Source organism: Paraplanobispora takensis, from assembly GCF_016863195.1.
Lineage (GTDB): Bacteria > Actinomycetota > Actinomycetes > Streptosporangiales > Streptosporangiaceae > Planobispora > Planobispora takensis.
In genome coordinates this window covers 115,343-200,984 of the sequence record NZ_BOOK01000024.1, presented here as the reverse complement: position 1 = coordinate 200,984, position 85,642 = coordinate 115,343, and the positions used below count along the sequence as shown (strand labels likewise).

The following is an 85,642-nucleotide window of genomic DNA, read 5'->3' as shown; positions in this document are numbered from 1 at the left end:
AGGGTGGACAAGCTCATCGCGGGGATGTGACGGGCCACGCTGTCCGCCGCACCCGGGACCGCGGCGTGCACGGGCGTGCCGGAGGCGGGCCGCGGCGGGTTCGGCCGTTGCTTACTCCGCCCGTATGGCCGGTCGGATAGTGTGGCGCGAACCTGACGTCTGCTTGAGGGATAACTGATGCGTCGCCGCAGCCTGGCCGTACTGGCCGCCGTTCCCCTGTTGTTCGCCGCCGCCTGCGGCACTCAGCAGGCAGACACCGAGGCCTCCGCCGGCAGTGGTGTGAAGGTCACCGGTGAGATCGGCAAGAAGCCGACGGTGACCTTCCCCTCGGGGGCGCCCGCCAAGAAGTCCTCCGAGGAGACGATCAAGGACGGCTCCGGCACGGAGTTCAAGATGGGCGACAAGGTCCAGGTCAACCTCACCGGTTACACCTGGAACGGCAAGGACAACGCCTCGGTCGGCTCGACCTACGACACCGGCACCCCGCAGACCATCGAGATCGGCGAGCAGCTTCCGAAGGTGCTCAAGGACGTCTTCGTCGGCGCCAAGCCCGGCGGGCGCCACCTGGCCGTCATGGCCGAGGACAGCCTGTCCAAGGAGCAGATCGAGCAGGCCAAGCAGCAGGGGCAGACCGACCTGACCCAGGTGTTCGTGCTGGACATGATCGGCCTGGCGCCCACGCCGCCCAAGCCGGTGACCGTCGAGGGCAAGGCCGTCGACCCCGGCGTCAAGGGCGTCACGGTGAAGAACCCCGAGACCGGCAAGGCCCCGACCCTCACGACGAAGACCGGTGAGAAGGCTCCCAAGGAGCTGACCAGCAAGGTCGTCATCAAGGGCACGGGCCCGGTCGTGAAGTCCGGCCAGAACCTGATGGCCCACTACATCGGCAAGATCTGGGGCACCGACAAGAAGTTCGACAGCAGCTGGGACCGGGGCGAGCCGGCCACCTTCCCGATCGGCAACGGCAGCGTCATCAAGGGCTGGGACCAGACGCTGGTCGGCCTGCCCGTCGGCACCCGCGTGCTGCTGACGATCCCGCCGGACCTCGGTTACGGCGCCCAGGGCCGCGCTCCGGACATCAAGGGCACCGACACCCTGGTCTTCCTGGTGGACATCGTCGGCGCCTACTGAGCCGCCGCCTGCGGAACCCACCGGGACGAGCCCGGTCGCGCCCTCGGCGCGGCCGGGCTCGTCCGCGCTACTGACATCTCTCCCAATAGGGCGTTAAGGTGATCGCACCGCCGAGCCAGGGGAGTCGGATGCGTATACGGACCTTGTTCACCGCGCCCCCCGCCGCGATCGTCGCCGTGCCCGCCGCGCTCCTGCTCGCGGCGGCCGGCGGCTGCACCTCGGGCGAGGGAGAGGCGGCCCGGAGCGTGCGGGCCGAGAGCTCCTTCGGGGCCAAGCCGAAGATCACCTTCCCGGAGGGGGAGCCCCCGGCGGACCTGCAGGTCGGCGAGCAGATGACCGGCACCGGGAACGTGGTCGCGGCCGAGGACCTGGTCATCGCCCACTACACCGCGCACGTGTGGGACGGCCGGGACAACCGCCTGCTGGCCTCCAGCTTCAACCAGGGCGTCCCCGCCTCCTTCCAGCCGGGCCAGTCGATCACCGGCCTGAGCAGGGCGCTGAGCGGGCACCGGGTCGGCAGCCGCGTCGTGGCCGCCATCCCGCCCTCGGAGGGCTACGGTCCCAACCCGCCCGGCGGGATGACCGCCGACGACGCGCTGTTCTACGTGATCGACGTGCTCGGCGCCTTCCCGCCGGGCTCGGTCGCGACGGGCGCCGGAGGCCCCGGCGAGCTGGCCGGGGTCAAGGTCGCCGGCGGCCCGGGGGAGCGCCCGGCCCTCGCCCTCCCGGACGGCAAGCCCCCCTCGGGCCTGCAGAGCGAGGTCCTGGTCCGGGGCGCGGGCGCCGCGGTCAAGGCCGGCCAGCTCCTGGTCACCCAGTACGAGGGCTGGATCTGGGGGGCAGACGGGCCCTTCGAGTCCACCTGGGCGGCCGCGCGACCCAAGGCCCTGCGGCTCGGCGGCGGCGGTGTCATCAAGGGCTGGGACAAGGCGCTGACCGGCGTCCCGGTGGGCAGCCGCGTCGTCATGGTCGTCCCGCCGGACCTCGGCTACCCCAGGGGCCTGCCGCCCCTGATCAAGCCCTCCGACACCCTCGTCTTCGTCGTCGACGTCCTGGCCGCCTACTGAAGGCGCCTGCCGGGCGGTGGCCGGGCCTAGAATCCCGGCTGTGAGCAGCGATGACCTCGGCGCGGTGGCGGCACTCAACGATCCCGTACGGCGGGCGGTCTACGAATACGTGATCTCCCAGGGCCGCGAGGTCGGGCGCAACGAGGCGGCCGAGGCGGTGGGGGTGCAGCGCACGCTGGCCGCCTTCCACCTCGACAAGCTGGTCGAGGCCGGACTGCTGGAGCCGGACTTCAAGCGGCTGGGAGAGCGCACGGGACCGGGCAGCGGGCGGCCGGCGAAGGTCTACCGCCGGGCGCCGGGCGAGTGGCAGGTGAGCGTCCCGCCCCGCGACTACCGCACGCTCGCGCTGGTGCTGGCCGAGGTGGTGGACCTGCTCGGCGGCGACGAGCGGGCCGAGCAGGCCGCGCGCCGTACCGGCGCCAGGCTCGCCGCGCCGGGCGGGGAGCTCGGCGAGACCCTGCGGCGGCGCGGCTACGAGCCCTATCCGGAAGGTGGGGACCTGCGGCTGCGCAACTGCCCGTTCCACGTGCTGGCCGAGGAGCATCCGCTGCTGGTCTGCTCGATGAACCTGGCGCTGTGCCAGGGCCTGCTGGAGGGCATGGGCCGTGATCCGGACGCCGCCCGGCTGGATCCGCGCCCGGGGGAGTGCTGCGTCGCCTTCTCTAAAAATAATGAGAATTGACATAGAAGGCCCGGGGATGGTCTGCTGATGCCATGCATCTGGCACAGCTGAACGTCGCGCGCCTGCTCGCGCCCCTGGACTCGCCCGAGATCGCCGACTTCGTCAACCTGCTCGAACCCGTCAACAAGGTCTCCGACGCCGCTCCCGGCTTCGTGTGGCGGCTCAAGGGAGGGGAGGACCCCCGGGACACGGTCAAGCACGACTACGGCGACGACCTGGTGATCAACTTCTCGGTCTGGGAGTCGCGCGAGACGCTGTGGAACTTCGTCTACCGCAGCGCGCACCTGCCGGTGCTGCGGCGGCGCAAGGAATGGTTCCACCACATCGCGCAGCCGTACTCCGTGATGTGGTGGATCCCCGAGGGACACATCCCCTCGCTGGCCGAGGGGATGGAACGGCTGGAACTGCTGCGCGAGCACGGGCCCGGCCCGCGGGCCTTCACCTTCAAGGACTTCTACGAGCCCGGGGCCTCCTCGGGCACGGACCTCTACGAGACGGCGGCCTCCTCCTAGCGGCCTCCTCTGGCGGTCTCCTCTAGGAGAGCGCGGCCCCCTGCGGCAGCAGTCCGGCGGCCAGCCTGCCCGCGGCGGCCGAGGCCAGGAAATAGGCCAGGTCCTCCTCCAGCCCCCGGCCCATCGTCGACAGCCGCACCGGCGAGTTCTTCAGCGCCTCGTGCAGCCCGTCCACGGGCACGGGGACCAGCTCGTGCCGCTCGCCCAGCGGCCCGACCTGCTCGATCACCCGCCGGCCGAAGTCGCCCGGCAGCTCGGGCACCGCGACCCGGGCCGGGGCCAGGGCGACCCGGCCGTAGGCGGTCAGCGAGTGGTGGGAGACCCCGACGTGCCGCTCACGCCGGTCACCCTCGCTGACCCGCAGCGCCGCGACCGGCCGGCCGGAGAGCACCGCGGCGGCGTTGACCGCCTCGCCGGCCGAGACCCCGGAGAACCCCCACCGGGTGCCGCCGCCCAGGTTGCCCGGCCCCTGGGTGACGACCGCGACATCGGCCTCCAGGACGTGGCGGGCCGCCAGCAGCCCGGTGTGCGTCGTCACCGTCTCCACGTCGCCGCCGAACGCCTGGCCCGCCGTCACCACCCCGCACAGCCAGCCGGCCTCCCGCAACCGCGCGCACGACATGGAGAACCAGGCGGGCAGCGCCCCGCCGTCGAGCATCACGTAGGCGACGCGGGCGCCGGGGCGCGAGCCGTACAGGCCGCACAGGATCGCCGGGAGCGCCGAGTGCAGGTCGGCGACGACCACCGGCATGCCGTCGAGGGAGTCGGCCTCCGCCAGGATGTCGTGGTGGGGCGAGTCCTGCTCGTCGGCGCCGAACACGGTGGCCTGCAAGGGGGTGTAGCGTGCCTTCACCAGATGTCCGGGCCCTTGAGGATCTTCTGGCAATCGTTCGGGAATCGCCACCACCATGGCGTAACCTCCCGTACCGAGACCCATCGCGAGCGCGGTCGTGTTCAGCAGGACCGTGTCGCCGGGTTCCGGGCGTCCCACCAGGGCGGGATAGGCGAGCGCGCGCGCCTGACCCTCCTGGGTGACGACGTCGAGCTCCACCGCCCCCGGCCACTCGCGCCGGATCCGCACGACCTCGCCCCTGCGCCATCTGATCACGCGGGGAAGAGTAGCGTCATTTGAACAGGGAGGGAGGCCGGATGTCACGCCGGAAGACCGAGCGGTTGCTGAACCTCGTGATCTGCCTGCTCGCCACGCGGCGGCCGCTGAGCGCCGAGCACATCCGCCAGGCCGTTCCCGGCTACGACTCGGCCAACGACGAGGCCTTCCAGCGGATGTTCGAGCGCGACAAGAACGAGCTGCGGGAGATCGGCATCCCGATCGAGGTCCAGAAGGACCCGTGGGAGGACGACCCCGGCTACCGGATCGTCCGCCAGGCCTACGAGCTGCCGGAGATCACCCTGGAGGCCGACGAGGCGGCCGTGGTGGGCCTGGCCGCGCGGGTGTGGCAGCGGGCCAGCCTGGCCGAGGCGGCCAGCGGGGCGCTGCTGAAGCTGCGCGCCGGGGGAGTGGAGACCGACGAGACCGGCGGCATGCTCGGCGGCGCGCTGGAGCTGCGGGTCGACACCCAGGACCCGGCCTTCCCCGCGCTGTGGGAGGCGGTGCGCGACCGGCGCCCGGTCCGCTTCCCCTACCGCGTCGCGGCCGGTGAGAGCGTGCTGACCCGGACGGTCGAGCCGTGGGGCGTGGTCAGCCGCCGCGGCCGGTGGTACGTCGTGGGCCACGACCGCGACCGCGACGCGCCCCGGGCCTTCCGGCTCAGCCGCATCAGCGGGCCGGTCACCCCGGCCGGCCGCCCCGGCACCGTGGTCGTCCCCGAGGGCGTGAACGTCAAGGAGATGGTCGGCTATCCCGACGAGCGGCCCCTGAACAAGCGGGCGGCCGTGATCCGGGTCCGCGAGGGCACCTGCCAGGGGCTGCGCCAGGTGGCCAAGGCCGTACGGCCCGCGGACGAGGGCTGGGACGAGCTCGAGGTCGACTTCACCGACCCCGAGCGGCTGGCCGGCTGGGTCGCCGGGTTCGCCGCCGACGCCCTGGTGGTCGGGCCGCCGGACGCCCGCGACGCGGTGATCAGCCGCCTGAAGGGGGCCCTGGCGTGAGCGTGCCTGCGAGGGCCGTCCCGGCGGGCCGCGGGCCCGCGCACAGCGAACGAGGAGCGGTGAGATGAGCACGGCCGACCGGTTGCCCAGGCTCCTGGCCCTGGTGCCGTATCTGATGTCCCACCCCGGGGCGCAGGTGCCGGAGGTCGCCAAGATCTTCGGGCTGAGCGAGAAGCAGCTCATCGACGACCTGCAGCTGGTGTGGATGTGCGGGCTGCCCGGGCACACGCCCGGCGACCTCATCGACGTCTCCTGGGACGGCGGCGAGATCGTCATCGACAACGCCGACACGATCGCCAGGCCGCTGCGCCTGGGCGTGGACGAGGCCAGCGCGTTGCTGGTGGCGCTGCGGATGCTCGCGGAGATGCCGGAGTTCGGCGAGCGCGACGCGCTGTCGCGGGTCATCGCCAAGTTCGAGCAGGCCGCCGGGGAGGGCGCCGCCACGGTCAGCAGCCAGGTCGCGGTCGAGGTGGACGCCACCCCCGACGCGCTGCCGGTGGTCAACGAGGGGCTGCGGCGCGGCAGGCGGCTGTCGCTGCGCTACTACGTGCCGGGCCGTGACGAGATCACCCCGCGCGAGGTCGACCCGATGCGGCTGGTGGTGGTGGACGGGCGTTCCTATCTGTCGGGCTGGTGCTACCGGGCCGAGGCGGTGCGGCTGTTCCGGCTGGACCGGATGCTCTCGGTGGAGGTGCTCGACGTGCCCGCGGCGCCGCCGGAGGACGCGGTGCCCGACGAGGTGACGCCCGGGGTGTTCCGCCCCTCGCCGACCGACGAGCTGGTGGAGCTGGAGCTGACCCCGGCGGGCCGCTGGGTGGCCGAGTACTACCCGTGCGAGAGCGTCGAGGAACTCGGCGAGGGCCGCCTGCGGGTGGCGCTGCGCGCCCGCGACCAGGGCTGGCTGCTGCGGCTGGCGCTGCGCCTGGGCGACACCGGCCGGGTCGTCTCGCCCGCCTCTCTGGCCGGGACCGTGCGCGAGGCCGCCGCGGCGGCGCTGAACCGCTACGAGTCGGTGTCCTGAGAGGGGGCGTCCTGGGACGGGGCGGCCCGGGACGACGGGGCCGGGTACGGCGGCGCGGGCCGGTGGTCCCCGGCCTGTACGGCGACGACCTGTAGGCGACGACCCGTACGGCGATGCCGCCGGACGGCCGGAGGTCGATCCCGTGACGTCCCGATGCACGCTCGATGAACGGACGCGGACCAATCCGCTCTCGCGGGCGCAGGCCGGCGGGGGGGAGGGCCGGGCGGCGCCGCCGGATGCGGGACGATCCGATGCCGGAAGGGATGAGTCTGCGTCCCGGGCAGCGTACGATCGGCACTGAGACTGCACCTCGTCTGGTTAAGGATGTGTCATGGCTGGCCTGGGTACCACTGAGCTGATCATCATCGGGGTCATCCTGGTGCTGCTGTTCGGCGCGAAGAAGCTGCCGGAGGCCGCCCGCGGGATCGGCCGGTCGCTGCGCATCTTCAAGGCGGAGACCTCCAAGCTCCGCGACGACGACGAGGCGCCCGCCGCGACCACCACGGTCGTGCAGCCGCAGCCGCAGCAGACGCCCGTGCCCCCGCAGCAGATCGCCGCGCCCGCCCCGGCGCCGGTCGCCGACCCCTCGGCCGAGGAGCAGGCCCGCGCGCTCGAGGAGCAGGCCGCCAGGCTGCGCGCCCAGGCGAGTGCGAACAAGCAGCAGTAGGCTGTCCCCGCACCCCCTGATCACTTCACCCCTCGGACCGGGATTCACGAATGGCACTGCTGAAATGGCCCAAGCCGGGCCGTAACGGGTCCGTTTCGCCCGAGGACGCGGCCGAGGGGCGCATGCCGCTCATGGAGCACCTCCGTGAGCTGCGCAACCGGATCGTCATCGCCCTGCTGGGACTGGTGGCCGGCATCATCGTCGGCTTCGTCTTCTTCGATCCGATCTGGAACTTCATCACCGCGCCCTACTGCAGCCTGGACGCCTCCAAGGTCCTGCGGCCGGGCGAGTGCACCTTCGCCATCCGCGGCGTCTTCGAGGCCTTCCTGGTCAACCTGAAGGTCGCGGCGATGTTCGCCCTGGTGGTCTCCTCGCCGCTGTGGCTCTACCAGGTCTGGGCCTTCGTGACGCCCGGTCTCTACCGCAACGAGAAGCGCTACTCGATCGTCTTCCTCGCCATGGCGATCCCGCTGTTCCTGGCGGGCGCGGCGCTGGCCTACTTCATCATGGACAAGGGGCTGGCGATCCTGCTCGGCTTCGCGCCGGGCAACGCCGTACCGCTGCTGGAGATGGACGACTATCTCAGCTACGCGCTGGTCATGCTCGTCATCTTCGGCATCTCCTTCGAGATGCCCCTGCTGATGGTGTTCCTCAACGTCATCGGCGTCCTGCCGCACGCCACGGTGGCCAGGCACCGCCGCATGGTGATCTTCATCATGTTCCTGTTCGCGGCGATCGCCACGCCGAGCACCGACCCGTTCTCGATGCTGGCGCTCGCCCTGCCGATGGTGGTCCTGTTCGCCCTCGCCGAGGCGGTCATGTACCTCAGGGAGCGCAGGCGTCCCGCGGAGGACTTCTCCCACCTTTCCGATGACGAGGCGTCAGAACTCCCCGATGACGAATCTCCTCTCGATTTGAATACGACCGATCCAGATTCGGCCCGATAGGCGATAAGTTCCGGTTTGTGCCCGGAGAGATCGCCGTACTCGTCAATCCCGCCGCCCGGGGCGGCCGCTCGCGCGGTCTGCTCGCCCCCGTCCTGAACCGGCTCCGGCGGGAGGGGGCGGAGGTCTCGGTGATCCTCGGGGAATCCCCCCAGGACGCCTTGGAACGTGCCTGCATCGCCGTGGCCGAGAGGCCCGACGCGCTGGTGGCCTTCGGCGGGGACGGCATGGTCCACCTGGCCGTGCAGGCCACGGCCGGGACCGACGTGCCGCTGGGCATCATCCCCGTCGGGACGGGCAACGACATCGCCGACGCCCTCGGCCTGCCCCGCAAGGACACCCTCGCCGCCGCCGACGTCGTGCTCAGGCGGCGGATCCGCGAGGTCGACGCGGCCAGGGTTGGCGAGGACGAGTGGTTCGCCAGCGTGCTGTGCTGCGGTTTCGACTCCCGGGTCAACGAGCGGGCCAACCGGCTGTCGTGGCCCCCGGGCATGGCCAAGTACCTGGTCGCGATGGTGCAGGAGCTGCGCAGCTTCGCGCCGATCCCCTTCCGGATCGGCCTCGACGATGAGGTCGTCGAGTGCGAGGCGATGCTGGTCGCGGTCGGCAACACCCGCTCCTACGGCGCCGGGATGCGGGTCTGCCCGGGCGCCCTGCCGGACGACGGCCTGCTGGACGTGACGATCCTGGGCGCCTCGCCCAAGGCGCAGTTCCTGCGCGCCTTCCCCAGCGTCTACAAGGGCACCCACGTCGGCCATCCCGCCGTCACCCTCAGGCGGGCCCGCCGGGTGACGCTGGAGGCCCCCGAGGTGATCGCCTACGCCGACGGCGAGCGGATCGGCCCCACCCCCCTGGTCTGCGAGGTCGTCCCCGGTGCGCTGAAGGTGCTGAACTGAGGCCCGGCCCCGCCCGGACGGACCGGAATTGCGATATCGGTAGGCTGAAGGCATGACGACGCCTGCGGAACGCTACGCTGCCTTCCGTCAGAGCCAGGCCGAAAGCGGGCCGGCGCTGACCTCGTTCCGGGCTCTGTACGACTTCGAGCTGGACGAGTTCCAGCTCGACGCCTGCCGGGCGCTGGAGGCGGGCGACGCGGTCCTGGTGGCGGCCCCCACCGGGTCCGGCAAGACCGTCGTGGGAGAGTTCGCGGTCCACCTGGCGCTGGAGCAGGGCCGCAAGTGCTTCTACACCACCCCGATCAAGGCGCTGTCCAACCAGAAGTACAACGACCTCGTCAAGCGGTACGGCGCCGCCAAGGTCGGCCTGCTCACCGGCGACAACAGCGTCAACGGCGAGGCCCCGGTCGTCATCATGACGACCGAGGTGCTGCGCAACATGCTCTACGCCGGGTCGAACACCCTGGCCGGGCTCGGGTTCGTGGTCATGGACGAGGTGCACTACCTGGCCGACCGCTTCCGCGGCGCGGTCTGGGAAGAGGTGATCATCCACCTTCCCGAGTCGGTGCGCCTGGTGGCACTGTCGGCCACGGTCAGCAACGCCGAGGAGTTCGGCGAGTGGCTCGGCACGGTCCGCGGCGACACCTCGGTCATCGTCGACGAGCACCGCCCCGTCCCGCTCTGGCAGCACATGCTCGTCGGCCACCGGATCTACGACCTGTTCGTCACCGACGAGAACGGCGAGCGGCCGCTGGTCAACCCGAACCTGATGCGGCTGGCCCGCGACGAGGAGCGCCAGGCCTACGGCAGGGGCCGGCGCGGCTACTCCCGGCCGCGCAGGCCCGGCCCGCCCAACCGGGCCGAGGCCATCGAGCGGCTCGACGCCGACGGCCTGCTGCCCGCGATCACCTTCATCTTCTCCCGGGCCGGTTGCGACGCCGCCGTCATGCAGTGCCTGTACGCCGGCATCCGCCTCACCACCGACGCCGAGCGCCACGAGATCCGGCAGATCGTCGACGAGCGCACCGCGCACCTGCCCGACGAGGACCTGGCCGTGCTCGGCTACCTGGAGTGGCGCGACTGCCTGGAACGGGGACTGGCCGCCCACCACGCGGGCATGCTGCCCACCTTCAAGGAGGTCGTCGAGGAGCTGTTCACCCGCGGCCTGGTCAAGGCGGTCTTCGCCACCGAGACCCTCGCGCTGGGCATCAACATGCCCGCCCGCTCCGTGGTGATCGAGAAGCTCGACAAGTGGAACGGCGAGACCCACGCCGACCTCACCCCGGGGGAGTACACCCAGCTCACCGGCCGGGCCGGGCGGCGCGGCATCGACGTCGAGGGCCACGCGGTGGTGGTCTGGCAGCCGGGCATGGACCCGCTGCACGTCGCCGGTCTGGCCAGCACCCGCACCTACCCGCTGCGCTCCAGCTTCCGCCCCTCCTACAACATGGCCGTCAACCTCGTCGGCCAGGTCGGCCGCGAGCGGGCCAGGTCGCTGCTGGAGTCCTCCTTCGCGCAGTTCCAGGCCGACCGGGCCGTGGTCGGCATCGCCAAGCAGCTGCGCCGCCACGAGGAGGCGCTGGAGGGCTACCGCGAGGCGATGACCTGCCATCTGGGCGACTTCCCGGAGTACGCCGCGCTGCGCAGGGCGCTGTCGGACCGCGAGGCCGAGCTGTCGCGCCAGCGCGGCGCGGCGCGCAGGACCCAGGCGCTGCGCTCGCTGGAGGCGCTGCGGCCGGGCGACATCATCCGCGTGCCCGGCGGGCGCCGCGCCGGGCTGGCGATCGTGCTGGACCCGGGCCTGAACTCGCGCGGCGAGGGCCCCTCCCCGCTGGTGCTCACCATCGGCAAGCAGGTCAAGAAGCTGTCGGCGGCCGACTTCCCGGTCCCGGTGGAGCCGGTGGAGCGCCTGCGCATCCCGAAGAACTTCAACTCCCGCTCCCCGAAGGAACGGGCCAACCTCGTCTCCTCCATGCACGCCAAGATCGGCGACCGCGACTTCGGCAAGCCCGTGCGCGCCCGCGACCACGCCGTCGAGGACGAGGAGATCCTGCGCCTGCGCAGGGACATCCGCCAGCATCCCTGCCACGGCTGCGACGAGCGGGAGGACCACGCCCGCTGGGCCGAGCGCTACTACAAGCTGCTGCGCGAGACCGAGGGCCTGCGCCGCCGGGTCGCCGGCCGCTCGCACGTCATCGCCCGCACCTTCGACAAGGTCTGCGGGGTGCTCGACCAGCTGGGCTACCTCGAGGGCGAGACCGTCACCGCCGAGGGCCGCCGCCTGGCCCAGCTCTACACCGAGCTGGACCTGCTCACCGCCGAGTGCCTGCGCGCCGGGCTCTGGGACGGCCTCGACCCGGCCGAGCTGGCCGCGTGCGTGTCCGCGCTGGTCTTCGAGTCCCGCCAGGCCGACGAGGCCCGCCAGCCGCGCATCCCGGCGGGCGGCGCCCAGCAGGCGCTGGCGGCCATGGTCCGTCTGTGGGGCGATCTGGAGGCGATCGAGAGCGACCACGGCCTGTCGTTCATCAGGGAGCCCGACTTCGGCTTCGCCTGGGCCGCCTTCCGCTGGGCCAAGGGCCACAGCCTGGACGCCGTGCTCGGTGACGGGATCAACGGCTCGGAGCTGGCCGCGGGCGACTTCGTGCGCTGGATCAAGCAGCTGCTCGACCTGCTCGGCCAGATCTCCGACGCGGCCCCCCGCGACAGCGCGATCAGGCGGAACGCGGGCAAGGCGATGGACGCGCTGCGGCGCGGCGTGGTGGCCTACTCCTCCGTCGGCTGACCGGACCGGCCGGCCCGCCGCAGGTGTCCGGCCGGTCAATCATGTGTGACCGAGAGTGTGCGTAACGTAACCGTGAGGTCTGTTTCCCGGCGGGCCCGGCTGGAAATGCCATGTCACGACTGTTGACCGGTTACCGGCAAGATCGTCCCGCGGGGCCCACCCCTATCCTCCCCGCGAGGTCACCCGCCGGATACGTCCGTGAAAGGAGCGCACTCGTCGACGAGCCCTACTCCCGCAAGACGGGGCCGCTCCGGAGGCGTCCGGTCGCGGCCCCGCTCGCGTGAGGGGCCGGGCGTCTCCTCGCGCCGCCCGCGGCCGCCCGCGCCTCAGGCCAGGCTGAAGCGCACCTCCCGGGTGGCGGGGTCGGCGCGCGTCAGCCGTACCCGCACCGTGGCGCCCAGGGGAAGGCTCTCGCCGTCGCAGCGGGCCACCACCGGCGGGTCGGCGATCTGCACCTGGCCCCCCGGCCGGTCCTCGTCCACGTCGATCACCACCGCGTCGAACGTCTGGCCCACCCGCTCGCGCAGCACGGACGCCTCGATCAGGTCCACGCACGCCCGCTCGGCCGCGGCCGAGCGCCGTCCGGTGGCCGCCATGACGCCGGGCAGCTCGCCCATGATCCGCTGGATCTCGTCGGGGACCGGCTCTCCCGCCGCGATCGCCAGGCAGATCTCGGTGGCGTAGCGGTCGATCAGGCGGCGCAGCGGGGCGGTCACGTGCGCGTACGGCGCCGCCACCGCGGCGTGGAAGGCGTCGGAGGGCGGCGCGCCGTTGAACGCCACGTACTCGGCGCCCCGCAGCAGCACCGTCGACTCCTGCAGGAACGCGGCCTGCTCGGGGATCTTCGGGTCGAGGTCGTGCACGACGTCGCCGTAGGAGGCCTCCTCGGCCCACGGGACCCCCAGAGCCGAGGCGATCCGGCGGACCCGGGCCACCTCCTCGGCCGGGGCCGGCGGCAGCACCCGCAGCAGGCCGATCTCGGCGTCCAGCATCATCGAGGCGGCGGCCATGCCGGTCAGCAGCGAGATCTGCGCGTTCCACGCCTCGGCCTCCAGCGGCACGCGCACCACCACCTGGTAGCCGTCGCCGTCGGGCACCACCTCCCGCTCGGGGGTGGGCAGCGTGACGCCGTCCCTTCCCCGCTCCAGCGCCAGCCGCAGCCTGCCGATCTCGGCCAGCAGCCGCAGCGTGCCGTCGGCCGTGCCGGTGTCCACCGCCGCCTGCACGTAGTCGTAGTCGAGCCGCTCGCGGCTGCGCACCAGCGCCCGCATCACGTCGGCCCCCACCGTCCGGCCGTCGGCGTCCAGGTCCACGCACCACAGCGCGGCCGGCCGTACGGCGCCCGGCAGCAGGCTGGCCGCGCCCTCCGACAGGACCGGCGGGTGCAGCGGGATCCGCCCGTCGGGCAGGTAGACGGTCTCGCCCCGGGTGCGCGCCTCGCGGTCGATCGCGCTGTCGGGCCTGACGAACGCTCCGACGTCGGCGATGGCGTACCAGACGCGGTAGCCGCCGGGACGCTCCTCCAGGTGCAGCGCCTGGTCGAGGTCCATGGAACCGGGCGGGTCGATGGTGACGAAGGGCAGGTCGGTCCGGTCGATCTCGGGCAGCCGGGGCACCTCGGCGACCCACTCGGCCTCGTCGACGACGGCGCGGGGGAACTCGGCGGGCAGCTTCAGCTCCCGGCGGATCCGCTCCAGGCCCTCGTCGAGTCGCGGACGTGACTCCCCGGGCACCCTGATGCTCTCGTACGGCACGGCGCTCAACCTACCCGTCCCTCGTCATGCCGGTCTCATCGGACACTCCGGGCGTCCGCCGGCCAGCAGGCGGACGCCCGGACAATCACGCCTTCCCCGGCACGACGCGGTGAATCGCCGCGGCCCCCACCCGCCGCGGCGGTCACGCCAGCCGCAGACCGAGCTGCATCCGCGAACTGATGCCGAGCTTGGCGTAGATGTGCCCCAGGTGGTACTCGACGGTCTTGACGCTCAGCACCAGCTCACGCGCCACCTGACGGTTGGTGAGACCGCCGGCGGCCAGGCGGGCGACCGCGTACTCCTGCGGGGTGAGCCCCAGCGGCTCGGCCGGCGGCTCGCCCGGGACGCTCGCGCCGCAGGCGGCCAGCTCCTGCCGGCACCGGGCCAGGTACGGCGCGGCCCGCAGGTGCTCGAAGAGACCGCGCGCCGTCTGCAGGTGCTCGGCCGCCTGCCTGCGGGCGCCGCCGCGCCGGAGGAAGGCTCCGTACTGCAGGTGCAGCAGGGCCTCCTCCAGCGGCTGGTCGATCCGCTTGATCCGGATCACGCCCAGCTCGAAGGCGGCCTCGGCCTCCTCCCTCCTGCCCTCCTCGGCCGCCAGCAGCCCGCGCAGCCGGGCGGCCGAGGCCAGGGCGGAGGCGCGGTCCCGCCGTTCGGCCAGCTCCTCGTGCTCGTCCAGTACGGCGCCCGCCCCCGCGAGATCGCCGGTCCTGACGAGCCCCTCCACCAGGAGCTCGCGCCACCCCATCACCCCGGGCTCGTCCACGCCGTCGCGCCGCTCCGCCCCCCGCAGCGGCGCCAGGGCCCGCACCACTGCGGCGCAGTCCCCGCGCGCGTGCCGTACCACCGCCCGGGCCAGCGCCGCGTACGCCGTGTTGCTCGCGTCGCACAGATAGCGCGACCACGTCGCGGACGCCTCGGCGTGGGCCTCGGCCGCCTCCCAGTCGCCGCGCCCGGCCAGCGGGAGGACCGCCAGCGCGTGGGCCAGGCAGCGCATCCACCGCTGACCGGAGTCGGTCGCCAGCGAGACCGCCTGCTCCGAGTGGGCGATGGCGTCGTCCCAGCGCCCGCCGCGGTACTCGGCCTCGGCCAGGTAGGCGGTGGCCATCGGCCCCAGGTGCAGAAGGCCTGAGCGAGCCGAGGCGGCGCGGGTGAGATCGTGCCGCGCCCCGTCCAGGTCGTCGGTCCACAGGCGCAGGACCCCCCGGGCGACCAGGCCGTCCAGCAGTTCGGGGCGGGTGTGGGAGGCCTCCTCCTCCACCGCCGCCACCAGGGCCAGGCCCTCCTCGAAGCGACCGCAGATCCCGTGGGCCAGGGCCAGCGCGTCCCGCAGCCCCGCCGGGTCGCCCCGCGGGCTCAGCGCGATGGACCGCCGCGCCCAGCCGGCCGCCTCGGCGCCCCTGGCCCGCGCCAGGCACGACCACGCCAGCTGCTCGGCGGCCCGGCGCGCCAGCCGGCGGTCGCCCTCCCGCCAGACCTGCGTGAGCAGCCGGTCGGCCCGCTCCCGGCGGCCGGAGGCCAGAGCGATCCGGCCGAGGACGTACTGCCGCTGCGGGGTCGCCGTCATCGTCTCCAGCGTCTCGGTCATGCCCTCCGCCTGCGCGATGTCGCCTCCCAGCAGCTGGTACTCCGCCGCCCGCAGGATGCGCCGCTCGCCGGTCCGCCCGGCGGGGGTCAGCCGCCCCGCCTGGATGAGGTGGTCGGCGGCGGTGTTCCAGCGCCCGGCCCCGGCCTCGTCGGCGGCCAGGAGGGCCAGCTGCCTGGCCACCCGCTCGTCCGGCCCGACCGCCGCCGCGGCCCGGTGCCGCAGCGACTGGACGCGGTCGGATTCGAGGGCGGCGGCGCCGGCGTGCAGCCGGGAGCGCCGCGCGGCGCCCAGGCGCTGGTACACCGCGGCGCGCACCAGCGGGTGGCTGAACACGACCGTGTGCGCCGAGCCGTTGCCGTGCTCCTGGAGCAGCCCCATGCCGACGGCCTGCTCCAGCGCCGCCAGCGGCGAGTCGATCCCGGCCAGCGCCGCCGCGGTCGTCAGGGAGCCGGACACGCCCAGCACGCTGGCGGCCCGGACGAGGTCGCGGGTCGCCTCCGCGCACCGCTCCAGCGTCTCCTCCACGAGCAGGGCGTAGGAACGCGGCGCGGGAAGCGGGCGGTGCACGTCCTGCAGGTTCTGCGCGGCGACCTGCTCCAGCAACGCGAGGATGTGCAGCGGGTTGCCCTGGGCGTGCGCGCGCAGCCGCTCGGCGGCCGCCGCGGTGAGCGGCAGGCCCCCGTGCCGGTCGGCCAGGTCACGCACCTCGGCCGCGCTCAGCCCGCGCAGCCGCAGGCGCAGCGTCGTCTCGTCGCACAGCAGCCTGCGCAGCCCCTCCGGCAGCCGCAGGTCCCCGGCGTCCTGGACGACGACCACGGCCAGCACGCGGTCGGCGCGCAGGCGGCGCAGCGCGAAGGTGAGCGCGCCCAGGGACATGACGTCGGCCCAGTGGGCGTCGTCGACGACGACGACGACCGGCGGCCCGTCCTGCAGCAGGCCGATCCGGTCGAGCAGGGCCGACCCGGCGACCAGCGGTCCGGCGGTGCCGTACGGCTCTCCCTGGCCCTGTGCCATGAGCTGGTCGAGCACCCCGTACTCCAGGGGGACCTCCGCGGCCTCGCCGCTCGCGCGCAGCAGGCAGGTCTCCCCGGCCTCCGCCAGGAAGCGCCGGACGAACGACGTCTTACCGATCCCGGCGGGCCCGTCGACCAGGACGATCCGGGGACGGCCCTCACGGGCGTGGTCGAGCGCGGAACGAAGCTGAACGAGTTCCTGCCGGCGACCGACGAATGATGACATGGAACCTCTCCTCCCGATCCCCTGTCATTTAGGAGCGGGAAGAGAGGATCCTGATACACACCGGGTTCAGATGGTGATCCACTCGGTGGCCACCACGAGCGAGGGCAGCCGGCAGCGGAGGCTGAAGGCCCCGGTGGGCAGGTGCTCACCGCTGAAACGGCCCAGCGGGTCGGCGGTGAGGACCATCGGCCGGCGCCCGTGGATCTCGATGCGCGCCGGCTGGGGCGGGAGCAGCCGCCCGATGATGTGGCCGGTCCCGCCGGAGACGGAGATCTCCAGCTCGATGGTGACCGGGGGGCTGCGGAAGGTCAGCAGCCGCGCCCGGCCCGGCCCGCGCACCCCGGCCGTCCGTTCCAGCGAGTCGAAGGCCAGCTCCGCCAGCTCGGCCTCCAGGGTGTGCAGCGCGTAGGCGTCGATCGCGGACTGCAGGGCCCCGGCGGGGAGCGGGTCGAAGATCTCCGCGGCCCGCCGCAGCCGGTCCTCCAGCTCCCGGTTCTCCCACTCCTCGTCCTTCACCGCACACCCCGTTCGGCCAGCAGGACGCGCAGCTGCCGCAGGCAGCGCTGCCGGATGGGACCGATGCTCCCCACAGCCAGGCCGAGCGCCGCCGCCACCTCCAGATAGTTGGGCGCCGGCGAGGCCATCAGCAGGCGCAGCAGGCGCTGGCACCGCTCCCCGAGCTCGTGGAAGGCCTGCCAGAGCCGGTGCAGGCGCTCCCGGTCCAGGGCCGCCTCCTCCGACCCGATCACCGCCTCCTCGGGGGTCGGCTCATCGCTGAACCGGTCGAATACCTGGGGGTGGTCGCTCAGCGGGAGCGGGCGGGCCGCTTTGAGCACCTTGAGGCACTCGTGCCGGGTGGTGCTGGCCAGCCACGCGGCGACCTTGTCCGGCTCGCGGATGCGCCGCAGGTGCTGCGCCAGCCGGAACCAGGCCGTCTGGTACACCTCGATCCCGTCGGCCTCGTTGAGCCGGTGCGCCCGCACCACCGACCAGACCAGCGGGCTGAGCCCCTCCACCAGCGCCTTCCACGCCGCGGCGTCCCCCGCCACCGCGGCCCGGAAGAGAGCCCCCGCCGTCGCATGATCCACAGTTGATCCCCTTCGCACTCGGGAGCGGAGCGTCGCTTCCGCCGCACGCCGTCAGGGTGACGGGGTCTGCACCGGTGAACCCACCCAGCCCGGGGGCAGCAGCGCCGGGACGGAGCGGCCCCTGACCGAGGTCCGCCGGCTCTCGGGAAGGCTCTCCATGTCCGCTCTGGCCTTCTCGAGAAGCGCCTTGGCCGCCTCGCGCGGCGGCAGGGCGTCGTCCTCCCTCATCCGGTTGGCGATCATCGCCGCCACCAGCGGGGTGGCGAAGGAGGTTCCGCTCCACTCCGCCAGGCCCTCGGTGAACTCCACCCGGTTCTGGTTCCCGGCGGCGAAGGTCGTCTTCTCCGTCAGCTCGCCGACGTGCTCGGGGTACTGGCAGGTGCACAGGTAGGCCGAGTGGTAACGGCAGCGCGGGTAGGTGGAGTGCTGGTAGTCGTAGATCTCGGGCGGCGCCCCCGGCGCGCTGAAGGTGCTGACCAGGCGCTCGCCGGGCGCGTAGACGTTCACCCACGGCCCGTGGTTGGTGAAGCAGGCCCCCTGCATGCCGTCGGTCCGCAACGCGCCCACCGACACCACGACGTCGCGGTAGTCCTCCTGCGACGCGTGGGCGGCCGGCCAGAACAGCTCCTCGCTGCCGTTGTTGCCCGCCGCGGCCACGAGCAGCGTGTCCTGCGTCTTCAGCATGTTCATGAAGCGTTCGAGCCCGAGGAGGGTCTCGGCGCACGAGGCCGGTGTCCCGGCGGACAGGCTGATGATGTCGGGCCAGTCCTGCTCCACCGCCGCCACGAGCCTGTCGCCGAGTTTCTCCTCCGGGACGCTGCCCGCGTCGGACAACGAGTTGAGCACCTCCACCCGGACGTGCGGCGCCACGGCGGCGATCAGCCCGGCGATGAAGGTCCCGTGCCCGACGTACTCCCTGAGGATCTTCGTCTTCCCGTCCAGTTCGAACTCGGGGGCGTTTTTCTGCCCGTCGACGTTCTGCAGCTGAGGGTAGTTCCGGAAGCCGTCGACCAGCCCGGTGTCGATCACCAGGATCCTGATCGGGTCCTCCACCTGCTGCGGCTGCGCGATCGGCTGCGGATTGAGCGGTCCGGGCGAGGGGACGGGCTCGTCGCCGGGGCAGCAGTTCACCGTGATGGTGACCAGGTGGTTGCGGGTGGCCATCCGCCGGCGGCGCTCGCGCTCCATCGGGCGCACCGCGCTCAGGGCGTCCGTCACGTTGGGGTCGTTCCACGGGTCGCCGATCGCCGGGTCTCCGACCTGGATACGGCTCACGCCGCTCCGCTCGCCCGTCGAGGACCTCCTGACCCCCTCCCCCCTGGTGGGACCGAAGGCCTCCCGGACCACCACCATGACGTCCTCGGCGTCCTCGTTGCGGGTCAGGATGTGACCCTTCTCGTAGAGGTACTGCGGGGCGCCGCCGGGTCCGGCGGCGAGGGGGAAGCCCGTCGCCCGCTGGATCACCTCGAACTGCTCCTCGAACCTGTCCGGTACGGCAGGCCCGCTCGGTCCCAGCGGTCTGTCTGGCTCCATGTCACACGACCCTCGGTGGGGGATGGTTGTCACCTAACATGAGCCGGTCGGAGGCCGGCTGATACACCAATGCGCTCGTCCGTCCACCCGTACGGCACGGCGTGGACGCCCCGTCCATCCACGTCTAACATCGATCCGTGGCGACGGGAAGGTCACGAAACCCGCGCTCTTCAGGCGATTCCCTCGATCTGCTCCCGCTGCTGTTCGCCAGCCCGAAGCGGGCGCTGGAGCGCGCGCGGGACCTGCTGTCGGCGGGTCCGTCCGCCCACGACGCCTCCGTCGCCCACCAGGTGATCGGCCTGTGGCACCGCGACTTCGGCGACATGGCGGTCGCGATCGGCCACCTGCGGCGCGCCCGCGCCCTGGCCGCCCGCGCCGGGTCCCCCGACCGGGAGGCGGACGCGCTGGGGGCCCTGGGCGTGGCCCTGGTCCACGCCGGCCGCACCCGGCAGGGATTGAGCGCCCTGGAGCGGGCCGTCGCGCTGGGCGAGGGCCTGACCGGTGCCCGGATCCTGTTCCGCCGCGCCTACGCCCGATGGGTCCTGGGCGACCACCACGAGGTGCTCGCCGACCTGCGCCGGGCCCTCCCCGTCCTGCGGCGCGAGGGCGACACGATCTGGACGGCCCGCGCGCTCACCCTGCGCGGGACCGTCCACCTGGCGGTGGGGGCGGTGGAGCGGGCCGAGGCCGACCTGCTGGCCGCCGAGCTGCTGTGGTCGGGCACCGGCCAGGAGCACGACAAGGCCGACGCCGTGGAGAACCGCGGGCTGGCGGCCTTCCGCTCCGGTGACCTGCCCGCCGCGCTGGACCATTTCGGCGAGGCCGCCCGGCGCTACGAGCGGCTCGGCACCCCCATGATCATGCTGACCATCCGGCGGTGCGCGGTCCTGCTGTCGGCCGGGCTGGCGGGGGAGGCGCTGGAGGAGGCCGACGCCGCCGCGGAGTCGCTGCGCCGCCGGGGCGGGCACGCCACCCGGCGCGCCGAGCTCCTGCTGGTCGCCGCCTCGGCGGCGGTCGCGGCGGGCGACCCCGAGGCGGCGATCGTCCGGGCCACCGCCGCCGCCCGCCAGTTCTCCCGCCAGCGCCGCGGCTGGTGGCACGCCCACGCCCGGCTGACGCTCCTGCACGCCCGCCTGGCCACCGGCAGGGTCCACGGGCGCTCGGTGCGCGACGCCGCCGAGACGGCGGCCCGGCTGGCGGAGCTGCGCTCACCGGACGCGGTGCGGGCGGCCCTGCTCGCGGGCCGTACGGCGCTGGCCCTCGGGCGGCGCCGCGAGGCCGAGCGCCACCTCGCCGCCGCCGCGCGGGGCCGCAGCCGCGGTCCCGCGCTCGCCCGCGTGGACGGGTGGGTGGCCCAGGCGCTGCGGGCCGCGGCCGCGGGCCGTACCAGAGCCGTGCTGGAGGCCTGCCGGCGCGGACTCGACCTGCTGGACGAGCACCGGATGACGCTGGGCGCCTCGGAGCTGCGCACCCGGGCGACCGCGCAGGGGGCCGAGCTGGCGCTGCTGGCCCAGCGGGTCGTGCTCGGCCGCGGCGACGCCCGGCGGCTGCTGGTGTGGAGCGAGCGCTGGCGGGCCACCGCGCTGGCCGTCCCGCCCGCGCGCCCGCCGGAGGATCCCCTGCTGCTGCGGGACGTGACGGCCTTCCGCGCGGTCAGCGGCCGGGTGGAGGAGGCCCGGGCGCAGGGGACGCCGATCCCGTCGCTGGAGCGCGAGCAGCTCCGGCTGGAGCGGGAGATCCGCGCGCGCACCCTGCGGATGCGCGGCGAGGCGGGCACGCGCCCTGGCCCGGCCTCGGGCGCGGGTCCCGGCCTGGGTTCGGGCTCGGGCCCTGGCCTGGGTTCGGACCGGGACTCGGGCTCGGGCGCGGGCTTCGGCTCGGCTGCGGGCGAGTGGCCCTTCCGGGTGCCGGAGCTGCTGGAACGGCTCGGCGAGACCCTGCTGGCCGAGATCGTCACGATCGACGGCGAGGTGCACGTGCTGCTGTGCGGGCACGGGCGGGTGCGCAGGTTCCGGGCCGGGTCGCTGGCCGAGGCCGCCGTCGAGGCGGCCCACGCGCGGGCCGATCTGCGCCGCCTGGCCTACCGCGAGCCCGGGGACCGCCTGGCCCTGCTGGAGGCCGGAGGGCGGCGCCTGGAGGAGCTCCTGCTCGGCCCCGCCGTACGCCACCTGGACGGCGAGCGGGTCGTCGTCGTGCCGCCGGGGCGCCTGCACGGCGTGCCGTGGGCGCTGCTGCCGTCCCTGCGCGAGCGCGTGCTGAGCGTCTCGCCGTCGGCGAACGCCTGGTTGCGCGCCCGCCGGATCGAGCCGCCGCCCGAGGGCGTGGTGCTGGTCCGCGGTCCCGGGCTGGTGACCGGGGGAGCCGAGGTGCCGGGTCTGGCCGCCCTCTACGGGTCGGCGCGGGTGCTGGAGAACGGCGGGGCGGCGGTGCCGAAGGTCCTGGCGGCCATGGACGGCAGCCGGCTGGCCCACGTCGCCGCGCACGGCACCTTCCGCGCCGACAGCCCGATGTTCTCCTGCCTGCTCATGGACGACGGCCCGCTCACCGTGCACGACTTCGAGCGCCTGCGCCGCGCGCCGTACCGGATGGTGCTGTCCAGCTGTGACTCCGGCCGCCTGGAGCCCGTCGGGGCCGAGGAACTGCTCGGCCTGGCCGCGGCCCTGCTCCCGCTCGGTACGGCGGGCATCGTGGCGGGCATCGTCCCGGTCGACGACGAGGCCGTCGTGCCGCTGATGCTCGGCCTGCACCGGCGGCTGCGCGAGGGCAGCGACCTGGCCGAGGCGTTGCGCGACGCCCGCCGCGCGCTCCCCGGCGACCCGCTCCACCAGGCGACGGGCTGGTCCTTCTCCGCGATCGGCGCGGTCTGAACCGGTGCGGGCGGGCGGCGCGGTCCGAGCGGCCCACGCCGCCCGCCCGCACCGTACGGTCCCGGCGGTCGGTCTCCCTCAGTCCTCCCCGGTGCTTCTCAGTCCTTCCAGGACAGAGCCTGGGCCAGGCGCTTGAGCGGCCCGTCCAGGCCGTACTGCTCGCCCAGGGCCCGCAGGGTCAGCGGGTCGCGCGGCTCGGCGGGGAGGGTGAGGTCGAGCCGGGGGAGCGGCACGTCGCAGGCCACCCGGACCACGGCGGGGGCGACGGCCAGATAGTCGGCGGCTGCGGTGAGCTTGGAGCGCTGGCCCGCGGTCAGGCCGTCGCCGGCCTCCGCCGCCTCCAGCAGCGCCGCCAGTGAGCCGAACCGGCTGATCAGCGTCGCGGCGGTCTTCTCGCCGACCCCCGGGACGCCGGGGAGGCCGTCGCTGGGGTCGCCGCGCAGGACGGCGAAGTCGGCGTAGGAACGGCCGGGGATGCCGTACTTCCCGGCGATGACGGCCTCGTCGACGGGCTGGATGTTCTTGATTCCCCTTACTGTGTAAAGGACGCGGACCGGTCGCGCGTCATCCACCAGCTGGAACAGGTCGCGGTCACCGGTGACGATGTCCGCCCTCCCGGACGAGCCCGCGGTGAGGGTGCCGATGACGTCGTCGGCCTCGTAGCCGGCGGCCTCGACGCGGACGATGCCCGCCGCGTCGAGGACCCGCTCGATGACCGGCACCTGGGGGGCCAGGGTGTCGGGGGTCTCCTCCCCGCCGTCGGCCGCGACCCGGTGAGCCTTGTAGGACGGGATGGCCTCGACCCGGAAGGCGGGCCGCCAGTCGGCGTCCATGCAGGCGGCCAGCCGGTCGGGGGAGTGCTCCCTGACCAGGGTGGCGATCATGTCGACCAGGCCGCGGACCGCGTTGACCGGCATCCCGTCGGGAGCGGTCACCGACTCCGGCACCCCGTAGAAGGCGCGGTAGTAGAGCGAGGGCGTGTCGAGAATCATCAGTCCGGACATGGCCCTCATTGAACCAACCCGGACCGACATCCGCCGCCCGGTCCGCGAGTGGCCCAGGAGCGGCCCGGGAGTGGCCCGCACCGACATCCGCCGCCGGACCGGTTGCGGCCGGTGCCGGGTACGGCCGTCCGCCGGGCCGTACCCGGCTGTGTCGTCACCCGCCGGGCCGGTCGGCCGCGGGCCGGCGGTCAGCCGAGCACGTCGACGGCGAGCAGGCAGGTGTCGTCCTCGGGGGCGCGCCCGCCGGCCGCCTCCACCAGGCGGTCAAGACCGCCCTCCAGGTCGTCGCGGCGGATCCGGGCCGCCGCCTCCACGGCCAGCGCGAGACCCTCGTCGATGTCGCGGGCGCGCCGCTCGACCAGGCCGTCGGTGAACAGCAGCAGCAGGTCGCCCGCGCACAGGTGCACCGTGGCCCGTTCGTAGGCCAGGCCGGAGGCGGCGCCGAGCAGTACCCCGGCGGGCGGGTCGAGCTGGACGGCGGTCCCGTCGCGGACCAGGATCGGCGCGGGATGCCCGGCCTGGCCCCAGGTGAACGTCCGGGTGGCCGGGTCGAGGTGACCGACGACCGCGGTCGCCGTCGCCTCGGCCATGCGGTGCAGGACCAGCTCGTTGAGCCACGTCAGGAGCTGGTCGGGCGGGCGGCCGGTGACCGCCAGGCCGACCAGGGCGTGGCGGAGCTGGGCCATCCTGGCGATCGCGGGCAGGCCGTGCCCGGACACGTCGCCGACCGCCAGGACCGTCCGGCCGTCGGGCAGGGGACTGGCGTCGTACCAGTCGCCGCCGAGGCCGGCCAGCGTCCCGGCGGGCACGTAGCGCACCGTGACGCGGGCGTGCGGCAGGTCGACGGCGGTGCCGGGGCCGGGGAGGATCGCATCGCGCAGGGCGGCGTTGACATGGCTCTGCCCGGCCGCCTGGTCGATGATGTCCTGCAGCCACCGGGGGGAGCCCGGCGCGGGGTGCTCGGCGCGTGTCTGCAACGCGGTGAGCTGGATATTCTCGACGGCCATGCGGCCGTCCGGTTCGTCACGCGGCCGCCGCAGGATCAGGGCGGCGGCCGGTGGGGCCGGATCGGTCACGAGGTCGTTTCGTGGGAGGAGGGGTGGCTGTGGGCCGCCCACTACGCCGACCATGGAGCTCGCTCTCAGGATTCGGGTTCGGGCTTTCGGCAGACGCCCGTTCGACGAAACGTGAGCGTCATTGCACGGAGTGTAGTGACGTCGTCGCTCCGACGACAACATTTCCCGCTCCCACCTCCCGCGCCGGGCCCGGCGCGCCGGTGATCCCCGCCGGATCGGAGGACTAGATTGGTGCCGTGACAAAGGAGTCCCCTGATCTCTATCCCGTCGCCCGCCTGGCCGCAGCCCAGGAGGCGACCGCCGCGGCCGGCCTCGACGCCCTGCTGCTGACCCCCGGCCCCGACCTGCGCTACGTGACCGGATACGAGGCGTTGCCGCTGGAGCGGCTCACCTGCCTCGTGCTGCCCGCCCGGGGCGAGGCCTTCCTGATGGTGCCGCGGCTGGAGCTGGCCGCGGCCGAGCACTCCCCGGCCTCGCGGCTCGGCATCGAGTTCGTCAGCTGGGAGGAGACGGACGATCCCTACGCGGCGGTCGCCGCCCGGCTGGGCGCGGTGGGCAAGGTCGGGCTGGCCGACCGGATGTGGGCGATGCAGTCGCTGCGCTTCCGCGACGCGCTGCCCGGTGCCGAGCAGGTGCTCGCCGGGACCGTCCTGCGCGGGCTGCGCATGCGCAAGAGCCCGGCCGAGGTCGCCGCGCTGCGTGAGGCGGGCGCCGCGATCGACGCCGTCCACGCGCAGGTGCCCGGCTTCCTGAAGGCGGGCCGGACCGAGCGCGAGGTCGGCAGGGACATCGCCGAGGCCATCCTCGCCGCGGGGCACGCGACCGTCGACTTCGTCATCGTCGGCTCCGGCCCCAACGGCGCCAGCCCGCACCACGAGCTGTCGGACCGGGTCATCCAGGCCGGTGAGCCGATCGTGGTCGACATCGGCGGCCAGATGCCCAGCGGCTACTGCTCCGACTCCACGCGGGTCTACTCGATCGGCGAGCCCCCGGCGGGCTTCACGAAGTACTACGAGGTGCTCCGGCGCGCCCAGGAGGCGGCCTGCGCCGCCGTACGGCCCGGCGTGCCGTGCGAGGAGATCGACGCCGCCGCCCGCGAGGTGATCGCGGCCGAGGGCTACGGCGACTACTTCATCCACCGCACCGGCCACGGCATCGGCCTGGAGACCCACGAGGAGCCCTACATCGTGGCGGGCAACACCGAGCCGATGGCCCCCGGCTTCGCCTTCTCCGTCGAGCCCGGCATCTACATGCCCGGCGCGCACGGCGCCCGCATCGAGGACATCCTCGTGTGCACCGAGGACGGCGGCGAGCGGGTCAACCACCGGCCACGCGATCTCGTCGTCGTTTAGGCGCCCGCGCCCGCGCCCGTCACGATCACGCCCGCCCCGGTCGGCGCCGACCGGTCCCGCGCGGATCGGGGAGCGGGTGCCGGATGCCACAATCGGGGTGGCCGGCGATCCCGGCCGCCCCGTTGTCCTTGTTCCACGCCCATGACCTGGAGTGTGCGGAGATGTCCGTCGAGCGTGTCCTTCCCACCCCCGAGGCCCACGACCTGCTGGACCTGGTCCGTGACCTGATCGGCAAGGAGGTCGCGCCCCGGGCCGCGGCCGACGAGTCCGCCGGGCGCTTCCCCCGCGAGGTGTTCACCACTCTCGGCGCGGCGGGCCTGCTGGGCCTGCCGTACCCCGAGGAGCACGGCGGGGCCGCGCAGCCGTACGAGGTCTACCTCCAGGTGATCGAGGAGCTCGCGGCGGGCTGGCTGGCGGTCGGGCTGGGACTGTCGGTGCACACCCTGTCGTGCTTCCCGGTCGCCGCCTACGGCACCGACGCCCAGCGCGGGGAACTGCTCCCGGCGATGCTCGGCGGCGAGCTGCTGGGCGCCTACTGCCTGTCGGAGCCCCACTCCGGCTCCGACGCCGCGGCCCTGACGACCAAGGCCGTCCGCGACGCCGACGGTTACGCCGTGGACGGCGTGAAGGCCTGGATCACCCACGGCGGCGCCGCCGACTTCTACACCCTCATGGCCCGCACTTCCCCCGACGGGGCGCGCGGCATCTCCTGCTTCCACGTGCCCGCCACCGTGCCGGGGCTGTCGTTCGGCGAGCCGGAGCGCAAGATGGGCATGAAGTCCTCGCCGACCGCCCAGGTCCGCTTCGACGGGGTACGGCTGGCGCCCGAGGCGCTGGTGGGCGCCGAGGGCGAGGGCTTCCGCATCGCGATGGCGGCCCTGGACGGCGGCCGGCTCGGCATCGCCGCCTGCGCCGTCGGCGTGGCGCAGGCCGCGTTCGAGGCGGCCTCCTCCTATGCCGGGGAGCGCAGCCAGTTCGGCTCGCGCATCGTCGACTTCCAGGGCGTGTCCTTCATGCTGGCCGACATGGCCACCCAGATCGCCGCGGCCCGTGCCCTCTACCTCGAGGCGGCCCGCGCCCGTGACGCGGGCCGGCCGTACGGCACGCAGGCGGCGATGGCCAAGCTTTTCGCCACCGACATGTGCATGAAGGTCACCACCGACGCCGTGCAGGTGCTCGGCGGCTACGGCTACGTGGAGGACTTCCCGGTCGAGCGCTACATGCGTGAGGCCAAGGTCCTGCAGATCGTCGAGGGCACCAACCAGGTCCAGCGCCTGGTCATCGGCCGCGCCATCGCCAAGAGCGGCCGCTGAGGTCCCGGCCCCGGCTTCCGCGGTGAGCCCGATCGGGGCCGCCGACGAACAGGCCGGGGCATTTCGGGCACTTCCGGTTACCCTGGTGGTGAGGTGTGACCGACATGTCCGTGACGCTCGTCTTCAACCACCGTCCGCGCATCGATCCCGTCCTGGAGGCCGAGACGGTCTGCTGGGTCTGCGGCGTGGCGGTCGACCCGGCGGACAGGTCCCTGCACCGGGGCGAGATCGCGCCCGCGCCGCCGGCCCCGGACGATCTGCCCCTGCTGGAGGACGTCACCCGGATCGTCCGCGCCGAGCTGGCCGAGACCCCGGTCTCGCTGACCGACGACCAGCTCGACCTGCTGGCCCGCCGCGCCGCCCGGGCCCTGTACCACCGCGGCGCCATCCGCGCCCGCAACCGCTGGCACCCCGCCTGACGGAGGTCTCCGGGACGGGCCACAGGATCGTCGGAGACGATCAGTAGCGTCCCGGCCGTGTCCGCTGAGACCCGCCCCTTTCCACCGGCAGGTGGCGCCGTGACCCTGCGGCGCTGTGCGCCCTGCGGCCCCGTGGCCGCGCCTGAGGGGGCGCGGCCACGGGTGCCTGTCAGGCGAGGATGAGCACGCTCACCAGGTTGTTGCCGAACGGTGATCCGTTGGACAGGACCCATACGCGCTTGTTGCCGAGCAGGGCCGCCTTGGCCAGTTCGAAGGCCCACTGCGGCCAGGTCGAGGAGTAACCGGTGTTGGCGTTCTCGTCGTTGAACTGGACGGAGTGGTTCCCGCTGGAGTTCTGGCCGGCGAAGGCGATCCGGCCGGTGAACGAGCTGATGCTCGCCTGGGTGACCACGTCCATGAGCTGCTGCGGCAGGCCGGGCCGGGAGACGTCCTGGATGACCAGCTCCGCCGACGCCTGTTCGAACTTGAGCGCCACGTCGGACTGTTGGCTCTGTTCCGGCATGTCGATCTCCTGACAGGTAAGAGTGGATATGTCTGACAGTGAATGCTGCAGCCATGTCCTGCCGGAGGGCTTCGGGGGTCGGCCCGGGGAATTCCCTAGTCTCGGCCGCCGGGACCGGGACGTCTTCCGGCGCGGGAAAGTCCTTCCTGGGAAAGTCCTGGGAGAGCCGGGGCGGACCTTCCACGGCGGGGGACGAGCGGAGAAGGTGACCGTATGAGAACACGAGCCGTCATCACCGTGTTGTCCACGCTGCTTCTCGTTCTCCTGGGCGTGCCCGCGACCGCGCAGGCCGGCGGCGCGGCTCCGTTCCCCGAGGTCCTCCCGCTGCCCGACGGGTTCCAGCCGGAGGGGATCGCCACGGGTCCCGGCCCGGTGGCCTACTTCGGGTCGCGTGCCACCGGCGACATCTACCGCGCCGACCTGCGGACCGGCAAGGGGAGGATCATCAGCAAGGGGCCGGGCACGCCGTCGCTCGGGCTCAAGACCGACGGGAGGGGGCGGCTGTTCGTCTCCGGCGGCACCGCCGGGAACGCGCGGGTGGTCGACATCCGCACCGGCGAGGTGATCAGGTCCTACACCCTGGCCACCGGCGCGTCCTTCGTCAACGACGTGGTCCTGACCGGCCGGGCGGCCTGGTTCACCGACTCGGCCAACCCCGTCCTGTACCGGCTGCCCCTCGGGCGCCACGGAAGCCTGCCCGACGAGGCGTTGCCCCTGCCGCTCACCGGCGACATCGTGTACGGCGCCGGCGTCAACGCCAACGGCATCGCCGAGACGCCCGACGGCAGGTCGCTGCTCATCGTGCAGTCCAACACCGGCACGCTGTTCCGCGTGAACCCCGCCACCGGCGTCACCACGCGCGTGGAACTGGGCGGGGAGACGCTGACCAACGGGGACGGGCTGCTGCTGATCGGCCGCACGCTGTACGTCGTGCAGAACCGCCTCAACACGGTGGCGGTGATCCACCTCAGCCGCGACGGATCCTCGGGCCGGGTCGTCGACCGGCTGACCGATCCGGACTTCGACGTGCCGACCACGGTGGGGGCGTTCGGCGACCGGCTCTACCTCCCCAACGCCCGGTTCACCACCACGCCCACCCCGGCGACCCCGTACACCGCGGTCTCCGTCCCCAGGCGGTGAGCGGTCCGGAAATCCCCTTCCGGTGATCGCCTTTTGCGGGGTGCGATCGGGCAATATTGGGCCATGACTGTGGACACTTGGCTCGTCGTCGGCCTGGACAACGGTGGAACCGCCAACAACGCCACCGTGCTCGACTCCTCGGGGCGCTTCCTGGTCGACACCTTGGTGGAGAACCCGAGTTTCGTGCGGCAGGGGCCCGAGGTCGCGATCCCGGCGCTGGAGCAGGCGTTCGACAACGTGCTCGGACGCGTCGGGGCGACGAGGACCCAGGTCCGGGCCGTGGGGCTGGACACCCCCGGCCCGGCCAGCGCGGACGGGGTCATCTCCTCCAAGGGGGGCACCAACTTCGGCCACCCCGACTGGCGCGGGTTCGACTTCCGCGCGGCGCTGGAGGCCCGGCTGGGGATCCCGGTCGTCTACAACAACGACGGCAACGCCGCGGCCCTGTACGCCCACCACCTGCACTTCGGGGCCGTCGCCGCCACCGGGCACTCCTCCGTCTCGGCGATCGTGGGCACCGGCCTGGGCGGCGGGGTGATCGAGTCCGGGGTGGTCGTCAAGGGGGCCGCGGGCATGGCCGGGGAACTCGGCCACGTCCACATCCCGTTGCACGGCCTCCTTGAGGACGATCAGCCGCTGCCCCGGTGCAACTGCGGCTTCATCGGCGACGCCGAGAGTGTGGCGTCCCTGACGGGCATCGAGCTCAACCTGCTGCCGTACTGGCTGACCCGCTTCCCCGGCCACGAGCTCGGCGCGGTCGAGCCCGCCGGCAAGGCGGCCAAGCTGCTGCGGGGCCACGCCGAGAACGGCGACGAGATGGCGCTGAAGATCTTCGAGCAGCAGGCGATGGCGCTGGGCCGGCTGTTCACGATCGCCGCCAACTTCACCGATCCCGACGCCTACTTCGTCGGGGGCGGCGTCGTGGAGGCCGCCCCGCACTTCCGCGAGTGGTTCCTGGACAAGGTCCGCGAGAACACCCTTCTGCGCACCGAGCAGAAGCGGGCGGCGACCATCTCGCTGGTCCGCGATCTGGACATGGCCGGCGCCCGGGGCGCGGCCCTGGCCGCGCTGGCGCAGGTGCCCGGCCGCTGAGCGCCCGCGGGGCAGGCGGCGGATCCGGATCGTGACCATGGGCGGGCCACGGGGTGGCCGGTATCACGCTACCTTGGGCGGGTGGAGGAGATCGACCGCCGGATCGTGACGTTGCTGGCCAAGGACGGCCGGATGAGCTTCACCGACCTGGCCCGGGAGACCGGGCTGTCGGTGTCGGCGGTGCACCAGCGGGTGCGCCGGTTGGAGAGGCGCGGGGTCGTGCGGGGTTACGCGGCCCTGGTGGACTACGACGCGGTCGGGCTCCCCCTCACCGCGTTCGTCTCCATCAAGCCCATCGACCCGGCCGCCGCCGACGACGCCCCCGTACGGCTGGCCCACCTGAGCGCCATCGAGGCCTGCCACAGCGTCGCGGGCGATGAGAGCTACATCCTCAAGGTGCGCGTGTCCTCGCCCCTCGCCCTTGAGGAACTGCTCAGCCAGATCCGCGTGGCGGCCAACGTCTCCACCCGCACCACGGTCGTCCTCAGCACGCCGTACGAACACCGCTCCCCGGACCTGACCGACGCCGGAGCCGAGCCGGAGCCGGAGAAGCACTGAGAGAGCGCGGCGGTCCGCCGCGGTTCAGCCGGAGCCGGACGGGGCTTCCCGGCCGGAGTCGGCCGGGGCTTCGATCGGGAACAGGATCGGGCTGAGCAGATACTGCGCGCGATCGGGTGCGGACTGGTTGGCCAGCCGGGGCAGGAGTGCGCCGCGCACCCGCCGCTCGTCGGCCACCTGTTCTTTCCCGGCGCGGGCCCCTCCACGCCCGCCGGATACGACCCTCCGCAACACGTCGACCCGGCTGTCGTCGCCGACATCGCCGGGTGGCCGGCTCCCGGGCGCCGGCCGTGGAGGATACGCCCGCACGCCTGAGACGCCCGCGCGCGTGTTTCCCTCACTCCCCGAATCCCCGCCCTCTCAGATGGGAGACCAGTTCGCGGATGGTCTCGTATCCGAGCCAGCCGGCGCCACCGGCACCGAGTTCCTCGAGACCGCCGAGGAGTGCCGTGGATCCGCCGGGACGTTCTCGCGCGAGCTGCGGATCCTCGAATATGAGCCCCTGAGGGGGTACGGACATCAGCCGGGCACCGGCGGGCAGAGGCGCGCCCAGGTCGACGACAGGCTGCTCACGGGCCGGTCGTTCCCGGGGGAAGGCGAGAACTCCGGTGCCGGCGGGCAGCGCCTTCTCGAAGTCCGCGACCGACTTGTCAGGCTTCCACTGATCGGCGGGTAGCGTCGGATCACTCAGCACCGCGCCCTGGGAAAGTTCGATGAAGACGAGCCCGCGGGCGATGGAAGAGCGCCCTTTGACGCCCTTGAGCGGTTCTGTCACGCGCATGCGCAATACGACGCGGTAGTCGAGCACGCCGGTGCCGCTGTCAAGGGTGGGACCCTGCTGCCAGCCGTCGATGACTCCGGCGGCCACGACGGGCCGGTCCTCGGCGAGCTCCTCCGGTGTCCGGTAGGCGGGGAAGTCGTAGTGCGATGTCCGGAGCACGGACACGTCGAGGGATCCCTTGGGCCCGGTGCGCACGTGACCCGTGGGACCACCGGCTTCCGCGCCGGCGCCGGCGCTGCACGCCGACAGGGCCGTGACCACCGCGAGAGCCAGACCGAAGACCGTACGCTTCCTCATCCGGAGCCCCACGTCCAAGGACGCATGACCGCTTCCATCGGTACCGCTCGCGACGTCAACGGGTGTGTCGCGACCGCCAACGGGCGGCTGGGGCACCTTGTCCTGCATTCGTCCTGGCATCGGGGGACCGGCTGGTCTGCGGTGAGGCGCAGCGCGGGTGGGCGACGCCCGGCCCACCGCGGACGCGCTTCACGGGTGGGCGACACCCTGGCCGTGGGTGCGGCCCGGGTGGGGGTCACCTCTTCGGGCGGGCGATGAGCGAGGTGATGATGACCATCAGGGCGATGATCACTGCGACGATGACGATCGCTGTCGGCCAATCCATGACAGCCTCCTTTCGCGGAGCGGTCGTGTCACCGCTCCGGGCGCCGCGGGGCCGGCCGTACCGGCGACGGGGGCCGCCGACGGCCTGCTCTCCGCGGGTACTCCCGATTCCAGCGTGGAGCGGGACGTCGCCGGGCGATACCGGCGAACGTCCCGCGGCGGCGGGCCGTAGGCCACATCGTGCGCGTCCCGGCAGACCGGTCATGGGCCGGTGCCGGGAGGCGCGGCGGAGCGGGGGGAGCCGAGGCTCCGGGACAGGGCGCGGGCCGTGGCGCGTACCGCGGGGGACAGGCCGCGCGGTTCGGCTCCGCCCGCCGGGACGACGACCGACAGCGCCGCGACGACGCTGTCGTCCCCGCCGCGCACCGGTGCGGCCACGGCGACCACCGGGCCCGGCTCCGAGCGTTCGACGACCGCCAGTCCCGTCCTGCGCACCTCCGCCAGGGTCCGCCGGAGGGCGGCGGGGGAGACGGGGACGCCCTCGGGCTCGTGGACCAGCGGCCGGGCCAGGATCTGGTCCTGGAAGCGGGCCTCGGCGTGCGCCAGCAGTACCAGGCCGACGCCGGTGGAGTGCAGGGGCAGCCGTCCGCCGACGCGGTAGAGCACGTTGACGGCGTCGCGGGCCGACAGCCGCTCGACGAGCAGCGCCTCGGCGCCGTCGCGCACCGCGAGCAGGACGTGCTGGTGGGTCGCCTCGTACAGGTCCTCCATGTACGGCAGCGCCACCTCGCGCAGCCCGTGCCCGCGCGGGGCGAGCGAGGCCAGCTCCCACAGCCGCAGGCCGATCACGTACCGGCCGTCGGCGCCGCGCTCCAGCGCGCCCAGCTGCAGCAGGCGCCGGGCCAGCCGCAGGGCCGTGCTCGGCGGCGTGCCGCTGGCCCGGCTCAGTTCGGCCAGGGTCATGGAGCGGCGGGCCGCGGTGAAGGCGGTGAGCAGGGCGAAGGCCCGGTCGATCACGGGTTCGCCGTGCGCCGGCCGGCGGCCCCGGGGCGCGGGGGAGGCACCGGAAGCGTTCGTCACCTGTGCAGTGTGCCCCACGACCGCAGTGTGCCCCACGACCGCGGCGTGCTCCGCGGTCGGGAGGACCCGCGGCCGCAGTACGCCCCGCGACGCGCCCGGAAGGGGACACCCCGAAAAGGACATCGAAAGGAGCGCCCGGGAATCTGCGGAGAGCGCCGCCGGGACATCGCACCGCGTGTGCCGTTCAATGAAATTCCGGCTGGTGCCGATGGTGACGTCGTCCTAGTTTTGCCGGTCAGCGGGCGTGATGCCCGTCACACGGAGAATCGATCCGATTGCGAGGAAGGCCGATGACCGCGCAGTTCGCGCAGCCCGGCGCCCGGGGCTTCTCCCTCCCGGGAGAGCCCGTGCCGTTCTTCCTGGAGGCGGGGGAGGGCGAGCGGGCGCACCTGTTCGACTCGCTGGTCACCGTCCTGCTCAGCAAGGACGAGACCCAGGGGCAGTTCGGCGTCTTCACGCTGGCGGCGCCCAAGGGCGAGGCCATCCCCACGCACGCGCACGCCGACGTCCACGAGATCTTCTTCGTGCTCGGCGGCCGGGCGCGGGTGTGGATCCAGGACGCGGCGGGCGAGCGGCTGGAGAGGCTGCTGAAGCCGGGCGACTTCGGATACGTCCCGGCCGGTCTGCCGCACACCTTCCGGGTGGAGGCCGACGACACCAGGATCCTCGGAGTCTGCACCGGCGGGTTCGAGCGGTTCTTCGCCGCCGCCGGGACCCGCACGGACTCCTTCGCACTGCCGGACCCGCCGTACGCGCCCTCCCCGGAGCGGCTCGCCGCGGCCGGGCGCGAGTTCCGCAACGAGTTCCGCTTCGACCTGCGGCTGGACGGCTGAGGTGACCGCACCGCCCGCCCGGCACCCGGACCGGTCTTCCGCCGGGTCCCGGGACCGGCCGGGCCCCCCGGAGCAGCCCGCCGCCCGGCTCCCGGCCCCGGAGACCTCCCCGGGCGGCTCCCGGCTGCTGCGCGGCGTCGAGTACGCCGCGCCGATCGGGTTCCGGCCGCTCCTGCTCGACCTCTACCTGCCCGCCGGAGCGAGCCGGCCCGCGCCCGTCGTGGTCTTCCTGCACGGCGGCGGGTGGCAGGGCGGGAGCCGCGGCCGCTTCGGACCCGCCTTCGACTCCTGGCCGCAGAGCCCGTTCGACCTGCTGGCCGGGGCCGGCTTCGCGGTCGCCTCGATCGACTACCGGCTCAGCGGGGAGGCGGTCTTCCCCGCCCAGCTGCACGACGGCAAGGCCGCGCTGCGCTGGCTGCGGGCGCACGGCGCCGGGCTCGGGCTCGACGCCGGCCGGGTCGTGCTGTGGGGCGAGTCGGCCGGCGGCCACCTCGCCGCCCTGCTCGGCCTGACGGCCGGCCGCCCCGAGTTCGAGGGCGGGGTGGGAGTCCCGGGGCCGTCGGTGACGGTCGCGGGGGTCGTCGACTGGTACGGCCCCGCCGACCTGCGCACCATGCAGAACCAGTCCCGCCCGGACGCGGTGACCGCCCCCGACGCCCCCGACTCCCGGGAGGCCCGGCTGATCGGCGCGCCGGTGCCGCAGGCGCCGGAGCTGGCCGAGGCGGCCAGCCCGGTCGCCCACGTCCCCGCCGATCCGCCGCCCTTCCTCCTGGCGCACGGTACGGCCGACCGGTTCGTCCCCTGCGCACAGAGCGAGCAGCTCGCGCAGGCGCTGCGTACCGCCGGAGGCCGGGTGAGCCTGCGGCTGATCGAGGGCGCCGACCACCTGTGGATCGGGCCGGCGGACGGCGAGGCCCTCTTCCGTGAGGCGCTGGAGTTCGCCCGCCGCCTCGTGCGGCGGGTCCCGGCCGGCACGTCCTGAGACCTTCCACCGCGAACCCCCGACGAGGAGCCATCACCCCATGAAACCGGCCACCACCGGATCCCCGCACGAGCGGCTCGACGCGCTGCCGGCCCAGGTGCTCGACTCCGTGGGAGGCGAGGACGAGCGGCTGCGCGAGCTGATCGCGGGCATCGTCACGCACCTGCACGCCTTCGTGCGCGAGACCAGGCCCACCGAGGCCGAATGGCTGCGGGCCGTGGACTTCCTGGTCCGCACCGGGCACGCCTGCACCGACAGGCGCAACGAGTTCATCCTGCTGTCCGACATGCTGGGCCTGACCTCGGCCGTCGACGAGGTCAACCACACCGGCCCGCCGACCATGACCCCCAGCTCGGTCGAGGGACCCTTCCACTCGCCGGCCCCGCCCCGCCCGATGGGCGCCTGGATCGCCGAGGGGCCCGAGCGCGACCGGGGCGAGGCCGCCGTCGTGCACGGCCGGGTCACCGACTGCGACGGGCGCCCGCTGCCCGGCGCCGTGCTCGACATCTGGCAGGCCGACGACGCCGGGCTGTACGACAGTCAGGACGCCGCGCAGCCGGAGGGCAACCTGCGGGCCCTGCTGACCACGGGCGAGGACGGCTCCTACTGGTTCCGTACGGTACGGCCGAGCAGCTACCCGGTGCCCACCGACGGCCCGGTCGGCGAGCTGCTGCGCGCGCTGGGCCGCCACCCCATGCGGCCGGCCCACGTCCACATCCGGGTCGAGGCGGCCGGGCACCGGCCGCTGACCACCCACATCTTCGTCGACGGCGACCCCTACCTCGGCTCGGACGCCGCCTTCGCGGTCAAGGACGCGCTCGTCGCGCCCTTCCGCCCGTGCGACGACCCGGCCGCGGCGGATCGCTTCGAGATGAAGGGCCCGTTCCTGGAGGCCGAGTTCGACATCCGGCTGGTCGCGCACGACGTCCGGCCGGTCGCGGAAGGAGAGGCGCGATGAGGCTCATCGGCATGGCCACCGGCGGGGACCGCGGCAGGCGGCAGGTCACCGTCGGCGTCCTGGCGGAGGGCGCCGTCACGCCCCTGGCGGAGGTCACCGACTTCTACGCGGACCTGCCGCACTGGCTGGAGGAGGCGCGCGCGGCCGGAGAGGGCACGGTGCCGCTGGCGGAGGTGGAGCTCGCGCCGCCCGTGCCGCCCTCGGCCCGGGTGCTGTGCATCGGGCTCAACTACCGGGCGCACGCCGCCGAGGGCGGGTTCCGGCCGCCGGAGCACCCGACGGTGTTCGGCCGGTGGACCGCCTCGCTGTCGGTGACCGGCACGCCGGTGCCGGTGCCCGCCAACGAGCCGGGACTGGACTGGGAGGGCGAGGTCGCCGCGATCGTCGGCGCCCGGCTGACCGACGCCGGCGAGGAGGAGGCCGAGGCCGGCGTCCTGGGCTACGCCGTCTTCAACGACCTCACCGCCCGCACCGCCCAGAAGCTCACCACGCAGTGGACGCTGGGCAAGAACGCCGATCTCAGCGGGCCGATGGGCCCCATCGTCACCGCCGACGAGGCCGGCAGCCCGGCCGACGGCCTTCGTCTGGTCACCCGGGTCAACGGCGAGGTCGTGCAGGACGGCGACACCCGGGACATGATCTTCACCGTGCCGGAGCTGCTCTCGCGGATCAGCGCCACGATGACGCTCCACCCCGGCGACGTCATCGCCACCGGCACCCCCGAGGGCGTCGGCTACGTCCGCACGCCGCCGCGGCTGCTGGCGCCCGGCGACGTGGTGGAGGTCGAGGTCGAACGGCTGGGCCTGCTGCGCACCCCCGTCACCGACGCCTCGGCGCGGAGCGGCGCATGACCCGGCCCGCGACGCAGGTGATGATCGCCGGCGGCGGTCCCGCCGGTCTCGCGGCGGCCGTCGAGCTCGGGCGGCGCGGGATCCGCACCTGCCTGGTCGAGCCGCGCATCACCCTGGACGAGGACCGCCCGCGGGCCAAGACCACCAGCATCCGCACCATGGAGCACCTGCGCCGCTGGGGCGTGGCCGACCGGCTGCGCGCCGCCGCGCCGCTGCCGGTCTCCTGGTCGCAGGACGTCGCCTTCTGCACCGCCCTGCTCGGCACGGAGCTCACCCGCTTCCGCAACGCCTTCGGACTGTACGAGGGCCGCGACGAGCGCTGGGCCGAGCCCGGCCAGCAGGTGCCGCAGCCGGTCGTCGAGCGGGTGCTGCGCAAGGTCGTCTCCGAGCTGTCGTGTGTCACGTTCCTGACCGGGCACACGGTCACCGCGATCGATCAGGACGAAGGCTCCGTGCGCGCCGCGGTCGCCGACGGCGACGGCTCCGCCCGCGTGATCGAGGCGGAGTACCTGCTGGGATGCGACGGCGCGGGCGGCGTCAGCCGTACGGCCGCCGGGGTGGCCTACACCGGCTCCTCCGGCGAGCGCCCCAACCTCAGCGTCGTCTTCCGGGCGCCGGGCCTGGGGCAGGAGGTGCCTCTGGATCCGGCCGTGCAGTACTGGGTGATCAGTCCGGAGGTCTCCGGCCTGATGGGCCGGATGGACCTGGACGACCGGTGGTGGGCGATCGTCCAGCGGGTCGACGTGCGCACCTCTGCCCCGGACCCGCAGGCGCTGGTGCGCTCCCTCATCGGGGCGGAGTACGGCGGGCCCGTGCACGTCCTGGGCACCGACCCCTGGGTCGCCCGGATGCTGCTGGCGGACCGCTACCGTTCGGGCCGGGTGTTCCTGGTCGGCGACGCCGCCCACCTCAACCCCCCGTGGGGCGGGCACGGCTTCAACACCTGCGTCGGCGACGCGGTGAACATCGGCTGGAAGCTCGCCGCCGTGCTCCAGGGCTGGGGCGGTACGGCGCTGCTGGACAGCTACGAGGCCGAGCGCCGCCCGGTCGCCGCGCAGACCATCGCCGACAGCTCCGCCCAGGAGAAACTGCTCGCCCCCTCCTTCGCCGGCCGCCCGCTCACAGGCCTGGGCCCCGAGGCGGAGCGCCTGCGCGCGGAGACGGCCGCCGCGCTGCGGGTCAAGGCCGGGGAGGTCTACAGCGAGGGACTCGTCCTGGGCTATCACTACGCCGGCTCCCCGGCGGTCGTCGACGACGGCTCGCCCGTGCCGTCCCACACCCCGCAGACCTACCACGGCTCGGCCCGGCCGGGCGCCCGCCTGCCGCACGCCTGGCTCCGTGACGGCCGCTCCCTGTTCGACGCCCTCGGACCGGGCCTGACCCTGCTGCGCCTGTCCGCCGACGCCGATCCCGCCGTGCTGGAGGCCCCGGCCCGGGCGCGCGGCGTGCCGTTCACGGTGGCCGACCTGACGGGCGAGGGCCTGTTCGACCGGTACGGCGCGCCGCTGCTGGTGGTCCGTCCCGACCAGCACGTCGCCTGGCGCGGGAGCGGCGACGCCGACGGCGGGCGGATCCTCGACACCGTCCTGGGCGCCGGCTCCTGAGCGGCGACCCGCCCGTCCCCGCGGGGACGGGCGGGTCGCCGTCCCGGCCGTCTCACAGGTCGGTGGCGATGATCTTCTCGATGTTCCGCTCGGCCAGGGCCGTGATGGTGACGAACGGGTTGACGCTGGTGTTGCCGGGGATCAGCGCGCCGTCGATGACGTACAGGCCGGGATAGGCCGTCAGGCGGCCGTAGTTGTCGGTGGCCTTGTTCAGCACCGCGCCGCCGAGCGGGTGGTAGGTGAGGTGGTCGCCCCAGATCTTGTAGACGCCGAACAGGTCGGTCCGGTAGATCGTCCCCTCCTTGGAGTTGATCTTGTCGAAGATCGTCTTGGCCATGGTGATGGACGGCTGCTTCCAGGCGGCCTGCCAGTTCAGATCGACCCTGCCCGCCGCGGCGTTCCAGGAGAACTGGGCGCGGTTGGGGTTGTTGGTGATCGACAGATAGAACGAGGCGTAGGTCTCGATCCCGGTGGGCAGCGGCGCCACCTCGGCGAACGCGCCGCCGGCCGCCCAGTTGTCGATGCCGCAGCAGGGGATTGACGACTGGAGCGCGCCGGTCGGGTCCCACATGTGGTTGGCGCGCCCGCACATGACGTTGCCGTTGTCGCCCCACCCCCTGCCGACCTCGCCGTTCAGGCCGGGCAGCGCGCCGGTGGCCTTCAGCTTGACCAGCAGCTTGCTGGTGCCGACGCTGCCGGCGGCGAAGAAGACCCGGTCGGCGGTCACGGTCTTGGTGGCCGTGACGGCGCCGGTGGTGCTGAGCTGCTCGATGACGACCGTGTAGCGGCCGCCGGAGGCCGGGGCGACCGAGGTGACCTTGTGCAGCGGGGAGACGGCGACCCTGCCGGTGGCCCTGGCCCGGGCGAGGTAGGTCTGCTGCAGGGACTTCTTGCCGTGGTTGTTGCCGTAGAGGATCTCGCCGGCCAGCGCCGACTTGGGAACGGCTCCCGCCGCCTCCTGCTTCATGTAGTCCCAGTCGTACACGTCGGGCACGAAGACGAACGGGAAGCCGGAGCGCTGGGCGTGCTTGCGGCCGACCCGGGCGTACTGGTAGCAGGCGGTGGAGTCGAACCAGGCCGGGTCGATCACGCCGACCCCGAGCTCGGCGTTGGCGCGCGGGTAGTAGACGTTGTACATCTCGTCGGGGTTCACCGAGGGCAGGACGGCGCCGAAGTTCTCGCGCCGGGGCGTGACGGCCATGCCGCCGTTGACCAGCGAGCCGCCGCCGACGCCGCGGCCCTGGTAGACCGTGATGCCGCCGAATTCCTCGGCGTCCAGGATCCCGGTGTGGCGGGGGATGTCGCGATCGATCGGGAAGCCGAGGAAGTAGTTGAGCGGCGCCTTGGTCCTGGTGCGCAGCCAGTAGGACCGGTAGTCCGGCTCGCGCGTGTTGCAGAAGATCTTGCCGTCGGAGCCGGGGGTGTCCCAGGCCATGCCCATCTCGATCATGTGCACGTCGACGCCCGCCTGGGCCAGGCGCAGGGCGGCGACGGCGCCGCCGTACCCGGTGCCGATGACCAGGGCGGGGACGTGGGCTCCGGAGGGGATCGGGGCGACCGGGGCGCTCTGGGCCCAGGCCGCGGGGGTGCGGCCGGCCAGGGCGGCGACTCCCAGCAGGGAGCCGGTCCCGGCGATGAAGCCGCGGCGCGAGACTGTTCGGGGGACGGGGGATGCGGTGGTGTCACCCATGTGACGGTCCTCACTCTCGACGAAATGAGAAATGGTCGTGCTCGGGTTTCTCGCGCCTTGAGATATGGGGTCGTGCTCGTCTACACGGGTTCGTCCGGCAGGGGGTTCCCTCTGAGGAGGGTGTCTGTGAGGAGGTTCGTCTGCGGGGGTCGTCGCCGTCAGGGCGTGGGCGTCCGCTTCCCCGCGGGGGAGGAGCCGCCGGTCAGCACGCACACGGTGTCCAGGCCCAGCACGTGGTTGAGCCGGCCGAAGGCCAGCCAGGAGCCGATGCTCATGCTCAGCTCCACGATCTCGGTCTGGCTGTAGTGCGCGGTCATCCGGTTCCAGAACTCGTCGTCGAGGCCGTGATGGTCAAGGGCGTAGCGCTCGGCGTACTCGGCGGCCAGCCGGGTGCGGTCGTCGAAGGCGCCGGTGGTGCGCCAGTGGGTCACCGCCTCGGCGAAGTCCTCCTCGACCTTCTGCCCGTCGCGCTCGGTGCGCCAGTCCAGGCAGAAGGCGCACCCGTTGATCTGCGCGATCCGCAGCCGCGCGGCCTCGAACTCGCGCAGGCCCAGGGTCGTGTGGGCGTAGACCGCCAGCGAGAAGTTCGAGGCGGCCACCCCGATGCCGGGGACCATCTCGCCCCACACGTACCCGATGGGGTCCTTGCCCTCGGGGATGTCGATCCTCACGGCCGCCTCCTTGCGAGCCTGCCGGGCCGCAGCGGCACGTCGAGCGCGTCGTAGAGCCCGGGTTTGGCCTCCACGAGCCAGTCGACGGCGTTGACCAGCCGGCCGACCGCGGTCGCGTTCCCGCCGGCGGAGCGGTTGCCGCTCTCGTCGACGGCCTCGACCGTGACCTCGATGTGCGGACGTCCCTCGACGATCACCCGGTGCGCCCCGTCGCCGTCGGGCGGCGTCGGCCAGTCCGGCGCGCAGGAGGGGTGGATGCGGGTGACGTGCTCGATGACGATGCGGGGCTCGCCCCCGACTATCCCCTGCACCTCGAACCGGATCGCGCCCTGGGTGCCGGCCTCGAACTCGCCCATCGTCGCGGTGCCCACCGTGGATTCGAGCGGGCGCCGTTCCACGGTCTCGCGGATCTCGTCGAGCTCGACGTCCAGGGCCCGGGCCATCAGCCGTACCTGCCCGCCCCACACCATGGTCGGGACCGTCGGGGCGATCATCGGCGGCTCGTAGTCCATCGGCTGGCCCATGCCGACCAGGTAGCGGACCGCGTCGGGCTGGTCGTAGGTGGTGTAGTCGAAGATCTCCTGACAGCGGATCACGTCCACGTCGGCGGTCAGCCCGCTGATCAGCAGCGGCAGCACGTCGTTGCCCCAGCCGGGGTCGACGCCGGAGACGAACAGCGATCCGCCGCCCTCGGCGACGGCGGCCAGCACCGGCTCCCGCATCTCCGGCGGGGCGTTGCGCTGGTCGTAGAGCGCGTACAGCGAGGGGGTGACGACCACGGCCCCGGCCCGGACCGCCTTGACGACGTCGGCCAGGGCCTCGTCGGGGCGGATGTCGCCGGAGGCGGCGTACACCACGGCGCGGGGGCCGGTGGCCAGCGCCTCGCCGGCGTCGCCGGTCGCCGCGACCCCGAGGTCGCGGCCGAGGCCGGCCAGTTCGCCGGCGTCACGGCCGGCCTTGGCGGGATCGTGGACGATCACCGCGGTGAGCTCCAGCGCCGGATGGGCCTCGACGGCGCGGATGGCCGCGCGGCCGATGTTCCCGGTACCCCAGACGATCGTGGGTATCATGACCGGAGCGTAGCAAGCGCTTGGTTCAGTGCATAGACCTCCTCACAACGCCGGATCGGCCTTGTGCGGCCACCGGCCACGTCAAGATCGACTTTGTGTCAGTGGACAGGTCGGGGGCGACGGCGGCGTTCGACTACGTACGGACGTACCGGGTGAAGAAGTACGCCCGCAGGACGACACCGTGACGACCCGCCGCGAACGGTCGAGGATCTCGGGCAGGCTGCGGTGATCCGGCTGTCGTAGGAGGTCGAGAGCCGTGCCGGCGACGGCGCCGAGTATGACGCCGGGGAGCACTGACAGGCGTTGTGGCCCGGCCGGGTGATCGATCCGCGCCCGCGTGTGCTGGAGGGTGAAGGTGGGGTGGTGTCAAGACACCCGGAGGTGGGGGTGGTGCGGTCAGGATGCCCGGGAGGGGCGGTGGGCGGAGTAGGAGGGGCGGGGCGGGGTGTCGACGGCCTCGGCCAGGGTGTGGAGGAGGATGGCCAGGCGGTGGCGCAGGAGGGCGGGGGAGCGCCGCCGCCCGGGGCCTCGGCGGGCGAGCGCGCGGGAGTGCTCGGCCTCGGCGATGCGCTCGGCGTGCATGGCGATGGCGTGGTGCAGGATCATGTCGGTGTTCATCGCGTGCCTTCCGATCTGGTGATGGAGATGTCGCCGCTGACGGTGCGGATGCCGAGTTCGACCGTGTTCTCGTCCTCGGTGGGCTGATCGTCCTGGCCGAACGGGGTCAGCTCGGAGTTGATCTTCCCGGACAGTGAGCTGACGTCGAGCCACGTCGCGGTGCCGGAGGCGACCCCGACCGAGACGTCGCCGGAGGCGGTGTTCACCGAGACCTGCCCCCCGGCGATCCGGTGGACCCGGATCCGCCCGGAGGCCGACTTGGCGGTGACGTCGCCGCCCGCCTCTCCGATCTCGGCCTCGCCGGAGACGGTGGTCAGGCCGGCCGGGCCGGCGACCGCGCCCAGCCGTACCGCACCCGAGGTGGTCTTCACCGAGGCGGGGCCTTCCGTGACGTCACACCTGACGTCACCCGACGTCGTCCTGACGCGTAGTCCGGCCGCGTGCTCGAGGGTGACGTCACCTGAGGCGGTTGAGATCTCGACGTCGCACAGCGGCCCGGCCGCGCTCACGTCGGCCGAGACGGTGTCGGCGCGCACGTGTGACCCGGAGGGCAGGGCCACGACGACGTCGACGGCGGGGATGCGGCGGAGGCTCCGCAGGTCGGGCGCCTTGACGCTGACGGTGCCGGCGTCGTGCTCGACCCGGACGGACCGGGCGTGGTCGAGGTCGGAGGGATCGGCCGGCCGTATGTCGACCGTGGTGTCCTCGCGGTCGGAGGCCGTGATCCGGAGGCTGCCGCCCGCGAAGTGGGCGCTGAAGGTGATGGGACCCGGCGTGGGGAATGTGGGCATGGCGAAGCTCCCTCTCGATGGAGAAAGGTGAACGGCTCCCTCTCGGCGGAGAGGTGGGCGGCGGTGGGTGGTGTCCCGGACCGCCGGGCCGGTGGCAGCCTGGCCGGTCCGCGACGGGTGAGGCCCCGGACTCGCCGGATCGGGTCAGCGGCTCCAGCCGGTGAGGCGCCTGCCCGAGCCGTACGGGCCGGGACCGTGCGGACCGGGACCGTGCGGGCCCGGACCGGGGTCGGCCACGGCGGCGGTGAGGGCCCGGACGAGCCAGGCGTTCACCGAGACGCCGGAGCCGGCCGCGGCCTGCTCGACGCGGGCCTTCAGCGCTTCGGGGAGGCGCAGGGTCATCCGGGCGGTGCCCTGCTCGGTCTCGCCGGGAGGGGCGGGGGGCTCCGGCGGCACGGGTGCGTGGGGCGGCGAGGGGACGTGGGGAGGGCCGGGCGGACCGGGAGGACCCATGGGCGGCCGGCCCGTGGAGAACGGGAAGCCGGGCGGGAAGTGCCCCGGGAACGGGAAGCCGGGCGGGAAGTCGTGCGACCCGGCGGGCTCCTCCTGCGGCAGGCTCACCACGAACTGCGGTTCCCGGCCGCGGATGCGCACCTCGACCACGCCGGGATCGATCTCCCTGGTGACCTCGTCGGCCGCGTCGGAGAGCACGTCCATGAGCGTGAGCCGCACCGCCGGGTCGAGCGCGGAGGCGAGGCGCTCGGCGGCCTCGCGCACCTCGGGGCCCGCCACCTCGGCCGCGGCGGTCAGCTCCCGGCGCAGGCCGTCGATGTACGATGTCAACTCCATGACGTCATCATGGCATCATCGTGACGTCATTTCAAGTCCCTCTGACGTCGGACGGCGGCGAGGGTGGACACGGCCTCTTCCATCCTCCGATACTCGGCTGGACCGGTGCCCGGCACCCGCCACCGGTCCGCACGGCGTGGGTATGGCAGGAACGTGAGCGCGCAACGAGCGTGGGCCCGGACACGGACGAGGGCGGGGAGCGCGACGGGGAGAGGCGATGAGTGAGATCTTCGACGAGGCGGGCGTGCGCGACCTCTACCACCGGCTGCTGGACTCGTGGCGGCGCAACGACGCCAAGGAGTACGCCGCGCTGTTCGCCGAGGACGGCATGATGGTCGGGTTCGACGGCAGCCAGGTGGCGGCCGCCGAGATCCTGGGCCACCTGTCGGCGATCTTCGGTGATCACCGGGTCGCCACCTACGTCACCAAGGTGCGCCGGGTGCGGCCGCTCGGCGCCGACCACGCGATGGTGCAGGCGATCGCCGGCATGGTCCCGCCGGGCGCGGACGACCTCAGACCCGAGGTCAACGCCTTCCAGACGCTCGTCGCCGAGCGCCGCGGGGGGACATGGCAGATCGTGATGTTCCAGAACACCCCCGCCCAGTACCACGGCCGCCCCGACCTGGCCGAGCGGCACACCGCCGAGATCAGAGAGGTGTTGCGGGCGGGGGCGGACGCCGGGCCGGTCTGAGCCGGTCGTCCGGCATGACAGGGGCGGGCGGGGCGATCCGGGACCGTCTCTAGGAGAAGACCGGTTCCAGGGCGGACTGCGGGGCGGAGGCGATGCGCATGCGCAGCCGTACCGATGAGTGGCCCGGGTTCTGGGAGATGGTGAACTCGTCGCAGAGGCGGCCGATCAGCCACAGCCCGAACCCGCGTGAGGCGTCGGCGCCGGGCAGCCGGCGGCGGGCGTCGAGCGGGGACAGCCGGCCCATGGCGTCGGTGATCTCGACGTGCACGTCGGTCCCGTCGTGCGAGACGGACACGGTGCCCTGGCCTCCGCCGTGCTCCAGCACGTTGATCACGGCCTCGTTGGCGGCCAGCAGGAGGTCGTCCAGACGGCGGCCGCGCAGACCGGCCCGCTCGGCGGAGTCGGTGATCCGGTCGCGGAGGGTGGAGAGATCCGCAGTGATCGCCCACTGGCGGAGCTGAACGCTTCTCACTGATCTCCCCTGCGGTGTCGTGCCCGGTGCCGGCTCCTGCCCCGGGTCAGTAGATTAGCGGTCGCCCGCCGGAAGCATGCTGCCGGAGTACCCATTTCAGCCCGGATCATTGATGCTTTTCCCTTCCGGTCGGCAAAAATCCCGCCAAGTCCGGCGGACCGGGGTCACCGTGAGGAGGCGGCCAGCGCCTCGTGCGCCTCGGAGAGGGTGCCGTGCAGGGAGAAGGCGCGCGCCAGCCCGGTGAGGTTCAGGATCCGGTTCAGGCGGGCGTTGGCGCCGACGAGGGCGACGACGCCGCCCCCGGTGGTGATGGTCTGCCGGGCGTTCAGGAGCATGCGCAGGCCGGTGGAGTCGCAGAACGTCAACTGACTCACATCGACGATCAGGTTGTGGCAGCTGCCCAGGTCGTCGAGGGCGTCCTTCAGGTGGACCGAAGTGGTGTAGTCGAGTTCACCGGTCAGCCGAAGCACGCACGCCTTCGGTTCCTCGTGGTCGAGGGCCCAGGTCAACGAGCTGGTCGGGGCGCTCACTACGGCTCCTCACGCGATGGGCCGGCCGATGGGGGACGGCCGCGGACGATCAGCCTATGGTACGGACAGGGCCAAGATAGCGGTGTCGTCGGCCAGCCCGGCACCGAAGTCGGCCAGCAGCCCTCGCATGACCGTCACGACCTCCTTGGCCGTCCGGCCCGCGAGCGGGGCGAGCAGCCCGCGCAGCCGTTCCTCGCCGAACAGGTGGCCGTCGGGGGTGCGGGCCTCGGTCAGGCCGTCGCTGTGCAGCAGGAGCGCGTCCCCCGGGTGCAGACGCGTCCGCACGGTGGTGATCGTCGGGTCGGGGAAGACCCCCACCACGCATCCGTCGGCCGGGTGCAGGGCCTCCACCTGGCCGCCGGCGCGGACCACCTGGGCCGGAGGGTGTCCCCCCGCGGCCAGCACCAGGTCGAACCCGGCGCCGTCCGGGGTCAGGAGACCGAACTGGACGGTGCAGTACCGCGGGTCGCCGGGCTGCTGCTCCTGCAGCAGCACCGTGTTGAGATTGTGCAGCACCCCGACGGGGTCGGGATCGTAGGTGGCCGCGGCGCGCAGCGTGTAGCGCGCCAGCGAGGTCAGCGCCGCCGCCTCGGCCCCCTTGCCGGACACGTCCCCCAGGAACAGGCCCCAGCGCCCGTCGCCCAGGGCGAAGACGTCGTAGAAGTCGCCGCCGACCCGGTCGCTGGAGGCCACGTGGTAATAGGCGGCCAGCTCCAGTCCGGGCACGTCCGGCAGGATCGACGGCAGCAGCGTGCGCTGCAGCGTGCTGGACAGCAGTTCCAGGCGCTCCCGCTCCCGCTCCAGCTCGCGGCGCATCCGCCGCTCGCGCGCCACCGTGGCCATCGCCGCCAGCCGTACCTCCAGCTCGTCGGCCACCAGGGCGGCCAGGTCCTGCAGCGTCGCGAGCTGCGCGGCGTCGACGGTGCGGGGGCGGACGTCCAGCACGTTGACGGTTCCCAGCCGGTGGCCGTCCGAGGTGATGATGGGGGCCGCGGCGTAGAAGCGGATCCCCGCCGGGCCGTCCACCAGGGGGTTGTCCATGGCGCGCGGGTCGGTGCGGGCGTCGGTGACGACGTACGGCTCGCCGTACAGGATGGCCGAGGCGCACAGGCCGGGCTCGCGGCTGATCTGGCTCATCCCGGCGGGCAGCCCCCGCTGGGCCTTGAACCAGATGCGGTCCTCGTCGACGATGGTCACGGTGGCCATGGGAACGTCGAACGCGCGGGCGGCCAGCGCGGCGACCCGGTCGAAGGCGCCGTCGGGCGGGGTGTCCAGGATCTGATAGCGCCGTACCGCCGCCAGCCTCCGGGGCTCGTCCCCCGAGATCACCGACATGCCGTCCACGTGCGCCTTTACCACCTGTCCCCCTTCGCTCGCCGCAACCTTCCCGGAAGATGACTGGATCGGTACAACCCCGGTGAACGTCCCAATATCTTCCATCCAGTCCGTATCGGTGTGAGCGAGGGCCGCAGCGGGCGTCCAGCCGGATCCGGTGATCGTTTTCTCCCATCCGTGAAGGGTCCGCCACCATCGGAGATCGTCGGATGAGGGACCCCGGCGGCTTCTCATGGCAACCTAATGTATCTGGATGATTACACTATGTGTAGATTCAGGGTGTCTAGAGAATACCGGCAAAAATCGGGAAACTGCCCCATATCTCCTTCACAGCCCCGTGGCGGCGGGTGAGGGGCGCACGGTCTCGCCGCGGGGCGTTCCGGCCGGCCCCCGCGCTGCTCCGGCCGTTCGCGTCTAGGAGCCGGGCCTGTAGGTGCGGGGTGTGCGCTGGTCGGCTTCGGCGGCCAGCTGGCTCTCCACCATGGCGCACCAGCGGTGCCATTCCTCGAGCTCGCGGTGTTCGGTGACGTCGCCGGCGTTGGCCTGGGCCAGCAGGCGGTGCGCGTCGGCCGCGGAGGTGTGGGCGTTGGCCAGCGCGTGATGGCCGTGATTGGCTCGGGCTTCGGCCATGGCCAGGCCGACGGCCAGCTCTCCCAGTGCCCGGTGCCGCTTCTCCTCCGAGGGGTCGAGGTCGCCCGGGCCGACCTCTGGATCTTCTGCCCTGCCATCCATACCTGCCCGCATGCCCGCTATCTCCGGGATATAGCGCGTATCACGAAATATCAGCCCGGGCGATAGGGAAGTCCTGCTCGCCGTCCCGGCCAAATGTCCATCAGCGCAGGTGGTGGGCTCGGCATAGGCATGCCCGCCGACGGCGTGGCGTGACCGGCAGGAGCGGGCCGTCTGCCGATAGTGAATGACGTGTGGAACGTGGTCAGGCGTCGCCTCCGGCAGGTCCCCTGGGCGCAGGCCGCCCCGGCGGTGCTCGCCGTGGCGCTGGTGGCCGTCGTGGGCGTGGTGCTGTCGGGTCTGACGGGCGCCGTGCTGCAGCGTGCCCAGCAGCGCACCGTCGAGCAGGCGATGGACCGGCGCGCGGCGCTGGTGAACGGGGCGGTGACGGCGCAGGCCGGGCGGTACGTGGACGCGCTGCGCATGATGGCCGCCGCCATGGGGGCCTCCGAGCCGCTGACGAGGGCCGGGTTCGTCCAGCTCACCCGGCCGCTGCAGCAGATGCGGCTGGCCGGCGCGTCCTCGATCGTGTTCCTGGTGGCGGCCGGCGACGAGCAGGTCCCGCGGGTGCAGCGGGAGTGGCGCGACCGGGGGGCGGCGGGCCTGAAACTGGCCGCCGAGGGCACCGGGCGCGAGCACATCTTCTCGATCTTCAACGAGCCGTTGAACGGCAACCTGCGGCAGCCGGTCGGCATCGACGCCACCCAGGCGGCCGAGCCCGCCCAGGCGCTGACCGAGGCGCGCCGCAGCGGCCAGGTGACGGTCTCCGACACCTACTACCTGCTCGGAGAGCGGGGCCTGCCGCCGGAGCGCCGTCAGCTGTCGTTCGTGCTGACCGTCCCGGTCCACGCCGAGACCCCGGCGGACGGAGGACGGCGCAGGTTCGTCGGCTGGGCCCTGATGGCGCTGCACGGCCAGGACTTCATCGGCGAGGCCCTCCCGCCCGTCACCTCGCGGCTGGTCGGCGTACGGCTGCGCGCGCGCCACAGCGGCGGCGCCGTGACGACCGTCGCCACGCTGGCCATGATCGGCGACCGCTCTTCCCCCGACATGAGCCGTACCGGTGAGGTGCGCGTCGCCCAGCGGGCCTGGCAGCTCGACGTCACCGCCTCAAAGGAGTCGCTGTCCGGTGCGTCCGGGGCGCTGCCGGTCACCGTGACCGCCACCGGGACCGTGGTGAGCCTGCTGCTGGCCACGCTCGTCTTCGTCCTGGCCGGCAGCCGCGCGCGGGCGCGGGCGCAGGTGGTGGCCGCCACCGCCGAGCTGCGCGCCGCCGAGGCCGGGGCGCGCCGCCAGAGCGGGCTGCTGGCCGCGGTGCTGGACAGCGTGGGGGACGGGGTCGGGGTGATCGACGAGAAGGGACGGTTCCTGCTGTACAACCCGGCCGCCAGGGAGATCCTCGGCATCGACCATGATCCCTACGACATCGAGGAGTGGCAGCGCCGCTACGGGGCCTTCACCCCCGACGGCTCGGCCCCGATCCCGACCGGGGAACTGCCCGTGATGCGCGCGCTGACCGGCCGGAAGGTGGAACGGGCGTCGATGATGATCCGCCACCCCGGCCGCCCGGAAGGGGCGGTCATCTCGGTGTCGGCCCAGCCGCTGGACCCGGCGGCCGGGCAGGCGGGCGCGGTGGCGGTCTTCCATGACATCACGGACAGGACCCGGGCCGACGAGCGGCTGGCCGCCGCGGCCGCGGCGCTCCAGGAGGAGCTGGTCCGGCGCACCGCGAGCGAGGCCGAGCTGCGCGGCGCGCGTGACGAACTGGCGGTGCAGAAGGCCTATCTGACCCAGGTGCTGGACGCCATCGACGTCAACGTGATCACCTGTGACCTCGACGGCGTCATCGTGCACGCCAACCGGGTCGCCCGCAGCGCCCTGCCGCCCGCCGACCGGCCGCTGACCGTCGCCGAGACCACTCCGGTGGTGCACATGACCCACGGCGACGGCACGCCGATGACGATCGGGCAGACCCCCCTGATGCGGGCGCTGAGCGGGGAGGACGTCGACCTGGAGATGACGGTGACGCCGCCCGGCCGCGGCAGGCAGATCGTCATGATGCACGCGCGGCCGCTGCGGCACACCGACGGGAGTCTCATCGGCGCGGTGGCCTCCTCCTACAACATCACCGCGCTGCGCGAACGCGAGGCCGAGCTGCAGGCCTTCGCCGGTGTCGTGGCCCACGACCTCAAACGCCCGCTGAGCGCGGTGCGCGGGTTCGCCGAGCTGGTGTACGACGACCTGGCCGAGGAGCCGGAGTCCACCGGTCCCGGCGGGCCGCGTGAGACGACCGGCCGGAGCGGGGCGACCGGCCGGGGCGAGGGGCGGGCCGCGGTGCGCATGCGGCACCTGGACCGGGTGCTGTCGGCGACCGCGCGGATGAGCCGCCTGATCGACGACCTGCTCATCTACGCCGCCGCCCGCGACGCCGCCGTGAACCTGCAGACGGTCGACCTGGACGCGATGGTGCGCGAGATCGTGGCCGAGCACGTGGCCGCCGCCGGAGCCGACCGGGCCGGTCCCGCCCCGCAGGTGTACGTCGGCATTCTCCCCCGCGTGCGCGCCGATCCTCCGCTGGTCCGCCAGCTCGTCGAGAACCTGATCGGCAACGCGATCAAGTACACCCCGCCGGGGCAGGCCCCCCGCGTCGACGTCACCCCCCACCCCGCGCCGGAGGGCTGGGTCTGCGTCGAGATCGCCGACCGGGGCATCGGCATCCCTCCCGACCAGCACCAGGCGATCTTCGCGGGGTTCCACCGGGCCGCCACCACCTACAGCGGTACGGGCCTGGGGCTGGCCATCTGCCTGCGGGTCGTCGAACGCCACGGCGGCACCATCGTCGCCGAGGACAACCCCGGCGGCGGCGCCAGGTTCCGCTTCACACTGCCCGCGGCCCCGCCCTCCTGATCCGCCCCGCGCGGGCTCACTCCGGCCGGTGCCGCCGGTAGTAACGGGCGACGCGCGCCCGGTTGCCGCAGCGCGCGGCCGAGCACCAGCGCCGGCGCGGATGCGCGGGCAGGAACAGCATGACGCAGTCGTCGGCCTCGCACCCGCGCACCCGGGTGATCGCCGGATCGGTCAGCAGAGCGGCCACGGCCTCGGCGAGCAGGGCCGTCAGGCGGGCGCCGGGGGTGCCGGGACGGCGGGTGGCGGCCGTGACGGACGTGCCGTCCCAGGACAGCTCCCGGACGGCGGGCGCCGCGCCCTGCGCCCGGTTGAGCCCGCGCAGGGCGGCGCCGGGCGGGCGCTCGCCCCGCCGGGCGCGCTCGATCGCGGCGGCGGCGTGCCCGCGTACGGCGTGCACGGCCGACAGGTCGGACGGGGTCAGGGCGGAGATCTCGTCCTCGGTCAGGCCGGGCAGCCGGTCGCGCTGGAGGGTCAGCCACGAACGCAGCCCCTCGGGATCGGCCAGCAGGTCGACCGGCCCCTGCGGGGTGCGCGGCCGGGTGTTGACCAGGTCCAGGGCGAGGGGCTCGCCCGTCAGCGGCATGAGATCGCTCATGACCTAATGGTAAACGGACGAGTTGACCCGTTAGATGGAGATCGGTTACTACTAATGCATCTTCGCTTCGAGGAGGCATGTGAAATGACGTTCCCGGCCATCGCCCGCACGTTGCACCGCCACATCGACGTCGACGGCGTGCAGGTCTTCTACCGCGAGTCGGTCCCCTCCAGGGCCGACGCCCCCGTCATGCTGCTGTTGCACGGCTTCCCGTCGGCCTCGCACCAGTTCCGCAGGCTCATCGACGTGCTCGGCGACCGCTACCGGCTGATCGCCCCCGACTATCCCGGTTTCGGCCACACGGTGACCCCGGACGGATTCGCCTACCGTTTCGACACACTGGCCGACACCGTCGAGGGCTTCGTCGAACGACTCGGCCTGACCCGGTTCGTGATGTACGTCTTCGACTTCGGCGCGCCCGTCGGCTTCCGGCTGGCGGTCCGGCGGCCCGAGTGGATCGCCGGCCTGGTCGTGCAGAACGGCAACGCCTACGAGGAGGGCCTGTCGGACGCCGCCCGCGGCTTCATCGCGCTGCGCCCGCAGGACGAGGGGGCCGAGGAGACCGTGCGCGACCTGCTGACGCCGCCCGCCACGCGCGGCCAGTACGAGGGCGGCACCGCCGATCCGCGACTCGTCGCGCCCGACGGCTGGACGCTGGACCAGCACTTCCTCGACCTGCCGGGGCGCAAGGAGGCGCAGGTCGCGCTGGCCTTCGACTATCACACCAACCTCGGCCGGTATCCGGAGTGGCAGCGGTGGCTGCGCGAGCGGACCCCGCCCACGCTCATCGCCTGGGGCGGGAACGACCCCTTCTTCACCGAGCCGGGCGCCCGCGCCTACCTCCGCGACGTCCCCGGCGCCGAACTGCACCTGTTCGACACCGGGCACTTCGCCCTGGAGGACAGGCTCCCCGAGATCGCCCCGCTGGTCGCCGGATTCCTCGACCGCGTCCAGGCCGGCGGGAGGCCCTGAGCTTGTCCGTCGATCTCCGGGCGGACCGGACCCGAGGCCGTCTTGATCACCGGGCCAGGCCGGCGAGGAGTTCGTCGCGGCCGCTCACTCCGGTCTTGCGGTAGATCGATTTCAGGTGGTCGTGCACGGTGTGCTGGGACACGCCCAGCCGCTTGGCGATCTGCTTGCTCGGCAGCGCGTCGAGAAGGTGCCGCACGACCAGGTGCTCTTTCGGGGTGATGTCGTACCAGGCGGTGATGGCCGACAGCAGGGTCGTCCCGGACGCCGGCTGGACGGTGACCACCACCTCGGCCGCCTGCGGATCTCCGATGAGCTGGCCGCGCAGCTCGATCCAGCCGTCCATCTCGGGCAGCCGGGCGAGCGCCTCGCCGTTGTCGCGGCGGGCGGCGGAGACGATGTTCCGGATGTGGCCGTAGGGGTCGTCGGCGTGGCGCCCGCACTGCTGCGACCCGAGCCGCTGCAGCCAGTCGTGGGCGGTGGCCGAGGCCGCCCGCACGGTGTCGTGGCCGTCGACCACGATCAAGCCCGGAGCCAGGTCGCTGCGCACCGGCCGCAGCGGCCGTCCGGTCACATGCCGCTTGAGGGCGTGGGCCAAGGGGGCCGACAGCCGTTGGGCGCGCAGCGCGTCGTCGGGGGAGAAGGGGCGATGGAACGGCTCGCGCAGCAGGCCCAGCATGCCCCACACCCGGCCGCCGGTCTTGAGCAGCAGGCGCAGCTCGCTGCCGGACCCGGCCTCGGCCATGATCTCGTGCAGCCGCTCGTTGTGGCGTTCCCGCGGCAGGCCGGAGTCGCCCGGAACGCCGGCCGGAGCAGGGGCGGCCAGGGCCGCCGGCGAGTGCAGGTCCCGGCCGGCGGCCTCATCGATCTCCAGCCGGCGGTGCGCCATGCCGTTGTTGCCGTGGGCGGCGGTGACCAGGCAGCCCGTTCCGGCGAGCGGATCCAGTCCGGCCAGGAGATAGCCGTCGTGCGGCACGACCCGACCGACCATCTGCGAAAGCACGATCCCCAGTTCGGCAGGGGTGGCGGCCTCCGCAGCGGCCGGAGCCGCCATACGGCAGATCGACTGCAGCTGTTGACTCTTCATGCCCCGACTGTGCGGTGCCCGCCACCCCTAGATCTAGGGATTTCTACCGGTGACGCCCCTGTCTGACACTCGGTGAAGCGATGTCCCGGATGCCCCCGGCATCCGGCGAAAGAGACACGAGACAAAGGAGTTCACCATGTTCGCCACTCGCCGTACCCTCGCCGCCCTCGCGCTGGCCACCACCGCCCTGGCCACGTCCGCGGCGCTCGCCGCGCCCGCCCACGCCGCCGGAGCCACCGTCTCCAAGAGCGGTACCGCCGTGAAGATCGTGGGCACGACCGGCAACGACAGCGTCGACGTCACGGACTTCGCCAACGGCACCGTGAGGGTCTCCTCCATCCTGCACTCGGTCACCGCGGGCGCGGGCTGCACGCAGCTGGGGGCCGTGGTGCAGTGCACAGGCGCCACCAGGATCCAGGTCTCCATGTCGTCGGGTGACGACACCGCGCGCATCACCGGTCCCCTGCCGGCGACGATGAGCGGCTCCGCAGGCGTCGACCGGCTCTCGGGCGGCAGCGGCAACGACAGCCTCTCGGGCGGGTCGGGCAACGACTTCCTGTTCGGCAACGGTGGCGCCGACTTCGCGGACGGCAGCGCGGGGACCGACTCCTGCAGCTCCGAAACCGAGGTCAACTGCGAGTCCTGATCGCTCCCCGTGCCCCTGGTCGCGTGTGCGACCCGGGGCACGGGGGCTCACCTCGCCGCCGCCCCTCCCACGACGGGTCATCGATCGACGGAGAGGCTAAGCCCGCACCGCGGCGCGGAAGTGCGCCCGCAGGCGCTCCCCGGCCCTGCCGGCCGTGCCGAGCCGGTCCAGGCCTAGCAGGGCGGAGCCCACGATGGGCGGGACGTCGACGACGACCAGCTTGGCCTGCGGAGCCCGCTCGGCGAAGCTCTCCTCGAGCATGGCGCTCAGGAGCGGGTCGCGGGCGGTCAGCACGCCGCCGCCCAGGACCACCTCCACGGGGGAGCCGAGCAGGCCGAGCCGGCGCAGCGCGACCACCCCGAGGATCGTGATCTCCTCGGCCAGGCGCGCCACGACGGAGCGCGCCACCGCGTCGCCCGCCTCGGCGGCCGACATCAGCGGCGGCACCAGATCCTGCAGCCGGGCGTAGGGGAGGTCGCCGAAGTGCACGGCCAGGGACACCTCCTCCACGGTGCGGGTGCCGAAGCGCTCGCGCACCGCGCGCTCCAGCACGGTGGCCGGGCCGCGGCCGTCCTCGGCGCGCACGGCGTGCCAGAGCACCTCCTCGCCCAGGCCCAGCCCGCCGCCCCAGTCGCCGGTGAGCCTGCCGAGGGCGGGGAAGCGGGCGACCTGCCCGGTGGGGGAGACCCCGACCGCGTTGATGCCCGCCCCGCAGACCACCGCCACGCCCGACGGGCCCGAGGCCCCGGCCCGCAGCAGGGCGAAGGTGTCGTTGCCGACGACCGCCTCCCGGGCGTAGCCCCGGGCGAGGATCTCCTCGCGCAGGGCCCGCTCCTCGGCCGGCAGGTCCGCGCCCGCCACGTAGGCGGCCACGTGGTCGGCGTACGGCACGTCCGCGCCCGGGCCGAGCATCCGTCGCGCGATCTCGCCGATCACGTCGACGGCGGCGCCCACGCCCGCGCGCTGCGGCTCGAAGGCCGCGCCCCGGCCGGTGGCCAGGACGGAGCCGTCCTCGCCGACCAGCGCGACGTCGGTCTTGCTGTTGCCGCCGTCCACGGCCAGGACGGTCCTCACGCCTGCGCCCAGGGCAGGTGCCGCCGGTTGGCCTCGACCAGGCGCCGGGCCAGCTCCCCGGCCGGGGCGGCCTGGCCGACCAGCGGGTGGGCGAGCAGCGCGTCGGCGACCCGCTCGCGGCCGCCGTGCAGCGCGGCCTCCAGCGCCAGCGTCTCGTAGGCCGTGACGTGGGCGATGAGACCGGCGTAGAGGGGCTCGACGGCCGGTACGGCCAGCGGCACGGCACCGGAGGCGGTGATCGTGGCGGGCACCTCGACGACCGCGTCGTCGGCCAGGAACGGCAGCGTGCCGTCGTTGCGCAGGTTGACCACCTGGACGTCGCCGCGGTCGCCGAGCAGCGAGGCGATCAGCGCCACGGCGGCCTCGGAGTAGAACGCGCCCCCGCGCCGCTCCAGCAGCCCGGGCTTGGTGTCCACCGCCGGGTCGGCGTACATCTCCAGCAGCCGGCCCTCCATCGCCGCGACCTCGGCCGCCCGCGAGGGCTTGGCCCGCTGTTCCTCCACCACGAGGTCGTGGGCGTAGAAGTAGCGCAGATAGTAGGAGGGCACCACGCCGAGCCGGCGGATCAGGCCGACCGGCAGGCCGACGTCGTCGGCGATCTCCTCGCCGTGCTCCTCCAGCAGCTCGGGCAGCACGTCCCGCCCGTCGAGCAGGACCGCCCGCTCCCACGTCAGGTGGTTCAGGCCGACGTGACCCAGGGAGATCCGCCCGGGGTCGACGCCCAGCTTCGCGGCGAAGCGGCGCTGGAAGCCGATCGCCACGTTGCACAGGCCGATGGCCCGGTGGCCGGCCTCCAGCAGCGCCCGGGTGACGATGCCCACCGGGTTGGTGAAGTCGACGATCCAGGCGCCGGGCGCGTGCTCGCGGATCCGCGCGGCGATGTCCAGCACGACCGGCACCGTGCGCAGGGCCTTGGCCAGGCCGCCCGCCCCGGTGGTCTCCTGGCCGACGCACCCGCACTCCAGCGGGAGCGTCTCGTCGACCTCGCGCGCCGCCTGGCCGCCGACGCGCAGCTGCAGGAGCACGGCCACGGCCCCGGCGGCGCCCTCCTCGACCGAGGCGGTCGCGGTGACCTTCGCCGGGTGCCCGGCGCGCGCCAGCATCCGGCGGGCCATCCCGGCGACCAGGCCGAGCCGGCGGGTGTCCGGGTCGACCAGCGCGATCTCGGTGAGGGGCAGCTCCTCCCTCAGCCGTGCGAACCCGTCGATCAGCTCCGGCGTGTACGTCGAGCCGCCCCCGACAACGGCGAGTTTCACCCTTTAACTCCTGTCAAGGTGACGCCCTCGATGAAGACTCTCTGGGCGAGGAAGAACACGATGATCACAGGTGCCATGACGAGCAGCGTGGCCGCCATGGTGAGGTTCCACTGCACGCTGTGCAGGGCCTTGAAGGACGCCAGCCCGATCGACAGCGTCCAGTTGTCCAGGTTCGTGGAGGCGTACAGCAGCGGGCCGTAGTAGTCGTTCCAGCAGTAGAAGAACTGGAACAGCGCCACCGCGGCGATCGCGGGCCGGGCCATCGGCAGCACGACCCGCACCAGCGTGGTGAAGTCCGAGCAGCCGTCGACCCGGGCCGCGTCGGTGTAGTCCTTGGGGATCGTCAGCAGGAACTGGCGCAGCAGGAAGATGGAGAAGGCGTCGCCCAGCAGCATGGGCAGGATCAGCGGCCAGAGCGTGCCGGTCAGCTCGGCCCGGGCCCAGATCAGATAGACCGGGACCGCGACCACCTGCGGGGGCAGCATCATCATCGCGATGACCGCCAGGAAGGCGGCCCTGCGCCCGGGGAAGCGGAAGCGGGCCAGCGCGTAGGCCACGGGGATCGACGACAGCAGCATGAACACGGTGCCCAGGACCGCGTACAGCATCGTGTTGCCGATCCACAGCAGCAGCGGGGACCGCTCGAAGATCTCGGCGAAGTTGCCCCAGTTCCACGACCGGGGCCACAGCTGGCTGGTCAGCGCCTGCTGGTCGGTCATCAGGGCGGTCAGCGCGATGAAGACCAGCGGCCCGATGAACATGATCGCCAGCGCGACGGCGAGGGCGTGCGTGGCGATCCAGTACAGGATCCTGCGCCCCCGGACGCTCCGGGCGGTCCGGCCGCGCGGCCGGGAGGCCGGGGCCTGGGGGCGGGTGGCCAGGGCGGTGCTCACGAGACCTCCCGGTCGAAGGCGCGGAAGCGGCGCAGCAGGATCAGGGTGAAGGCCATCGAGGCGGCGAACAGCAGCAGCGCGAGCACGCAGGCGTAGCCCATGGAGAAGTCGCGGAAGCCCGCGTGGAAGAGCCACTGCGGCAGGGTCAGCGTGGACATCTCCGGATAGCCGGGTGTGAAGCTGCTGCCGGGGGAGTCGGTGGCGCCGGAGGCGACCCTGGCGGCGATCATCGCCTGGGTGAAGTACTGCAGGGCGTAGATGACGCCGGTGACCGCCGAGAACACCAGCACCGGCGAGATCGTCGGCAGCGTGATGCTCCGGAACTGCCGCCAGGCCCCCGCCCCGTCAAGGGCGGCCGCCTCGTACAGGTGCCGGGGCACGTCCAGCAGGGCGGCGAGGAAGATCACCATGGTGTTCCCGACCCCCCACATGCCCAGCAGGGTCAGGCTCGGCTTGGACCAGTCCCTGTCGCCGAACCAGTCGGGGCCGGTGACGCCGATCAGCTCCAGGAGCTGGTTGACCGGGCCGGTGGCCGGGTTGAGCAGGAACACGAACGCCACCGTGCCCGCCACCGTCGGGATCAGCGAGGGCAGGTAGAAGATCGTCCGGAACAGGCCCGCGCCCGCCTTCAGCCGGGTCACGAGCTGGGCCAGCCCCAGGGCGAACAGCACCTGGGCGGGCACCATGAAGACGACCAGCCACAGGGTGTTGCCGATGGAGACGAACGCCCGCTCGTCGGTCAGGAAGTAGCGGTAGTTGTCCAGCCCGACGAACTCCAGCGTGAACAGGTCGTAGCGGTGGAAGGAGAAGTAGACGGTCGCGGCCAGCGGGTAGAGGAAGAAGACGGCGAAGCCCACCAGCCACGGCGACAGCCACACGAGGGCCCGGAGGCCCTCGCGGCGCCGCCACGTGCGCGGCGCCGCAAGGACGGTGCTCACCGGCCGGTCACCCCCCGGAGAGCTTCAGCTTGTCGTTGATCTGCTTGTCGACCCCGGCCAGGCCCGCGTCGAGGTCCTTCACCGAGCCCTTCTCCCAGGCCTGGACGAAGGAGCTGAAGGCCTCCTGGTTGAAGACGCTGTTGACGTTCGCCGGAAGCGTGCTCGTCCTCGGGTGGGCGAAGACGTCGAGGAAGGTCTGGAACTGCGCGTCCTTCTTCAGGTCCGGCGACTCCATCGCGGCCTTGGTCGTCGGCACGTTGCGCAGCGCGTTGGACAGCGTGACCAGGCCCTTGGTGTCGGTGGTCAGATACTTCACCAGCTCCCAGGCGTGCTGGGGGTGCTTGGCGCCCTTGGGCACGCCGATCACGGTGCCCGCGGTGAAGCCGCTGCCGTACAGCTCGGGCCGGTCGTCGGCGACGGGCAGCGGGGCGGTGCCGTAGTCGAGGCCCTTCGCGTCATTGGCGATCATGGCGTTGCGCCACTCGCCGTCCAGGACCATGGCGACCTTGCCCTTGTGGAAGGGGTGCTCGGCGCTCCACTCGTCGCCCAGGCTCTTGCGGAACTTGTCGAGCTTGTCGTAGCCGTACCAGTCCACGAGCTCCTTCTGCCACTGCAGCAGCCGCTTCCACGCCGGATCGGAGCCGATGGCCGAGGTGCCGTCCGCGTTGTACCACTTGGCCCCGACCATCGGCCCGAGGTGGGCGGGGGAGTTCTCGTAGTACTGCACGCTGGGGATGAACCCGGCGACCTTGATGGTGCCGTCGGCGTCGCGCACGGTGAGCTTCTTGGCCAGCTCGGTCAGCTCGCTCAGCGTCTTGGGCGGCTCGTTGCCCTTCATCAGCGCCTTGTTGTAGTAGAGGCCGTAGGCGTCGGCGAGCATCGGCATCGTGCACCGCCTGCCCTCGAACTCGGTGTAGGCGCGCGCGGCCTCGGGAAGCACGCTCAGGTCGATGCCGTCCTGCTTGATGACGGGGTTCAGGTCCTGGAAGACCCCGCTCCTGCACCACTGGGCGACGTTGTCGGTGGTGAAGGAGGAGGCCACGTCGGGCGCCGTGCCGCCGCGGACGGCCTGGGTGATCTGGTCGTCCTGGACGCCCTTGGTGAGCTTGACGGTGATCTGCGGGAACTTCGTGCGGAATCCGGCGATGGCGTCCTCGAACGCCTTGACCTCGCTGTCGGCGCTGAAGCCGTGCCACAGTTCGATGGTCGCGGCCGGCAGGGCCGAGGCGGCCGAGCCGGAGGGCCGGGGCTGGGAGCCGAGCGCGGGCCCGCTCTCCTTGCCGGCGGTGCAGGCGGTCAGGGCCGCACCCGTCATCGTCACGATGACGGGTACGGCGAAGGTGATGAACCGTCGGTTCACGGCAGTCGCCTCCTCGCGTGGGGGGATACAGGAGGGCTCGGACGGGATCAGGAGGGAACTGTGGAGCTGAAGACCTCGTCGCGAGTGGTGGTGAGGGCGAGGTCGAGGGCGCCGGTCAGGACCGGGTTGCCCTCGACGGTGGACAGCAGCAGGGGCGGCCGGGGGACGGTGAGCGCGTGCAGCTCGTGCTCGACGAGCTCGCGGAGCGTCTCGCCCCCGGCCATGAAGGTGCCCCCGGTCAGGACGACGACCTCGGGGTCGACGACGGCGGTGATGGCGGCCAGGCCGACCGCCAGGCGGGCGGCGACGTCACGGAGTCCGGCGCGGGCGTCGTCGGCCCGCCTGCCCTCGCCCTGCGAGGCCCGTACGGCGTTGCGCACGGCCGCGGTGAAGCCGGCGCCGCGCACGCCGTACGATCTGAGGATCTTCAGGACGGTCGGGCCGCCGGTGAGGGCCTGGAAGCCGTGGTCGGCGTTGCGCCCGACCTCCCGGGCGGTGGGGGCGCCGAGCGCGGGCATGTAGCCGACCTCGCCCGCGCCGCCGGTGGCCCCGCGGTGCAGCCGCCCGCCGAGCACCAGCGCCGAGCCGAGGCCCTCGTCGGCCCAGAGCAGCACGAAGTCCTGGTGCCCCCGGGCCACGCCGCGGTTCTGCTCGCACAGGGCGACCAGGTTCACGTCGTTCTCGACGGCGACCTCGACGCCGAGGCCCTCGCGCAGGGTGGGCACCAGGTCGGGGATGTGCCAGCCGGGGATGTGGCCGCCGTAGCCGAGCCTGCCGGTGACCGGGTCCAGGGCGCCCTGGATGCCGACCACCACGCGGCGCAGGTCGCCGGGCGCTCCGGCGCCCTGGAGCGCGGCGCGCAGCCTGCCCACGATGTCCTTGCCGGAACGGCCCGGGGTGGGCAGGCGGTGCTCGCCGATCACGGTCCCGGTGATGTCGGCGACCCGGGCCTCGATGCGCGAGGGGGTCACGTCCACCGCGGCGACGTGGGCGGCGTCCGGGTTGAGGCGGTAGACCTCGGCCGTGCGGCCCGGCATGCCCTCGCGGATGCCGTCCAGGACCACCAGCCCCGCGGCCTGCAGGCGGGCCAGCAGCTGGGAGGCGGTGGGCTTGGACAGGCCGGTCAGGGCGCCGATCTCCGGTCGGGTCAGCGGGCCGCGTTCGAGGAGGGCCTGGAGCGCGGCGCGGTCGTTGATCGCGCGCAGCAGGCTCGGGGTGCCCGGTGTCGGCTGTGCCACAGCCCCTCCAGATCCGTCGGCTCGGTAGTTAGGAAAGTTTCCTAACTCGGAATGAATGTAGGGAGCCACGGGGGAGGCGTCAAGCATGGGAGGGCCGCCGCGATCAATATGTGACGGTGGTCAGCGCGCGGCGGTGAGGGCTCGCGGGCCGCGGGAGCGGCGTACGCGGGGAAGGGGCCGGCACGGCACGTGGAGCAAGTGGAATGCGGTGACCTCGACGGACCTGCTAGGGTGATGGTTTGTCACAACAACCAGCACAACAAGCTTAATTCAGCTCTATGGCCCGGAGTATCCCATTACTATCAACGATAATGGAGCGACGGCAACCCGTCAAATCGAGCTCGCCAAGGAGCAGGAGTACGTCTCCTCCCTCTACGAGCGGCTCGATCTGCTGCGCGAGCGCACCCAGCGGCAGCTCGACGGAGTGCTGGCCCAGGGTGGGGGCGGCACCCACCAGAACCGCTCGGAGCGCGACACCTTCGCCGGGATGTACGCCGAACGGCTGGCGCGGCTGTGGGCGGTGGAGAACAGTCTGTGCTTCGGGCGGCTCGACAACGCCGACCACACCTCCCTCTACATCGGCCGCATCGGCCTGGCCGACGACGACCAGCGGCGCCTGCTGATCGACTGGCGGGCCCCGGTGGCCCAGCCCTTCTACCGCGCCACCCCCGCCGCGCCGATGGGCGTCACCCGCCGCCGCCACCTGCAGACCAAGGGCCGCACGGTGATCGGCGTCGACGACGACCTGCTCGACCTCGACAACCTCACCGACGAGGACGTGGCCACGCTCAACGGCGAGGCCGCCCTGCTGGCCTCCATCGACGCCCGCCGTACCGGCAGGATGCGCGACATCGTGGCGACCATCCAGGCCGAGCAGGACCGCATCATCCGATCCGACCTGAACGGCGTGCTGGTCGTGCAGGGCGGTCCGGGCACCGGCAAGACCGTGGTGGCCCTGCACCGGGCGGCCTACCTGCTGTACACCCACCGCGAGAAGCTCGCCCGCCGGGGCGTGCTCATCCTCGGCCCCAACCCGACCTTCCTGCGCTACATCGAGCAGGTCCTGCCCTCCCTCGGCGAGACCGACGTGCTGCTGTCCACGGTGGGGGAGCTGTATCCGGGGGTCACCCCCGGGGTCGCCGAACGCCCCGAGGCCGCCGCGCTCAAGGGCGACGAGCGGATGGTGCAGGTCGTGGCGCGGGCCGTACGGGAAAGGCAGCGGGTGCCCCGCAAGCCGATCGACATCAAGCTGGACCGCTACACCCTCAGGCTGGACGGCCGCACGCTGGAGGCCGCGCGCAACCGGGCCTCCCGCTCGCGCAGGACCCACAACGAGGCCCGGGCGGTCTTCGTCCGCCACCTGCTCAACGCGCTCGCCCGGCAGGCCGCCAAGCAGCTCGGCAAGGGCATGATCGACGACGACGAACTGGCCGACCTCCGCGAGGACCTGCGCACCGAGCAGCCGGTGAAGGCGGCGCTGAACCGGCTGTGGCCCTACACCACGCCGCAGCAGCTGCTCATCGGGCTGTTCACCTCCCGTGAGCGGCTCGACTACGCCGCCGCGGACCTGAGCCCGGCCGAGCGCGGGCTGCTGCTGCGCGAACCCCCGCGCAAGGGCGAGAACTGGTGGACCGAGTCCGACGTGGCGCTGCTGGACGAGGCCGCCGACCTGCTCGGCGACATCGACCCCGCCGTGCTGCGGGCCGGGGCGTGGATGGCCGAGGAGGAGCAGGCCGCGGCCCGCGCGGCCGAGCAGGAGGAGGGCCGGGCCCAGCTCGCCTACGCCAAGGAGGTGCTTGAGCTGACCGGCCTGTCCGGCATCATGGACGCCGAGAAGTTCGCCGCCCGGCACCTGGACGACGAGTTCTACCTCACCACCGCCGAGCGCGCCGCGGGCGACCGCACCTGGGCCTTCGGTCACGTCATCGTGGACGAGGCGCAGGAGCTGTCGCCGATGGACTGGCGGATGGTCATGCGGCGGATCCCGACCCGGTCGATGACGATCGTCGGCGATCTGGCGCAGACCGCCTCCCCGGCGGGGGCGCGGTCCTGGGGACAGGTGCTCGACCCCTACGTGGCCGGGCGCTGGCGCGCGGAGAACCTCAGCGTCAACTACCGCACCCCCGCCGAGCTGATGGCCGTGGCCGCCGGCGTGCTCCCGCTGATCGGGCCGGGGCTCACCGCGCCCTCCTCGGTCAGGGAGACCGGAGAGCAGCCCTGGGCCGCCTCCCCGGTCGAGGCCCTCGTCCCGGCGGTGAAGGCGGAGATCGTCGAGGGCGGCCGCCTGGCCGTGATCGTCCCCGCCTCCCTCATGGACGAGCTGGGGCGGCAGGTCGCCGCCTCCGTCGAGGGCGCGGTCGCCGGGCCCGGTACGGCCGCGCTGGACGCCCCCGTGGCCGTCCTGACGGTCACCGACGCCAAGGGGCTGGAGTTCGACACGGTCATCGTGGTGGAGCCGGCCCTGATCCTGGAGGAGTCACCGCGTGGGGCGAGCGACCTCTACGTGGCGCTGACCCGCGCCACCCGCAGGCTCGGAGTGATCCACACCACTCCGTTGCCCGGAGCGCTCGACCGGCTTGAGCGGCGCCAGATCACGTGAGAGCATTGGTAGCTCTCGTCGATCATGTCCTAGCTGCGGAATCTGGCGTTTTCGCAGCTGGTGACGGGGTTGACATCTGGACCGAGGTCGGTAGTTTGCTGCCCGGTCCAGCACGGGACTGGCCGGTTGGCCGTCTCCGGCATCGCCGGTTCCTGCGTCCGCGGCGGAGTGCGACTCCGCCCGAACAGCCAGGTGCAGCAGTCGGCGGTCCGCCGGGTCGGGGCACCCCAACCGGGCGGGGGATTGGACCCAGGAAGGGTCTGGACGCCCAGTAGACAACGGCAATCCGCGCTCGCCGCCGACGGGACGGAACCGGTCCGAAGGGCGGTCCAGACCCTCTTCCCGCTCCCGTGCCGCCGCAAGCGCCGGGGTGGTCTCCAGGGCAGGAGACCACCCCGTTGCCGCATTCCGGCGGGTCCTCCGGGGCGCCGCGGGTTCTTCAGGACCGCCCGTGCAGCGCCGGGGTGGGAACGCCGTTGCGCGCCGGACCGCCCTCCTGCTGCTGCTCGGTCTTCTGCGGGGTCTTGTGCGGGGCGGACGCCGCCTCGGCCTCCTCGATCGTGTGCTGGCACTGGCAGTAACCGTGCTCGACGATGAGCCTCGCCCGTGCGGAGGTGAACTGCCGGCGGTCCGTGGCGGGCAGCACCCCCTTGCAGGCCTCGCACTGCGTCGTCGGCTCACTCATCGCCTTGCCCCTTTCGCTGTTCCACCCGGCAAGGAATGCCTTCCCTCGCGAGTCAGCGCCTCATACCCGCTACAGACTCCAGAATGCTCGCCGTTACTCATTTATGGGCGGGGCATGCCGGTTCTTTACCTTCCGGTGGGCGGGAGGCGACGCGCGGCCGGTGGGGGGCCGCAGGTGACGGGAGGGTTTGGGGCCCGTCGGCAAGGGCGGTAGCGTTCGGGCTAGCCGCCCGGACATCGCAGGCGACCGTCCGGACCGGCTCGCCCGACCATCGCAAGGAGCCCCACCCGTGGTGCAGGAGAAGACGGCCCCCCCGGCCGGGGAACGACCCGCGGCCTCCCGGCCGGTGACCTCCGGCGCCTCCGCGGGCCGGGGCGTCCTGGTCCGGGCCGCCGCCGCGGCGGCCGGCGGGCTGCTGCTGTACCTCGCCTTCCCGCCGATCGGCCTGTGGTTCCTCGCCCCGTTCGGCGCCATGCTGATCCTGCTGACGGTGTACGGCCGCCGCCCCCGCCGCGCCGCCTGGGCGGGCTCCGTCGCCGGGCTGGCCTTCTTGCTGCCCGCCCTGCACTGGGTCAGCCCGATCGGCGTGGACGCCTGGCTCGGCCTGGTCGCCATCGAGACCCTCTTCTACGCCGCCTGGGCCGTGGCGGCGGCCGCGGTGACCAGGCTGCCCCTGTGGCCGCTGTGGGCCGCGGCGCTCTGGGTGGCGATGGAGTGGGCCCGCGGGGCCTTCCCCTTCGGCGGGTTCCCCTGGGTGCGGATCGCCTTCAGCCAGGGCGGGTCGGCCTTCACCCCGTACGCCGCGCTCGGCGGGGCGCCGCTGGTGGGCTTCGCGGTCGTGCTCTGCGGCGGCCTGCTGGCCCTGGCCGCCACGCGCGCGATCCCGGCGCTGTCCGTCTCGCGTGCGACCGTGACGGCCCCCGCTCCTGCGCGGGTGCTGGTGAGGTCGCTCGCCCTGCCGCTGGCCGGGGCGCTGGCCCTCCCCGCCGGGGCAGCGGCCGTCCCGCGGCCCGGCGACGAGGGCAGGAGCGTGACCGTCGGCGTCATCCAGGGCAACGTGCCCGGCCGGGGCATGCACCCGCTGGGCGACGAGCCCGCCGTGGTCCTGCGCAACCACACGACCAAGCTGCACGAGATGGCGCGGGCCGTACGGGAGGGCCGGATGCCCAAGCCGGACATCGTCGTGCTGCCGGAGAACTCCACCGACATCGACCCCTACCGGAACGACTTCGCCCGCCAGGAGATCGACGCGGCGGTCAAGGACATCGGGGTGCCCGTCCTGGTCGGCGCCGTGGTCGCGATCGGCGACAGCAACCGCGCCACCCGCAGCCTCGTCTGGGACCCGGTCACCGGCCCCGGCCCCTACTACGACAAGCAGAAGCTGGTGCCGTTCGGGGAGTTCACCCCGATGGAGGATCTCGTGCTCGCGTTGTTCGAGCGGGCCAACCTGGTGGGCAGGCAGTCGGTGCCCGGCACCCGCGACGGCGACCTGCGGATGGGCCCGGTGACGGTCGGGGCGATCAACTGCTACGAGGTCGCCTTCGACGAGGTCGTCCGCGGCACCGCCAGGACCGGGGCCAGCCCGCTGGTGGTGCAGACCAACAACGCCACCTACGCGCTGACCAACCTGCCCCCCCAGCAGCTGGCCATGTCCCAGCTGCGCGCGGTGGAGCACAACCGGGCGGTGGTGACCGCGGCGATCACCGGCATCTCCGCCTCGGTGACCCCCGAGGGAGTGGTCACCTGGGAGACCGCCGAGCTGGTCCAGGACATGGCTGTGCTGGAGGTCCAGGTGCGCACCGCGACCACTGTGGCCACGAGGGTTGGCGCTCTGCCCGAGTGGGCCTTGATACTGGTGGGTACAGTCGCGTTGGGCGCGGTTTCGGTGGTCCGGAAGCGCGCTCTGGCGCACTCCGCGACGCAGGAGGGTGGTCAGCAGGTGGGAGACGCATGATGGAGCGGATGATCGGCCGGGTGCTCGTCATCGTCCCGACCTACAACGAGCGGCAGAACCTGCCGATGATCACCGAGCGGGTGCGCGCGGCGGTCCCCGAGGCGCACCTGCTGATCGCCGACGACAACAGCCCCGACGGCACCGGGCAGATCGCCGACGAGCTGGCGGCCCAGGACGACCACGTGCACGTCCTGCACCGGCCGGGCAAGCAGGGGCTGGGCGCCGCCTACATCGCGGGCTTCCGCTGGGGCCTGGCCGAGGGCTTCGACGTCCTGGTGGAGATGGACGCCGACGGCTCCCACCAGCCCGAGGAGCTGCCCAAGCTGCTCGACGCGCTGGCCGACGGCGCCGACCTGGCGATCGGCTCCCGCTGGGTGCCCGGCGGCAAGGTGGTCAACTGGCCCGGCTCGCGGGAGTTCCTCTCACGCGGGGCCAACGTCTACACCCGGGTCATGCTCGGCCTGCCGGTGCGCGACGCGACCGCCGGCTTCCGCGCCTACCGGGCCGCCACCCTGGAGAAGGTGGGCCTGGCCGACGTCGAGTCGCAGGGCTACTGCTTCCAGGTCGACCTCACCCTCCGTACGGCCAGGCACGGGCTGCGGGTCGTCGAGGTGCCGATCACGTTCGTCGAGCGGACGGCCGGCACCAGCAAGATGAGCAGAAAGATCATCTCTGAGGCGCTCCTGCGGGTCACCGTCTGGGGCGTCTCGGGCCTGCCGCAGCGGCTGCGCCGGCCACGCTGAGGGCGAACACCCGCCCGCCGCCCGGAGAACCCGGAACGCGGCGGCGCCCGCGGGCGTTGTCACAGTGGTACGGCTTCCGGCGAGCCGTACGGCTTCACGCGCCCCGAGTGAGGAAACGATGCGCCTTCTGCTGTTCCTGATCTTCCTGGTGGTCCCGGTCCTGGAGATCTGGGTGCTGATCCAGGTCGGCCAGGTCATCGGCGGCCCCTGGACGGTCGCGCTGCTGCTCGCCGACAGCCTCCTCGGCGCCTGGATCGTCCGCAGGGAGGGGCGCCGGGCCTGGAGGAGCCTGCAGGAGGCTCTGGGGCAGGGCCGGATGCCCGACCGGGAGCTCGCCGACGGCGCCATGATCGTGGCGGGCGGCACGCTGCTGCTCACCCCCGGCTTCCTCACCGACGTCGCCGGCTTCCTGCTCCTGTTGCCGTTCACCCGGCCGCTGATGCGCAGACTCGGCTCGTGGTTCTTCGCCCGCCGGATCCGCACGCTGGCCGCCCGGACGGCCGAGCCCGGTCTCCACATGGGCTTCGGCCCGGCGGGCTCCGCCTTCGACCCCTTCGGGGGCGCCGGCCAGGACGGGGGATCGCGCCGCTCCGGCCCGGTCATCCACGGCGAGGTCATCCACGACGACCGCACCGGACCGGTCACCCGGGACACCGGCCGGGACCTCCCGAACGCCTGAGAGGCGGCTGCGCGCCCGAGGCCCTCAGTCCCGGCGGGATCCGTCGGCCGGCGCGCCGGAGCCCATGTCCGCGCTGAGGGCCGCCAGGCGGCGCAGGGAGAGGCGGAAGAACGCCTTGCTCAGCGGCCACAGCAGCCTCCACCCGAGCCGGCCGGCCGCGCCGAGCGGCAGGTCGAGGTCCTCCTCCCAGACGATGGTGCTGCCGCCCTCGCGGGGCAGCACCCGGAAGGCCCCGGTGCCGCGCACCAGGCGCCCGGTGTGCCGGACCGCGACCGTCGACGGCGGGTCCCACTCGGTGATCTCCATGGTGTCCAGGAAGCCGACCGGCCCCACCCCGGTGAAGGCGGCGATCCCGCTCCCGGCACCGCGGCCGTCGCCGGCCGTGACGCGCGCGCGGGTCAGGAGCATCCACTCGTCGTGGCGGGGCCAGTCGGTCAGCACCGCGAAGACCCGCTCCGGGCTCGCCTGTGCGTCCGTCGAGACACTGATGCGGGTATGGCTCACCCCTCCATGATCCCCCGGCCGCCCGCGGGATCGGCGAGGGGGGCCGGGCGACCGTCCGGGGAAGGGGCGGCGGATGAGCCCGGCGGGAACCAGCCGATCTGACGTGTCTGTGGCAAATGCCGTTAAAGGTGGTGTTCTAGTTATTCGGCGCGTCCGGCGATAGGCTGCCACGGCCGAGATCGCAGGGACGGGCCACCGGTAGGGAGCGTTCGATGACGGATGGCGAGAACGGGATCCCGGGTGTCGCCGGGGCCGTGGAGCCGATGCTCCTGCCGCGCCGCGAAGACGCCCCCCGCTGCGCCCACCAGAGCGCCCGGCGCCGGTGCGTCCTGCCTCCCGGCCACACGCTGGAGCACGTCTACCCGCACCAGGCGGTGAACGGGGCCGTCAACGGGGTCAGGGCCGCAGCAGCGCGTCACTCATCCGCGCCGCAAGCCACTGCCTGAAGGAGTCCTCGGGCCAGCCGCACTGGATCACCAGCGCGTCGTAGTGGGCCGGGTCGTTGAGGACCCACAGCACGTCGGTCGCCCGCCGCAGGTCCAGCTCCGGGCGGAGCGGCCCGAGGTGGGCGAGGCGCTCGACCACCATCGCGGCGCCCTTGCGGCGGTTGTCCTGCAGGGTGGTCCAGACGTCGGTCACCTCACCCGCCGTGTCGGCGGCCCGGCGGACCGTCTCGAAGATCGGGGCCGCGCGGCCGCCGATCAGGGTGCACACCCGGGCGTAGGCGTCCAGGAGCCCGTCCTGGGTGGTGGCCTCCCACACGGGCCGGAACCACGGCCTGTCGGCCACGGGGACGGGGGCGTCGTCACCGGCCAGGGCCTCGTCGAGCACCTGGCGCAGCAGCGCGGGCTTGGAGCCGAAGGCGGCGAAGACCGTGGGGCGCGCGACCCCCGCGGCGACGGCCACGTCCGCCAGCGAGGTCGCGGCGTAGCCGCGCAGGAGGAACAGCTCGCCCGCCGCGGCGACGATCGCGCGGCGGGTCCGGCGGGCGCTCTCCTCGCGCAGCGGGGAGCGGTACCGCCGCCGCGACCGTCCGCCCTCGACCTCTTCCATATTCGTGAATACTAGTGGACTATTCGATAGACGCTGGTATATCGAAAGGAGGGTCATGCACCAGACGACACCGGTCCGCCCGTTCATGCGGCGCGCGGACGAGGGCGACGACTTCTGGTTCCTGGGCAGCCTGGCCACGGTCAAAGCCGCCGGTGCGGCGACCCGCGGACGGCTCACGGTCGTCGAGTTCCTCAACCCGCCCGGGTTCGCGCCGCCCCTGCACCGGCACCTGGAAGAGGACGAGCTGTTCTACGTGCTGTCCGGCACCGCGCGGTTCGACTGCGACGGCGAGAGCTTCGCGGCCGGGCCCGGCGATCTCGTGCTCCTGCCCGTCGGACTGGCGCACACTTTCCTGGTCGGCCCCGACGATCCGTTGCGGAGCCTGCAGATCACCACGCCGTCCGGCTTCGAGGCGTTCGCCGCGGACGTCGGAGAGCCCGCGCTCCAGCGGCGGCTGCCGGATCCCGCCCCGGTCGATCCCGCGGCCCTCGGCCATGCCGCGGCCCGGCACGCGATCGAGCTGACGGGCCCGCCGCCGCGCCACTGACGATCCGCAGGCTCAAGGGAGCCGGAGGGGGGTTCCCCTGAGAAGCCGGAGCCCCCGGCACCCGTGACGGGTGCCGGGGGCTCCGGTTCCTGTCCGTTCCCCGAACGGTCCAGACGGCCCTGCTCTCCCCGCGGTCAGGCGCTCTTGCGGCGCTGGGCGCGGAGGATCGCCAGGCGCTCGTTGAGCACCTCCTCGAGGTCCTCGATCGTACGGCGCTCCAGCAGCATGTCCCAGTGGGTCCGCGGCGGCTTGGCCTTCTTGGCCTCGGGCAGCTCGCCGTCGACCCGCAGCGCGGTCACGCCGCACATGCGGCACTCCCAGGTCGCCGGGATCTCCGCTTCAGCCGCAAGAGGGACGTCGAATCGATGGCCCTTCGGGCAAATGTAGGACACCTCCTGGCGCGGGGCCAGATCGGTGTTGCGGTCGTTCTCGTAGCTGGTCGCCCCGAGTCGGGTACCGCGCAGCGCACGCTCGCCCATGTCTCAATGCCTCCTGAGGGCCCCGTCGTGAGGGGTTCGTCTCCCACGGCGTACAACGCTTGATACCGTGTGTGGATTCCCACCCACGACGTGATCCAATCGCGCGTTTTCAACGTGGTCGTCTGGAGACTCTTTTCTGGAGGTTTCACAGAGGTTCCCCGGAGCTTCCCCAGAGCTTCCTCAGGGGTTCCCCGAGGGGTCTCCTCAGATGCGCTCGGGCACCGGATTGCCCGCCGCGCGGATGGCCTTGGGCAGGTTGATGGCGGCCAGTCCGGCCAGGCCGATTACGAAGAAGATCAGCAGGGTGAGGATGCCGAGCCGGTAGCTGTCGGTCAGCTGGAGCGCCAGGCCGAGGGTGAACGAGCCGAGGAACGTCGAGCCCTTGTCGCTGATCTCGTACAGGCTGTAGTACTCCGCCTCCTTCCCCTTGGGGATCACGTGGGAGAACAGCGAGCGCGACAGCGCCTGGGTGCCGCCCATCACGATCGCGATGGCGAAGCCGAGCGCGAAGAACGCCGCCGCCGACCCCTTGGGCAGGAAGTAGGCCACCCCCACCACGATGGTCCAGGCCACCAGCGCGACCATCACGACCTTCTTGGCCCCGAAGGAGGAGGCCAGCCGGCCCAGCAGCAGCGCGCCGCCGAAGGCCACGAACTGCACCATCAGGATGGCGGCGATCCGCACCGTCTGGCTCAGGCCGAGCTCCTTGTCGGCGTAGGTGGCCGAGAAGGAGATGACCGTCTGCACGCCGTCGTTGTAGATCAGATAGACGATCAGGAAGGCCAGCGTCAGCGGGTACTGCCGCAGACCGGCGATCGTACGGCCCAGCTGCCGGAAGCTGCCGGCCATGACCTGGCCGGCGTTCTCGGTACCGCGGGCGAGGGCCCGCCGGTTGCGCAGCCGCAGCATCGGGATGACCGTGAACCCGCCCCACCACAGGCCGGAGGAGGCCAGCGCGATGCGCACCGCGTCGCCCTCGGCGATCCCGAAGGACTCGTGGTAGAGGAACAGCGCCAGGTGGATCGCCAGCAGCAGGCCGCCGCCGAGATAGCCGAAGCCCCAGCCCTGTGCCGAGACCCCGTCGCGCTCGTCGGACGTGGCGATCTCCGGCAGGAACGAGTTGTAGACCACGAAGGCGGCGGCGAAGCTGACGCTGGCGATGATGAACAGCCAGCCGCCCAGCATGTAGCGGTCGCCGGACAGGAACCAGAAGCAGACCGTGGCCCCCGCGCCCAGATAGGCGAAGGTGCCCATGATCTCCTTCTTGCGGCCGGTGTGGTCGGCCAGCGCCCCCACCACGGGCATCAGGATGATCTGCAGGATGGCGGCCACGCCCACCACGAACGAGTAGTAGGCGCTGGGCCGTACGTCGAACCAGAGCACCGGGATGTACTCCGCCCCGGCGGCCTTGGCGGCGCTCTCGGCGATCGTGGTCAGGTACGGGCCGAGGAACACCGTCAGGACGGTGGTGGGGAAGGCCGAGTTGGCCCAGTCGTACCAGTACCAGCCGCGTTGCTCACGGCGGCGGGCCTGGGGGGTCTCTTCGACGGCCGGTGAGGCGGTCATGGGCGGTCCTCGGTTCGTTCGGGGGGAGGAGGCCCGGTACGGCGGTGCGCCGCGCCGGGGGCGTCGCGGCCGGGTGCGCCGCGGCTGGAGATCGTCGGGTCGGATGTCGCCGGATCGGAGGTCGCCGGGCCCGGACGGGCCGGACGGCCGGATGTCACGGGAGAACGGACGGGGCCCGTCCCGGACGGGCGGCGGGCGGTCAGGCGGCGAGCTCCCGCGGGTACCACTGGCCCCGCGACCGGAGCACGTCGCGCAGGCCGGAGATGTTGTCGGTCATCACCCCGTCCACGCCCATGTCGAGCAGGCGCTCCATCGCCCGGGTGTCGTTGACGGTCCACACGTGGATCTGCATGCCGAGGGCGTGCGCCGTACGGATCAGGGCGGGGGTGGTGACCCGCAGCCCCCGGAAGCCCACCGGCACCTGCGCGCACGGTACTCCGGCGCGGGCCAGCCGGGTGAGCAGGCGGCCGTAGGCCGAGGTCACCGCGGCGGCGCGCAGCGTGGCCACGCCCCGCGGGCCGAGGGCCGAGCACACCTCCCGCCCGATCGCGGCGCGGGCGCGGGCGAGCCGCTCGTCGGAGAAGGAGGTCAGGCAGACGCGGTCGTAGGCGTTGGTCCGCCTGATCACCTCGGCCAGCGGGGCGATGGTCTCCGACTCCTTGACGTCGATGTTGAAGCGCGCCTGCGGCCAGGAGCCCAGCAGGTCCTCCATGAGCGGGATCTCCTCGACGCCGCCGATCCGGGCCTCGCGCACCGCCCGGTACGGCAGGGCGGCGATCCGGCCGGTCCGGTCGGTCACCCGGTCCAGGGTGTGGTCGTGGAAGGCCAGCAGCACGCCGTCGGCGGTGGCGTGGGCGTCGGTCTCCAGGTAGGTGTAGCCGAGCTCCACCGCGCGGGCGAAAGTCGCATGGGTGTTCTCCCGGCCTTCCGACGCCCCGCCCCGGTGGGCGAAGGCGAGCGGTCCCGGATGGTCGAGGAAGGGGTAACGGCGCTGCACGGCAGGAGTATGCCCGGTATGGGAGCGGCTCGTCATCGCACCTGGGTGAACGTTTGGGTCACGGGCCTTCAAAACGTCCCTTCCACCCGGTGACGCCGCCGATCCGGGACCGCGACGGCGCGCGAGAGCGTGTGACACCGAAGTGACAGCGGACTGAAAGCAGCGGGCGCCACTGTGGGCTCCGCCGGTTGAGGAATGTCCGGACGTCCGATTGGAACGGAGCAAAATGAATACCCGCGTGCAGGAGTTCAGCGTGCAGGACCGCTACTGCGGTCCGAAGGGGATGGTCAACGGCGGGTGGATCTCGGGTCTGCTGGCCGGTTACCTGCCGCCCTCGGGCGCGATCGAGGTGACGCTGCGGGCACCGACCCCGGTGGGCACCGGGCTGCGGATCGAGCGCGCCGGGGCCCGGGCGGAACTCTTCCACGGGACCGAGCTGCTGGTGGAGGCCGGACCGGCGCAGGAGGACCCGCTGCCGCCGCCGTTCGTCTCCCTCGACCAGGCCAGGAGGGCCGAGCGGCACTTCGTCGGGGCCGGATCCCACCCCTTCCCGGACTGCTTCGTCTGCGGAGACCGCGAGCCTGAGAACGGGATGCGCATCCGCCCGGGGGCGGCCGGCGCGCCGGGCACCGTCGCCGCCTCGTGGTTCGCCCACCCGGCCCTGGCCGAGTGGTCGGCGTCCATGCCGCTGACCCACGTGTGGGGGGCGCTGGACTGCCCTTCGGGCTGGGCGCACCTCGAACCGGGCGGGGTGGCGCTGCTGGGCAGGCTCACGGCCCGGGTGCACCGGCAGGTCGTTCCCGGCAGGACATACGTGGTCGTCGCCCGCAGGCAGGGACGGGAGCGGCGCAAGCTCTTCGCGAGCTCGGCGGTGTACGAGACGGACGGAAGGCTGGTCGCGGCCGCGGAGGCCACGTGGATCGAGATGTGAGCGGGGTGCGGTGGGCTATATGGCCGCCTTCTGGCGGGACGCCGTCAGGGCGGCCGCGGTGCGCTCGTCGGGGCTGGTGCCGCCCCACACCCCGTGCATCTGACGGGTGCTGACGGCGTAGTCCAGGCACTGCGCCCGCACCGGGCAGCGGCGGCAGACGGCCTTGGCGTGCTCATGCTGCATCTGCCCGGGGCCCTGGGGTGAGATGGGAAAGAACAACTCCGGATCCTCGCTGAGGCAGGCGGCCTGACGGGACCAGTGAGTGATGAAGGAGATATCGGTGTGAGAAGACATAGTTAATCCAATGAGTCTGGGAGAAACCCGACTACCGTCGGCCCAACTGCTCATTCGGATGCCCTTGCCTGTCGGGTTCATACGATTTCGGGAGAGAAAAATCCGTAAAATTAGGACCGGGAAATCATGATCGCCGCAGAAGCGAGACGACCGCCCGTTCCACTCCGCTCCGCGTGGCGAGCTGCCCGAAACCTGCTTCGGCGCCCAGTTCGGTGAGCGCCCGGGCGATCGTCCGCCCTCCGTTGTAGGCCGCGACGACGCGGGGATCCACGTAGGAGGCCCGGGCCACCGCGGGCGTGTTGCCCAGATAGCCGGCCACCTCACTCATCACCCTGGCCACCGCCTTGTCCCTGCCGCGCTTGGAGCGCATCCGGGCGGAGACGGCCAGGCCCACCGCGGCCAGCACGGTCCCGTGCCAGGTCCGGAAGTCCTTGGCCGACACCTCGAACTCGAAGGTCTCGCGCAGATAGGCGTTGATGTCGTCGCTGCGCACGTCCGTCCAGCCGGGGCCGTTCTCGTAGCGCAGCAGTTCCCCCTCCTCCCCGGCCCGGTGCAGGGAAGTGATCACCTTGCACACGTCCGTGTCGATGATCTCCACCTCGCGGTGCTTGCCGCCCTTGGCCGGATAGGAGCAGGTGACCCGCCCCCTGGAGCAGGTGACGTGCTCCATCCTGAGCGTGGCGAGCCCGAACGACTCGTAGGACTCCCCGCCCACCCGGAAGAAACCGACGTCGAGCATCCTGGCCGCCGCGGCGAGCACCCGCTCGCGCGTCAGCCCCGGCTGCTCCAGGTGCTCGGCGACGCGCTCGCGGAACTTCGGCAGCCGCTCGGCCATCTCCAGCACCCGGTCGAACTTGACCCGGTCCTGCTCCTGGCGCCAGACGTCGTGATAGCGGTACTGCCGGCGCCCGGCCGAGTCGGTGCCGACCGCCTGGATGTGCCCGTCGCGAGTCCGGCAGATCCACACGTCGGTCCAGGCGGGCGGCAGGGCCAGCGCCTTGATCCGGTTGAGGGTACGGCGGTCGCGGACCTGCCGGCCGTCGGCGTAGTGGTAGCTGAAACCCCGTCCCCTGCGGCGGCGCAGGATGCCGGGCTCGGCGGGATCACTCTGGCGCAGTTCGGTCATGGGCTCCCCTCTACCCAGACTCCCTCAAGCGAGACGGGCGGACGGGTCCCGTAAATGAAGAACTGGAAAAGGGGAATGTGCGTGTCCGGAACGCGTGGCGGAGCCGGGCGGACCGGTGGCCGCGGTGTTCGATCGGCTCGTGCCCGCTCGTTCCGCGGCGCACCGTTGGCGCGCCGTTTTCGTGGCACGCCGTTTCGCATCGCACTGTTTCACCGGCACACCGCCGGGATCGGGGAGGTTTCGTGGACAAGCTGACCGAAGAGGCCAAGGAGCTGTTCCGGCAGCCGTGGCACGCCTGGGTGGCCACCGTACGGCCCGACGGCTCCTTGCAGAGCACCGTCGTCTGGGTGGACGTCGAGGGCGACGACGTCGTGTTCAACACCGCCGTCGGCCGGGCCAAGGAGCGCCACCTGCGCGCCAACCCCCAGGTGTCGGTGAGCGTGCTGGACCCGAAGGACCCCTTCCACCTGGTGAGCGTCTCCGGCACCGCCGAGCTGGAACTGGAGGGGGCGGACGAGGTCATCGACCGCCTGGCGAACAAGTATCTGGGCGTGGAGACCTACCCCTACCGCCAGCCGGGGGAGCAGCGCATCACGGTCCGGGTGACCCCCCAGCGGGTGATCCACAACTCCGGCGGCTGAGCCGCCGCCCCGCCGCCGGGAGCTCCCCTTCCGGCGGCGCCCGCCGGGGCCGGACGTCGCTGCCCGCGGAGGCCGTACCCGGCGCAGACGCGTCGCGCCCGGCGGAGATCAGGAGCCGGGATGACGGCTAGCATGTCGCCCTGAACCGTGACAAACGGAAGGGCTGGGTGTTGAAGGATCTCGGAGACGGGTTCCGCGCCTTCTGGCGTGAGCGTCATCTGTGCACGCTGACCACCATGCGGACCGACGGCTCCCCGCACGTCGTCCCGGTGGGGGTGACGCTGGACGTGGACACCGCCACGGCACGCGTGATCTCCTCGGGGGGCTCCCGCAAGGTCCGCAACGTCCTGGCCGCCGCCGAAGCCGGGCGGGACGCCCTGGTCGCCGTCTGCCAGGTGGACGGGCGGCGCTGGTCCACCCTGGAGGGGTACGCGGTCGTCCGCCGCGACCCGGGGCCGGTCGCCGAGGCCGAGCGCCGCTACGCCGAGCGCTACCGCAAGCCCCGCGAGAACCCCGCCCGCGTCGTCATCGAGATCCAGGTCACCCGGGTGATGGGCAATGTCTGAGGCCCTCACCGTCGTCGGCATCGGCGCCGACGGCTGGGCCGGGCTGTCGCAGGCCGCCCGCCGCGAGCTGCACGCCGCCGAGGTCCTCATGGGCAGCGCCCGTCAGCTCGCGCTGGTCCCCGAGCCCACCGCCGAGCGGGTGGTGTGGCCCTCGCCGCTGCTGCCCGCGCTGCCCTCGCTGCTGGCCGCCCACCGGGGCCGCCGCGTGTGCGTGCTGGCCAGCGGCGACCCCATGTTCCACGGCATCGGCACGACGCTGGTGCGCCTGCTGGGTCCCGGAGGGGTCCGGGTGCTGCCGCACCCGTCGTCGGTCTCGCTGGCCTGCGCCCGCCTGGGCTGGGCCGCCGACCGGGTCGAGGTGGTCAGCCTCGTGACGGGCCCCGTCGAGGCGCTGCGGGCGGTGGCCGGACCGGGTCGCCGCGTGCTGGTCCTGGGGGCCGACGGCCGCTCCGCCGGCCAGGTCGCGCAGCTGCTGAGCGCCGACGGGTACGGCGCCAGCCAGATGACCGTCCTGGAACGGCTCGGCGGTCCCGAGGAGCGTCTGGTCTCCGGGACGGCGGAAGGCTGGGCGCTGCCGGTGACCCAGGATCTGAACATCGTCGCCGTGGAGTTGCGGGCCGGTCCCGGAACGGTCCCGCTGCCCTGCGTCCCCGGCCTGCCCGACGCGGCGTTCGAGCACGACGGCCAGCTCACCAAGGCCGAGGTGCGCGCGGTGACGCTGTCCAGGCTCGCCCCCGTCCCCGGCGAGCTGCTGTGGGACGTCGGCGCCGGGGCGGGCAGCATCGCGATCGAATGGATGCGCGCCCACCGGGCCAACCGCGCGGTCGCGGTGGAACGCGACCCCGAGCGCGCGGCCAGGGCCGCGCGGAACGCGGCCGGGCTCGGCGTCCCCGGCCTGAACGTGGTGAACGGGCCCGCCCCCGACGCGCTCGCCGGGCTGGAGCAGCCCGACGCCGTCTTCGTCGGCGGCGGGGTGACCGTACCCGGGGTGGTGCAGGCCTGCTGGCGGGCGCTGCGGCCGGGGGGCCGCCTGGTGGCCAACGCGGTGACCGTCGAGTCCGAGGCGGTACTGGCCTCCTGGCACGGCGAGCTGGGCGGCGACCTGGTACGGCTGGCGGTCAGCAGGGCCGCCCCGGTGGGGGGCTTCACCGGGTGGAAGCCCCTGATGCCCGTGACGATCTGGACGGCGATCCGGCCGCAGGAGGAACGATGACGATCCGCTTCATCGGGGCGGGGCCCGGCGCCGCCGACCTGATCACCGTGCGCGGCCAGAGGGCGATCGCGGCCTCGCCGGTGTGCCTGTACGCCGGGTCGCTGGTGCCGGAGGAGCTCCTGCGGGACTGCCCGCCCGGCGCCCGGCTGGTGGACACCGCGAACATGACGCTGGAGGGGATCGTGGCGGAGATGCTCGCCGCCCACCAGGCCGGTCACGACGTGGCCCGGCTGCACTCCGGAGACCCCTCGGTGTTCAGCGCGATGGCCGAGCAGATGCGCCGGCTCGACGCCGCGGCGGTGCCGTACGAGGTGATCCCCGGGGTGCCGGCCTTCGCGGCGGCGGCGGCCTCGTTGAAGCGCGAGCTGACCGTCCCCGGAGTGGGGCAGACGATCACGCTGACCCGGACCTCGGCCAGGGCCACTCCCATGCCCGACGGGGAGGACCTGGACACGCTCGGCAGGAGCCGGGCGACGATGGTGCTGCACCTGGCCGTGCAGCGCGTCGAGGCGGTGGTGGAGGAACTGGTCCCCAACTACGGGGCCGACTGTCCGGTGGCGGTGGTGGCCAGGGCCAGCCGCGACGACGAGGTCGTCCTGCGCGGCACCCTCGCCGACATCGCCGGGCAGGTCCGGGCCGCCGGGATCCTGCGGACCGCCGTCATCGTCGTCGGCCGCGTCCTGACCGCCTCGGAGTTCCCGGACAGCCATCTGTACTCGGACGCCCGGTGCCGTCCCGTGTTGAGCCGGTCATCGAGTGATGAATAAGACTAATCATAATTTTTTAGTATTTTTCTAAGAAACCAATGCGGAGTCGTGACCTCTCCCGTAACAATGACCTCCGGCACGCGGACCCACCGAAGACGTCGTCGAGCCGGACATGATCCGGCGCGGAGGTCGGGATCATGGCTAGTGCACACTCCTCGGGCCGGGGCGTACGAGGCGCACAGAGAGCACGCCGCCGCAGGGTGCGATTAGGCGCCCGCGCCGCCCTCGTCTGCGCCCTGCTCGCGGCGGTCCCCGTCGTCGTGGTCGCGATCCGGGGCAGCGAGCCCCCGCCGGTGTCCGGGCGGACCGTCCTGGCCGCGGTGGAGGAGGATCGGGAGACCTCCCTGTGGCCGGACAGGGGCGAGATCGAGAACGCGGCGTCCTACTCCGGGCCCCCGGTCGAGCTGGGCACGCGGTTCACCGCCCGGCGCGACGGCTGGGTCGCGGGAGTGCGGTTCTACAAGATCGGTGCCGTCGGCGGCGACTACACCGGAAGCCTCTGGGACTCGCGGGGCCGCAGGCTCGCCCGGGTCGCCTTCGGCCCGACCGGCGCCGTCGGCTGGCAGGAGGCCCGCTTCGCCACACCCGTGGCGGTGAAGGCGAACCGGGTGTACACGGTCTCCTACCGCAGCCGGAGCGGCGCCTTCGTCGGCACCAGGTGGGCCAGGCCCGTCACCTCGGGCCCGCTGAGCACGCTCGCGTACCGGTCGGGCGTCTACACCTACGGCGGCGGTTTCCCCGACCGGTGGAACCGCAGGAACTACAACTACTGGGTGGACGTCATCTTCCGCTGGCGCAGCCCCGGCATGCCTCCCCCCACGGCCACGGCGACACCCGCGCCGTCCGCGCCGTCCGTGACGCCCACCGCGGCGTCGCCCACGGTGGTGTCGCCCACGCCCGTGGAGCCGACCTACAGCGCGACGGTGACAGTCGAGCCCGTACCGAGCCTCACGCCCAGCACCGGCCCTTCCGCGACGCCGACCGAGACGGCCACGCCGACCCCCGGCCCGACGGAGACCACGGCGACCCCTGCTCCGACGGTCACCGGGACGGCGACCCCTGCTCCGACCGCGACGGTGAGCACCGAGCCTCCGCCGCGCGGCGCCTGCCCGGACCATCCGACTCCGGCGTGCACGGGCGTGCCGCCCGGCACGAGGCTTAAGGAACTGCCGCTGAGCTTCTACGGCGACACCTACCGGGTCACCCAGGACAACACCGTCCTGGACGGCGTGCACATCCCCGGCGACCTGCTGATCACCGCCGACAACGTCGTCATCAGGAACAGCCGGATCGACGGCGGCGTACAGGACGAGTACGCCCGCAAGACCTACTCCTTCACCATCACCGACTCCGTCGTCGGCCCGGAGACCGGCTGCCTGACCGCCCCCGGCATCCAGACCGCCAACTTCACCGCCGAACGCGTGCACATCCGCGGCCACGGCGACGGCTTCAGCGTCTCCGGTGACAACGTGCGCATCGAGGACTCCTACGTGCTGCTGTGCTCCAACCCCGGCGACCACGGCGACGGCATCCAGACCATCGGCGCGGGCAAGGGACTGGTGGTCCACCACAACACCTTCGACCAGCGCCGGGCCAAGGACGTCACCTCGCCGATCTTCCTGGTCGACACCGGTACGGTGGACGTGGAGGTGACCGAGAACCTGGTGATGGGCGGCACCTACAGCATGCGCCTGCTGCACGCCAACGGAAAACAGATCATGAAGGGCAACAGCGTGGTGGACAAGTCCTGGGAGTACGGCCCGCTGGTGGTCGACTGCGCCCGGGTGGATTTCTCCGGCAACAAGCTCGTCAGGATCGATCAGAACTACCGCATCACCTCGGTCGTGTCCCCGCTGAACTGCACCTGACGGCACGCCGTACAGGACGGGTACCCGGACATATCGCCATTTTTCGTGGTCCGGTTTTCTTACTCCTGTAGGCGTTTGCCGGATATGGCGTCGAGGGCACGGCTATCGTGGCGGCACCCGTCGACGCCGTTCTGGGAGATCACCGTGTCCGAACAGCTTTGGCCTGCCCGCGTCCGCGCCGAATTCGCGCAGTGGGTGCTGGATCTGCGTGCCGAGTATCCGGGAGTCGGCGCGTCGCTGGACCAGCACGTCGCCGCGGTGCGGCACTCGCTGGCCGAGGTGGGGCAGCAGTTGAACGTCGCGGGGCTGCTGGGATATCTGATCGGTTTCTGGGACGGTGCGCACGACAAGGGCTGGCGGGCGCCGCAGCCGGGTCAGCCGCTGGACTTCGCGGCGCTGCGGCTCAGCGCGCTGTGCTTGATGCTGGAGGGGGAGCCCGCCGTCTGATCCGACCCGTCCCGGGAGGGGTGGGGCGTTTCCGCGAACCGGAGACGGGTCCCCGCGAACCGAGAGGTCTCCGGGAGCCGGGAGGGACGGCCCCGTAAACCGAGGGTGGGACGTCTCCGTTGACGTCCCACCCTCGGTTGCCCGGTCATGCCTCACCCGGGACTCCCGCCCGGGCGGACGGGAACCTCGGCCTCAGCTCTGCGGCGGTGCCTGGCCGGGGTAGGACTGCGGGCCGGGCATGGGGTGCACCGCACCCTCGACCGGCACCTGCGTCGGCGCCTGCGGGGCCGGCGCCTGGGTGGCGCTGCCGGCGCTGGCCGGACGGGCGGCCTCGGGCACCTCGACGGTGGCCATCGCGTCGGCGCGGCCGCGGTCGTAGGCGGCGGCCTGCTGACGGATGACACCGGTCTCGGCCTCGGCCCGGTTCAGCCAGTTCTCCCAGCGCTGGCGCATGGGGCCGATCAGCCCGCCGCCGACGCCGACGATGAGGATGCCGGCCACGGTGGCCAGGAAGGCGATCAGCACCGGCGTGGTGACGGTAGTGGCCACCTCGATCTGGTTGAGCGCGGCGATGACGCCCAGGCCGATGATGAACACCGAGGCGACGGTGGCCAGGGCGCGCCCGTAGGACAGCCCGCCCAGCGCACCGGAGATGATGTCCTTGACCGCGCGGGCGATCGCGGTGGCGATGACGATGATGATGATGGCCACCGCGGCCTTGGGCAGCCAGGCCACCACGCCCGCCAGCAGGTCGCTGATCGGGTTGGGACCGAAGACGGAGAAGCCGATCTGCAGGGTGATCAGCAGCACCGCGTAGTAGATGAGCTTGGCGATGAGGTCGGAGGCGTCATAGCGGCTGCGCTGCAGCGCGCGGCCGACACCGCCGCGCTCGACCCACCGGTCGAAGCCGACGCGTTCCAGGACGGCGTCGACGGCTTTGCGCAGAAGCTTGGCGATCAGCCAGCCCACCAGCAGGATCACCAGGAAGGCGAGGAACTTGGGGACGAAGGTGACGATCGACGACCAGGCGTCGGCGATGCCTCGCCCGAAATCGACGGGAGCGGCCATATGGGGGGCCTCCTGATACTTCGGGGGGTGCCCGCCGCAAGGCGGGCCGTTCGGTGGCCTCGGCTACCCCGTGATCGCCGCCTTATACCAGAACCGCATTCGATCTGTTACCCAGAGCATCAGCCGCCCTGGCCGCGGGCTTGAGAGCGGGTGTGGACGATCGGAGCGGTGCGGGGTTTTGTCCCAGCGGTCTGCGACGCTGACCCACGACGGAATCGATCGCCGCGATGGGAGTGGGACGTGGGCTTCGTGGGCGAGGTCTGGCGGGTGCTGCGCGGGGAGGAAACGGTCGGGGAGATCGCCGTCGCGGACACCGACTTCCCCTGGCTGATCGGGGAGTTCACCCCCGGTCCGGCGTTCGCCGCGACCAGGCACCTGTTCGATCGCGACCTCGAGTCGATGGACCGGGAGGACTGGGACGGCTGGGAGGAGACGTACCGGGAGATCCGCCGGGCGCTGACGCTGGTGTCCCCTTCCGGACCGGTCGCGGAGTTCATCCTGCACGTCGAGGAGGGCAAGGCCTGGTTCCGCTGGAGCGCCGAGCCGTTCGAGGAGTCGTAGCGGTTGGAGGGGGTGCGGCCGTTCGAGGGGCACGGGGAGCCGGGCGTCAGTCGTCCTCCTTCTCGTTCAGCGGGCGGACCTCGGCGACGGGCGTGCCGGACGGGCAGGTCACCTGGACGGCGGCGCTGCGGTCGTCCGACTCGAAGACGACCGAGACGGTGGCGGCGGGGCCGCGCTCGACCTCCTCGACGCCGTACCCCTGGGCGGGCGTCCACGACAGCAGGAGCGCCCGGCCGGCGTCGCAGGCGGCGGCCACCGATCCCTCGGCGTAGGCGAAGTTGCCGGTGGCCGCGTACGGTCCCGACGGGCTGGGGAAGGCGACGGCCGGGGGAGGGGAGGGGCTGGTCAGGGCCTGCTCGACCTCCCGCAGGGTCATGGACCGTACGGCCTGGCCGGTGATGTCGGTGCCGATCAGGGACACCGCCCAGATCCCGGTGAGAGTGGTGAGGGCGGCGGTCGCGAGCCAGCCGCCCGCGGCGAGCAGGGCGCGCCGGCCGTCCGTGGAGAACAGTCTGTGTCGGCCGTCCGCGGAGAAGAGACCGCGCCGGCCGGGCTCGGAGGTCGGATCCCTCCGGTCCTCCGGTGTCCCGTCCCGCGTGGTCAGTCGCATCAGTCGGTTCCCTTCGGTCCTGGGCTGTCCGTGGGAAGCTCTTTTCCACTCCGCCGCGTCATTATCCGGCCCGGGAGAGGGTAGTGCGCCGACGTGGCCCACCTGCTCCTTGTCGAGGACGACCCCCAGGTGAGATCCGCGCTGACCCGCGCCCTCGCCGACCACGGTCATGCCGTGACCTCGGCCGCGGCCGGCATGCCGGGGCTCACCCGGGCCCTGGAGGACCGGCCCGACCTGGTCGTGCTCGACCTGGGCCTGCCCGACGTCGACGGATGCGAGGTCCTGCGCATGCTGCGGGCCGTCGCCGACGTCCCGGTCATCGTGGCGACCGCGCGCGACGCCGAGCCGGAGATCGTCCGGGCGCTCGACGCCGGAGCCGACGACTACGTCGTCAAACCGTTCAGCGCCGCCCACCTGGACGCGCGGATCCGGGCCGTGCTGCGCCGGGGCCGCGACGCCGGAGCCGAGGCCGCGCCGGTACGGGTCGGCGGGCTGCTCATCGACCCGGCGGGCAGGGAGGCGTTCCTCGACGGGACCCGCCTCGAACTGACGCCCAAGGAGTTCGACCTGCTGCACTATCTCGCCGCCCGCCCCGGCCAGGTCGTCTCCAAGCGGGAGCTGCTGGCCGAGGTGTGGCGCATGGCCTACGGCGGTGGGGACAAGACCGTCGACGTCCACCTGTCGTGGGTGCGCCGCAAGCTCGGGGAGAGCGCCCACCGGCCCCGCTATCTGCAGACCGTCCACGGCGTCGGCGTGAAGCTCGTCGACCCGCAGGCCTGAGCGGCCGCCGGATGAGGCGACGCCTGGCCCTGCTCGCGGTGGCGACCGCCTCGCTGGTTCTGGTCGCCTTCCTCGTGCCGCTGGCCGTACTGGTGCGGACGCTGGCCGCCGAGCGGGCCACGGCCACCGCCACCACCTGGGCGCAGTCGGTGGCCACGGCGGCGGCGCTGGGCGACCAGGACACCCTCGACGCCACCGTACGGCAGGCCAACGGTTCCGGCGGCGGTATCCCGGTGACGGTCTTCCTGCCCGGCAACCGGTTCCTCGGCGCCCCGGCGGCCCGCGGGCCCGGCGTCGAGCTCGCCGCGCGCGGGCGCAGCATCACCGTCGACACCCCGGCGGGCCGGGAGATCCTGGTGGCCGTGCAGGGCGGGGCACGCGGCACCATGGTCGTGCGCGCCTTCGTCGGCCAGGAGCGGCTGCGGCAGGGCGTCGGGCGGGCCTGGCTCGTGCTCGGCCTGGTCGGGCTGGCGCTGCTCGGCGTGGGCATCGCCGTCGCCGACCGGCTCGCCCGCTCGCTGATCCGGCCGGTCGGCGAGGTTGCGGGCGTCTCCCGGCGGCTGGCCCGCGGTGACCTGGACGCGCGCGTGGAACCGGCGGGCCCGGCCGAGATCCGCGAGGTCGGCAGCGCGCTCAACCATCTGGCCGCCCGCATCCGCGAGCTGCTCGCCCGCGAGCGTGAGGCGGTCGCCGACCTGTCCCACCGGCTGCGCACGCCCGTCACGGCGCTGCGGCTGGAGGTCGACACCATGCGCGACAAGGACGAGGCGGCCCGGGTGGAGCAGGCCGTCGACAGCGTGCAGCGGATGGTCGACCAGGTCATCCGCGAGGCGCGCAGGTTCGACCGGGACGGGGTGCCGAGCTGCGACGCCGCCCAGGTCGTCGCCGAGCGCGTCGCCTTCTGGTCCGCGCTGGCCGACGACCAGGACCGGCCGCTGCGGGCGGACATCGCCGACGGGCCGATCACCGTGGGGGTGAGCGGCCCGGAACTGGCGGCCTGCGTCGACCTGCTGCTGGAGAACGTCTTCGCCCACACTCCCGACGGCACGCCGTTCTCCGTCGAGCTGGCGGCCCGGCCCGAGGGCGGGGCCCGGCTGGTGATCGCCGACCGGGGGCCGGGCTTCGCCCATCCGGCGCCGGTCGACCGCGGGGCGAGCGGGGGATCCTCCACCGGCCTCGGACTCGACATCGCGCGCCGTACCGCCGAGGACTCGGGCGGGCGGCTGCTGGCCCGCTCGCTCCCCTCCGGGGGCGCCGAAGTGACCGTCGAACTCGGCTCCGGCCCGGCTTAACGATTCTTTAGGAATCTTGCAGGACCTCGCTAGCAGCCCGGCAGGCAATCTCGGAGAGTCACCGCGAATCCTCAGGAATCGCGACATCACCGATAATGGAGCAGTCCTGATGCGTAAGCCAGTGATCGTTTTTACCGGACTCGCCCTCGCCGCGCTCGTGGCCGGAGGCGGGGTCGCCCTCGCCGAGATCGACTCCGACTCCGAGTCCCCCTCTCCCACGGCCACGGCCACCCCGGCCCCGGAGACCGACGACGCGGACGCCTCGGGGGAGGCCGAGGACGACGCGGACCTCACGAGCAAGCCCGCCGTACTGGCCGAGCAGGCCCAGCGGACCGCGCTCGAGCGGGTGAGCGGCGGCTGGGTCGTCTCCGCCGAGCTGGGCGCCGACAACGGCACCGCCTCGTGGGAGGTCGAGGTCGCCGACGGCGCCGGGGCCGCGAAGGAGATCGTGGTCGACGCCACCACGGGCAAGATCGTCTCCGAGGCGGCGGCCGGTGCCGACGACGCCCGGGAGAACGAGGCCCAGGAGGCTCAGGAGAACGAGCAGGACGACGACTGACGGCGATCAGCGACGTCGGACGGCGCCGGGCGGCGGGGTCCCGCCGCCCGGCGCCGAACGGGTATTAGTGCGTGGTCGCGGCGGCGCGCCGGGCGTGTACTGACACAGGCGCCGCCCGGAAGGGGACCCCGGGGGCGCCTCATATCCATGCGATGGGGGAACCTCCCGTGAAATCCGTCCTGGTGTGCATCGCCAAGTTCGCTCTGCCGGCCGCCGTCGCCGGCGCCGTCCTGGCCGGGCTGACCCCGGTCTCGGCCACGCCCGCCACACCGCCCGCCGTACCGCAGCCCACGCAGGCCCGGCCCGATCCCACCGCCACGGCTCTGGCCGAGCCCGCTCCCCTCGTGCCGTCGCCCACGCAGGCCCGGCCCGACCCCACCGCCACGGCCGTGGTCCAGCCCACGCAGCTCGACGCGAACGGCCCCGGGCGGTGACGACCGGCGCTTCGACGGTGCGGGACCGGTCCGCGCCCTGTTCCCGTCCGGCCGTGCGATCGTCTCCGCCGCCCGGTCCGGCAGGTCAACGGGCCGCGTGGCCCGCGCGGTGCCGGCGTACCGCGTCGCGGTTGGCGCACCGCTGGGAGCAGTAGCGCTGCCGCCCGGTACGGGAGGTGTCGGCGAAGATCGTGGTGCATCCGGTCACGGCGCACCGCCGGAGCCGGTGCATGCCGCGTCCCACCAGGTGCAGCGCGGTGCCCACCGCGATGAGCGCGGACAGCACCGAGCCGAGCGGCTGCCGGTCGTCGCGGTAGTGCAGGTGC

The 85,642-nt window shown here is 73.0% G+C and carries 84 protein-coding genes (1 of these 84 only partly in view); 43 read left to right on the top strand and 41 right to left on the bottom strand.

Features of this window, described 5'->3' with window-relative positions; all coding sequences use genetic code 11:
• Nucleotides 1–177 precede the first annotated feature (177 nt).
• The 4 genes from Pta02_RS17665 (at nucleotide 178) to Pta02_RS17650 (ending at nucleotide 3,392) form a co-directional block, all read left to right on the top strand.
• Complete coding sequence (locus Pta02_RS17665) at nucleotides 178–1,131, top strand: FKBP-type peptidyl-prolyl cis-trans isomerase (RefSeq protein WP_203875933.1); 954 nt, start codon at nucleotides 178–180, stop codon at nucleotides 1,129–1,131.
• A gap of 128 nt (nucleotides 1,132–1,259) precedes the next feature.
• Nucleotides 1,260–2,198, top strand: a complete 939-nt coding sequence (locus tag Pta02_RS17660; RefSeq protein WP_203875932.1) for an FKBP-type peptidyl-prolyl cis-trans isomerase — start codon at nucleotides 1,260–1,262, stop codon at nucleotides 2,196–2,198.
• Nucleotides 2,199–2,238: 40 nt separating this feature from the next.
• Nucleotides 2,239–2,880: a helix-turn-helix transcriptional regulator gene (locus tag Pta02_RS17655; protein ID WP_203875931.1), complete on the top strand. Its 642-nt coding sequence runs from the start codon at nucleotides 2,239–2,241 to the stop codon at nucleotides 2,878–2,880.
• Between the two features lie 32 nt (nucleotides 2,881–2,912).
• A complete protein-coding gene (locus tag Pta02_RS17650) occupies nucleotides 2,913–3,392 on the top strand; it encodes a DUF3291 domain-containing protein (RefSeq protein ID WP_203875930.1) in 480 nt (159 codons plus the stop codon).
• A gap of 22 nt (nucleotides 3,393–3,414) precedes the next feature.
• On the opposite strand, the gene Pta02_RS17645 is transcribed toward Pta02_RS17650, so the two are convergent.
• On the bottom strand, nucleotides 3,415–4,500 hold the full coding sequence (locus tag Pta02_RS17645; RefSeq protein WP_203875929.1) for a DUF3866 family protein: 1,086 nt from the start codon (nucleotides 4,498–4,500) through the stop codon (nucleotides 3,415–3,417).
• A 41-nt stretch (nucleotides 4,501–4,541) separates the two neighbouring features.
• Here Pta02_RS17645 and Pta02_RS17640 point away from each other — a divergent pair, with 41 nt between their 5' ends.
• From Pta02_RS17640 to Pta02_RS17615, 6 genes are all read left to right on the top strand, one after another.
• The gene (locus tag Pta02_RS17640; RefSeq protein WP_203875928.1) at nucleotides 4,542–5,501 is read left to right on the top strand and encodes a helix-turn-helix transcriptional regulator; all 960 of its coding nucleotides are present in this window, start codon (nucleotides 4,542–4,544) and stop codon (nucleotides 5,499–5,501) included.
• A gap of 64 nt (nucleotides 5,502–5,565) precedes the next feature.
• On the top strand, nucleotides 5,566–6,522 hold the full coding sequence (locus tag Pta02_RS17635) for a helix-turn-helix transcriptional regulator (RefSeq protein WP_203875927.1): 957 nt from the start codon (nucleotides 5,566–5,568) through the stop codon (nucleotides 6,520–6,522).
• A 331-nt stretch (nucleotides 6,523–6,853) separates the two neighbouring features.
• Nucleotides 6,854–7,189 (top strand): Sec-independent protein translocase subunit TatA, encoded by a 336-nt coding sequence (gene tatA / locus Pta02_RS17630; RefSeq protein WP_203875926.1) that lies wholly within the window; start codon nucleotides 6,854–6,856, stop codon nucleotides 7,187–7,189.
• A 50-nt stretch (nucleotides 7,190–7,239) separates the two neighbouring features.
• Entirely contained in the window at nucleotides 7,240–8,136 is an 897-nt protein-coding gene (gene tatC, locus Pta02_RS17625) for a twin-arginine translocase subunit TatC (RefSeq protein ID WP_203875925.1), read from the top strand.
• Between the two features lie 17 nt (nucleotides 8,137–8,153).
• Entirely contained in the window at nucleotides 8,154–9,029 is an 876-nt protein-coding gene (locus tag Pta02_RS17620; RefSeq protein ID WP_203875924.1) for a YegS/Rv2252/BmrU family lipid kinase, read from the top strand.
• 52 nt (nucleotides 9,030–9,081) lie between these two features.
• On the top strand, nucleotides 9,082–11,811 hold the full coding sequence (locus Pta02_RS17615) for a DEAD/DEAH box helicase (RefSeq protein ID WP_203875923.1): 2,730 nt from the start codon (nucleotides 9,082–9,084) through the stop codon (nucleotides 11,809–11,811).
• A gap of 326 nt (nucleotides 11,812–12,137) precedes the next feature.
• Here the strand turns inward: Pta02_RS17615 and Pta02_RS17610 are convergent, their stop codons facing one another.
• The 5 genes from Pta02_RS17610 to Pta02_RS17590 form a co-directional block, all read right to left on the bottom strand.
• Nucleotides 12,138–13,565, bottom strand: coding sequence for an RNB domain-containing ribonuclease (locus Pta02_RS17610; RefSeq protein WP_239130812.1), 1,428 nt, complete (start codon nucleotides 13,563–13,565; stop codon nucleotides 12,138–12,140).
• A gap of 142 nt (nucleotides 13,566–13,707) precedes the next feature.
• Nucleotides 13,708–16,389: a helix-turn-helix transcriptional regulator gene (locus Pta02_RS17605; RefSeq protein WP_203875921.1), complete on the bottom strand. Its 2,682-nt coding sequence runs from the start codon at nucleotides 16,387–16,389 to the stop codon at nucleotides 13,708–13,710.
• Between the two features lie 66 nt (nucleotides 16,390–16,455).
• The gene (locus Pta02_RS17600) at nucleotides 16,456–16,905 is read right to left on the bottom strand and encodes a hypothetical protein (protein WP_203875920.1); all 450 of its coding nucleotides are present in this window, start codon (nucleotides 16,903–16,905) and stop codon (nucleotides 16,456–16,458) included.
• Entirely contained in the window at nucleotides 16,902–17,477 is a 576-nt protein-coding gene (locus tag Pta02_RS17595; protein ID WP_203875919.1) for a sigma-70 family RNA polymerase sigma factor, read from the bottom strand. Before Pta02_RS17595 ends, Pta02_RS17600 begins: the two co-directional genes overlap by 4 nt.
• Nucleotides 17,478–17,528: 51 nt before the next feature.
• Complete coding sequence (locus Pta02_RS17590; RefSeq protein WP_203875918.1) at nucleotides 17,529–19,010, bottom strand: S8 family peptidase; 1,482 nt, start codon at nucleotides 19,008–19,010, stop codon at nucleotides 17,529–17,531.
• Between the two features lie 137 nt (nucleotides 19,011–19,147).
• On the opposite strand from Pta02_RS17590, the gene Pta02_RS17585 reads away from it, so the two are divergent.
• Nucleotides 19,148–21,877: a CHAT domain-containing protein gene (locus Pta02_RS17585; protein ID WP_203875917.1), complete on the top strand. Its 2,730-nt coding sequence runs from the start codon at nucleotides 19,148–19,150 to the stop codon at nucleotides 21,875–21,877.
• A gap of 98 nt (nucleotides 21,878–21,975) precedes the next feature.
• Here the strand turns inward: Pta02_RS17585 and Pta02_RS17580 are convergent, their stop codons facing one another.
• Both Pta02_RS17580 and Pta02_RS17575 read right to left on the bottom strand, forming a co-directional pair.
• A complete protein-coding gene (locus Pta02_RS17580) occupies nucleotides 21,976–22,881 on the bottom strand; it encodes a 5'-3' exonuclease (RefSeq protein WP_203875916.1) in 906 nt (301 codons plus the stop codon).
• A gap of 188 nt (nucleotides 22,882–23,069) precedes the next feature.
• Entirely contained in the window at nucleotides 23,070–23,957 is an 888-nt protein-coding gene (locus Pta02_RS17575; protein WP_239130810.1) for a PP2C family protein-serine/threonine phosphatase, read from the bottom strand.
• A gap of 236 nt (nucleotides 23,958–24,193) precedes the next feature.
• On the opposite strand from Pta02_RS17575, the gene Pta02_RS17570 reads away from it, so the two are divergent.
• From Pta02_RS17570 to Pta02_RS17560, 3 genes are all read left to right on the top strand, one after another.
• Nucleotides 24,194–25,309, top strand: a complete 1,116-nt coding sequence (locus tag Pta02_RS17570; RefSeq protein WP_203875914.1) for a M24 family metallopeptidase — start codon at nucleotides 24,194–24,196, stop codon at nucleotides 25,307–25,309.
• A 161-nt stretch (nucleotides 25,310–25,470) separates the two neighbouring features.
• On the top strand, nucleotides 25,471–26,622 hold the full coding sequence (locus Pta02_RS17565) for an acyl-CoA dehydrogenase family protein (protein ID WP_203875913.1): 1,152 nt from the start codon (nucleotides 25,471–25,473) through the stop codon (nucleotides 26,620–26,622).
• Between the two features lie 104 nt (nucleotides 26,623–26,726).
• Nucleotides 26,727–27,041 carry a hypothetical protein gene (locus Pta02_RS17560; protein WP_203875912.1) on the top strand — a complete coding sequence of 105 codons (315 nt, stop codon included), beginning with the start codon at nucleotides 26,727–26,729 and terminating at the stop codon, nucleotides 27,039–27,041.
• Between the two features lie 169 nt (nucleotides 27,042–27,210).
• Here Pta02_RS17560 and Pta02_RS17555 read toward each other — a convergent pair whose 3' ends face one another.
• A complete protein-coding gene (locus tag Pta02_RS17555; protein ID WP_203875911.1) occupies nucleotides 27,211–27,564 on the bottom strand; it encodes a hypothetical protein in 354 nt (117 codons plus the stop codon).
• Nucleotides 27,565–27,777: 213 nt separating this feature from the next.
• On the opposite strand from Pta02_RS17555, the gene Pta02_RS17550 reads away from it, so the two are divergent.
• The 3 genes from Pta02_RS17550 (at nucleotide 27,778) to Pta02_RS17540 (ending at nucleotide 30,354) form a co-directional block, all read left to right on the top strand.
• Nucleotides 27,778–28,704, top strand: a complete 927-nt coding sequence (locus tag Pta02_RS17550; RefSeq protein ID WP_203875910.1) for an SMP-30/gluconolactonase/LRE family protein — start codon at nucleotides 27,778–27,780, stop codon at nucleotides 28,702–28,704.
• A 63-nt stretch (nucleotides 28,705–28,767) separates the two neighbouring features.
• Nucleotides 28,768–29,796 (top strand): ROK family protein, encoded by a 1,029-nt coding sequence (locus Pta02_RS17545; protein WP_203875909.1) that lies wholly within the window; start codon nucleotides 28,768–28,770, stop codon nucleotides 29,794–29,796.
• Between the two features lie 81 nt (nucleotides 29,797–29,877).
• Entirely contained in the window at nucleotides 29,878–30,354 is a 477-nt protein-coding gene (locus Pta02_RS17540) for an Lrp/AsnC family transcriptional regulator (RefSeq protein ID WP_203875908.1), read from the top strand.
• 24 nt (nucleotides 30,355–30,378) lie between these two features.
• Here the strand turns inward: Pta02_RS17540 and Pta02_RS41940 are convergent, their stop codons facing one another.
• The 3 genes from Pta02_RS41940 to Pta02_RS17530 all read right to left on the bottom strand — a co-directional run bounded on the left by Pta02_RS41940 (nucleotide 30,379) and on the right by Pta02_RS17530 (nucleotide 32,776).
• Nucleotides 30,379–30,513 carry a hypothetical protein gene (locus Pta02_RS41940; protein ID WP_275423586.1) on the bottom strand — a complete coding sequence of 45 codons (135 nt, stop codon included), beginning with the start codon at nucleotides 30,511–30,513 and terminating at the stop codon, nucleotides 30,379–30,381.
• A 178-nt stretch (nucleotides 30,514–30,691) separates the two neighbouring features.
• Nucleotides 30,692–31,540, bottom strand: coding sequence for a hypothetical protein (locus tag Pta02_RS17535; protein WP_203875907.1), 849 nt, complete (start codon nucleotides 31,538–31,540; stop codon nucleotides 30,692–30,694).
• Nucleotides 31,541–31,957: 417 nt separating this feature from the next.
• A complete protein-coding gene (locus Pta02_RS17530; RefSeq protein ID WP_239130809.1) occupies nucleotides 31,958–32,776 on the bottom strand; it encodes an IclR family transcriptional regulator in 819 nt (272 codons plus the stop codon).
• 290 nt (nucleotides 32,777–33,066) lie between these two features.
• On the opposite strand from Pta02_RS17530, the gene Pta02_RS17525 reads away from it, so the two are divergent.
• Genes Pta02_RS17525 through Pta02_RS17505 form a run of 5 tightly spaced genes read left to right on the top strand, consistent with a single transcriptional unit; the run spans nucleotide 33,067 to nucleotide 38,004 of the window.
• Nucleotides 33,067–33,609 (top strand): quercetin 2,3-dioxygenase, encoded by a 543-nt coding sequence (locus tag Pta02_RS17525; protein ID WP_203875905.1) that lies wholly within the window; start codon nucleotides 33,067–33,069, stop codon nucleotides 33,607–33,609.
• A gap of 1 nt (nucleotide 33,610) precedes the next feature.
• The gene (locus tag Pta02_RS17520; protein ID WP_203875904.1) at nucleotides 33,611–34,591 is read left to right on the top strand and encodes an alpha/beta hydrolase; all 981 of its coding nucleotides are present in this window, start codon (nucleotides 33,611–33,613) and stop codon (nucleotides 34,589–34,591) included.
• Between the two features lie 40 nt (nucleotides 34,592–34,631).
• Nucleotides 34,632–35,549 (top strand): dioxygenase family protein, encoded by a 918-nt coding sequence (locus tag Pta02_RS17515; RefSeq protein WP_203875903.1) that lies wholly within the window; start codon nucleotides 34,632–34,634, stop codon nucleotides 35,547–35,549.
• Entirely contained in the window at nucleotides 35,546–36,400 is an 855-nt protein-coding gene (locus tag Pta02_RS17510) for a fumarylacetoacetate hydrolase family protein (protein ID WP_239130807.1), read from the top strand. The genes Pta02_RS17515 and Pta02_RS17510 overlap by 4 nt, the downstream gene beginning before the upstream one ends.
• Nucleotides 36,397–38,004, top strand: coding sequence for an FAD-dependent monooxygenase (locus Pta02_RS17505; protein ID WP_203875902.1), 1,608 nt, complete (start codon nucleotides 36,397–36,399; stop codon nucleotides 38,002–38,004). Before Pta02_RS17510 ends, Pta02_RS17505 begins: the two co-directional genes overlap by 4 nt.
• Before the next feature lie 52 nt (nucleotides 38,005–38,056).
• Here Pta02_RS17505 and Pta02_RS17500 read toward each other — a convergent pair whose 3' ends face one another.
• The 6 genes from Pta02_RS17500 to Pta02_RS17475 all read right to left on the bottom strand — a co-directional run bounded on the left by Pta02_RS17500 (nucleotide 38,057) and on the right by Pta02_RS17475 (nucleotide 43,633).
• Nucleotides 38,057–39,694, bottom strand: a complete 1,638-nt coding sequence (locus Pta02_RS17500; RefSeq protein ID WP_203875901.1) for a GMC oxidoreductase — start codon at nucleotides 39,692–39,694, stop codon at nucleotides 38,057–38,059.
• A 158-nt stretch (nucleotides 39,695–39,852) separates the two neighbouring features.
• Nucleotides 39,853–40,365: a carboxymuconolactone decarboxylase family protein gene (locus tag Pta02_RS17495; protein WP_203875900.1), complete on the bottom strand. Its 513-nt coding sequence runs from the start codon at nucleotides 40,363–40,365 to the stop codon at nucleotides 39,853–39,855.
• On the bottom strand, nucleotides 40,362–41,435 hold the full coding sequence (locus tag Pta02_RS17490) for an NAD(P)H-dependent amine dehydrogenase family protein (protein ID WP_203875899.1): 1,074 nt from the start codon (nucleotides 41,433–41,435) through the stop codon (nucleotides 40,362–40,364). The genes Pta02_RS17495 and Pta02_RS17490 overlap by 4 nt, the downstream gene beginning before the upstream one ends.
• Nucleotides 41,436–41,831: 396 nt before the next feature.
• Nucleotides 41,832–42,053 carry a hypothetical protein gene (locus Pta02_RS17485; RefSeq protein WP_203875898.1) on the bottom strand — a complete coding sequence of 74 codons (222 nt, stop codon included), beginning with the start codon at nucleotides 42,051–42,053 and terminating at the stop codon, nucleotides 41,832–41,834.
• Nucleotides 42,050–42,844 carry a DUF4097 family beta strand repeat-containing protein gene (locus tag Pta02_RS17480; RefSeq protein ID WP_203875897.1) on the bottom strand — a complete coding sequence of 265 codons (795 nt, stop codon included), beginning with the start codon at nucleotides 42,842–42,844 and terminating at the stop codon, nucleotides 42,050–42,052. Before Pta02_RS17480 ends, Pta02_RS17485 begins: the two co-directional genes overlap by 4 nt.
• Before the next feature lie 144 nt (nucleotides 42,845–42,988).
• Nucleotides 42,989–43,633 carry a toxin-antitoxin system HicB family antitoxin gene (locus tag Pta02_RS17475; protein WP_203875896.1) on the bottom strand — a complete coding sequence of 215 codons (645 nt, stop codon included), beginning with the start codon at nucleotides 43,631–43,633 and terminating at the stop codon, nucleotides 42,989–42,991.
• A gap of 217 nt (nucleotides 43,634–43,850) precedes the next feature.
• Between Pta02_RS17475 and Pta02_RS17470 the strand changes: the two genes are divergently transcribed.
• A complete protein-coding gene (locus Pta02_RS17470; protein ID WP_203875895.1) occupies nucleotides 43,851–44,324 on the top strand; it encodes an SgcJ/EcaC family oxidoreductase in 474 nt (157 codons plus the stop codon).
• A 49-nt stretch (nucleotides 44,325–44,373) separates the two neighbouring features.
• On the opposite strand, the gene Pta02_RS17465 is transcribed toward Pta02_RS17470, so the two are convergent.
• The 4 genes from Pta02_RS17465 to Pta02_RS17450 all read right to left on the bottom strand — a co-directional run bounded on the left by Pta02_RS17465 (nucleotide 44,374) and on the right by Pta02_RS17450 (nucleotide 47,393).
• Complete coding sequence (locus tag Pta02_RS17465) at nucleotides 44,374–44,796, bottom strand: ATP-binding protein (RefSeq protein WP_203875894.1); 423 nt, start codon at nucleotides 44,794–44,796, stop codon at nucleotides 44,374–44,376.
• Nucleotides 44,797–44,960: 164 nt separating this feature from the next.
• Complete coding sequence (locus Pta02_RS17460) at nucleotides 44,961–45,326, bottom strand: STAS domain-containing protein (protein ID WP_203875893.1); 366 nt, start codon at nucleotides 45,324–45,326, stop codon at nucleotides 44,961–44,963.
• Between the two features lie 54 nt (nucleotides 45,327–45,380).
• Entirely contained in the window at nucleotides 45,381–46,685 is a 1,305-nt protein-coding gene (locus Pta02_RS17455) for a PP2C family protein-serine/threonine phosphatase (RefSeq protein WP_203875892.1), read from the bottom strand.
• A gap of 390 nt (nucleotides 46,686–47,075) precedes the next feature.
• A complete protein-coding gene (locus Pta02_RS17450) occupies nucleotides 47,076–47,393 on the bottom strand; it encodes a hypothetical protein (protein ID WP_203875891.1) in 318 nt (105 codons plus the stop codon).
• 189 nt (nucleotides 47,394–47,582) lie between these two features.
• On the opposite strand from Pta02_RS17450, the gene Pta02_RS41935 reads away from it, so the two are divergent.
• Entirely contained in the window at nucleotides 47,583–50,297 is a 2,715-nt protein-coding gene (locus Pta02_RS41935; RefSeq protein WP_203875890.1) for an ATP-binding protein, read from the top strand.
• A gap of 16 nt (nucleotides 50,298–50,313) precedes the next feature.
• Here Pta02_RS41935 and Pta02_RS17440 read toward each other — a convergent pair whose 3' ends face one another.
• Nucleotides 50,314–50,892, bottom strand: coding sequence for a CGNR zinc finger domain-containing protein (locus Pta02_RS17440; RefSeq protein ID WP_203875889.1), 579 nt, complete (start codon nucleotides 50,890–50,892; stop codon nucleotides 50,314–50,316).
• 84 nt (nucleotides 50,893–50,976) lie between these two features.
• Between Pta02_RS17440 and Pta02_RS17435 the strand changes: the two genes are divergently transcribed.
• A complete protein-coding gene (locus Pta02_RS17435) occupies nucleotides 50,977–51,864 on the top strand; it encodes an alpha/beta fold hydrolase (protein ID WP_239130805.1) in 888 nt (295 codons plus the stop codon).
• 46 nt (nucleotides 51,865–51,910) lie between these two features.
• Here the strand turns inward: Pta02_RS17435 and Pta02_RS17430 are convergent, their stop codons facing one another.
• Nucleotides 51,911–52,948: a helix-turn-helix transcriptional regulator gene (locus tag Pta02_RS17430; protein WP_203875887.1), complete on the bottom strand. Its 1,038-nt coding sequence runs from the start codon at nucleotides 52,946–52,948 to the stop codon at nucleotides 51,911–51,913.
• A gap of 136 nt (nucleotides 52,949–53,084) precedes the next feature.
• On the opposite strand from Pta02_RS17430, the gene Pta02_RS17425 reads away from it, so the two are divergent.
• Nucleotides 53,085–53,594 (top strand): calcium-binding protein, encoded by a 510-nt coding sequence (locus Pta02_RS17425; protein WP_203875886.1) that lies wholly within the window; start codon nucleotides 53,085–53,087, stop codon nucleotides 53,592–53,594.
• A gap of 96 nt (nucleotides 53,595–53,690) precedes the next feature.
• Here the strand turns inward: Pta02_RS17425 and Pta02_RS17420 are convergent, their stop codons facing one another.
• From Pta02_RS17420 to Pta02_RS17395, 6 genes are read right to left on the bottom strand one after another with little or no spacing between them, the layout of a single operon-like run.
• The gene (locus Pta02_RS17420) at nucleotides 53,691–54,668 is read right to left on the bottom strand and encodes an N-acetylglucosamine kinase (RefSeq protein WP_203875885.1); all 978 of its coding nucleotides are present in this window, start codon (nucleotides 54,666–54,668) and stop codon (nucleotides 53,691–53,693) included.
• Nucleotides 54,665–55,924 (bottom strand): 6-phospho-beta-glucosidase, encoded by a 1,260-nt coding sequence (locus tag Pta02_RS17415; RefSeq protein WP_203875884.1) that lies wholly within the window; start codon nucleotides 55,922–55,924, stop codon nucleotides 54,665–54,667. Before Pta02_RS17415 ends, Pta02_RS17420 begins: the two co-directional genes overlap by 4 nt.
• On the bottom strand, nucleotides 55,921–56,817 hold the full coding sequence (locus tag Pta02_RS17410; RefSeq protein WP_203875883.1) for a carbohydrate ABC transporter permease: 897 nt from the start codon (nucleotides 56,815–56,817) through the stop codon (nucleotides 55,921–55,923). The genes Pta02_RS17415 and Pta02_RS17410 overlap by 4 nt, the downstream gene beginning before the upstream one ends.
• Nucleotides 56,814–57,755, bottom strand: a complete 942-nt coding sequence (locus Pta02_RS17405; protein ID WP_203875882.1) for a carbohydrate ABC transporter permease — start codon at nucleotides 57,753–57,755, stop codon at nucleotides 56,814–56,816. The genes Pta02_RS17410 and Pta02_RS17405 overlap by 4 nt, the downstream gene beginning before the upstream one ends.
• A gap of 7 nt (nucleotides 57,756–57,762) precedes the next feature.
• On the bottom strand, nucleotides 57,763–59,115 hold the full coding sequence (locus Pta02_RS17400) for an ABC transporter substrate-binding protein (protein WP_239130804.1): 1,353 nt from the start codon (nucleotides 59,113–59,115) through the stop codon (nucleotides 57,763–57,765).
• A 47-nt stretch (nucleotides 59,116–59,162) separates the two neighbouring features.
• Nucleotides 59,163–60,353: an ROK family transcriptional regulator gene (locus tag Pta02_RS17395; RefSeq protein ID WP_203875881.1), complete on the bottom strand. Its 1,191-nt coding sequence runs from the start codon at nucleotides 60,351–60,353 to the stop codon at nucleotides 59,163–59,165.
• A 301-nt stretch (nucleotides 60,354–60,654) separates the two neighbouring features.
• Here Pta02_RS17395 and Pta02_RS17390 point away from each other — a divergent pair, with 301 nt between their 5' ends.
• Complete coding sequence (locus Pta02_RS17390; protein WP_203875945.1) at nucleotides 60,655–62,952, top strand: ATP-binding domain-containing protein; 2,298 nt, start codon at nucleotides 60,655–60,657, stop codon at nucleotides 62,950–62,952.
• Between the two features lie 439 nt (nucleotides 62,953–63,391).
• Here the strand turns inward: Pta02_RS17390 and Pta02_RS17385 are convergent, their stop codons facing one another.
• On the bottom strand, nucleotides 63,392–63,637 hold the full coding sequence (locus Pta02_RS17385) for a hypothetical protein (protein WP_203875880.1): 246 nt from the start codon (nucleotides 63,635–63,637) through the stop codon (nucleotides 63,392–63,394).
• Nucleotides 63,638–63,926: 289 nt separating this feature from the next.
• On the opposite strand from Pta02_RS17385, the gene lnt reads away from it, so the two are divergent.
• From lnt to Pta02_RS17370, 3 genes are all read left to right on the top strand, one after another.
• Nucleotides 63,927–65,591 (top strand): apolipoprotein N-acyltransferase, encoded by a 1,665-nt coding sequence (gene lnt / locus Pta02_RS17380; protein ID WP_203875879.1) that lies wholly within the window; start codon nucleotides 63,927–63,929, stop codon nucleotides 65,589–65,591.
• Entirely contained in the window at nucleotides 65,591–66,334 is a 744-nt protein-coding gene (locus Pta02_RS17375) for a polyprenol monophosphomannose synthase (RefSeq protein ID WP_203875944.1), read from the top strand. The genes lnt and Pta02_RS17375 overlap by 1 nt, the downstream gene beginning before the upstream one ends.
• A 118-nt stretch (nucleotides 66,335–66,452) precedes the next feature.
• Nucleotides 66,453–67,013, top strand: a complete 561-nt coding sequence (locus Pta02_RS17370; RefSeq protein WP_203875878.1) for an FxsA family protein — start codon at nucleotides 66,453–66,455, stop codon at nucleotides 67,011–67,013.
• Nucleotides 67,014–67,037: 24 nt separating this feature from the next.
• Here the strand turns inward: Pta02_RS17370 and Pta02_RS17365 are convergent, their stop codons facing one another.
• Nucleotides 67,038–67,517: an SRPBCC family protein gene (locus Pta02_RS17365; RefSeq protein ID WP_239130800.1), complete on the bottom strand. Its 480-nt coding sequence runs from the start codon at nucleotides 67,515–67,517 to the stop codon at nucleotides 67,038–67,040.
• A 396-nt stretch (nucleotides 67,518–67,913) separates the two neighbouring features.
• Nucleotides 67,914–68,570 (bottom strand): TetR/AcrR family transcriptional regulator, encoded by a 657-nt coding sequence (locus Pta02_RS17360; protein ID WP_203875877.1) that lies wholly within the window; start codon nucleotides 68,568–68,570, stop codon nucleotides 67,914–67,916.
• A gap of 55 nt (nucleotides 68,571–68,625) precedes the next feature.
• Here Pta02_RS17360 and Pta02_RS17355 point away from each other — a divergent pair, with 55 nt between their 5' ends.
• Entirely contained in the window at nucleotides 68,626–69,117 is a 492-nt protein-coding gene (locus tag Pta02_RS17355) for a cupin domain-containing protein (RefSeq protein ID WP_203875876.1), read from the top strand.
• Between the two features lie 134 nt (nucleotides 69,118–69,251).
• Here Pta02_RS17355 and Pta02_RS17350 read toward each other — a convergent pair whose 3' ends face one another.
• The 3 genes from Pta02_RS17350 to Pta02_RS17340 form a co-directional block, all read right to left on the bottom strand.
• Nucleotides 69,252–69,596, bottom strand: a complete 345-nt coding sequence (locus Pta02_RS17350) for an RNA polymerase-binding protein RbpA (protein ID WP_203875875.1) — start codon at nucleotides 69,594–69,596, stop codon at nucleotides 69,252–69,254.
• Between the two features lie 204 nt (nucleotides 69,597–69,800).
• On the bottom strand, nucleotides 69,801–71,162 hold the full coding sequence (locus tag Pta02_RS17345; RefSeq protein ID WP_203875874.1) for an MFS transporter: 1,362 nt from the start codon (nucleotides 71,160–71,162) through the stop codon (nucleotides 69,801–69,803).
• A 199-nt stretch (nucleotides 71,163–71,361) separates the two neighbouring features.
• Complete coding sequence (locus tag Pta02_RS17340) at nucleotides 71,362–72,159, bottom strand: glycerophosphodiester phosphodiesterase family protein (protein WP_239130799.1); 798 nt, start codon at nucleotides 72,157–72,159, stop codon at nucleotides 71,362–71,364.
• A 226-nt stretch (nucleotides 72,160–72,385) separates the two neighbouring features.
• Between Pta02_RS17340 and Pta02_RS17335 the strand changes: the two genes are divergently transcribed.
• On the top strand, nucleotides 72,386–73,090 hold the full coding sequence (locus Pta02_RS17335) for a PaaI family thioesterase (RefSeq protein ID WP_203875872.1): 705 nt from the start codon (nucleotides 72,386–72,388) through the stop codon (nucleotides 73,088–73,090).
• A gap of 15 nt (nucleotides 73,091–73,105) precedes the next feature.
• Here Pta02_RS17335 and Pta02_RS17330 read toward each other — a convergent pair whose 3' ends face one another.
• A complete protein-coding gene (locus Pta02_RS17330) occupies nucleotides 73,106–73,384 on the bottom strand; it encodes a WhiB family transcriptional regulator (protein WP_203875871.1) in 279 nt (92 codons plus the stop codon).
• A 124-nt stretch (nucleotides 73,385–73,508) separates the two neighbouring features.
• The gene (locus Pta02_RS17325; RefSeq protein ID WP_203875870.1) at nucleotides 73,509–74,510 is read right to left on the bottom strand and encodes a DNA topoisomerase IB; all 1,002 of its coding nucleotides are present in this window, start codon (nucleotides 74,508–74,510) and stop codon (nucleotides 73,509–73,511) included.
• Nucleotides 74,511–74,752: 242 nt separating this feature from the next.
• Here Pta02_RS17325 and Pta02_RS17320 point away from each other — a divergent pair, with 242 nt between their 5' ends.
• The 6 genes from Pta02_RS17320 to Pta02_RS17295 all read left to right on the top strand — a co-directional run bounded on the left by Pta02_RS17320 (nucleotide 74,753) and on the right by Pta02_RS17295 (nucleotide 80,012).
• Complete coding sequence (locus Pta02_RS17320) at nucleotides 74,753–75,151, top strand: PPOX class F420-dependent oxidoreductase (RefSeq protein WP_203875869.1); 399 nt, start codon at nucleotides 74,753–74,755, stop codon at nucleotides 75,149–75,151.
• A 167-nt stretch (nucleotides 75,152–75,318) separates the two neighbouring features.
• Nucleotides 75,319–75,717: a pyridoxamine 5'-phosphate oxidase family protein gene (locus Pta02_RS17315; protein WP_203875868.1), complete on the top strand. Its 399-nt coding sequence runs from the start codon at nucleotides 75,319–75,321 to the stop codon at nucleotides 75,715–75,717.
• Complete coding sequence (gene cbiE / locus Pta02_RS17310; protein ID WP_203875867.1) at nucleotides 75,710–76,930, top strand: precorrin-6y C5,15-methyltransferase (decarboxylating) subunit CbiE; 1,221 nt, start codon at nucleotides 75,710–75,712, stop codon at nucleotides 76,928–76,930. Before Pta02_RS17315 ends, cbiE begins: the two co-directional genes overlap by 8 nt.
• Nucleotides 76,927–77,697 carry a precorrin-4 C(11)-methyltransferase gene (gene cobM, locus Pta02_RS17305; RefSeq protein WP_203875866.1) on the top strand — a complete coding sequence of 257 codons (771 nt, stop codon included), beginning with the start codon at nucleotides 76,927–76,929 and terminating at the stop codon, nucleotides 77,695–77,697. The genes cbiE and cobM overlap by 4 nt, the downstream gene beginning before the upstream one ends.
• A gap of 200 nt (nucleotides 77,698–77,897) precedes the next feature.
• Nucleotides 77,898–79,565: a DUF4082 domain-containing protein gene (locus Pta02_RS17300; protein WP_203875865.1), complete on the top strand. Its 1,668-nt coding sequence runs from the start codon at nucleotides 77,898–77,900 to the stop codon at nucleotides 79,563–79,565.
• 144 nt (nucleotides 79,566–79,709) lie between these two features.
• Nucleotides 79,710–80,012 (top strand): DUF6401 family natural product biosynthesis protein, encoded by a 303-nt coding sequence (locus tag Pta02_RS17295; protein WP_203875864.1) that lies wholly within the window; start codon nucleotides 79,710–79,712, stop codon nucleotides 80,010–80,012.
• A gap of 192 nt (nucleotides 80,013–80,204) precedes the next feature.
• Here Pta02_RS17295 and Pta02_RS17290 read toward each other — a convergent pair whose 3' ends face one another.
• Nucleotides 80,205–81,080, bottom strand: coding sequence for a mechanosensitive ion channel family protein (locus Pta02_RS17290; protein WP_203875863.1), 876 nt, complete (start codon nucleotides 81,078–81,080; stop codon nucleotides 80,205–80,207).
• A gap of 240 nt (nucleotides 81,081–81,320) precedes the next feature.
• On the opposite strand from Pta02_RS17290, the gene Pta02_RS17285 reads away from it, so the two are divergent.
• Complete coding sequence (locus Pta02_RS17285; protein ID WP_203875862.1) at nucleotides 81,321–81,641, top strand: hypothetical protein; 321 nt, start codon at nucleotides 81,321–81,323, stop codon at nucleotides 81,639–81,641.
• Between the two features lie 46 nt (nucleotides 81,642–81,687).
• Here Pta02_RS17285 and Pta02_RS17280 read toward each other — a convergent pair whose 3' ends face one another.
• On the bottom strand, nucleotides 81,688–82,251 hold the full coding sequence (locus tag Pta02_RS17280; protein WP_239130797.1) for a hypothetical protein: 564 nt from the start codon (nucleotides 82,249–82,251) through the stop codon (nucleotides 81,688–81,690).
• 93 nt (nucleotides 82,252–82,344) lie between these two features.
• On the opposite strand from Pta02_RS17280, the gene Pta02_RS17275 reads away from it, so the two are divergent.
• The 4 genes from Pta02_RS17275 (at nucleotide 82,345) to Pta02_RS17260 (ending at nucleotide 85,316) form a co-directional block, all read left to right on the top strand.
• Nucleotides 82,345–83,031, top strand: coding sequence for a response regulator transcription factor (locus Pta02_RS17275; protein WP_203875861.1), 687 nt, complete (start codon nucleotides 82,345–82,347; stop codon nucleotides 83,029–83,031).
• 11 nt (nucleotides 83,032–83,042) lie between these two features.
• Nucleotides 83,043–84,323 carry a HAMP domain-containing sensor histidine kinase gene (locus tag Pta02_RS17270; RefSeq protein ID WP_203875860.1) on the top strand — a complete coding sequence of 427 codons (1,281 nt, stop codon included), beginning with the start codon at nucleotides 83,043–83,045 and terminating at the stop codon, nucleotides 84,321–84,323.
• A 109-nt stretch (nucleotides 84,324–84,432) separates the two neighbouring features.
• On the top strand, nucleotides 84,433–84,882 hold the full coding sequence (locus tag Pta02_RS17265) for a PepSY domain-containing protein (RefSeq protein ID WP_203875859.1): 450 nt from the start codon (nucleotides 84,433–84,435) through the stop codon (nucleotides 84,880–84,882).
• 167 nt (nucleotides 84,883–85,049) lie between these two features.
• Entirely contained in the window at nucleotides 85,050–85,316 is a 267-nt protein-coding gene (locus Pta02_RS17260) for a hypothetical protein (protein ID WP_203875858.1), read from the top strand.
• A gap of 85 nt (nucleotides 85,317–85,401) precedes the next feature.
• On the opposite strand, the gene Pta02_RS17255 is transcribed toward Pta02_RS17260, so the two are convergent.
• Nucleotides 85,402–85,642: the final stretch of a CGNR zinc finger domain-containing protein gene (locus Pta02_RS17255; protein WP_203875857.1), read on the bottom strand. 284 nt of this gene lie beyond the right edge of the window; only the last 241 of its 525 coding nucleotides appear in the window; its start codon lies off the right edge, out of view; it ends in the stop codon at nucleotides 85,402–85,404.

What these genes read in the sequence shown, in the direction of transcription:
- Pta02_RS17665 (WP_203875933.1), top strand. Translation starts at nt 178, where the DNA reads ATGCGTCGCCGCAGCCTGGCCGTACTGGCCGCCGTTCCCCTGTTGTTC.
- Pta02_RS17660 (WP_203875932.1), top strand. Translation starts at nt 1,260, where the DNA reads ATGCGTATACGGACCTTGTTCACCGCGCCCCCCGCCGCGATCGTCGCC.
- Pta02_RS17650 (WP_203875930.1), top strand. Translation starts at nt 2,913, where the DNA reads ATGCATCTGGCACAGCTGAACGTCGCGCGCCTGCTCGCGCCCCTGGAC.
- Pta02_RS17640 (WP_203875928.1), top strand. Translation starts at nt 4,542, where the DNA reads ATGTCACGCCGGAAGACCGAGCGGTTGCTGAACCTCGTGATCTGCCTG.
- Pta02_RS17635 (WP_203875927.1), top strand. Translation starts at nt 5,566, where the DNA reads ATGAGCACGGCCGACCGGTTGCCCAGGCTCCTGGCCCTGGTGCCGTAT.
- tatA (WP_203875926.1), top strand. Translation starts at nt 6,854, where the DNA reads ATGGCTGGCCTGGGTACCACTGAGCTGATCATCATCGGGGTCATCCTG.
- tatC (WP_203875925.1), top strand. Translation starts at nt 7,240, where the DNA reads ATGGCACTGCTGAAATGGCCCAAGCCGGGCCGTAACGGGTCCGTTTCG.
- Pta02_RS17615 (WP_203875923.1), top strand. Translation starts at nt 9,082, where the DNA reads ATGACGACGCCTGCGGAACGCTACGCTGCCTTCCGTCAGAGCCAGGCC.
- Pta02_RS17605 (WP_203875921.1), bottom strand. Translation starts at nt 16,389, where the DNA reads ATGTCATCATTCGTCGGTCGCCGGCAGGAACTCGTTCAGCTTCGTTCC.
- Pta02_RS17590 (WP_203875918.1), bottom strand. Translation starts at nt 19,010, where the DNA reads ATGGAGCCAGACAGACCGCTGGGACCGAGCGGGCCTGCCGTACCGGAC.
- Pta02_RS17580 (WP_203875916.1), bottom strand. Translation starts at nt 22,881, where the DNA reads ATGTCCGGACTGATGATTCTCGACACGCCCTCGCTCTACTACCGCGCC.
- Pta02_RS17565 (WP_203875913.1), top strand. Translation starts at nt 25,471, where the DNA reads ATGTCCGTCGAGCGTGTCCTTCCCACCCCCGAGGCCCACGACCTGCTG.
- Pta02_RS17560 (WP_203875912.1), top strand. Translation starts at nt 26,727, where the DNA reads ATGTCCGTGACGCTCGTCTTCAACCACCGTCCGCGCATCGATCCCGTC.
- Pta02_RS17555 (WP_203875911.1), bottom strand. Translation starts at nt 27,564, where the DNA reads ATGCCGGAACAGAGCCAACAGTCCGACGTGGCGCTCAAGTTCGAACAG.
- Pta02_RS17550 (WP_203875910.1), top strand. Translation starts at nt 27,778, where the DNA reads ATGAGAACACGAGCCGTCATCACCGTGTTGTCCACGCTGCTTCTCGTT.
- Pta02_RS17545 (WP_203875909.1), top strand. Translation starts at nt 28,768, where the DNA reads ATGACTGTGGACACTTGGCTCGTCGTCGGCCTGGACAACGGTGGAACC.
- Pta02_RS17535 (WP_203875907.1), bottom strand. Translation starts at nt 31,540, where the DNA reads ATGCAGGACAAGGTGCCCCAGCCGCCCGTTGGCGGTCGCGACACACCC.
- Pta02_RS17525 (WP_203875905.1), top strand. Translation starts at nt 33,067, where the DNA reads ATGACCGCGCAGTTCGCGCAGCCCGGCGCCCGGGGCTTCTCCCTCCCG.
- Pta02_RS17515 (WP_203875903.1), top strand. Translation starts at nt 34,632, where the DNA reads ATGAAACCGGCCACCACCGGATCCCCGCACGAGCGGCTCGACGCGCTG.
- Pta02_RS17510 (WP_239130807.1), top strand. Translation starts at nt 35,546, where the DNA reads ATGAGGCTCATCGGCATGGCCACCGGCGGGGACCGCGGCAGGCGGCAG.
- Pta02_RS17505 (WP_203875902.1), top strand. Translation starts at nt 36,397, where the DNA reads ATGACCCGGCCCGCGACGCAGGTGATGATCGCCGGCGGCGGTCCCGCC.
- Pta02_RS17500 (WP_203875901.1), bottom strand. Translation starts at nt 39,694, where the DNA reads ATGGGTGACACCACCGCATCCCCCGTCCCCCGAACAGTCTCGCGCCGC.
- Pta02_RS17490 (WP_203875899.1), bottom strand. Translation starts at nt 41,435, where the DNA reads ATGATACCCACGATCGTCTGGGGTACCGGGAACATCGGCCGCGCGGCC.
- Pta02_RS17485 (WP_203875898.1), bottom strand. Translation starts at nt 42,053, where the DNA reads ATGAACACCGACATGATCCTGCACCACGCCATCGCCATGCACGCCGAG.
- Pta02_RS17480 (WP_203875897.1), bottom strand. Translation starts at nt 42,844, where the DNA reads ATGCCCACATTCCCCACGCCGGGTCCCATCACCTTCAGCGCCCACTTC.
- Pta02_RS17475 (WP_203875896.1), bottom strand. Translation starts at nt 43,633, where the DNA reads ATGGAGTTGACATCGTACATCGACGGCCTGCGCCGGGAGCTGACCGCC.
- Pta02_RS17470 (WP_203875895.1), top strand. Translation starts at nt 43,851, where the DNA reads ATGAGTGAGATCTTCGACGAGGCGGGCGTGCGCGACCTCTACCACCGG.
- Pta02_RS17450 (WP_203875891.1), bottom strand. Translation starts at nt 47,393, where the DNA reads ATGGATGGCAGGGCAGAAGATCCAGAGGTCGGCCCGGGCGACCTCGAC.
- Pta02_RS17440 (WP_203875889.1), bottom strand. Translation starts at nt 50,892, where the DNA reads ATGAGCGATCTCATGCCGCTGACGGGCGAGCCCCTCGCCCTGGACCTG.
- Pta02_RS17435 (WP_239130805.1), top strand. Translation starts at nt 50,977, where the DNA reads ATGACGTTCCCGGCCATCGCCCGCACGTTGCACCGCCACATCGACGTC.
- Pta02_RS17430 (WP_203875887.1), bottom strand. Translation starts at nt 52,948, where the DNA reads ATGAAGAGTCAACAGCTGCAGTCGATCTGCCGTATGGCGGCTCCGGCC.
- Pta02_RS17425 (WP_203875886.1), top strand. Translation starts at nt 53,085, where the DNA reads ATGTTCGCCACTCGCCGTACCCTCGCCGCCCTCGCGCTGGCCACCACC.
- Pta02_RS17385 (WP_203875880.1), bottom strand. Translation starts at nt 63,637, where the DNA reads ATGAGTGAGCCGACGACGCAGTGCGAGGCCTGCAAGGGGGTGCTGCCC.
- Pta02_RS17375 (WP_203875944.1), top strand. Translation starts at nt 65,591, where the DNA reads ATGGAGCGGATGATCGGCCGGGTGCTCGTCATCGTCCCGACCTACAAC.
- Pta02_RS17370 (WP_203875878.1), top strand. Translation starts at nt 66,453, where the DNA reads ATGCGCCTTCTGCTGTTCCTGATCTTCCTGGTGGTCCCGGTCCTGGAG.
- Pta02_RS17360 (WP_203875877.1), bottom strand. Translation starts at nt 68,570, where the DNA reads ATGGAAGAGGTCGAGGGCGGACGGTCGCGGCGGCGGTACCGCTCCCCG.
- Pta02_RS17355 (WP_203875876.1), top strand. Translation starts at nt 68,626, where the DNA reads ATGCACCAGACGACACCGGTCCGCCCGTTCATGCGGCGCGCGGACGAG.
- Pta02_RS17350 (WP_203875875.1), bottom strand. Translation starts at nt 69,596, where the DNA reads ATGGGCGAGCGTGCGCTGCGCGGTACCCGACTCGGGGCGACCAGCTAC.
- Pta02_RS17345 (WP_203875874.1), bottom strand. Translation starts at nt 71,162, where the DNA reads ATGACCGCCTCACCGGCCGTCGAAGAGACCCCCCAGGCCCGCCGCCGT.
- Pta02_RS17335 (WP_203875872.1), top strand. Translation starts at nt 72,386, where the DNA reads ATGAATACCCGCGTGCAGGAGTTCAGCGTGCAGGACCGCTACTGCGGT.
- Pta02_RS17330 (WP_203875871.1), bottom strand. Translation starts at nt 73,384, where the DNA reads ATGTCTTCTCACACCGATATCTCCTTCATCACTCACTGGTCCCGTCAG.
- Pta02_RS17325 (WP_203875870.1), bottom strand. Translation starts at nt 74,510, where the DNA reads ATGACCGAACTGCGCCAGAGTGATCCCGCCGAGCCCGGCATCCTGCGC.
- cbiE (WP_203875867.1), top strand. Translation starts at nt 75,710, where the DNA reads ATGTCTGAGGCCCTCACCGTCGTCGGCATCGGCGCCGACGGCTGGGCC.
- cobM (WP_203875866.1), top strand. Translation starts at nt 76,927, where the DNA reads ATGACGATCCGCTTCATCGGGGCGGGGCCCGGCGCCGCCGACCTGATC.
- Pta02_RS17290 (WP_203875863.1), bottom strand. Translation starts at nt 81,080, where the DNA reads ATGGCCGCTCCCGTCGATTTCGGGCGAGGCATCGCCGACGCCTGGTCG.
- Pta02_RS17280 (WP_239130797.1), bottom strand. Translation starts at nt 82,251, where the DNA reads ATGCGACTGACCACGCGGGACGGGACACCGGAGGACCGGAGGGATCCG.
- Pta02_RS17270 (WP_203875860.1), top strand. Translation starts at nt 83,043, where the DNA reads ATGAGGCGACGCCTGGCCCTGCTCGCGGTGGCGACCGCCTCGCTGGTT.
- Pta02_RS17265 (WP_203875859.1), top strand. Translation starts at nt 84,433, where the DNA reads ATGCGTAAGCCAGTGATCGTTTTTACCGGACTCGCCCTCGCCGCGCTC.